Below are 111657 nucleotides of genomic sequence, written 5' to 3'. Positions count from 1 at the left end.
GCGGAGCCGAAACCACTGCCGCGTTGGTCGCGGCAATGAGCGACTTCACCGCCGGGCAGATCGCCTACATCATTAACAACTTGCCCTATGCGATTCCGCTGGAGTTCGGCCATTCGACCCAGGCCCCCGGCGGAATGGTTCGGGTAACCGTGGCTCGCTTCCAGCAAATCGTGTTGGAGGCCATCAGGAACAACCAGGTATGAGTCACGCCATCATCGCCTCGATCTACGAGGCAAAGCTGATCGCCTGGAACAATGCCAGGCTGGAAAAGCTAAAGATCGTTTTTGAGAACATGGCCTACACCCCGGCGGCAGGCGAGACCTATCTGCGTGCGTTCACCATCCCGGGCGACACGGCCAGCAACACGCTCGGCGGAGACCACCGGCTGTATACCGGTGTGTTCCAGGTCAGCATCATTTGCCCGGCCGGCACCGGTAAAGCAAAAACCAACCCCATCGCTGCCGAGATCATCGAGCTATTTCCGCTTTATGTGCGCGACGTGAAAAATGGTTTCGTAGTTACGCCCATGACGCCTGTAGATGTCGGCCCAGGCATCACAGGCGATTCAACGTACTCCGTCCCGCTGTCGTTCACATACCGGTCTGACACCACGCCATAACCCGCCCGTTGGGCAAATCCTGAACCCGCCTCTGCGCGGGTTTTGTCATTTCTGCAAAGAGGAAAACCCATGTCTGTTTACTTCCCCAACGGGGCGACGCTTTCAATTTCCAGCGGATTCGCCGCCGCAAAGCTGATTTCTGCGATCAGCAACGCGAATCCGGGTGTCGCTAGCAGTGCCGCAAACGGCTTTGCCAATGGCGACATCCTTCTGATCACCTCCGGTTGGGAGGACATCAACGAGCGCGCAGTGCGTGTATCCAACGCGGCGGCAGGCGCATTCACTCTGGAGGGCATCGACACGTCCAACGTGGCTTTCTTTCCCGATGGCATCAGCGGCGGTACCGCCAAGAAAGTGACCGGCTGGGTAGCCGTCAACCAGGTGATCGGCAACTCCATGTCCGGCGGCGAGCAGCAATACTGGACTTACGCGCCGCTCGAAGCGCGGCGTGACAAGCAGATCCCCACCACCAAAAATGCGCAGGCGTTCGCTTTCCAGCTGGCTGACGATGACAGCCTGGCCTGGTATGAAGAACTGGATAAAGCCGATCGAGAGAAGGAGGTGCGCATCTTGCGTATGTCGCTGCCCAACGGCAAAACGATCTATTACGCCGGTTATGCATCCTTCAACAAAACTCCGACGCTGGTGCGCAACGAAGGTGCGGCCGTTTCCTTTGGCTTCACCATCAACGCCGAAATCACCGCGTATCGCGCGCCGGTTGCTGCTGGCGGCGGGGCCTGATCATGGCGAAATTCAAGATTGCGCAAGCGCCAACTTTTCCCGGCGCAGTGATGGTCCCGGTAGTTGGCCAGGACCCGGTGAAGGTGGAATTCATTTTCAAATATCGGGACCGCATCGAGTTGGCGGCGCTGTTTGATGGGTGGAACCAGCGACAAAAACAAAGCCTCGAGCAATTCGGCGACAAGCCTACGATGTCTCAAATCGTTGCGGTCGACACCGAAAATCAAGTGCAGCAGATCAAGGATCTGGTCGTTGGCTGGGAGTTCGACGACAAGTTCGACGATGAGGGCATCAAGGCGCTGGTGACCTCATGCCACGGCGCGACCGAGGCCGTGGTGGATGCTTACCAGGCTGCCTACGCCAAGGCCCGCACGGGAAACTGATTCGCGCCGCCCGCGCCATGTATGAGCCTCCTCCAAATGCGGAGCAACTTGCCGCGTTTGGGTTGGACGCTGAGGACCTCGAAGAGGAATTCGAAGTTTGGTCGTGCCTTTGGCCTGCTTTCCTCCTGTTTAACAGGATGTCCACTCAGTGGCGTGTCGGCGCCGGCGGCGCAATTGGTCTCGACTACAGCAGCATCCGCGACGTGGCCGGTTTCCTCGGCATCAAGAAAAAGAAACTCGCTGAAATCTTCCCAGACCTTCAGGTGCTGGAAGGCGAAGCCCTGCGCGTCATGGCAGAGGAAAGGGAAAACAGCCCGTAAACGCGGGCATCTATTCAAGGTGAGTCGATGAACATTGCAGAACTCGGCGTCAAGATCGACTCGGCCGACGCTATTCAGGCCAAAACCAGCCTGGATGAAATGGCGAAGGCCGGCGGCCGCGCAGAGCAGTCCGCCGTTTCGTTGATGAACGAAATGCAGGCGTTGGAGAAGTCGCTCTCTACCAACGCCAAAACCACGCAGGATCTCGCGAAGCAGCGGGAAGCGCTGGCGAAGCTGACCAAGACCGGGGCCTATGGCGAGGCTGAGGCCGCGAAGATATCGGCTCAGCTCGACAAGCAGCAGGTTGCGCTGGCGAAGTCGGCCATGGATGAGCAGAAGGCCCTGAACAGTCTGCTGGGTGCAATTGACCCGGCCCGCGCGGCGCTGTCGAAACTGGATACGCAGGTAGAACAGCTCGGCAAACATCTGGATGCCGGTCGCATCAGCCAGGACGAGTACAACACCGCCCTGGGCAAGATCGACAAGGACTACGACAAGCTCAACAAAACCACCACCGGCTTCGAAAAGTTGCGGCTCGGCTCGCGCCAGGCGCAGGAAAACGTGGTGCAGTTGGGGAATGCGCTGTCGTCGGGCGACTGGGGAAGCGGCGTTCGTGCTGTTGCTCAGTTGGGCGCCGGGGCGGGTGAGGGCGCGGCGGGCTTGCTGGCGATTCTCGGCCCGCTGGCGCTGGCCACTGCCGCGGTGGGTGGGTTGGCATACGCCTTATACAAGGGCAGCGAGGAGCAGGACAGCTACAACAAATCGCTGATCCTCACCGGCAATTACGCCGGTGTGAGTGCGGGACAGCTCGGCGATATGGCGCGCCAGGTGAGCGCTACTGTCGGCACAACCGGGCAAGCCGCTGAGGTTCTCGCCCTGCTGGCCGGCAATGGAAAGATTGCTGGCGAGAGCTTTACGGGCATCACTCAAGCCGCGGTGTCGATGCAGGAAGCGACCGGCAAGGCCGTGAGTGAGACTGTCGCGGAGTTCGCCAAGCTCGCCGACGACCCGGTCAAGGCATCTGCCGCACTGAATGAGCAGTACCACTATCTCACTGCGTCGGTTTACTCGCAGATCACCGCACTGGAGAAGCAGGGCGACCATGCCGGCGCCGTGAAGCTGGCTACTGAGTCGTTTGCCGATGCAATCAACGAGCGCACGCCGCGAATCCTCGAGAATCTGAGCTTTTGGGAGAGGGGCTATAACGCCGTTGCTCGCGCTGCTGATGGATTGAAGAATATCGGGCGCAGCGATATCGGCGCTGATATCGAGCAAGCCCGCCGTGACTTGGCGGGCGCTCGGGCGGGTGACGTAGGCCTGTTCCAGAACAAGCAGGAGATGATTGATCTTTACCAGAATCGTCTCAACATGCTCGAGGATCAGAAAGCCGCAGAAGCCGATATCGCCAAGTGGCAGAGTGAGCAGGCGAAGGCACAAGGCGATGCCGTCTCGTCGATGGCAAAGATCGACGCTCTCACCAAGTCGGCATGGACGAACGAGCAGAAGCGCACCGAGGCGATCAAGGAATACAAGCGTCAGCTCGAAGACATCCGCAAGGTCGCCCCGGACGATCCTCGCCTGAATCAGGCGGCGATCGACAAGAACCTGGCGAACATCAACGACCAGTTCAAAGATGCGAAAACGACAGGTGCCCAAGTTGATCTGACCAGCTTCAACGACGCCAAGAACAACTTGGTAGCCATCAGCGCTGAATACAAAAACGCTCAGAAGGAACTGGACGCAGCGCAGAAGGCTGGACTTGTTTCTCAGGCCGACTACGCCCTGAAGCGTGAAGCGCTGATCGGCAACGAGCGCGACGAAGTGACCGCAGCTTATGAGGCGGAGATCTCCGCGCTGGAAGCCGCGAAAGCCAAAAAGACCACCTCTGCCGCGCAAAGCATCCAGCTTGACCAGAAGATCGCCGATGCTCGCGCCGGCATGGTCAAAGCGCAGAAGGACGCGGACACCCAGCTCGAGGTTCTGGCCACAAACGAGACCGGTCGTCTCGCCCGACAAGAGCGTTCGATCACTACCTACGTTCAGGCCTTGGCTCAGCAGCAGAGAGCGCTGGAACTGGCAGGACAGCGAGCCGTTCTCGGCGTCGGTCAGGGCGATCGCCAGAACGCGCTCAACAGTGAGTTGAACAGCCTGCAGGATCGGTTCGCACAGCAGTCGCTGGAACTGGCAAATCAGAAGTCTGACCCTTCGCGCAACATGTCGGAAGAGGAATTCGCTCGGAAGTCGCAGGCGTTCGCAGATGCGAACATGGCCGCAACCGATCAGATCCGGCAGAACTACGCCGATGTTGAGAAGGCTCAAGGGGACTGGACCAAGGGCGCAACATCGGCCTGGGCCAACTACCTGGACTCGGCGAGCAACATCGCCGGACAGACGAAAACTCTGTTCGGTAACGCCTTTAGCTCGATGGAGGACGCAGTCGTCAACTTCGCCATGACCGGGAAGCTGTCGTTTGCTGACTTCACCAAGTCGATTTTGGCGGACATGGCGAGGATCGCGACGCGCCAGGCCAGTTCAGCGCTGCTGAGCAGTCTCGTTGGTGCGGCTACCAGCTACTTCACTGGCGGTGGGGGCGGCAATGGACTGGCTGCTGGGTCTGCCGGTGCGACGTCGTCGAACCTCGGCGCTTCTTCGGCGGGGTACTCCGGCAGCTACTTTCCTCAGGCGCTGGGCGGTGCCTGGTCGTCGGGTGTGCAAATGTTTGCCAACGGCGGCGCTTTCACCAACAACATCGTCAGCACGCCGACAGCTTTCGGGATGGCCGGCGGCAGGGCGGGCGTAATGGGGGAGGCAGGGCCGGAGGCGATCATGCCACTGACCCGGACCTCCAGCGGCAAGCTCGGCGTTCTCGCTGCCGGTGGCGGTTCCGGGACAACGATCAGCATCAGCGCGCCGGTCACGGTGGTAACTGAGGATCGTGGGTCTGAAGGCATGCAGATTGACCAGCAAGCGCTATCGAAAAACCTTCAATCGCAAATGCAGGCCGTAGCCGAGAAAGCCGTCGCTGACTCTTGGCGAGCGGGCGGCACCAGCTTTCGAAATGCCAACGGGAGGGCCTGATGGCCATTGAGAAATTCACCTGGCCAACCGAGCGCGGTGAGACACCCGAAATCAGCTATCGAGTGCGCACCTCTAAGTTCGGCGGCGGCTACGCGCAGAACGTTGGCGACGGCCCGAACAACAAGGAGGACTCCTATCCGATCACCTGCTCCGGTCGAAAGGCCAAAGTGCAGGAGATCATGGCGTTCCTTGACCGGCACGCCGGCGCAAAGGCTTTTCTGTGGACAACGCCGCTCGGCGAGCTCGGGCTGTTCACCTGCAAAAATCCCGCTCCCACACCAATGGGCGGCGGGGTCTTCAAACTCACCGCCACGTTCGAGCGGGCATTCCATCCATAAGGGGCAACTAATGCCGCTGATCAGTGACATCCAGGTGCTTGAGCCTGGCAGCGAAGTGCTGCTCTTTGAATTGGACGGCACGGAGTATGGCGCGGACGTGTTGCGCTTCCACGGGCACGCGATACCGCACACGCCGGCCGAGTTGATCGCCGCCGGCGCCGATGCCGACCAACTGCCGGCGAAGGCGATTTACTGGCAGGGCAACGAGTACAGCGCCTGGCCAATGCAGATCGACGGCATCGAGGCGAACGGCGACGGCACGGCGGTCCGTCCGACATTGTCGGTGGGCAACGTCAACGGGCGCATCACCGCGCTCTGTCTGGCGTTTGAGGACCTGCTCGAGTTCAAGCTGACGATGCGACACACGCTCGGAAGCTACCTCGACGCGGCTAACTTCCCCGCTGGCAATCCGACGGCTGACGCAACCCAAGAGACTATCGAGGTCTGGTACATCGACCAGAAAACGAACGAGGACGGGGAGAACGTCAGTTGGGAATTGGCCAGCCCGGGCGACGTGGGCAATGAGTCGATCGGACGCCAAGCCACGACCCTTTGCCATTGGTGCCTCACTGGCGGATATCGCGGGCCGAACTGCGGTTACACCGGGCCGTACGTCACGAAGGACGGCGTCATCACCGATAACCCTGAACTCGACCAATGCGACGCCACGCTGGGCAAGGGCTGCATCCCGCGTTTCGGCGAGGGCAACCCGCTGCCGTTCGGTGGCTTCCCGGCTGTTTCCCTGATTGCACGGAGCTGACATGCGAAAGCACATCTTGAACGCGATCCAGGCGCACGCGGCGGACGACTACCCGAAAGAGTGCTGCGGGCTGCTGCTGGCGATCGGGCGCAAGCAACAATACTTCTCCTGCATCAATGTATCGACCGAGCCGAACGAAGAGTTCCGCATCGATCCGCAGGAATACGCGAAGGCTGAGGATATAGGCGAAGTGATCGGCGTGGTTCATTCGCATCCGGACGCTACCAGCAGGCCGTCACCGCGCGACCTCGCCATGTGCGAAGCGACGGCGATGCCCTGGCACATCCTGAGCTGGCCGGAAGGGGATCTGCGCACAATCGTTCCCACCGGCGAAGTTCCGCTGCTGAAGCGTCCATTCGTCCACGGCGCGTGGGACTGCTGGCAGGTGTGCGCCGATTGGTACAAGCGCGAGTGGGGGCTGGAGTTTGAAGCTTTCAAGCGTGCCGATGGCTGGTGGGAGAGTAAGGACAACACCAGCCTGTACGAGGCGAACTACGAGGCTGCCGGCTTCTACCGTGTCGACCAGCCGCAGCGTGGCGACATGATCGTGATGGAAGTGGGGCGCACGGTTTACCCGAACCACGCCGGGATCTTTCTCGGCGCCGATCCGTCTTTACCAGGTGAGGACGCGGCGACGTTCGGTCCCGGGCCGTTCCTGCTGCACCACCTGTATGGCAGGCCGTCTGAAGTCATCGTCTTCGGCGGGCCATGGCTGGAACGCACGCGCCTGATTCTCAGGCACAGAGACGGAATAAAACCCAATTGACGCGGCGCGGCCGCTGGAGACGACATGGGAAGGACAGTTGAAATAGTGCACTACAAAGTGGAGAAGTTCACTTTGACGCAGAGCGAACTTATTGCTGCTTTGAAGGAAAAGTACGGAGATGATTCCGCGTTCGAAGAGGGGCGATTAATCTCGGTTTTCTGCTCGACGATGTTTCCGGCGGGACCGGAGGGGCGAGATACTGAAATCTCCTTTGAGACGAGGCTGGGTGAAGCGGCAGGGGCCGCTCCAGCCTGAGGACACTATTTGTCCTCGAGTTCCGCAACTCGCTTATGGAGCGCGACTACCGCTTTCGCCAGGTCTTCGATTGCAGCATTCGCCGCCTTCGCAAACTCCTGCCCTTGATGATCCTGAGGAGCGAACCTCAGCATACGGTTTGCGTTTTGTTCGGCGGATCGCAAAATTTGCTGCAGCTGCGTTGCACTCATATTGACCTCCAGGTCATAAACGCGCCGAATTTGGCGCAATCCCAGTCCTTGGGCTTATAGGCAAAGGACTGAGGTATTGCTGCTTCAGCCTTCTTGGTAAAAAGAGATCGTTTCTTTTAGAGAGTTTGAAAACTCATAGATCTCATCGATCGAGCTAATTGGATGGCGGGTTTCGACTTTATCCTTGTCGAAAATCCCGAGGTACTTTTGACCTCGGTTGAAGTGAAGTCGCGCAATCGGTTTCCGATTGTTGTCGTCCAGCAGTATGCCGAAGTAGCTTTGTGTGTCTCTGCTGGCTATACGTTTCGCGTCAATCACAGTACGTACGATGGCTTTGATAATGTGGAAACCTTCAAGCTCTTCCATCGTGGTCAGGATGCGATCCTCAGGGGCTTCCACTGCCTCAGCCTGATTTTCTGCCACGACTGATTCAGCTACCGTAGGATAAGTCGCCTTGCTCATCGCAGACTTTAATCGGTCGTTGATTTGGTCGTTTAGGAACTGAGCGGCTGCTTTGCGTGTGAGTTGCGCAAACTGTTCTCGCACCTTTTGCGTGATTACACCTTCGTAGACGCGAGAGGCAAAAAAACGAATGAAGTCGTCATCTGGCTGAGCGAACTGGGTAGCCAACTCTCTTTTGATGTTGCCCACATACTTCAGCTCACCAGCGGCATTGATGATTGAGTCCACGTCGAAGGCGGACTTAGTCAATTTCTGTAATTCTGGAATGACATGTTCATCAATGTTGAGAAGATCAATCTCCAAAAAAGGCTTTTCATCCATTTTATTGGGTGCATCGAGATCAGTGTAGAAGCGGTAAAATCTTCCGTTGGTCAGGATAGAAATTCTTGCAGTTGTGACGTGGAAGTAGCGGAATAGCTGGCTCGCGTGATTGATGTTCAGCGGTTCGCCGATCTTCTTGGTTTCGATCAATATCTGGATCTGACCGCCCTTGAGTATCGCGTAATCAATCTTTTCGCCTTTTTTGGTACCGATATCGCAGATGTACTCAGGAACTACTTCGGATGGGTCGAACACATCGTAACCAAGCACTGTATGAATGAATGGCATAACGAATGCGGTCTTTGTGGCCTCTTCGGTTTGGATGGTTGAAGCTAACTGATTTACCTTTGCCGACATTGCGCTCAAGCGTTCTACAAAATCCATTTTCCAGCTCCGCGGGATAGGGCCCGATCGGGCCTGTAGAGGCGCAACGCTACTACTTGTACGGTCAAATCGAACACTGGTCTTTCATCCATGCTGGATAGGCGCACAGCAATGAGATATTTTGATCTTTTGGGAGAAGATCATGGGCGAGTACTGCATACGCCTAGAGAAGGCTTATAGCCATGAGCTAGCTGACGAGCTTCACAGGTCTGATTTAGATTCTCCATTTATGGATACGCAATGGAACGGAAATTATGAGCTGCTCATCATAAAATGTGGCGCTGACAACGCAGGGTTTTGTGTGGTCGCTCTTAACGGACTCCCAGAAGTGGCGAAGTATTTTATCTGTCCGAAATTTCGCATGGCTAATTTGTCAGTCACCGCTGCGCTACAGGTGTTTTCGTATATCGAAAGCCAGTACGGCGCCGACTATTCGCTCCAAGTTTTGAGCCAAGGTCCTTTTGTAGATCGTGCATGGCGTTTCTGGGTAAAGGCTGTTGCAGGAAGAACCGCTGTGCAATCTGGGTCCAATATATTGATAGGTAATTGGGAATAGAGCGGGCGATCGCTAAGTCTGTCACAGTTCTGACTTTTCGCTCACCTGCGCCCGAGTGATATCGTGAAACCTTTCCCACAGGAGTGACCTGCATGAAATTGATCGTAGGAGCGCTGGCGGTAGCGCTGTTGGCGGGGTGTGCATCTTCTGCCATTCCGGTTAGCCAGGCTGATCCGGTACCGCGTGATGAGCTGTACGCGTTTCAAAATAAGCCGGCCGGCGAAAGCGGCAAGGTCACCGTCGTCCGGGACTCGGGAATGGTGGGATCTGGTTGTGACATAGTCGTGTATGTCGATGACCGAAAGGCCGCTAAAATCGGCACTGGGCAGCGCGCATCCTTTTACCTTCCGCCGGGCAATCCAAGTATCGGAGCGGGTCTTGCCGGCTCTGGGCTTTGTGGCGGGGCAGCCATCCGCACGATATCTGCCAATGTGAAAAGCGGCAAAGAAAGCCTCTACCGAATCAGCGGGGACATGAGCGGGTTTTTTATTGGCCCATACGTCGATTATCAGTAAGTAAATTTTCAATCAGCCGCCTTCGGGCGGTTTTTTTATGTCCGGAGAAAAGCATGCATTCCACCGTTGCTCACTATCAGCCGATGACTACGATCAAATTGTCAGGGTCCTTGGCGGCGAAGTTTGGCAGGGTTCACCGTCGAGTCTTGGACTCCGGCCAAGCATGGGAGGCGTTCAGAGCGCTGAAGGCAACGCTTGTAGGGTTTAAGGAAGAAATTCAGCGCCTCGACCGGCTGGGCATGCGCTTCGCCGTGTTTCGCAATCGAAAAAACGTCGGCGAGGCGGAATTTGGATTGGGTGGAGCAACGGATATTCGCATCGTGCCGATCATCCAGGGGAGCAAAAAAGCCGGCCTCATCCAGACCATTATTGGCGCGGTCTTGATCGTTGCAGGTACGTTCCTTTCCACCACTCCATTCGGCGCGCCTCTGATCGGTGCCGGTATTGGCTTGGTCGCCGGCGGCGTCATCCAAATGCTCAGCCCGCAAGCCTCGGGCCTAAAGCAAAGCGCATCCCCCGAAAACTCTCCGTCCTACGCCTTCGGCAGCGCCAAGAACACCACGGCCAGCGGCAACCCGGTACCGATCTGCATTGGCGAACGCCGGTGGGGCGGGATGATCATCTCCGCCTCGATCCTGGCTGAAGACAAAGTGTAATCAGGACAGCAGCACACCGACCGCCCGCGAGGCGGTTTTTTTTGCCTGGAGGAAAGCATGGGCGCAGCAGCACAGATCGATATCCACGGCGAGAAGGGCGGCAGCAGCAAGCCGAAGTCGCCGATCGAAGCCAGCGACAGCCTGCGCTCGACCAACCTGGCCAAGCTGCTGATTGCCGTGGGCGAGGGGGAGTTCGACAGCGTCCCGACCGATTACGACATCTATCTGGACAACACGCCGATCCGCGATGCCAGTGGCAATTACAACTTCCCGAATGTGAAGTGGGACTGGCGCCCGGGGTCGGTGGATCAGACGTACATTCCCGGCATTCCGTCCGTGGAGAACGAGACGTCGCTGAACATTGAGCTGCGCAGCGATTCGCCGTGGGTGCGCTCGATCACCAACACCCAGCTTTCGGCCGTGCGCATGCGCTTGGCGTGGCCGGCGCTGCAACGCTCTGATGACCAGGGCAATGTCGGCGGCTACCGGATTGAGTACGCCATCGACGTGGCCACCGATGGCGGCGCCTATCAGCAGGTGCTGGTGGACGCCGTCGACGGTAAGACCACCACGCGCTACGAGCGCTCCCGTCGCATCGATCTGCCGGACGCAACCACTGGCTGGCAGATCCGCGTGCGCCGCCTGACGCCGAACCAAAACACCAACAAGATCGCCGACACCATGCTGGTGGCCGGATATACCGAAGTCATCGACGCCAAGCTGCGCTACCCGAATACCGCGCTGCTCTACATCGAATTCGATGCCGAGCAGTTCACCAACATTCCGGCCGTGACCGTGAAGTGCAAGGCCCGGCGCTGGATGGTGCCGAGCAATTACGACCCGATCGCCCGCACCTACACCGGGACGTGGGACGGCTCGATGAAGTCGGCCTGGACCAATAACCCGGCGTGGATCACCTACGGCATCTGCACCGAAGACAGGTTCGGCCTGGGCAAGCGCATCAAGCCGTTCATGGTCGATAAGTGGGAGCTGTACCGCATCGCTCAATACTGCGACCAGCTGGTGCCGAACGGACTGGGCGGCCAGGAGCCGCGCTTCCTCTGCGACATGAATCTGCAGGGCAAGGCCGATGCCTGGTCGTTGCTGCGCGATATCTCAGCGATCTATCGGGGCATGACGTACTGGGCGCAGGGACAGCTGGTGATGCAGGCTGACATGCCGCGCGCGCAGGACTTCGACTATGTGTTCACCCGGTCGAACGTGATCGACGGCAAGTTCTCCTATGGCAGTGCCTCGGCGAAGACCCGGTACACCCGGGCGTTGGTCAGCTATGACAACCCGGCGAACAACTACGACACCGATGTCATCCCATTCGCTGACCTTGATCTGCAACGCCGCTATGGTGACCGGCCGACTGAACTGAGCGCGATCGGCTGCACGCGCGCCTCCGAGGCCCAGCGCCGGGGCAAGTGGGCCATCCTCAGCAACAACCAAGACCGCACCGTCTCGTTCAAGACCGGTATGGAGGGCGTGATCCCCCTGCCCGGACACATCATCCCGGTGGCGGATTCTTTGCTCGCTGGCCGTGAAGTCGGCGGCCGCATCTCGGCGGTGGCGGGGCGGGTGATTACCCTCGATCGCGACACCCAGGCCAAGGCCGGCGACAGGCTGATCATCAACCTGCCGGGCGGCCGCGCCGAAGGTCGCACAGTGCAGAGCGTCAACGGACGCGCAGTGACCGTCACGGTTGCCTACAGCGAACCGCCGGTGGCGCAGTTGCAATGGGCGCTCGACGCGGACGATCTGGCAATCCCGCTGTATCGCGTGCTACGCACCAAGCGCACCACCGAGGGCGACTACGAAATCAGCGCGCTCCAGTTCGAGCCGAGCAAGTTCGCTTTCATCGACACCGGCGCACGCCTGGAAGAACGCCCGATCAGCGTCATCCCGATCACTGTTGTTCCGGCGCCGGCTAGTGTTTCGTTGTCGTCGACTTCTTCGGTTGTGCAGGGGTTGGCCGTGGCCACCATGACGATCACCTGGCCAGCTGTCGATGGTGCGGTCGGCTACGACGTCGAGTGGCGCAAAGACAGCGGCAACTGGATCAAGCTGCAGCGCACCGGCATGACCAATGTGGACGTGGTCGGCATCTACGCCGGCGCTTATGTGGCACGGGTTCGTGCGGTGAGCGCGTTCGATATCACCTCACCGTGGCGCAACTCGATCCTGACCAACCTCAGCGGGAAGCAGGGGCTGCCGCCCGCACTGGCTTATCTGAAAACGATCAGCAAGGTTTATGGCATTGGACTCGAATGGGGGTTCCCACTTGGTGCAGAAGATACCCAGCGAACTGAAATTTGGAACAATGAGGTCAACGACCTGACCACGGCCGTCAAGCTGGCCGATTTCGCCTATCCCCAATCGAACTACGAAATGCAAAATGTCGTGCCAGGCACGAGTCTGTTTTTCTGGGGGCGCTTGGTGGACCGCATTGGCAACATCGGTCCTTGGTTTCCCGCAGTGAACGGGATCAATGGGCAGGTGAGCATCGACCAGTCCGAGTACGAAAAATACTTCCTAGGCAGGATTCAGGAGTCTGCCCTTGGTGAAAAGCTGCTTGCGGAAATCGGAAAGATTTCTGGTGACGGTGAAGGCTCGGTGAATGAGAGGCTTGAGCAGGCCAAGCAGGAACTGCAAGACCTGATCAGCGAAATCACCGACGCCATGGCTTATGACCCGACCAGGCCTTACAGCAAAGGCGAGGTGGTCCGGCTTGACGGTCGATTGTTCTCGGCGATGAAGGCCGTGCCGGTCGGCACTGATCCTCCGAATGCCGAGTTCTGGTACGACATGGGGACGATTGCCGAGACCACCAAAGCGATGACGCTGCAGATCCAGCAGCACTCGACCCAAATTGAAACCATCGACGGCAAGGTCACCGCGCAGGCTTCAACGATGCAGGCCCTGCAAGCGGCGTGGCGAGAGGATGACGGCACCGGCGCAATGAGCGAGGCGCTCAAGGCGTATCAGAACACGGCCAGCATCGTGACAAGTGAGAAGGTGATAGCGGAGGAGAAGCTTGCGTCAGCGACGCGCTTTACGTCCCTCGATGCTGCGGTGGGGAAGAATGCCGCCAATCTCTCAACGCTTGAGTCTGCGGTTGCAACGGACAAGGAAGCGACTGCGCAGCGCATCGAGACGATCTCGGCCACTGCCAACAATGCCACTGCAAAAGCCGAAACCGCGAGCACCGCTGTTTCCGGCTTGAACGGCAAAGTGTCTGCACTGACGACCATCAAAACATCCACCACTGTTGGGAACAGGACGGTAATGGCCGGCCTCGCGATCGGCGTAGAAGGTGAACAGCAAGAGTCGCAGATCCTTGCGTTCGCCCAACGGTTCGCGATTCTCGATGAGGTGAGCGGGCAAATGATTGCGCCATTTGTTGTACAGGGTGGCCAGGTGTTCATGAACACCGCAATCATCAGCCAAGCCTTCATCAAGGAGCTGGTCCTGGGCATGACGCTGCGATCGGCGGCTCTCAACTCGCAAGGGTTGCCGCTTCTGGAGATCAATATACCGGCGGGTACGTTCACGCTTCGTGGACAGTCCAGCACTGGTTACACGTTGCTGAACAACAACGGCATCTACGTCTATGACTTGAACTACATCGAGCGTGCAGCGCTCGGGAAGATGACGTGATGGACTACTACGGTGCGAGAACGAAAGACGCGATGGGTCGGGTGACGCTTGAGTCATCAACGATGACCGTCCGGTCGATTGTGACCAGGCAAGTCACCGTGCCGCCCATCACCAGCGACTTCACCAGCTTCATCAGCATGCCTGAGATCACCGCGCAGTCGTTTGTATGCGTGACCCTCGCCAGCCACACGAATGAAAACCTCGCTTTGCCCGCTGTTTTCTGGTCGGCAGGGCAGCTCAGAGTTCGGCGCGGGCCAGGGCTGGTGCTCAACGTGTTTATTCTGACTTACCAATAGGAGGCGGCATGGACTATGGATTCAGGTCGCGTAACGGCCAGAATTTCTTCCAGGTCGACAGTGACAACAAAGTCTTGAACGTGGCGGCATCTGGCAGCTACGTCATAGGGAAAACCCCCACGTCATCGACCACGATCACCACGGCGGTGATCACTTACCCAGCACCAATAACAACTGCCGAAGCGCCACACGTGTTCTTGAATCCGAACAACCACGGCATGTATCACACGCTGATGCAGACCGGCGGCCCGGGCAACTGGACCGGGTTCTACTTCAAATTGCACCTGATGGCGCCCTTCAACAGTACCGACTGCAGTGGGCGTTGGCTGGTCGCTACGTTTCGGTCTACGTCACCACCCAATGAATACGATCTGCGTTTACGCAATGCTGCCAATGAGCAGATTTTTGTCGGCGCGGACAATCTTCTAGTGATGACCGGCTTCCCCATCAACGAGGGATGGTCGCTGGACAACCGTGGGGGTGAGATATCCGGGGTTTATTGGAGTGGGTGCCAGATGCCATGGACGGGGTCGTACGAGGACTATTTCCTCGCCTCCACGTTGATTGGGGGGAAAATCTACAACGGCAACTCGACGCTTGAGACACCCTGCGGCTTCCATGCCGGCATCCGCACAACCCTCAACGGCTATGTCGGGGCGATGGTCAGTTCTGAGGGAGGCACTGCCAAAAACGGCAGAACCACTTTTGCAGCACGACCCATGCGTCCGCTATGAGAACCCAGGCCCGCCCAGTGCGGGTTTTTTATTGACCAGAATTAGGATACTTCCATGCCTTGGCTTAGAGGTGGGACTGTTGCCGTCACCAACGGATCAACGACCGTTGTCGGCATGAATGCAGATTTTGCTGCTAATGCAAAAAATGGTGACGCATTCGTCGGCCCGGACGGTGCGAACTATGAGATTGGCAACGTCGCCAGCGCCACTGTCATCTCCATCATTCCGGCTTATAAAGGGCCAACAGCAAGTGGTGCGGCATACGCGATCATGCCCGTTCAAGGGTATCCGAAGGCGCTCGCTGACGCGTTCAGCGAAATCAATCGGCAATGGGGCGCGACTCTTTCCGCGCTCGGAACCACTGGCAACTATGACGTCCTGCCCGCGCAAAAAGGCGGCACAGGCATTACAGACCTGTCGATATTCATGCAGGGATTACTCAATGATGCTGATGATGGTGCCGCTAGGCAAACATTAGGCGCTGCGAAGTCGGGCGCCAACAGTGACATCACTTCCTTGTCAAATCTGACGACAGCACTGTCTCTCGCTCAGGGCGGAACCGGCGGTAAGAATGCTACTGACGCTCGCACCGGGCTCGGGCTGGGAACTGCTGCTGTAGCGGCAGTGCTTGGCACGGTCTCACAAAACGCCGGCGTTCCTACTGGTGCAATTTTTGAATCCGGCTCGAGCAGCGCCGGATCATGGGTGAAGTTTGCGTCAGGTCTGATGATCACTGCGCAAACTCTCAGCCTAACCCCCGGCTGGTCGGCAGTGGCAGCGAACCGCTTTTCCGGGCCAATAGTCGGCAATATGCCCGCATTGTTTTCCGCCGCACCGCTGCTTTTTGTTCAAGTGCGAGACCCTTCTGCAGCGGGACGTGCAGCATGGTGCCCCCTGGCAGAAGCCACCAACGGCAACACGTTCAGTCTGTTTCTCGCCTCCCCGGCATCGTCGACTGTTACTTCGAGCGTGGCATTCAATATTTTTTCGATTGGGAGATGGTTCTGATGAGGATTGATCTGCAACCCATCCGTAGTGACGCCGAACTGAGCGTTGTTCGCATCGGTGACGCGCTTGTGGTAAACGGCGAGACCTTCGATTTTTCCCCCATTCAAGAGGGCGATACCTTGCCGGCCACGGCGATTAGCTCATCCTGGTTCGCGGGACAGGTTGATCGAAAGAGCGGGGAGCTTGAGATCACAATCTTTCTTCCGCTACCCATCAATTTCAGTCCAGAGCAGGCGTACCCGGAACCTTTACTGAATGTTCCGGAGGGTGTGGTGAGCTTGCCACAACCACTGGCGGACCCAGAGCAATCCACGGAGGCAGCCAAGTGAATATTGATTGGAGCAGATTGATCACCAAGGCAATGAAGGATGCTGTTCTGGCTGCCGAAGCGCTTGCGCTGGCAAAAACAGAGCTCGCCGCGCGCAATAGTGCAGCGGTGTCGCAGATTGCCCGCATTCAGGATCGAATCGACACGATCGGATTCGGTATCGAAGTGGGAGAGGCGACGGCTGACGATGAGGCAGAGCAGGCCGCGTTGCTGGTCACGCTCAAAGCGTGGAAAACCTACAAGTTCGCGCTGGGCAAGGTGACTGTTCAGCCGACTTGGTATCAGGCGCCGGTATGGCCCGTTGAGCCGTCGATTCCGGAAATCATCGCGGCGCCTTTACCGGGCGAGTCCGGCGCAGACTGAACTGAACCGGACAGCGTGCATTGATATAACGCCTGAGCAGCCTGCTGTTCGCTCACGCCGGATTCGTCTCTACTTATACCTCAAGGTTTAACGCCTGTTGCGCATCAATATGCCGCTTGCGGAACAGATGATTAAGAAGCTTGGTCCATGGTTGATCCACGAGATGGTTGAAGCCATAAGACATTGCAAGAGTCGAAATTATATAGCAAATGAATGTTAGCAAGACCGACTGTGTGGCGATATAAACTGACGATGCGATACTGTTTATTGTAATGAAGTGAGTGAGATACAAACCGAAAGATAGCTCACCAAGTTTCAGGAATATCTTGTTGGAAAATGCACGCCGCAATGCCCCGTTTGAGCTGACGGCCGCTATTAGTAATACTGCTCCTACCGGGTAAAACAGATCGCTTGCTAATCCGGAAAGGTAAGCGGGAAGGAATAGGGGCGATATCGAAAGGGCTGCGATCACAGCTGGTATTGAAATTAATGATGGTAAGTTTATTTCTTTTCTGGAAAAAGCCAAGGCCAACGCCGCGCCTATAAAAAACTCATAATAGTGAGTTCCGTAACAGATGGCCGACACAAGGAGTATCATTATCATCCGATAAGCAAAACGCATCTTTTTCGATGTGATAGCCAAAAATATCACTCCGACTACTGCGAAGAGCTCATATGATATCGTCCATAAATTAGAGTTGTACGTATAGCTGGGATCGAAGGCCACAAAGTCAATCCATACCGATTCAAACAGTGCCAATGCAAAGCTTGGGTCGAAGGTGTACCAGCGCGCTAGCCAATCAGATGCGCTAATAGAAGCTGCTCTTTGATTAGAAAATAAACCCATCTTATGGATTGCGTATGCTGTTAGGCATACAGTGAATATCGGTATGCTTAGCCGAAGAAACCGTTTGACAGAAGCTTTCGCACCACTGATAAAAGTCTCAGAGCGAAACTTATCAAAAAAGAGAAATCCGCTCAGAACAAAAAATAGAGCCACAGCGAAGTGGCCGTTCCAAATAGCGCTTAAGAAAGATTGGTTTATTACATTGTTTCCAGAAATAAGAGAATTATCAAATGATCTGCAAAAATGAAAAAGAGCAACAGATAATGCTGCCACTCCTCTAATGCCATCGAGGTGTAGTGTTCGAGGCTTTATAGATTTTTGTGTTGCGTTCATATGCTCTGGATTCGCCAAGTAGAATATTAGTCGAGCTCATAGTCGGCCTCATTCTACCCTTTGCCTTAACTTAGCGGTTTTTTTTGATCGGAGTAAAGCCTAATGATTGTGACTGAAAGGGACCGTGTCATTCTCGCCTGCACGCTTTGGGGCGAGGCGCGAGGCGAGGAACCGTCCGGCCAGGTCGCCGTGGCCTGGACAATCCGCAACCGCGTGTTCGATGGAAAGGAAAATTCGTGGTGGGGTGAGGGCTACGCCGGTGTATGCCAGAAGCCATGGCAGTTCAGCTGCTGGAACAAGTCCGATCCCAACTACCAGTTCCTGATCGGCCTGAAGCAGATCCCATTCCGCGAGCTGGCGCAATGTCGTATCGCTGCTGACCAGGTAATCGATGGAAACGTCGCTGATCCAACCGGTGGCGCCACTCACTACTACGCCACCAGCATCAAGGCGCCGGCCTGGGCAGCGAAGGCCAAGCAGACACTGAAGCTCGGTCACCACATCTTCTTCAAGAATGTGCCTTGAGGCGTATGCCGCTATCCTGTTGCTGATCCCAACAAGGCAGGAGGCGACATGGAAGGTGTGGAACTGAGCCCGAACATTGAGCGCGCTGCAGACAAGCTTCTGGCTGAGATTGCGCGTGCAGATTCGATGATCATCGCAGCCAAGGCAGGCGCTCGGGCTGAGGGATTCGTCTATGGCCTGGAGTCGGCGCGCGCCTTAACCGAGTCCACCATCGATAAGCTCTACGTCATCTTCGACAACGCGACCGAGAACCGTCTGCGAGTGCTGACTTCGACTTAGAACAGGCTGTTTTCCTCGATCGGCTTAATCAGATCCGGGCCCTGATTGCGGATATTGCCCACGGCGCGGTCGACCTTGAACCATTCGAACGCCTCTGATGGCTCGCCCTCATGCAGCACCATCTCTTCGGCACGTTCTTTCGGCGTGGCCGGGTCCAGCCATTCCCGGACAAGCTCTGGCGGAAGAACGACTGGGCGCCGGTCGTGGACATCGACCATGCCGCCGGCGCTGTCGGCGGTGATGATTACAAAGCCGTCGTGCTCGCCGGGGCCGTGTTCCTCGTTCGGGTACTGGCCGATCGCGGCGCAAAGGATGGGCGATTTGTCGCGGTGCCGGATCAGGTAGGGCTGCTTCTTCGGTGCGCCTTCATCGACCCACTCGAACCAGTTATTGATCGCGATGATTGCCCGGTGCGGCCAGATCGCGCGGAAGAACGGGCCATGTGCGACTTTCTCGACGCGCGCATTGATTGGAGCGGCGCGGTCTTTCGCCCACTGCGGGCGCCATCCCCAGCGAACCATGTCGGCGTGTAGAAACTCGCCTTCCTGGTGGAAGAGGGCGAGCTGAGTGGTCGGCGCGGCGTTGTACCGCTCAAAGGGTTGCTCGCCGGTCGAGTTGATGAGCGCATTCGGCATGCTGAGCGCCGCCACGAAGTCGTGGATGCCGCTGTATTGGGAGAGTCGTCCGCACATTGCCATAGCCTCGGATGGATCTGATTCAGCGTAGACCCGTCAGCGCTGGCTTCGTCACAAACCTTTTTCGGCGCAGCATTCGCAATGACCTGCGAATTCCTCACGATCTCGAGCTTCTCTGAACAGGCGCTGGTTTTCATTGAACAGATGGTTTCTGTTGTGCTCGACGTCGGCGAATCTTCGCCTCTCGCTCAGCAAAGCCCCTTCGGCGTGCTGAAGCTTGGCCTTGAGAGAATCCATCTCCTGCCTGAGCGCATCATTGTCTCTGACCAGGCCTTCGATATTCGCCAACGCTCGCTCCAGCTTGAGGGTGAGCGCTTCGAATTCGTTCTCGTACATCCTGAGCTGGTGACGGCAGGTTTCGAGCGGGGTCGGGTTGCCGAGCCAATCGTCGGTGTCTTCTATATAGAGGGGATCCACGGGAATGCCTTACTGAATACTGTTTGCATATACAGTAATCGAGGCGATGCAAGCGGGCGAGGGTGAGGCGACGAGCTGTAGGATTTTGGATTGGATAATGTCGGCAGGACGCCGGGGATGGTGCCAAAAAGGCTCAGTGACTTTCCGAGTGACTTTGTAAAACACGGTTGCGCACGGTTGGGCATCGTTGCAGCGAGCGCCCGGCGCGAAGCCTCTGTTTTTGCGGGCTGTAGATCAGTCCGCTTGCATGGGGTGCTAGGGGTCGAGTGTTCGAATCACTCCGTCCCGACCATACAATTCAACGACTTAGCCGCTTTCGAGCGGCTTTGTTGTTTCTGGCAGGATGATTCTGGAACCTGTCTTCTTAGGGTGTGTCGTGTTTTTATGCCCGCTCGTCAAGTAAGTCGCACTCCTTCTCTGCACATTTCTCTAATTACTAAGCGCAGCCTGTGCGCCACTGACGGGAGAAGATGATGATAGAAGACAACAACGGCCCTGAAGCGCCATATCCAGGGCCAAGCGAGCAAACGCCTGAATCTGGCGAGGGGCACGATTCTGGTCTGGAGCGGGCTGTCTCCGAGCCAAAGCAGGGTACCGACGAACGCCCAGAAGACTGGAATCCTCCACCTGGCAATCCTGGCTCTGATCAAGATGCCCAGACGGGCCGCGACAACGGCGGCGCGAAAAAAGCGCAATGAACTCATCTCGCACAAGACCCGGCCCTCGCGCCGGGTTTTTTATTGCTGCCGAATCGTGGTTAAGGATTCCGATCCCAATCGCTCTGGGCTGGTAACGCTTTTCGATTGAAACTTCCTTGTCGACGAGACGATCTCTTGAACACCGGCAAACAGGAGTTCAAGAATGAAATGTTATCTATGCGGCCTCGAGGCGAAGGTAGCGGAAGAAGCTCATGGCGGCGAACTTATCGATTGTTCGGACTGCGGCATTTATAGAATTTCGGGCTTGGTTCTGAAAGAACTAACTATCAAGAAAATCAACTTTACGGACATGCGAGACGACCTTCACCGCCAGCGGCAGTTCAACGCTACCGAAGTGGCGGAGATCAATACGGAGACGGTCATCTGGGCTTGAGCAAGCAGCTTTTAAGAGTCGAAGCTGAGCGGCGCCGGCGGCTGGATGCTTTGTCCAGGCGCCGGCAACAAGCATGTCTACTCTACGATGCAGATCCAGCGGTGGTTGTATCGGTAAGGCGCTCTAGTGAAATGAACCTCTGACACCATCTTCATGCCACGCTTTTCAAGCGCTTTGGTCAGTTGTACGAGTGTCTCTGCCTGGATAGTCATTGCTGTCACCTCGTCAGATTTACTGCGTTCATAATTCTTGACCGAGGGATCAGGCAGCTAATTCATTTTTCTACGGCAATCATTAAGGTCGTGTGGGCATGAAATGCCAAGTCATACTTCACTTCGTGCCCACGACCTCGCTCCATTCAAGTCCGAACCGCCCTAGATACTTCCTCAGGCGATCGGCGTCATTGGGCTGCGCTTTGGCCTGTCGAGAGACAGCGAAGAGCTGCCGGCCGGCATCGGAAAGGCTATCCGCCCGTCGGCATACCTCAATAACCGCTTTCAGCTGCAAGCGGTCGAACAAATCTATGTTCTCGCCGTCCCCCGGCAAGTCGGCTGATGCTGCAGTGGGTTGCGCCAGTCTCCACGCATACCGCAGCCGATCGATCTCCTCCTCTACCTGCGCTTCATCTATGCGCCCGCTATCGGCCAAAGTCGCCATTCGGGTAATCGATGCGGACAGTTCGCGAAAGTTGCCCAGCCAGGCTGCTTCAGGTGAACTGGCGAAGGTCAGGTAGCGCCGGCGTGCTTCGAGATTGAAGCGCACCCGCTCACCCTGTTCGTGAGCATGGCGTTCCAGCTCGAAATCAATATTTGGCTCGATATCCTCGCGGCGACCGGCGAGGCCGGGCAGATCGAACGTCCACAAGTTGATGCGCGCATACAGATCTTCGCGAAACAAGCCTTCGGCGACTCGACTTCGCAGATCGCGGTGTGTGCCGGCGATGATCAGGAAGTCGCTCTCGACTTCCTTGTCCGAACCCAATGGGAAGAAGCGTTTCTCTTCGATTGCCTTCAACAGCATTGCCTGTTCGTCTGCGCCGAGCTCGCCGATTTCATCGAGAAACAACATTCCACCATCGGCAGCGCGCAACAAGCCATCGCGAGGATTTTGCGCGCCTGTGAAGGCACCTTTGACGTGGCCGAACAGGGCCGACATTGCGCCGTCACCGCGCAGGGTGGCGCAGTTGACTTCGACGAAGCGTCCCTGCATTTGATGGCGACTGCGCTTGAGTTCGTAGATGCGTCGCGCCAAGAAGGATTTGCCCGCGCCTGTCGGGCCGATCAGCAGCATGGGCGCTCTGGAGCGCAGGGACACGCGCTCGATTTGCGCGATGGAGCGGTTGAATGCGGCGTTGCGTGTAGCGATACCGGACTTGAGAAATGCCAAGCCTTCGAGGCGTTTGCTGGCGAAGCGTGAGGCGATGCGATCATAGCGCGACAGGTCGAGATCGATCAGCGTATGCGTGCCGCAGGCGGGCTCGTCATCGCTCTTGCGTTTGGTGGGGGAGGTCTGGACCAGTCTGGCCGGCAGATAGCGCGCTTCGGTGAGCAGAAACCAGCAAATCTGCGCGACGTGGGTGCCGGTAGTGATGTGGACGAGGTAATCCTCGTGCTCGGTGTCAAAATGGTAAGTGGTGGTGAAGTCGTGCAGGGCGCCGTAGACCTCTTCGAAGTCCCAAGGGTTGCGCAGCGACATCGGATGCAGGCGCACGTTGGTCGCTGGAGATTGCTGCTGGATGTCGGCTCGGACGCGCTCGGCGAGGCTCACGTCGCGAGCATCGAGGCCGTGAATCAGTTCAAGCCGATGGACTGGCAAATCTGCTTGCTGGCAAAGGCCCACGGTTGGCCGCCAGTGATTCCAACGGTTGGCGCCTTTGCCGACACGATCCAGGGTGGCTCCGATGAATCCAATGACGACGGTGCGCTTACCAGACATGTTTATCTCATAAGATAAATAACGATAGGCAATAATAATTTTTAGAGAGGGTTTTGTCTTTTCTAATTTAAGAATCCAGTCTTTTTCGAGAATAAAAACGATATAAATCAATAGCATAAATAAAAGATGATGTCTGCGCTCGAATCTGGCACAGCGGCTGCAATGCTTGGATAAACGAACAGGGACACCACAATATGAATGATCAGAGCTACCAACTTCTCGAAGTCGCCGACGGCAAGCCAATCAAACTCTGGACCGAAGGCGTTCCGGTAGAAAACGAAGCCCGTGCACAGTTGATGAACACCGCGAAGATGCCCTTCATCTTCAAACATCTGGCCGTGATGCCGGACGTGCACCTGGGGAAAGGGTCAACCATCGGCAGCGTGATACCAACGGTTGGCGCGATCATCCCGGCGGCGGTGGGGGTCGACATCGGCTGCGGCATGATCGCAGCGCGTACATCACTGACCGCTGCGGATCTGCCGGACAACCTGCATGGTTTGCGCAGCGCCATCGAGCAAGCGGTCCCCCATGGCCGCAGTTCGGATCGTTCGCGGCGAGACAAAGGCGCCTGGGACAAGATTCCGCAGCAAGCCGATCAGGCCTGGGCGGGTTTGCAGCCACGCTTCAGATTGATCACCGACAAGTATCCGAAGCTGGCCAACACCAACAACCTTGGGCATTTGGGGACACTCGGCAGCGGCAACCACTTCATTGAAGTGTGCCTGGATGAAGCCAATCGGGTCTGGTTCATGCTGCACAGTGGTTCTCGTGGTGTCGGCAATGCGATTGGCAATCTGTTCATTCAGATGGCGCAAGCGGATATGCGTCAGCACATCGCCAATCTGCCGGACCGTGATCTGGCCTATTTCGAAGAGGGCAGCCGACATTTTGATGACTATGTGGAGGCAGTGGGCTGGGCGCAGGACTTCGACAGACAGAATCGTGAACTGATGATGCGCGCGGTGATTCAGGCCACGCGGCAGGTCATTCGCAAGCCTTTCGAAGTCGCATTGGAAGCGGTGAATTGCCATCACAACTACGTGCAGAAAGAGCGGCATTTCGGTGAAGACGTCCTGATCACCCGTAAAGGTGCGGTGTCGGCGAAGAAGGGCGAACTGGGGATCATTCCGGGCTCGATGGGCGCCAAGAGTTTCATTGTGCGCGGGCTGGGCAATGAAGAGTCGTTCAGCTCCTGCAGCCACGGCGCCGGGCGCACCATGAGTCGCACAAAGGCCAAGAGTACCTTCACCGTCGCTGACCAGATTCGCGCCACTGCGCATGTGGAATGCCGCAAGGACGAAGCGGTCATCGACGAAATTCCGATGGCCTACAAGGACATCGACAAAGTCATGCACGCCCAGCGCGAGTTGGTGGAAGTGCTGCACACGCTGCGTCAGGTGGTGTGCGTTAAAGGATAAGGATGTGCAATGAAAGAAATCATTGAACTGGACGGTGCCATCGGCGGCGGTCAGGTGTTGCGCAGTGCGCTGAGCCTGTCGATGGTGACAGGCCGGGCGTTTCGGATTAAACAGATTCGCGCCAGACGCAGCCGTCCGGGACTGCTGCGTCAGCATCTGACGGCAGTAATGGCGGCGGCCGAGGTTTGCGGTGCGCAGATATCCGGTGCGCATTTGGGTTCGCAGGCCTTGAGCTTTGAACCGGGCGCAATCCGTGCAGGCGATTTTCAATTCGCCATCGGCACAGCGGGCAGTTGTACTTTGGTGTTGCAGACACTGTTGCCCGCGTTGATGCGAGCACCGCAGGCGAGTCGGGTGACGATCACTGGCGGCACGCACAATCCGCTGGCGCCGCCGACTGATTTTCTCTCGCGCAGTTGGCTACCGCTGCTGCGGCGCATGGGCGGCGATGTCGAACTGGACTTGGTGCGTCATGGTTTTGTGCCGGCTGGCGGTGGCGAGATTGCAGTAAGGGTGCAGCCGTCACACCTGACGCGGCTGAATCTGTGTGAGCGCGGCAAGTCAATTTCACGACAGGCTCTGGCACTGACTGCCGGACTTGCGCCTACCGTTGCTCAGCGTGAACTCACGCATGTCGCCAAGCGTCTGAATTGGCCGTCGGATGCGCTGCAACAGATGACCATTGAGCCGGCGCGCGGTCCGGGAAATGTGCTGTTGTTGGAGTACGTTTTTGAGCACGTCACTGAGGTGTTCAGTGCGTTTGGCCAAGTGTCGTTACGTGCCGAGAAGGTGGCCGATACCGCAATCAATCAGGCTGTCGACTGGCTGCGCAGTGATGCTGCGGTGGCAGAGCATCTGGCCGATCAGTTGCTGTTGCCGATGGCGCTGGCTGGTGGCGGAACGTTGACCACGCCGCGCATGACGGATCATCTGCGCAGTAACATCGAAGTTATCCAGCTGTTTTTGCCGGTTTGTTTTGATTGTCGAGAGGAGGGCGCTGCTCGATTGCGAATAGAGATTTTACAGACTGATTAGTACCGGCCTGCAATCCCGAAAGTCGTCGCAAAACCTCCCTGAGAGCGCCGCTAGCCTTCAGCCACTAGCACATCTGACCTAATTGCCCCTGTACCGACTCGACTTTAAAGTCCTTTCGCTTGGCAGCTGACTGTCAAACTTCTTTGGTATGAAAATCAAAAGGTCGATCTGCTATGAACTCATCAAGGACAATCCCGGGTCTCGCTTTATTCGCAACTTTGGCACTCGCGGTCAGTGGATGCCAGACTGTCAAACCGGGAGAGAGTGATCTCAAGAATCGGGCACAGACCACCATCGGCAAACCGGTTATCAAGGTTTCCAACATCCGCAACGACTTCAATACAACCTTCTACAACGCTCAAACCGAAAACGGCGAGTACACTTGCGAGTTGCCGAGCGGGCCGATGGTTGCTCTGGGTTCCATGGGTATGGGCCTGGGCGCTCAGTGCACCAAACAATGACGAATCAGTTCCTTCGCAGCTGAAATAAAAAGGCCAATGTCGATGACATTGGCCTTTTTATTAACGAATACCTGGATCAGTTGGTCTTCGAGTTCAGCTTGCGCAGTTCTTCATAAGTTGCCGATTGCACGAACCAGAAGCCGGAGATGATGCACCAGCTCAAGGTGCCGCCTACGAACATCCCGAGACCCGAAAGAAAGCTCTGGCTCATCATGAACAGGGACACGATCAGGATGACCGCCAGTGCGATGTAGAGGACGATGTTGTTGACGCCGATGACGAAATCTTTCATTTGCATTCCTTGGGTGTATTTTCCTCTGGCCACCCTCTATGGTGGCCAGTGCGCGCATCATATTGATATCACCCTGCGCTGCCTAGTTTCGGCATCTGAATTTTATTCACAAATAGCAAAATCCTTGTTACTGAACCGGTTTTTTGTCCAGGTCACTGGAGTCGCTCGACGTCGCAGCATCTTTTTCCGTCTCATGCGGCTGGGAGCCTGAGTTGGCGCCCGAGGACTCTTCGCCTTTCTTGTTCGCCTTCTCATCATGATCGCGAGAGCTTTCTGCCTGATTAACACCGGGCAGAGCGGTAGCAGGGGTGGCGGCGCCCGCTGTCGTCTCGGCAGCCGAAGCGTGGAATGGGCCGATCAGGCACAGGCTGAAAAACGACAGAGCAAAGATTTTCTTGTTCATCTCGTGGGCCTTCTACGCAAGGAATGTACTGTTTTGGATAGGTTCGCCTGCCAAAGGTGCGCGCCATTGGACGAGCGGCGAAGACTGCTCTGTATCTCCCCTGATAAAAAATTCCCGACAGCAGGCAAATTGCTGGCCCCCAGAGATAATGCACCCCGGCAAAATCGCGTTTTTTCAAAAGGTTAGGTTGGCTATATGCGGACGATTGTCATCACCGTTGCGACGCTTTCCCTGGCTTGGATCGCTTCGGGTGTGCAGGCAAAAGAGTTAAGCAAGGGCCATCGCTTCGCCTGCACCTGGGGTTCGGATATTGCTGCCGGTGCGCAGCGATCCAAGCTGTCGGGAGTTTCGCTGTATGGCGCGCGTAAGCAACTGCAGGTTCGCCGGTTCCAGCAGCCCTGGATGCGCATGACTGCGATGGGGATTACCGAGCAGACCTACAACAGCAGTTCGAAGCTTAAACCGGCGGCGGTCAAGCAAACCTATTACGAACAATGCGTACGCCACGAGTTGGCACGGCGATAACAAAAAGCCCGACCTGAAGTGGTTGGGCTTTTTTTGTACTTTTTGGATTTTGGCGGAGCATTCAGTCGACGATCACGCGTTCGTTGTCGTCGTCACCCAAGCACACTGTCAACTGCTGGCCATCTTTGGTAAACGCGCAATGCGGCAACGACATCTGTCTGGCGATATAAATGGGCACGCCAATAAACACTGACGCTATCACTATCGCCATGACCGATCTGGCGATCATCGCCCAAAGCGAGGGAGCGCCTTGCTTCTTGAGCCTTGAACGCAAAAACAGACCGAGCCCCAACAACACCGCACCGATCAGCATCGCGCTGCCGATTTCATGAGGGCTGATGCTATAGATCCTTTGTTCCGCGTCGTCCGGATAATTGATTTGCCACCAGACGCCTATGGCCAAAGGCATAACGCCCGCCAGTATGCAGGCATGAATCGCTCCCGGCATGCGCACCAGCAGAGCCAACAACAAAGCCACGGTAGCGGCGACCCAGCCAATGGCGAACAACTGGCCGCCCATTCCGCCCATAAAGGTACCGCCGACGTCGATCGGAGTGAGCAGATACCAGTCATAAAAAGCGCTGTGCAGTACAACCGAACCTACAGCAAGCCAGCAAATCGGGTAGTAGATCCAGAGGGCATTGGGGCGGGTTAACACACTCATTCCTTGTTGTGATGTCGGAAGGGGCGCCAGTATGCCAGTGCTTCAATCAAGAGTCGCGAGATCGTTTTGCCACTGCCGGCCCGGCAACCCGCGGCAACGGTTTGGTCTGCATCAACGCATCCAGCGCCTTGCGATAACCCTGGCCACCAAGCGCCATGCTGTTGTTGTGCGTCGCCCCAGGCACCAGCAACAGCCGCTTGGGCTGCTCAGCGGCGTTAAAGAGTTGCTCGCTGAAGCGTGGCGGCACGAAGGCATCAGCCAGGCCATGCACGACGAGCAGCGGCATATGAATGTCGGCGATCTTGTCGATGGAATCGAATTTCTGTGACAGCAGCCAACGCACCGGAAGCGAGGTGTCAGCCACGGCGGCGGCGACATCGGCGAGCGAGGTAAAGGTCGACTCAATAACCAGGCCGCGCACGGGCAGAGGTGTGTGACTGCGCGCGGCTGTCTGACCAAGTTCAGCGGCCAGATCGATCGCCACTGCGCCACCGAGAGAATGGCCGTAGATCAGCCGTTTGTCCGGATCTGGCTGCAGCAGTTGAAAGCGTTCCCACGCAACGCGAGCATCTTCATAAACGCTGCGCTCCGACGGCAGGTCGCCCTTGCTTTGGCCAAATCCGCGATAGTCGATGGCCAGCACTGAATACCCCGCCGCTCGCAGCTGTTCGATGCGGAACAGTTGTCCGGTGAGGTTCCAGCGCACGCCATGCAGATACAGAATTGCTGGCGCATTGGCACGTTCTGCCGGCCACCACCAGGCATGGATATTCTGTCCGGCGCTGAAGCTTTTCGGTTGCAGATCGAGTTCCTGGACACTGCCGGGCAGACCGCGATACCAGCCGGCCGTACCCGGTTCGATGCGGAACAACAGTTTGCGCTCGGTGTGTTCCAGCACCGCACAACTCGTCGGCACGCCAATAATCAGCGCGGCCATCATGGCGAACGCGAACCGGCGGCGCCGCAGACGAGTCAGTAAGGACAGGAACATTAATCGTTTCACCACGGCGCAGACAAAGAACGCTTTTTACCAGATGCCTCAGTCTGCGCGTGATTATTTTCGACCACCGTGCATGCGCAACGATTACAAGATGCTGCAATCGCTCACGTTACTTGCAGCACGAGCTTGCCGATATGGTCGCCGCCCTCCATGCGGGCATGGGCCTGAGCCGCGTCAGCTAGCGGGTAGACCTTGTCGATGATCGGCAGGCAGCGTCCGGCGCCAAGGGCAGGCCAAACGTGTTCCTGCAATTGATCGGCGATGGCGGCTTTCTCCGCAGCGGTGCGCGCGCGCAGCAGCGAGCCGGTGACCACCGCGCGTTTGCCTAGGATCGCCAGCAAATCGATATCGTTGGCGCGGGCACCGCCGAGGAAGCCGAGCATCACCAGGCGCCCGTCCATAGCCAGTGCGCTGATGTTGCCGTTCAGATACGAGCCGCCCATGATGTCGAGAATCACGTTCACGCCCTGATCTGCCGTCTTTTCGGCAATGACCTTGGTGAAATCTTCGTCCCTATAGTTGATCGGTTGCCCGCCAAGCTGACGAATCGCCGCGCATTTTTCAGCGCTGCCAGCGGTGGCGAAGGCCTCAATGCCAAATTCACGACAGAGCATCAGTGCGGTGGTACCGATGCCGCTGGTGCCACCGTGAATGAGCACGCGCTGGCCGACCTTGGCACCGCCGAGACCGAACAGGTTGGCCCATACAGTGAAAAAGGTTTCCGCAATCGCGGCGGCCTGAATCCAGTCGACACCGTCCGGCACGGGAAGCGTTTGCCCCGCTGGCACGGCGCAATATTCGGCATAGCCACCGCCATTGGTCAGCGCGCACACTCGATCGCCGACAGCGAACCGCGTTACTCCGGTGCCGAGTGCGACCACTTCACCAGCCACTTCCAACCCGGGAATCGGGTCCATGCCGGGTTTCATTGGATACTTGCCGGCGCGCTGCAAGGCATCCGGACGATTGATTCCGGCAGCGTGAACGCGGATCAGCACCTGGCCCTCGGCAACGGTTGGCAGGGCCACGCGCCTGGCTTGCAACACTTCAGGGCCGCCGGGTTCAGTTATTTCGATACGGGTCATTTCATTGGGCAGTGACATTGTCGATTCCTGTGAAAAAGGTCGTGTAGATGGGAGCGCAGGCAACGCGCAATGATTCCCTTCAGTTCGCCGCGCAACCAGTTTGAGTCGCAGCAGGCAGCCAGCGCATGGCTTGCTCCAGCAGCAGGGCAACGCCGATCGCGCCGGCGGCGATCATAAACAGCAGCGAATGCTGGCCGCCCGAAGCATTGAACAGCGCCGAATAGGCAAACCCGGCCAACGCCTGGAAAGTGGCAAAAGACACCGTAGCGCGGCTCCAGGCAATCTGTTGACGGTGATGCGACGGCACCAGCTCATGCACCCGGGCCAGCGCCAGCGGCACGATGCCCGGCGGGAAAGAGCCGAGAATCACCGCCAGTAATGCCAGCGCCAGAAACGAATGTGTGACGGCCAGCAAGCCGAGGGCGATGGCTTGCACGACCAGCACCATTCGAATGCCTGCGCGTGCGCCAAGCTGGTCAGCCAGGAAGCCGTAAGTCACCGGCCCGACAATCGCCCCCAGGCCATACATGACCCAGACCGTTGCGCCGACATGCGCCCCGGCCCCCAGCCCTCGAGCTACGTAATCGACCAGAAACACCATGGCGGGCACGAGCCCGGCGGCCATGAACGCATATTGAGCGAACAACAGGTAAACACCCGGCGGTGTCGGCTCATCAGCCGACGGGCCATGCACAGCCGCGGCGTGCGCGGTATCCGCAGGCCAGCCAAACCAGCTCGATGCGGTCAGCAACAACGCCAGCGCGCCCAGCCCCAGCCACGTTGCCTGCAAGCCAAGCGTCAGCAGCGGGGGCACGATGGTTCCGGAACCGGCGATGCCGAGGCCGATGCCAAGGAAGATCGCGCCACTGGCCAAGCCTCTGCGCGCCGCCGGAACGTGAGGCAGCACGGTTGCCGCAACCAGCACCATGATCGCGCCACCCGCAATGCCGGACAGCAAGCGCCAACCGAAGAACCAGCTCACCGACAGCGGATAAGCACAGGCAAAAAATGCTGCCGTAACAGCCAGCATCATCAGGCGCAAAGCGTTGCGATTACCCAATCGATGGGCCATAGGCCGACCGAGGAGGGCGCCAATCAAGTAGCCGACCAGATTGGCCGCGCCGAGGTAAACGACATCATTGGCTGAAAACCACTGCGCCTGAATCAGCGAAGGGATCAGTGGCGTGTAGGCGAACCGCGCCAGGCCAATGCTGACCAGACTGGCGCAAAGCCCGGCGAAGATTGGCAGCCAGAGGCCGGAAGAGTTTGAAGTACGCATGTTTAGCGATCTCGCGAGAGGTGTATGGCGCTCACCTTATCGGCTATTGTTGCTGCGCATATGCAGCGATTAAGCGGCACGATGATGCAAAATTGCTTCGGTGAGGATCAGCATGAATTGGGATGATGCGCGGGTGTTTCTGGCGGTCTGTCGCGAGTCGACATTGCGTGGGGCTGCGCGGGTTCTGGGCGTCGACCAGGCCACAGTAGGACGGCGCATCACCGCGCTGGAAAAATCTTTGCGCGCGACGCTGTTCCTGCGCACATCCGACGGCTACGCGCTGACCGCCGTCGGTGAGGCGGCGCTCAAAAGTGTGGAAAAAATGGAGCACTCGGCGCTGGAACTGGAGCGACACATCCACGGGCTGGATGATCGTCTGACCGGTCATGTACGGGTCAGCACCACCGACTCGCTGGCCATCGATTTCATCATCCCGGCGATGGCGCGCCTGCATGATCAGCATCCGGATGTGCAGATTCAGCTGGATGCGTCGACGCAGATCCTCAGTCTGGCCAAGCGCGAGGCGGATATCGCCGTACGCAATACCCGGCCGGATAACCCGGATCTCATCGCCCGACGAATCGCCCGTTGGCCTGTAGGACTTTTCGCAGCGCAGGCCTACGTCGAGCGCCATGGTGGACCGCAGCCCGGCAGTGCTTTCGAGGGCCATGATCTGGTGGTGTATCAGCCGTATTTACAGAGCAAAAAAGACCTCACACTGGTATCCGAGCCGTTAAGCCGTGGGCGTATCGTGGCGACGCTCAGCTCCAGCCTTCTAGTGCGTCGCTCAATTGCCGCAGGCCTCGGAGTAGGGGAGATCCCGGTGTATATGGGCGAGCGTGACGGTCTGGTCAGACTCTGGCCGGAGCGGACCCGGCCATTGCCGTATGAAGTGTGGCTGGTCACCCACGCTGACCTGCGCCATACCGCGCGGGTGCGGGCCGTGATCGAGCAGATCGTGGAGGCCTTTGCGCTGGAAAACGAATAAGTGATTTCGGGTTTTGCCAAGGCTACAACGCCTGACGAAACAGCCTACGTCCGAGGCAGAATGGGCCGGCTTGTCGCCGAGAGCGATGAAATCTATTGTGACGGCAGTTCGATGCGGATTTCAGTCCCGCATCCAAACGAAGAGCCAGGGAAGGCCTCGTAGCCATGAAGGTGTCGCATTGAAAATCAGGAAAGTGAATCGATATGCAGTCACGGACAGATCGGAAACGGGTCGGGATAGGCACATCATGAGCACCATAAGCCGCGAAGAATTCGATGCCAGGATAGAGACCATCGAGACGAGAATGGATGGCCGCGTGGCAGAAATGCGCGCCGACATTCGTGGGTTTCTCGCTGCCCAGGCAGAGCGGGACAAGGTCTATCTTGAGCGGGACAAGGCCCTGCAAGAACGGGACAAGCGTTATGACCTGATGTGGATGGGCGTGCAGAAAATGGCCGACGAATCGCGGGAAGCGATCAGACAGGCGTCGACGGTAAAGGCCAATTACTGGGCTGCTACCACTGTGCATTTTCTCGGCGTGGCTTCATTGCTGGTTGGCGCGCATTTCGCCAATCAGGCGGCGGTGCTGACTACGAGACAAACCACGCTGGCGGCGATTCAGATTGGTAAAGAAGTGTCCGTCCCCAAACCTGTCGAACGATCTGCGCCGGTGTCGCCGCAATAAAAAACGGCCTTCATTGGAAGGCCGTTCCGAATCGCGCCAGGTCATGGCATTTCTGGCAACTCCTGTGGCCGCAAGTCGAACACCAGTACTTCGGCATCGACCCCATTGCTCAAGCTCAGCAGCTGCTCTTCACGAACCCGCACGCCGTCGCCTTCCTGCAACGCCTGGCCATTGAACTCGACGCTGCCGCGCGCAACGTGCACATAGGCGTAACGATTGGCCGGCAATTTCAGCGTGGCACTTTCCTTGCCGTCGAATAACCCCGCAAAGACGCGCGCATCCTGACGGACTTTCAGAGAACCGTTGCTCCCGTCCGGCGAGATGATCAGTTGCAGGCGACCACGTTTTTTCGCCGCGCTGAAGTGCTCCTGCTGATAGCGCGGTTTGGCACCGCTGACGTCCGGCACGATCCAGATTTGTAAAAAGTGCACGGGCTTGGTGGCTGAGTGGTTGAACTCACTGTGTGCCACGCCGCTGCCGGCGCTCATCAGTTGCACATCGCCGGGGCGGATCACCGAGCCAGTACCGAGGGTGTCCTTGTGTTCCAGCGCGCCTTCGAGCACATAGGAAAAGATCTCCATGTCACGGTGCGGATGCTGGCCGAAGCCTTTGCCGGCAGCGACACGGTCGTCGTTGATCACCAGCAGATCGGAGAATCCTTGTTCTCGCGGGTTGCGGTAATTGGCGAAAGAGAAGGTGTGAAACGACTTCAACCAGCCGTGATTGGCGAGGCCGCGGTCGGAGGCTTTGCGAAGTGTCAGCATGATGAAATCTCCTGGCGGGACGTGAATTCGTCCGAGTGAGGAGAAGGTTACTGGTTACCAGACAAGGCAATAAGTAGATGGAAATTGAAAGACTGTCCGGCTCAGGTTGACAGTTTTGCGCTATGGTTCACCCATTCGTGTGCGCTGATTAAGCCTGAGTTAGCCATAATGCCCCGGTTCAGCGTGCGTATTGATTCCCGAAATGTGTGATGCCTCCCATGAAAACCGTGGCAATGGTGCTGTTTCCTGACTTTCTGATGCTCGACATGGCCGGGCCGCTGGAAGTGTTTTCAGTCGCCAACCGTTATCTGAAACCTGATTTGCACTATCAATTGACGACGTTAGGCATCGAGCGCGGCCTGCTGAGAGCTTCCAATGGCGTGCAGGTGCAGGCTGATCTGCACATCGACGAAGCGGCCGAGCGCTATGACCTGTTATTGGTGCCCGGCGGGCCTGGCGCCTACAACCAGAGATTTCCCGGGCTGTTCGCCTGGTTGAACAACGCCGTACCGCGCGCCGAACGCTACGGTTCGATTTGCACTGGCGCCTTCATCCTCGGCCATGCCTGCCTGCTTGATGGCTATCGCGTCACCACGCACTGGAATTACACCGAACGCCTGATCAAAGCCTTTCCGAAAGCCACGGTGACCACCGATCAGATCTACGTCGAGGATCGTAATCTCATCACCTCGGGTGGCGTGACCGCCGGCATCGATCTCGCGCTGGCCGTAGTTGCCAAAGATCACGGCAAGAAGATCGCTCAGGACGTCGCCAAGGTCTTGTTGGTGGTCATGAAGCGCCAAGGCGGGCAGGCGCAGTTCAGTCCTTTGATGGCCGCAATCTCACCGCAAGAGACGCCAGTCACTCGCGTACAGAATTATGTGCTTGAGCACCTGGACGAGGCCTTCACCGTCGAGCGAATGGCGGGATTGGCAAATATGAGCGCACGGCACTTTGCTCGCCTGTTCGCCCGCGACATCAGCATGACGCCGATGGAGTTTTTGCAGAATGCCAGAATTGACTGCGCGCGAAACCTTTTGGAAACCAGTGATCTGCCGCTGAAGACAATTGCGTATAAAAGTGGCTTCGGCAGCGTCCGGCACATGCGCTCGCTGTTCGCCGAAAAGCTCGGCCTAACGCCGATACAATACCGGGAACAGTTCAGCTAGAGCGGTTCTGTCCGTCTGACGCAGCTGGATGTCCGTACTGCGTCGGCTGTGGCGGTTGTATCGTCACGCAAGAGTGCCAAGATGTCTGGCATGAATAATCACAACGACACCCACCCCGGCTCGGTGCTGCGATTTGGCCCTTACGTCTTTCACGTGCGCCAGCGTCTGGTTCTTGAAGGAGAGCAGCCGCTGCGCATGGGCGGGCGCGCCATGGATATTCTTCTGGTGCTGCTTGAGCACGCGGGCGAGGTAGTCAGTAAAGAGCAGTTGATTGCTCGTGTGTGGCCGACATCGATCGTTGAAGAGATCAACCTGCGGGTGCACATCGCAGCGTTGCGCCGCGCACTGGGCGACGGCACCAATGGGCAGCGTTACATCATTCACGTGGCGCATTGCGGCTACAGTTTTGTCGCCCCGGTGGAGCAGAACCCACGTGACGTGCTGCCCATGCCCGCCGCCGCGCTCAGGCCACTGCACAATCTTCCGGCACGACTGACCCCAGTCAGTGGGCGCGATGCCTTGGTCGGTAGTCTGGTTCGCCAAATGCCGGTGTGCCGCCTGATGACGATTACCGGTGCGCCAGGTGTCGGCAAAACCACGGTGGCGCTGCGCGTGGCAGAACTGCTGCTGCAATATTTTCGCGATGGCGCCTGGTGGGTCGACCTTGCCAGCCTTGAAGATGACCTGCCGCTGCTTGAGCAGCTGTTGCACGCCCTGAAGACAGATTTTTCAACACTGACGGGTCGCCACGCCTTGTTGCTACTGGATAACGGCGATCATCAGCGCGAGAGCTGCGCGGCTTTGGTCGAAACCCTGTTGCAGGCTGCGCCTCGCCTGTCGATTCTGGTGACCTGCCGAGAAGCCCTGCAAGTCGCGCAGGAGACCATCCAATACGTGCCGCTGTTGGCGATTCCCAAGCGCTCGACATTGAATACCGTTGAAGAGGCCATGAGCTATCCGGCGGTGCAGTTGTTCGTCAATCGCGCGCGGGCGCGGCAGCATGGCTTCAGCTTACGTCAACAGGATTTGCCAGGCGTGCGCGAGATCTGCCGTCAACTGGACGGTTTGCCACTGGCGCTCGAGCTCGCAGCGGCGCAGATCGACGCGCTGGGCTTGATCGGTTTGCAGGCCCAGGTTGAAAACGGACTGCAGTTGCTTGGCCAAGGCCGGCGCACCGCGGTGCCGCGCCATCAGTCGATGGGTGCTGCCATCGATTGGAGCGTTCAGCGCCTGACTGCAATGGAACAGCGTGTGCTGCTGCGTCTGTCGGTGTTCAGCATGGGCTTTACCCTTGAGGCCGCACTGAGTGTGATCAGCAGCGCGGATCTGGCTGGCTCCAGGCTCGTCGCGATAATCGAAGGTCTGGCGCGCAAATCGTTGCTGATTCAGCAACCCGTTCAAGCAACGCTCCGCTATTGGATGCTTAATACCGTGCGCCGCTATGCGCGTGATCAACTCGAGCGAACCGACGAGAGGCTCGAGCTGGAGCAGCGCCATGCGCGCTATCTCAGCCGAACGCGCAACGCGTCAGGCCGGACACTGGTCGCGCAGACGGTCGAGTAGCCGGCGCACTTTGCGCACGTCCGCAGTGGCGTAGCCTTCGGTGAAGCGCTGGTAGATCGGGGTGAGCAGATCCAGGGCTTCGCGCTGTCGGGACTGGCTTTGCCACAGTTCAGCGAGATTCGTGGCGCTGCGCAACTCCCAGGCCAGCGCGCCTTGGCTTCTGGCGATGGTCAAGGCTTGTTGCAGCGTTTGTTCGGCTTGCAGGATTTTGGTGGCGCCTGCGCGGGCCGATTCGCGAGCAGGTTCGAGAATCGGCTTCTCGGATTCCTTCAATAATGCCGCCGCGTGCGCGCGCAATATCTCCGCCGCGCTCCACCCCGCATCGCCATTGCGCGCCCGCTCCACCAGTGTTTCGTCGACAAAGCGTTCATCGAGCGTAACCATCACTTCCCGGATCAAACCGCTGCTCTGCGCTGACACAGGCGCGGCATTGTCCGGATCGATCACCTGCGCGTAGTGCCGGCCCCAGTTATTGAACAGCAATACCGAATGCTTCTGCGATTGCTCCAGCAGCAACTGCAGCAGAGCGCGGGCGTTGGCGCGGTCGCCGTTGTAATGGGCGATCAGACAACTGGCCAGCGCCAGGGTGTAGCAGATCGACGTTCCATGATTGATCTGCACGGCAATGTCCAGCGCCTGTCGTGCTGCGCGCCATGCCTGCTCGGGCAGACCCTGCAGCCACAGCACGCGAGCCAGCACCGTCAGCGAAGCAACACTCTGGTCGTATTGCACGCCAAAACCATGGGTGAAGCGATTGAGATGACCGCTGTGGGCCATGCGTTGCAGCACCTGCTCGGCGTGCACGCGTGCCTGCGGTTGGTCGCCGGCATAATGCAGGGCCAGCACCCGCAAGCGATGTGTGCTCAGTGACAGCAGTGGCTCGCCGTGCAGGCCGATGCGATCGAATTGCTCACTCTGGGCCAGCGCCGTGCGGTAATGCCCGCAACTCAGATTGACCGCCATGTGCCCGGACACCGCGCGCAGTTGTCCCGCCAAATCGCCGTGTTTCTCAGCCAATTGGCAGGCATCGACGAAGGCCTGGATGGTCTGTGGCGTGCCGCCCCAGGTGTGATAGCTGGCGCTGCCGAGCGCCAGTTTCAAGGCGATTTGCAGACGAGAGCAGGGCTCGGCGGTTTCCTCGAGCAGACTCAGTGCCCGACGCACATAACGGCTGTAATTGCGCAGCCGCGACAGCTCTTGCCACAACGGTGCTGAAGCGGCTGTCAGTTGTACACCCAGTTCATCTGGTCCCGGCCCGTTGAGGCTCCAATCCAGCGCCGCGCGCAGATCCTCCAGACCCCGGGCATAGCGCTCCATCCATAATACGGTCGGGGTATTGTCCCAATCCGCTTGCGCCTGCTGCATCAATGTCAGGCAGCGCTCGGCGTGGCGTTGGCGGGTTGCACTGAGCTCGTCGGCCTGTTCGAGTTTTTCCAGTGCGTAGTGGCGCGTGGTGTCGAGCAAACGGTAGAAAACATCTTCGTCGCCGACTTCGACGCTAAGCAGGGATTTGGCCACCAGTTGCGTGACAGCGCTGAACACCGCGCCGGGATCGATCTGCTGGCCGATGACCACTGCCGCCGCCGAGGCGAGGGTGAAGCTGCCGCGGAAAATGCCCAATCGCCGCAGGCAGGTTTGCTCGCAGGCATTGAGCAGGTTGAAGCTCCAGTCCATCGTCGCGCGCAGGGTCAAGTGGCGTTCGGCACTGCTGTGCTGTCCGGCCGACAATGGCGGCAGCCCTTTGCGCAATTGTTTGAGCAACCCGTCCATACCCAATTTGCTGACCTGAGCGGCGGCCAGTTCCAGCGCCAGCGGAATACCGTCCAGGCGCTGGCAGATCTCGATTGCTTGCGGCAACTGCGCAGGGCTCAGTTCAAAGCTTTCGCGGGCTGCAGTGGCGCGCTCGACAAACAGTTGCAGCGCAGCAAAACTCAGCGCCTCGCTCGGCGCCATCGACGTCGACATGGACGGACATTCGAGCGATTCCAGACGCAGCACGAACTCGCCCTCGGCGCGCAGGCTTTCTCGGCTGGTCGCGAGGATATGCACCTTGGGCGCGCCGCGCAGAATCTGCTCGCTGAGCGACGCGATCGCATCGATCAGGTGCTCGCAGTTATCAATCACCAGCAACATTTGTCGCTCACGCAAACCATCGACCAGACAACCCTGCGCATCGCCTTCGGGCGCAGATAGATCGAGCAGCGCCGCCAGATGCGTGCCGATCAGCGCGGGCTCGGCGATGGGTGCCAGATCCACCAGGCGGATGCCGTCGCGATACTGGCCGATCAATTGCTCGGCGACACGCAGGGCGACGGTGGTCTTGCCGATGCCGCCGGGGCCGACCAGGGTGATGCAGCGTCGGCGTGGCAGTTGCGCAATCAAATGATCGACGACCGGCTGGCGGCCAATCATCCGCGTACGGCGCAGCGGCAGATTGTGTCTGGCGACGGCAACCGCAGGTTTTTGTTCGAGGCTGTCGAGCAGGATCGGAGCGACAAAGCTGTAGCCACGTTGCGCGACCGTGACGATGTAGCGCTGGCCGTTCTGCCCGTCGCCCAGCGCCTTGCGCAGCGCCGCCATGTGCACGCGTAGATTGATGTCTTCAACGACACTGTCTGGCCAGACCCCGGCCATCAGTTGCTGCTTGCTCACCACTTCACCGGCGTGGGCCAGCAAAATCAGGAGGATGTCCATCGCCCGCCGTCCCAGGCGCAAAGGCTGTTGGCCTTCAAGTAGCAGTCGTTGCCCGGGATGAATCCGATAGGGGCCAAACGCAATGGCCTGATTCGGGGGAAAACTCAACAGCGCGCTCCTGCGGTGATGCGGCGGACAGGGCGAATCGGTGCCTGGCGCGTGCGCAGGCCGTCTGATCCGGGGTGTCCGGGCATAATCCTCAGGTTTGAGCATCAGTGCAACGGGTGGCGTAACGGCAGCAGTCAAAAAACCGCAGGCTGCGCGGCGCTGCTTTTCAGCTTGCCCATGGCTCGACAGCGCCAGGCGAAGGGGTTGATGCCCTCGCTGCGGGTGAACATGTGGCAGAAGTGCGCCTGATCGCAGAAGCCGCACTCCAGGCTGATCTGCGTCAGGCTGAGGTCGGTGTGCTGGATCAGCAACTTGGCCCGCGCCAGACGCTGGGCGCGAATCCAGTCCTGCGGCGACAGGCCGGTGCTGCATTTGAAGGCGCGGGAGAAATGACTGCGGGACAGTGAGCAGGCACGGGCCAGCTCAGCCACTTCGAGGCTTTCGCCCAAGCGGTCGAGGATCAACTGTTTGATGTGGCGTTCGCGCTGTGGACTGAGTCCGCCAGTCGCGTTTTTACGCGGTTCGCAGGCAGGGGCGAGGGCGACGGTTCGCTGTAGATAAGCCATGGCCAAGGTCCGTGTCGGTGGGGAAGGCATGGTCGGCGCATTCCCTCAGGTCAAAACAGCAACGCTGCGCAGAGGACTTCATTGTTGGGCCGTGGCGTGAGGCTGACGAGTTAATCGTTGTTAATTTCCCTGCTCAGGCTGGAACTCAGCACATCCTTGCAAGTCACCGCCCGCCGTTTTGCGCGACGATGTCGACAAAGCATGGCCGCCGTCGGCCAGGTACAAGGGGAATGCAATGACAAGCGGGAGTACGGCCCCTGCAAACGCGCGGCGAAAGTGCCGTTGATCGAGTAAAGTGCCCAGCGCCTGTGGCAAAAAGTGCCTGACACCGACAAGGAAACCACGCCCATGAACCGTAATGATCTGCGCCGCGTCGACATGAACCTGCTGGTGATTTTCGAAGCGCTGATGTTCGAAAAGAACCTGACCCGTGTGGCGGAAAAACTGTTCATGGGCCAGCCGGCGGTCAGTGCTGCACTGGGGCGTTTGCGTGATCTGTTCGACGACCCGTTGCTGCTGCGCAACGGTCGCGGCATGGAGCCGACAGCGCGGGCGCTGGCGATTCTCAAGGAGCTGCAACCGGCAATGGATGTGATTTCCGGGGCGGTCAGCCGCGCCAAGGAATTTGAACCGGCGAGCAGTTGCGACGTGTTCCGCATCGGTCTGTCGGATGACGCCGAGTTCGGTCTGTTTCCGCCGCTGTTGCGCCAGCTTCAGCTGGAGGCGCCGGGGATTGTCGTGGTGGTGCGCCGTGCCAATTATCTACTGATGCCGGCGCTGTTGGCCTCGGGAGAAATCTCAGTGGGCGTCAGCTACACCACGGATCTGCCGGCCAATGCCAAGCGCAAGAAGCTGCGCGACATCCCTTGCAAAGTGCTGCGCGGCGATGACCGTCCGGGGCCGCTGACGCTGGATGAATATTGCGAGCGGCCGCATGCGATGGTGTCGTTCTCTGGTGACCTGAGCGGCAATATCGACCTGGATCTGGCCAAGATCGGCCGATGCCGCCGCGTAGTGCTCGGTGTGCCGCAATTCAGCGGCTTGCGTGCCTTGCTCGCCGGTACCGAGATGATCGCCACCGTGCCGGATTACGCTGCCTGTGCCTTGGTCGAAGGCTGCGCCCTGCGCGCCGAAGACCCGCCGTTCCCGATCGATGCCGCGCAATTGTCGATGGCGTGGAGCGGGGTGCACGACAACGACCCGGCGGAGAAATGGCTACGCTCGCGCATCAGCCAGTTCATGGCGGCGCCGCTGGATATTCCGGCGCTTTAACCCATCGCGATCACACAACCACGTGGCAGCCTGCCAACTGAGTGCACGCCACCAACCCCTGTGGGAGCGGGCTTGCTCGCGGAATCGGTATGCCAGTCGCGGATGTGGCTGACCTGACGCCTCCGCGAGCAAGCTCACTCCCACATGGTTTTGGGCGGCCCGCCAATTGAGTGAATGCCATCAATTCCTGTGGGAGCTCCACCTTGTCTGTCGCTGGAGGCGGACTGTCCGTGGTCTGAAAAACAACTAAGCACACCCATCCAATTTCTCCCGCCCTGGTCTTGGCATGATTGCCGTCAATGACATTCAAGGGGTCGGGTCATGATGGGTTCGAGGGATGAACAGGCGCGCAACATCGGGTTGCTGTTTCTGCGGGTCAGCGGCGGGTTGTTTCTGTTGTGGGTGCACGGCTTGCCCAAGCTGCTGGACTTCACTGCGCAACTGCAACTGATCGAAGACCCGTTCCACCTCGGCGCCCACCTCACTCTCATCCTGGCGATTTTCGCTGAAGTCCTTTGCCCGTTGCTGATCATCGCCGGCGTGCTGGCGCGATTGGCCTGCTTGCCTATTCTCTTTGTGCTGCTCGTTGCGTTGCTGGTCGTGCATCCGCAATGGAGTGTGGCCGAAGGGCAGTTTGGCTGGTTGCTGTTGATTCTTTTCACCACTGTATTGATCGCCGGGCCGGGACGGCTGGCGATTCCTGTTCGTTTGCCCGGAGTGCTGCGTTATGCCTGAAGTCCTTAATCAACAAGCACTGGGGGCCGATGAGACCGTCACGTTGATCATCAAGCACTCGGTCAAGGCCGGTTTCGAATTGGCCTACGAAGCGTGGCTGCGCAACATCGTGCGCGTCGCCGGGCAACGCGAAGGGCATCTGGGTGTGGACGTGGTGCGCGGCAAGCGCGGGCGTCTGGATTTTTACACCTGCGTGCTGCGCTTCAGCTCCACCGAGGCCATGCAAGGCTGGCTGGGATCCGCCGAGCGTCAGGCGCTGATCGCCGAAGCCGCACCGATGCTGGCTGACGGTGATCAGACCGAGGTCGCACCGGTCAACGAGTTCTGGTTCACACCGCTGGCCGAAGCCGGCTCGCCGCCGCCGCGCTGGAAGCAGGCTGTTGTCACCCTGTTGGTGATTCTGCCGCATACCCTGCTGGTGCCGCTGATCTGGGGTCCGCTGCTGGCGCTGCATCCGATTCTTTCCAACTACGTGGTTGCCACGTTCCTGATCACCCTGACCATCGTTCTCTCGGTGGTCTACGTGGTCATGCCGCCGGTCACCCGTTTGTTCACCCCGTGGCTGGAAGCCAGCCAGGCCCATGAACACCTCGATTCCCAAGAAACCTCGCCGCGTTAACGCGGGGTTTGCTTCTTTTCACTTTTGCTTGAGGAACTGCGATGAGCGCCGATCTGATTTTATTCAATGGCCAATTTCATACCGTAGACCGCGAAAAACCACTGGCCAGTGCGGTGGCGATCAAGGATGGCCGCTTCGTCGCCGTCGGTAACGATGCCGAGGCCATGGCCCTCAAGGGCAGCGCCACGCAAGTGGTCGACATGAAGGGCCGCTGCGTCATCCCAGGCCTCAACGACTCGCACTTGCACCTGATTCGCGGCGGCTTGAACTACAACCTCGAACTGCGCTGGGAAGGCGTGCCGTCGCTCGCCGACGCGCTGCGCATGCTCAAGGATCAGGCCGATCGCACGCCGACCCCGCAATGGGTGCGCGTGGTCGGTGGCTGGAACGAATTCCAGTTCGCCGAAAAACGCATGCCGACCCTGGAAGAAATCAACCAGGCGGCGCCGGACACCCCGGTGTTCATCCTGCACCTCTACGACCGTGCACTGCTCAACCGCGCCGCACTGCGCGTCGCCGGTTACACCCGCGACACGCCGAACCCGCCGGGTGGCGAGATCGTCCGTGACAGTAATGGCAACCCGACCGGCATGCTGGTCGCGCGGCCGAATGCGATGATTCTCTACTCGACACTGGCGAAGGGGCCGAAGCTGCCGCTGGAATATCAGGTCAACTCGACCCGTCAGTTCATGCGCGAACTCAATCGCCTCGGCCTGACCAGTGCGATCGACGCCGGTGGTGGTTTCCAGAACTATCCGGATGATTACCAAGTGATCGAGCAACTGGCCAAAGACGACCAGTTGACCGTGCGCATCGCCTACAACCTGTTCACCCAGAAGCCGAAAGAAGAACTGACCGATTTCCAGAACTGGACCGGCAGCGTCAAGTTGCATCAGGGCGATGACTTCCTGCGCCACAACGGCGCCGGCGAGATGCTGGTGTTCTCCGCCGCCGACTTCGAAGACTTCCTCGAGCCGCGCCCGGACCTGCCGCAGACCATGGAACAGGAACTGGAACCGGTGGTGCGCCACCTCGTTGAGCAGCGCTGGCCGTTCCGTCTGCACGCCACGTACAACGAATCGATCAGCCGCATGCTCGACGTGTTCGAGAAGGTCAACCGCGACATTCCGTTCAACGGTCTGCCGTGGTTCTTCGACCACGCGGAAACCATCACCCCGCAAAACATTGAGCGCGTGAAGGCGTTGGGCGGCGGCATCGCGATTCAGGATCGCATGGCGTTTCAGGGCGAATACTTCGTCGATCGCTACGGCAAACAAGCCGCCGAAGCCACACCGCCGATCAAGCGCATGCTCGCTGAAGGTGTACCGGTTGGCGCCGGCACCGACGCCACCCGAGTGTCGAGCTACAACCCGTGGACCTCGCTGTACTGGATGGTCAGCGGCCGCACCGTTGGCGGTCTGGCGCTGTACGAAGAAGGTTTGCCACGCAGCACCGCACTGGAGCTGTTCACCCACGGCAGCGCCTGGTTCTCCTCGGAGCAGGGCAAGAAAGGCCAGATCCGCGTCGGCCAACTGGCGGACCTGGCAGCCCTCAGCGCCGACTTCTTCAGCGTTGAAGAGGAAGCGATCAAGTGGATCGAGTCGGTGATGACCGTGGTCGGCGGCAAGATTGTCTACGCCGCCGGCGACTTCGAAGACCTCGGCCCGCGTTCGATTCCGGTGCTGCCGGACTGGTCGCCCGTGGTCAAGGTTCCGGGCCATTGGCGCCCGAATTCGCCACTGCAGGCGCAGGTTCACCAGTGCAGCGGGCCGTGCGCGGTGCACACCCACAGCCACGAAAAAGCGCGGATGTCGAATGCGCCGGTCAGCGACTTCGCCGGTTTCTGGGGCGCGTTCGGCTGTTCCTGCTTCGCCTTCTGAGTTCGAAAAAAAGCGCCGGTCATCACGGCCGGCGCTTCAAGCAACAACCATCCCTCCAGGAGTTTTGCCATGAGCGTTCCTTACAAGCGTCTGAACAAAGATGATGCCGTCGTCCTGTTGGTCGATCACCAGACCGGCCTGATCTCGCTGGTGCAGGATTTCTCGCCGAACGAGTTCAAGAACAACGTGTTGGCACTGGGCGACATCGCCAAGTTCTTCAAGCTGCCGACCATTCTGACCACCAGTTTCGACGCAGGCCCCAACGGCCCGATCGTGCCTGAGCTGCTCGAGCAATTCCCCGACGCGCCGTTCATTCAGCGTCCTGGCCAGATCAATGCCTGGGACAACGAAGACTTCGTCAAAGCGATCAAGGCTACTGGCCGCAAGCAACTGATCATCGCCGGTGTGGTAACCGACGTTTGCGTAGCTTTCCCGACGCTGTCGGCGATTGCTGAAGGCTTCGAAGTGTTTGTTGTGACTGACTCGTCGGGCACCTTCAACACCACCGTGCAACAAGCCGCCTGGGCGCGGATGTCGGCCGCCGGTGCCCACCTGATGAACTGGTTCGCTGTGGCTTGCGAGCTGCAAGGTGACTGGCGCAACGATATGGAAGGTCTGGCGCATCTGCTGTCCGAGCGTTTGCCTAACTATCGCAACCTGATCAACAGCTACACCAAGTTCACTGCCAAGTAAGAAAATCAAAAGATCGCAGCCTGTTGCAGGCTGCGATCTTTTGCTGTTAGCGCTTCTGCAACCAACCCAAAAAACCTCCCTTCTTCACCGCCACCGGTTTGGCCATCAATGCGAGGCGACTGTTCTGCTGACGCACCGCCTGCAATTTGTTCAAGGCCCGGCCGACTTCGCTGCGCTTGTCCATGCACTCACGGGTCAACTGTTTGTCGAGACGATAGATGATGCTCGACGTCAGCGCCGTGAACGTCGCCTGCGACGGCGTATCGGCGAGAATGCTCTGCTCACCCATGACCTCGCTCGGCCCCATGCGCCCGGCCTCGGTCTGGCCGTTGCCATCCGGCACCGTCGCGCTGACCACACCCGTGGCGATCACGAACAGGCTGTCCGGCACTTCATCCAGGTCCAGCACTACCTGACCCGCCGTGTACTGTTGCGCGACCATCGACGCAGCCAGGCGATCGCGTTCGTCACTGCTCAGCGAGCGGAAAATCTTCACCTCATCCAGCAAGGCACGGGCGCGGCTCGACGGTTCGATCACGCCGTCGGGATGCCGAGAAATTCCCGCCGCTTCGAGATGGCGGTGGGCGAGGTCGAACAGTTGATTGCGCACTTCACTTTTTTTGCCGAGCTCGGCGATGAAACCGCTGGCGACGTATTCCGACATGGTTTCGCCGGCCTCTTTGAGCACGGCTTTCGGCGCGGGACTGAGCAGCAGCGAACTGCTGCCCTGCAAGGTCCGATCAAGGGCATCGAGCACCCGACGCGGACGAATATGGTTCGGTACTTGGATGCTGATCGACACCCCATGCATGTTGCTCGGACGGCTCAGGTTGACAATCTTTGCCTTGGCCGCCACCGAGTTCGGTACCACGGCCATGGTGCCGGCGCTGGTCAGCAGGTGCGTGGCGCGCCAGTCGATATCGAAGACCTTGCCTTCAACGCCGTCGATCATCACCAGGTCATCCACCTGATAGGGCTTGGTGGTGTTGAGGACGATGCCGGAGAACACGTCGGCGAGTGTGCTTTGCAGCGCCAGACCGACGACGATGGCGACCACCCCGGAAGTGGCCAGCAGACCTTTGACCGGCAGCTCCAGCACGTAGCCGGCGGCTGCGACAATCGCGACCAGAAACACCAGCGCGCCGATGACATCCTGCAGCAAGCGACCGCTGTGACCGATGCGGCGCATCAACGCCAGGCCGATCACCTCGGTCAGCACCCGTGCTGCGTACAGCCACCAGAGAATCCCCAGCGCCGTCGCCCCCAGTTGTGCCACGCGATCATCGCCGAACAGCGGCGCCTGCAACGGGCTGACACCGGCGTTGATCACCAGCGCGCTGAATGCCAGAAACAGCGCCAGACGCACGCCGACTCGCGGTGCGCGATGGCTGAAGGGCGAGAAATGCCAGAGTGCGGCGTCGAGCAGCAACAGTACGGCGCTCCAGGAGAGCAGGTGGGCGTAGAAAAGAGTCATGACCGGTACTCCGCGACGCTGGTGAGAAAAAAGATCGCAGCCTTCGGCGGCTCCTACAGGGAACCGTATTCCAGGGTAGGCGCTGCCGAAGGCTGCGATCTTTTGCTTTTATGGATTCAGATGAGTCTTCAGTTCAGCCGCAGCCTGACGCACCGCAGCCTTCACTTCTGGAATCTGGCTCAGCGGATTGAGCAGGCCGAAGTCATGAATCATCCCGTTGTAGCGCACCGAAGTCACCGGCACGCCAGCCGCATTCAAGTGCCGCGCATAGCCTTCGCCTTCGTCACGCAGCACGTCGAACTCGGCGGTCTGCACCAGCGCAGCGGGCAAGCCCCTGAGCTGTTCGGCGCTGGCGTTGAGTGGCGATGCGTGGATCTGCGCACGCTCGGCCGGGTTGGTGGTGTAGTTGTCCCAGAACCACTGCATCATGCCTTTGGTGAGAAAGTGACCCTCGGCAAATTGCTGGTACGAACCGTCATCGAACTGCGCATTGGTTACCGGCCACATCAACAGCTGAAAGCGCAGGGCCGGGGCTTTCTGTTCCTTGGCCATCAACGCCACGACTGCCGCCATGTTGCCGCCGACGCTGTTGCCGGCCACCGCCAGACGCTTGCCATCGACGCCGATGTCCTTGCCGTGCTCGGCCACCCATTTGGTTGCGGCATAAGCCTGATTGATCGCGGTCGGGTACTGCGCTTCCGGCGATGGTGTGTAGTCGACATACACCGCCACAGCGCCAGAGCCGACCACCAGATCACGGATCAGACGCTGGTGTGTCGGGAAGTCACCCAGCACCCAGCCGCCGCCGTGGAAGAACATGAACACCGGCAACTCGCCTTTGACCTTGGCCGGGCGCACCACTTTCAGGTTGATGGTCTGGCCATCGACCTTGATCGCCTTGTCGCTGACTTCCACGCCGGACAGATCAACCTTCACCGAAGCCTGGGCACCGGTCAGCACTGCACGGGCGTCTTTCGGGCTCAGTTGCTCCAGCGGACGACCGTCGCCGGCGGCGAGCGCATCGAGAAACGCCTGAGTGTTGTGTTCGACGCCAGGACTGCCAGCGGCGAAAGCGCTGCTGACGGACAGGGCAAGCAGGGACGCGGCGAGGGTTTTCTTGATGCTCATGTTCAATTCCATTTTTGAGTATTTATACGTTCGTGTAGGAGCTGCCGGAGGCTGCGATCTTTTGATCCTGTTTTGCCATTTCCAGCGTCACTGCAGATCAAGATCAAAAGATCGCAGCCTGCGGCAGTTCCTACCTGTTCAGGGTTGTTTTCAAACCGTGAGCACAGATTAATGGGCTGCTGAAAAGCGAAAAAGCGGCTATAAAGCGTTTAACTGTCCACCAGAGAGTGACAATGAACCCGTTCGAAGACATGCGTATTTTTTGCCAGGTCATGGACTCCGGCAGCTTCACCGCCGCGGCCGATCAGTTGGGCCTGTCCAAGCAGTTCGTCAGCCGTCGTTTGATGCAATTGGAAGAGCGCCTCGGTGTGCGTCTGTTGAACCGCTCGACACGGCGGCTCGACGTCACCCCATTGGGGCAGAGCTATTACGAATCGGCGCTACGTTTGCTCGGCGAGGTGGAGCAGGTCGAGCAGGGCATCGCCGGTGAAACCGCCGAGCCGCGCGGCACGATTCGTCTGAGCGCACCGCTGTCGTTCGCCGTAGCGCATCTGGGTTGTCTGTTGCCGTTGTTTTTGCAGCGTTATCGCGAGGTGACTGTCGAGGTCGACTTGAGCGATCGCCCGGTCGACCTGCTGGGCGAGGGCTACGACCTCGCCCTGCGCATCGGCGTGCTGGAAGACTCGACACTGATCGCCCGGCGCATCGCCAGCATCGAACGCGTCTACTGCGCCAGCCCCGCGTACCTTGCCGAACGCGGCACACCACGCAAACCCGAAGACCTGCACAGCCACGACTGCCTGCCGTACGGCCACGGGCGCTCGGTGCAATGGCGCTTCAACGAAGCGCCGGGCAAACCGGTGCTGGTCAACGTCACCGGACGCATGCGGGTGAACAACGGCGAACTGCTGCGGGACGCGGCGGTGCAGGGGATGGGGGTTACCTATCTGCCGACTTTCATTGTCGGTGCAGCGCTGAAGGACGGGCGGCTGATGCCTGTACTGGATGATTTACGTCCCGAGCCACTGACCTTATCGGCGGTGTATCCGCAGCATCGCCAGGCTTCGCGGCCGGTGCAGGCGCTGGTGGAGTTTTTGCGTGAGAAGCTTAATCAGAGCCACGTGAATCTTTGAGCCTTACGCTGACTAAGCTGTAGGAGCACAAAGTTCACGCAGGAACCGGCTTACATGTTTGCAACAACCGAAGTGACCAGGCTGATCTAGACTCGGATCCGCTCAATCAAGAGCCTCATCCGGAGTGCGCCATGGAAGTGCCCAACCCCAAAACCGCCGTCGAGAGCAATCGTCAGGCATGGAACGATTCCGCCCGTTATCATCAGGATTCGCCGGACTGGCAGATATTGCTCAGCGATGTCGTGCAGGCGGAGTTTTGCTGCCTCGACGATACCTTGCACAGCTTGCTGGACGTCGACGGCAAAGACGTAATCCAACTGGGCTGCAATAACGGTCGGGAAAGCCTGTCGCTGTTTGCGCTGGGTGCGCGCAGTGTCGTCGGCGTGGATCAATCGGCAGCCTTTCTCGCACAGGCCCGCGAGCTGAACAGTCGCTCGCCGCACACTGCCGAATTCGTCGAGAGCGACATCCACCATCTGCCCGCATCGCTGCATAACCGCTTCGACGTCGCCCTGATCACCATTGGGGTACTCAACTGGATGCCCGACATCGGCGAATTCTTTCGTCATGTCGCACCGGTGCTAAAGCCGGGCGGCAAACTGGTGATCTACGAAACCCATCCGTTTCTGGAGATGGTTGATCCCCAGGCTGAAGATCCGTTGCGCCTCGTCAGCTCGTATTTCCGTGCCGAGCCGTTTGTGCAGCAAGAACCGATCGTTTACGTAGGTACAGTCGAGCAGCCGGCGGCAAAGTCGTACTGGTTCGTGCATACGCTGGGGGCGATTTTCAGCGGCGCCATTGCAGCGGGGCTGAACATCGTGGACTTTCAGGAGTACGCGCATTCGAATCGGGAAGAGGTTTATGACTGCTACCTGAACCAGACGGCGCAGTTGCCGATGTGCTTTAGCCTGGTGGCGAGCAAGGCCTGAAACGCTGTATTGCGACGGCTGGTCTCTTCGCGAGCAGGCTCGCTCCCCCATTGGTTTCGCGTATGGCGACTGTCGAGTGTGGGAGCGAGCCTGCTCGCGATGGCGTATCAAAACCGCCGCAAATATTCAGCCTGAATCAAGCCTGCGCGGGCGCACTCACTACCGGTCTTTCCGGCTTGCGCAGCGCCTCAAGCCTTGATTCGCTGTAGCGCGTTTCGCGGAAGAAGCGCCAGTGGCCGAACAGGTCGTAAACATGGGTGATCCGCCCTTGTTCCTTGTAGCCCAGGCGCACATGCATCTTCAGAGCCGGGATATTGGCGTTGTCGCAGATATCTACGACTTTTTTGAACCCCCGGGCGTCCATGACTTGCCAAAGTGCGGTCTGTGCGTCAACGGTCAAGGTGCTGCCGAAATAGGGCCTGGCAATTTCGGCACCGAACTGGAAGTACTCACCGGGCTGGATCGTGAACGTGTAGCGGTAAAAGTGGCGATCGAAATAGTCGCGAGTGCTGGCCCAGACGAACCCGACGGTGTGCTCGTCCTGGTCCAGATACATGTGCCCCGTATGCCCTTCAGCGGCCAGTTCGGCCATGGTCTGCACGCGGTCACCAAAGTACTTGCCGAAGGCTTTGGCGTTGTCCTCGGTGATGTCGACTCTGCGCAAACCCTCACAGGGGCGCAGTTTGTTCGGGGCAATCGGTGTGACCAGATCGCGCTCCATCCAGAGCAATTCACGGTGAGCAAAAACGTAACGTTTGCCCAGCGCACCAAGGGTACGGCGCAGGCCTTTTTGTTTGATGCGCAGAAGCAGTTCTTCGATGACGTTCATGATGCTCTCCGAGGCGCTAGCCCAGGTGTGGGGGATGATGTTGCCGGTTGAATTGCAGTTGTATTTGTTGCCGTCGGGTTGCCCGCACGCTGTGCGCGCCTTTTTTGCAGGGCCGGTTTGACGCAGTACCAAAGACGTAGCCCCAGCCCCAGCAGCAAACCACTGGGGCGCCATGAGTAGAAGCTCCAGCGCCAGTGTTCCAGTTGCCCGGTCATGCGCTCGTGCAGTTGATGGCTGGAGTTTTCCAGACTGACCCGCGATGCATCGATCCAGTGCCATTGCTCGTCCAGGCCCCAGCGAATCCATTCCTCCAGCAGCACTCGACCGCTGCCCAGATCCGCATGCTGTGGCAGGAACGCAAGGTTGTAGTCGTAAAGTCGGCCCTGCTCGAGCAGGCCCAGCCGATAGCTGATGCAGCGGCCGTCCAGCTCCAGCGTCACGACGCGCACCAGCCCTTGAGCGGCGAGGGCGGTGAAAGCGCTTTGTATCCACTGACGACTGCGTTCGGTGGCGAAGATCCCGACGCCCTCGTCACCTTTCCAGCTGACCGACTCGACTTGCTCCAGCTCATGTAGAACCGCAGGCATCGACAGCGCATCGGGGGTGATTCGCCGAACCTGGGCGCCGCATGCAGCAATCCGCTTGCGCGCCCGACGCAGTTTGTAACGCGGGTCGCCGGAAACTTCCTGCTGGTCGGCGTCGCTGATCAGATGCACCGGTACCCGGCAACTCAGGCGCCGTTCAGCCGTGGAGCTACGCGCCATCCAATCGGTGAGGGCACTTTCTTCCCCGGCAGGTTCCGACAGTTCGTTGAGTTGCAGCAGCGCATGGGGCAGGCGCTGACGGATCAGCATCAGCGCATCGCGCATATCCTCTGCGCCGAGCAACGACAGCAGGGCCAACCGATCGGCCAGCGGATAACCCAAGTGGCGCAAGACGCGAAATGACACGCCCGCGAAGCGTTCGCGGCCCGACACCAAGGGCAGGCACAGGCGCAGTGATTCTGCTTCCCAGCCGAGCAGCATGTGCAGGCGCTGATCCCCGCCCAGCGCCTGCTCTGCCGCGCACAACCAGGCAAGGTTGTTGAACGGCGTGTGATCGGCTACGCGCACGCGCAGTGCTTCGTAGGCAGTTGCCGGAAAGTCGGCAGCGCACAGGGACGTACGCCATTCGAATCGCATCGCCATGGGTTCAGGCCGCCGTTGCTTTGACAGGTGGACGGGAAGTTTTGCGCAGCGCTGTCAAACGCGAACCGCTGTAGCGGGTTTCGCGGTAGAAGCGCCAGCGGCCAAACAGCGTGTAGATATTGGTGACCCGCTGTTGTTCGGTATAGCCCATGCGCAGGTGCAGCTTGAGCGCCGGGATGTTGCTCGAGTCACAAACATCAACCACTTTGCTGCAGCCTTGCCTGGCCATGGCTTTCCACAGGCGCACTTGCACATCGACCGACAATTCGGTACCCCAGTAGGCGCGAGCCATTTCGCCGCCGAACTCGAAGAACTCACCGGGTTTCACCGGGAACCGGCAACCGTAGTAATGCCGATCAACATAATCGCGCGGCGTGCCCCAGATAAACGCCACGGCATCGCCTTGCGCGTCGACATGCATATGCCCGGTGTGACCTTCATCGGCCAGCTCGGCCATGACCCCGACCCGGTCGCCGAAGTAACGGGTGAAGGCGCTGGCGTTGTCTGCGGTGATGTTCATTACCCGCAGCGGTGGATAAGGTTTGAGGCTATGCGGCGGCACGGGACTGACCAGATCACGCTCCATCCACAGCAATTGCCGATGGGCAAAAATGTACATTCTGCGGATCTTCGCCAAGGTCGCTCGCAGGCCTTTGCGACGAATATGTCCGCTGAGTTTTTGCAAGATATCCATGGTTTCATCTCCTGGTAAAAGTGCCGCGCGCAGCGTGATGCTCACGGGCAGAGGGGCGGTTCATGAAGCGTTCCAGTTCAGGGCAAACAGGGCTTGCCCGGGTAATTCGAAACGCACTCGCCCGTTTTCGCAGGTGAACGGTGCGTCGCGGGCGCGATTGTCAACGCCAAACAAACGCAGGGCGCCGTGGTTCAGCGGGCACTGGGCGCCGCTCAGATCAACGCGTTGCAGGCGTGTGCCTTTGTTCACCCCGAGCAAGGTGCGCTGTTCGTCGCCGGCCATCGCCAGCACATCCACTTCGAAAGCGTCGTTATCCAGTTGCAGCACGTGCGGCAACCAATGCCGGGCGATGAATTGCTGGGCCAGGCCCACCGGTTTCAGCTCGAAGCGATCGCCGCCCAATATGCGCACCATGCCCTTGGCGTAGGGCGGTTCATCGGCTGCCTGGAACCAGTTGAGCATGCTCAGCAAGCCGTCCTGCGAGGCGTTGATGACCACCGAGGTCCACCACAGTGCGGCGTAATGAGTTTCCTGGTCGTATGGGCTCAGGCTCGAGCCACTGGACAGGTTGGTCTGATCGAGCAGCAAGGCCTTGCGCGGCTGACCCTTTGCGTCGAGGCCGACCAGCTCCGCGGCACGGCGCACGCTGTCGCGGTAGACGCGAGTGGCGAGCAGGTCGCGGATCATCCATTCGTGCCAGGCCAACGCGTCAATCTGATCGGGCGCTTCACTGAGCAGACGCCGTGCCCAATCAATCCCGCGTTTGTCTGCGGCGTTATCGGCGAACGGGCCGTTGATCAGTCGTGAGCTGGCCGGCATGGCAATGCGCACACCGGCCCTGGCATTGGCCGGATCGCTGCGCACCTGGCGGGCCATGCTGACAAAAATCGCCCGATAATCCTCGTAGCTTGAATAGTTGAGGTTCGGCTCGTCGGCGAAGCCGATGTAATGCGTGCCGTGACCACTCAATGCGCGCGTGCTGGCGAGCCAGGCATCGAGGCCGTTGCTGCTTTGCACGTCGGCGCGCAGATTGGCCTGACGCCCGGTGCCGGCGAGCAGGGTGATGTCTTGGCGAATGCCGAAGCGCGTCTGATAGAGCTGACGAACCGGGTCTTCGACGCGAGCACTTTTCGACGTTATGTCAACGTAGCTGTAATAACTCGCCGCACTCGGTTTCAAGGCATCCAACGCGGCGTGACTAGTCGCGGGCGGCATGAGATTGGGCAGTGCGATGCCCAGATCCGGGGTGCGCCCGAGCACCTTGTCGTGCAGTGTCAGGCGGATCTGGCCCGACGCTTCACGCAATGGCTCAAGCTGCTGCGGGTTCTGCGCAAACAGGTTGGCCGTGCCGTCGAGCCAGAACGCTGCCTTGCCGCTGCCCAGCAGACGCAAGCGCCAGACCTGAGCCTGGTCGCTGACCGGCAAGGCCACTTGATCGAATTGCCAATAGGCGCGGTAGGGCTTGAGGGGCAGCGACAGCTGTTGTCCATCGTCCATGCGCTGCGCTTGCAGCGCGTTGACGCCGCCGTGGTATTTGCCGTTAAGCACCGCACGCTCGCCCGGTGCCACTTGGAAAAACAGCTCATCGCCACGGCGGGTTTCGACGCTGAAATGCACCTTGGCCGGACTGAACAGCGCCACGGTTTTATCGTCATGCTCGACGCGGTAACTGCGGAAACTGTAGCCGGGAATTTCCAGGCGATAAGCGGCAGCGCCCGGCACCAGTGGCCAGCGCTGCGAGCCGCGAACCTCACTGGCCTTGATGAACCGGTCACCTTGCAATCGGCCGTGGCCGTCGAGCAGGTAGATATGCTCTTCATTGGCCTCGGCCTGCCACGCCGGGACCCAGCGCACGGTGACTGTGTCCGGGTGATCGGCTTGCAGATACAGACTGCCGTCGCGGATGTCGCCCCACTGCATTGGCGCAGCGAAGGCGTTCAGCGTCAGGCCGAGTCCGAGCAGCAGGGCCAGGCGCTTCATGCGGCTTTCCTGCGGTGCAGCATCAGCCACATCGGGCTGAGGTCACCGGGCAGAATGAACAGCGTGTGCCAGAACGGTACGCCGCTCAGCCGGCAATACAGCACCAGCATCGCCAGGGTCACTGCCAGATAGGCAATCGAGGACGCCGCCGCTGCGCCGACGATGCCGTAGCTGGGGATCAGCAGCAGGTTCAGGCCCAGATTGAGCAGCGCACCCACCCCCATCATGAGCGAGACGCTGGCGGGGCGATTCTTGCCGATCAGGTCCAGGCGCAGAATGCTTGCGTAGCACAGGCCCAACAGCCCCGGCAGCAAAGCCAGCAGCGCCGGATACGCCGGTTGGTAGGCGACGCCGAACAGGGTGATGATCAGCCATTCGCCGATCAGCGCCATGGTGATGCAGGCGCAGAGCATTACCGTCGCGGTCAGGCGCAGCGCCAGCGGCGTGACCTTGTCCATGCCCTTGTCCTGTTGCAGCAGACGCTTCATCAACGGTGTGGTGACCGCTTCCGGAACGATCAGCAGCAGTTCGGCGGCGGCGCTGGCCATGGCGTAATGGCCGAGCGCACTGCTGCCCAGCAGGGCGCCGATAAACAAATAATCGGAGCGCAGAATCACTTGTTGAAACAGCAGGTCCGGATGGCTGCGCGCACTGAATCGCAGCAACTCGTTCTGGCTCGCCCGATCCCATTGCAACTGCAGCGGCTGTGCGCGTTTGAGCCACATCCACCCCACCAGCACCACCAGGCTGATACCGGCCAGCCAACTGATCAGCGCGGCTTCGAGTGCCGCCTCTTTCCACATCCAGAACAGCGCGACAAACAACAGCAGCGGCGCCAGCGATTCGATCAGACGCAGGACATTAAAGGCGACCACACCGCCCGAGGCGTTGTGCAAGGTCAGCAGGCCGCTTTTGAGCACCGTCAGCGGCACCGCCAGCAGCAACAGCCACGCCAGCAGACCGAGCTGCATCGTGACATCGAGTTCGCTGCCGAATTCTCGCGCCAGCGCCACCACCAGCAATGTCAGCAGCCCGGCCAGCAGGCAGCCGAACACCAACACCTGAGCGAGCAACAGCCCCATCGGCCGCTGGTTGGCCGCTTGATAACCGACTGCTGAATTCAAGCCGCCGCTGGTGGCCGCGCTGATCAGATCCGGCAGGGTGCTGAGCAGGGCGAACAAGCCGCGTTCACTCGGCCCGAGAATCCGCGCCAGCAACACATTGCGCAGCAGGCGCAAGGCGATCATCGCCAGTTTGGTGCCCATGCTCAGGGCCAGGTGCCTGATGTAGCTACCGCGACTCATGGCCGTGCCCCGCGAAAGATCCGTAACGACAGCAGTTCCGGATTGCGCGCGGTGCGCTGGCTGACGCCGAAGCGCGGCAGGTTCAGCGGATCGCCGGCGCCGCGATAAAGTCCGGTGGACGTGCCAAGCGCAAACGGATAGTCGTGATTGGCAACCTGCTCACGCACGCGCTCATCATTGTCACCGTTGGGGTAGCAATACACCGGCAAGGGCCGATTGCAGCCGTTTTGCAGGGCACCGCGGCTGCGGCTGATTTCTTCGTGCAAGCGACCGTCATCCAGCCCGGTGAGGATCGAATGACTGGCGCCGTGGGGGCCGAAGCGCACCAGACCGGATGCTTCCATGGCGCGCACCTGATGCCAGTCCAGCGCTTGCGGCAAGGAATCCGGCGGGCACTCATTGGTCAGACGTTCAAGCTCCTGCGGATCGAGGCTCTTCAGCCCTTGCAGATAATGCAGCAGGGCCAGGCTGCGCCGGTCGACGTCGATATCGTCGAGCAACACCGGCAGCGGATGACCGGTGATGCGCAGGTGCTCGATCAGGTGCATGCGCGCCTTTTCGCCATGGCTGCCCCACAGCGTTTCCCCGACGCTTTCCCACCAGAACCGTTGCCGGCTGCCAATGAAATCGGTGGAGAGAAAAATGCTCGCCGGCACTTGGTATTTCTGCAGCAGCGGATACGCGTTCACCGCGTTGTCACGCCAGCCATCATCGAAGGTCAGCGCCACGCGCGGGCGTTCGGTGCGCAGGGCGTTGGGCTGCAACAACTCCATCAGCGGCACGCAATCGAAATGCTTGCGCAGCCATATCAGCAAGTGTTCGAACGCCTGCGGGCCGACGCACAGTTCATTGCGGTGCGGCAGGTTGGCGGCACGGTCGTTGGCCAGCACCCGGTGGAGCATCAGGATGACCCCGGCCCCGTGCAACTGGCTGCGCCCCACTGACGAGTTGAGATAGAGCCAGCCGCTGGTGCGTTTGAGCAATTGTTTGATAGCCATGGCATGCGCCCTCTCAACGATTCTGATCAGGATTCCACTGTGCGTACCGTTGCCCGCGCAGGAACTGCCACAGGCCGACGCTCATGCCTGCCAGCGTTACCAGCAGGAAGGCCGCGAGGCGGAACGGTTTGGGCAAACGGTGTTGCGAATCCAGCAGGCCGGCGATGGCAATCGAATAACCGATCAGTTGCGCGACCAGACTCAGGCGATAGAAACCGTGTTCGTCCCACAGCCAGAAATTGCTCAGCAGCAGCGGCAGCAGCAGCACCGGCGCCAGTCGACGGATCAGTTTGTGGCTGATCAACGCAACCGAATACAGTCCGTGCTTGAACGGGTTGAGCAGTTCGCGGCGTTGCGCCAGGCTCTGCAGGCCACCGACCGTGACTCGCTGGCGACGACGCCATTGCTTGTCCGCTTCGTCGACGCCCTGATCGATCACCTGGGCCTCGGGCACGTAGACGATGCGTTTGCGTGCCACCGGTGCGCAGGTGCTGATGAAGAAATCATCGTTGACCTCGGCCGGCACGTTCTGGAACAGCTCGCGGCGCAAGGCGAGCAGGGCGCCGTCGGCGGAGACCATGCAGCCGGTGCGATTCTCGACCCGGCGCAACCAGCCTTCGTAATGCCGATACAGACTGTCGCCGATGCTCAGGCCACCACCGGTGACCGGGATCACCATGTGCCCGGCGCAGGCCCCGACCTGAGGATCATTGAACGGCGCGAGCAAGTGGCCGAGGGTGTCGCGCGACCATTGGTTATCGGCATCGGTGAACACCAGAATGTCGCCGCTGCTCACGGCAACTCCGGCATTGAGCGTGGCGGCTTTGCCCTGACGCGGCAGGTCGAGCACGGTAATGCGCGGATCAATCACGTTGTGCGCGCAGGCCACGGTGTCATCGGTCGAACCGTCGCTGGCGAGAATGATCTGCAGCGTGGCCGGTTGATAATCCTGGGCCAGTAGCGTGCGCAGCTTGTGTTCGATATGCCGCGCCTCATTGTGTGCGGCGATGACGATGCTGATGTTCAGCGGTGGCGCCGGGGCATGCCGCCAGGCCGGGAACAGCGGCGCCAGCAAGGTCAGCAGCAAGGGATAGCCGATGTAGGCGTACACCGGCAGCAACAGGCACAGGCAAAAAATGAGTTCAGCCACGGGCAGGCCTCCTTGCGTTCCAATGACACAGACTGAGAATCAATGCCGCGCTGGCCAGGTGCAGGCGCACCCAGTGCAGGCCCCAGAGTTGCAAGGTCAGGCCGACGTTATGCTGGCCAATGCTTTGCCGCATGCTGAGCAGCAGACTCGGTAGCAGGCCCAGCATCACCAGCATCAGCGCCTGCTGCGCGTAACCGCCCAGCAACGCAAAAATCGCCAAAGCATCGAGCAACCACACCAGCAATGACAGCAGCGGAAACCGCAGCAGACGCAGGCTCATGCCATGGGCGCGGAGCAATTGCAGGTGACTGCCCTGACGCCACAGTTCCTTGCCGATCCATTCGCGCCAGGTCATTTCATAGCCCCAGTGCAGGGCGACGCTGCTATTGACCGAGAGCAAGCGCGCACCGTGTCTGTGCAGACGCAGGGTGCACTCCTTGTCCTCGCCGGTGCGCAGGCTTTCATTGAACCCGCCCACCTTGGCGAACCATTGCCTGCGCATCAGCAGGTTGGCGCTGGGCAGCCATTGCACAGTGCGCGTGGCGCGGCCCGACGGGCGCAAAGAACGGCGCTGCCAGGCGGCGGCGAACCATGGCGCGGCGGCAGGGGTGTGCAGGTCCAGTCCGAAGACGTCGCCCTGGTCGCTCGCAGCCAGGGCGAACATTTGCTTGAGCCAGTCTTCGGGCATTTCGATATCGGCGTCGATGAATGCCAGCCAGTCGCCGCTGGCAACCGCTGCGCCCCGGTTGCGCAAGGCACCGATCAGCAGGCCGGGCAGCACCAGAACCCGTGCGCCGAATGCGCGGGCGATCTGTGGCCCGTCGTCGGTGGAGCCGTTGTCGACCACAATCAGTTCACAGTCGATATCGGCTGCGTGCGCGGCCTTGCTGGCGGCCAGCAGCGTGCGGCCGATGTGCCGGGCCTCGTTGAACATCGGAATGACAATGCTGATCTGGCTCATGTTCTGGCCTCCGTCAGCGGTGTCTGCTCGGCTTTCAGGCGCAGCACCCACGTCAGCGCCAGCATGATCCACAGGTATTTCAGGTTCGGCGCGCTGAGGAACATCAGGAACAACGTCAGCGACAGAAAACTCATCCCCAAATGGGTCACCAGATCCGCGTGCTGCCACTCGCGCCGCTCAAGCCATGCACGCCGTGCGCGGATCAGGTTGTAGAAACCTTGCACCAGCATGCCGACAAACAGCAGGCCGGCGGGAATACCCAGTTCGCTGAAGATCTCCAGATAGGTGTTGTGCGCCCGGCGATACAGGTCGCCGATCTTGCGATTAGCGGAAAAGGCCTTGGCATAACCGGTGGTCGCGTAGTGCAGCGGGAAGGTGCCAGGGCCGGAGCCGAGCAGCGGATGCTCGCGGATGATCTGGCTGCCGACGACAATGTAGGAGGCGCGACGGCCAAGGGATTCGTCCTGGGCCTTGGCCCCGGCGCTGAGGATACTCAGCGACTGGATGCGTGCCAGATACCCGGCCGGCATCGCATAGATTGCCAAGGGCAGAATGATCGCGGCGCCGAGCATGGCGAAGCCGAAATGCCGTGGGCGAATGCGTGTCAGCTGCTGGCGGTAATGCCAGACACCAATGGCCAGGCTCAAGGCCAGCACCACCAGGCCTGAGCGCGATTCGGTTTTGGTCATGCCGCCCAGCAACAAGAGGCAGCAGCCCGCCCAGAACAGACGTTGCAGCAGGTTCGGGCTGCGGATCATCAGCAGCAGGCCGAGCGGCACGGCAAAGGCGATCAGCAAGGCAAAGGCGTTGGGGTCTTCGAGCAGACCGGCGGCGCGGCCCTTGTCCTGGAATCTGCTGGAAAACATCGCCATGGCGCAGGTCGTGCTGACACTCAAGGTGACCAGTCGGGCGAACAGGTCCAGATTCAGTTCGCGGCCGATCAACAAGGTGATGACGAACAGGACCAGGCCTACGCTCAGTTCACGCAGATGACTCTGTGACATGCCCATATTGTCGCTGGCGAACAGGCTCAGCAGGTACAGCGCCATAAAGCCGATGAGGTAGCGCCAAAGATTGCTGCGCAGGCGCTGCGACGGAATCTGATGCAGCGCCAGTTGCAGCATCACGATCACCGCCAGCGAAGCACCGATCAACTTGCTCCCCGACACCGAGCTGTCCTTGAAGAAACCTTCGAACGGCACCAGCGCGGCAATGCCGAGCAGACCCCAGGCCGGTTTGCGATACAGGACGGTAAAACCGACCAGGCCAATCACCGCCCCCGGCGCCAGATAGGGCCAGGGACTGGCCAGCAAACCGAGGCTGACCAGGGCGAACAGACTGACGATCGAGAGCGGGAAAATCATGCGCGTGCCTCCCGTGCCGTTTGGATGTACAGCTGCGACCAGCGTTCGGCCAAAGCCTTGAGGTCGTAGCGTTCCTGTTGGGTGCGTCTGGCGATGTCGCGCAATTGCGCGGCCAGCTTCGGTTCGGCCAGCAAGGTGTCGAGCTGGCGGGCGAGGGCGGCGGTATCGGTTGGCGGGGCGAGTAGCCCGTTCACGCCGTGCTGCAAGACATCCGGAATGCCGCCGACCGCGAACGCCACCACCGGCACGCCGGCCTGCATCGCTTCAAGCAGAATCATCGGTGTGCCCTCGGTGCGCGAGCTGATCACCAGCGCATCGAGTTGCTGCCACCAGACTTGCATCGCCGTCTGATAGCCCGGCAGGCGAATCCGCTGCTGCAAACCGGCAGCGTCGATGCGCGCCTGCAACGCTTCGCGTTCCGGGCCGTCACCGAGCATCACCGCGTCCAGTTGCGGATGCTGGTGACACAAGGCAATCAGCGCATCGAGAAACAGATCCGGACCTTTCTCGCTGCTCAAGCGGCCGACGTAACCGGCCAGCCAGCGTTTCCGGTCTGCCACCGGTGCCATCGCCGGTGCTGCTGGCAAACCGTTGGGAATCACCTGCAACTTCTCCGCGCGTACGCTGGCCTTCAGGTGCAGCGTGGCGATGCTTTGCGCCACGCAGACCACCCGTTTCACCGACGCCGTGCGGCACAGTTGCAGGCTCAGCCAGGTGTAGAACTTCTGCTTGCGACTGCGCGGTGTGAAGCCGTGTTGAGTGATCACCAGCGGCAGGCGCAACAATGTTGCGCCGAGCCAGCCGAACAGCAGCCCCTTGAAGTTGTGGGTGTTGAGCAACGGTTTGTCGCCCCGGCGCTGACGCAAGTGCCGCAGCAGCTCGCCCAGCCCTGAACAAGCGCGAGCGTCCACCCCGGCCTCACGAAAGCGCGCGATCAGTTCTGGCGGCGCGTCGAGAAACAGCACCTGGTGCTGCCCCGGCGTGGCCAGACAATGATCCAGCAACATCCGCTCGGCCCCATAGAAGCCGCCGCTGCTGAGCACATGAATGATCGGCAGGGCGACGATTGGGGTGGACACCGCGTTCAATTGCGCACCCAGTGAACCAGGCTCGGCATGGTCCAGTTCTTGTGCGGATTGCCCAGCTGCGAGGTTTCTTCGTTGAGCACCAGCAAGACCGGCAGACCCAGCTCATGGCTGATCTGCGCCGGATGCTTGAAGCGGTGATCAAAGAACTCACGCACGTAGACGAAGGCGATCGCCAGCAGCAGCCCGGTGAACAGCCCGAACGGAATGATCAGCATCGGCTTGGGAAAAGCCGCCTCGGTCGGTTCATACGGCGGACTGAGGACGCGGGCGTTGGACAAGTCGTTATCCAGCGCGCGGGTTGTGCTGCTTTCGGCAAAGCGTTGCGCATAGGTAGAAAACGCTGCGTGCAACGCGCCGATCTCGGTGTCCATCTGGCGCAGCTTGCTTTGGGTCTGCTGCAATTGATGGATACGATTCTTGAACTCGGCAATGCGCGCGGTTTTCTGCTCGATGACCTGGCTCACCACCGACAAGTCGATCGTACGTTCCTGGATGCGGTTGTTGACCACTTTAAGGAACTGCTGGCGCGTGCGGGCAATCTGCTCGCGGGCCAGCAACATCGGCTCGCTGCCGGGCTGGAATACCGCCAGGTCATTCATATAGCGGCTGACTTGAGTAGTCAGCGCCTCGCCCATCTGCCTGATCTCGCGGTCCTCGAACGCAATGTTGTCTACCGTCGTGGTGAAGGTGAACGGGAAGGTGTAGTCGTTGAGTTTGTTGGAGTTGGCAGCGGCCAGGCTGGTTTTCAGGTAATCGAGCCAGCGCTGGCTTTGCAGCAAGCGATCACGATACAGGTTGAGTGCCTGCTCTTCGGTGTTGATCGCGTTGAGGCGAAAGGTGATTTCCTCCTTTGGATCCGCCGCGCCGACATTTTCCAGCAGTGCCTGGCGGTTGCCTTCCAGACCATCGAGACGCACTTGATACTGGTGCTTTTTGGTCTCGTAGAACGACTGCGGCAAGTCGATCGATTGCAGTGCCTGACGGCTGACCAGGTAGTTCTGCAACAGCGCGCTGACAAACATCGTGCCTTGGCGCGGATCCGGAAAACTGTAGGTGATCGAGATCACGTTGGAGCCGGGCAGGGTTTCGATTTTCAGGCTGTCGACGGCTTGCTGGGTCAGGGCGTCGAGGGTGGTGTCACGCACCGGATCGGTTTCCATCCCGAGCCCGTTGCGCAGCGGGTTGATCACGTACTCGCGCAGCGGTGTCGAGACGTAGCGCTTGAACGGTTCGCCCAGCAATTTGGCGAATACGCTCGGCGGTGGGCTGTATTCACCGTTGTCGCGCAGTTCGCTGATGGTCTGACGGATCAGCGCCGGCGAACGCAGAATATTGCTTTCGGTTTCCATGTCTGCCAGCGATGGCGGAATGAAAGTGGCATTGTCCTGGGTCAGCGAGGTGGTCGCATCGCCCTGAGACAGCTTTTTCGACTGCACGATGACCTGCGCGGTGATATCGAAGCTCTGTTTGAGCAGCAACGGCAGGAGCAGGGCGATCACTGCAAAGGTCAGGAAGATGCGCTTCACCAGTTGCTTGTTGGCGAAGAAAATCCTGAAGAACTCATGCAGGTAATTTTCTTTTGGGTTCATGTCGGTCACCTGAGAGTCAGTTGTCACTGCCTTTGTTGTCGACGCGGTAGCCGAAGCTGAAACCGACGCCCTGGAACAGCACCACATCGGCCAGTTGGCGAGCGAGTTCGCCGGCGCTGGCCAGTTTGGTTTTTGGCACGTAGAGCATGTCGTCCGGCTGCAGATACGCGATTTGTGGCGCCTCCCCGGACAGGGCTTTCTCGACGTCGTAATTCATCGCCTGCACCTGATTGCCGTTGCGCCGCATGATCACTACCGAATCCAGCCGCGCCTTGACGTTGGTGCCGCGCGCCAGGGTCAGCGCTTCAAGCACCGACACCGGCCGGCGGATCGGGTACGAACCCGGTTGCGCGACTTCGCCCAGCACATAGATCTCATTGCCGGCGGTGGACTTGAGCAGCACGTCCACAGTCATCCGTCCTGGCAGTTGCGCGTATCGCTGATTGAGGAAGGTTTCCAACTGATTGACGGTCATGCCTTGCAGCGGCACGGCGCCGATTTCCGGAAAACTCGCGTAGCCGTCAGTGCCGACGGTGATCTCGCGACTCATGCCGGTGGCCGGGTGGTTCAACGCGCTTTTAAGGTTCTGCTCGTTGCTCAGTGGGCTCAGAATCTGCACCGAGAGCTGATTGCGGTTGGGCTGGAACAACTGCTTGCGCTGATAGACGCGCTGGATTTCCTGCCGGGCTTCATCGCTGGTCAAACCGGCGATTTTCACCGAGGTGTTGGCACCCGGCAGTTCGATCGAGCCATCGGGCAGCACCAGTTGCGTGCCGTTGAGCTGGCTGGCGGCAGTGAAGTTCAGGCCGATCTGATCACCCGATTGCACGCGGTAGGCATCCGAGCCACTGGTGCTGATGTGAAAAATCACATCCAGCACGTCTTTCGGGCGCAGGGTCTGTTCGACCCTTGGCATGTCGGTGGCCTGAGCATTGGCCGGTGTGGCGGTGAGAATATTCACCGGCATGTTGCGGGTCTCGGAAGTGCTGGAGCAGCCCGCAAGCGGCAGCAACAGCAGGACAAGCATTCTGGCGTTCATGGCGTCATCCTTTGCGTTCGCTTACAGGTTTTTGTAAAGCCATTTGGGCATGTAGTACTTGCGCCGGTTGAACACGCTGCCGACCACTTTCGCCCCGGCCTGGGTCAGGCGTTGCACAGCGGCCTGGGCAACTTCCCAGCGGGTGTCTTCGGCGCGGACGACAAACACCACACCGTCCACTTGCGTGCTGATGACCAGCGTGTCGGAGTCGGAATACACCGCGTCGCCATCGATCACCACAAAGCGGTACTGGCTGCCCAATTGGTCGAGCAACGGGCTCAGGCGTTCGGCGGTCAGGTGCTCCAGCGTACGGATCGGCCGGCCGTTGGGCAGCACATGGAACGGCAGGCTGGAGGTGTGCACCACACAGTCCTGCAACAGTGGCGGGTTGCCCGAGCTGAACAGCAAGTCGCGCAGGCCGCGCTCCTTGCTCAGGTTCAACTGCTGGGTGAGGTTGCTCGCCGACTGGCTGGCATCGACCAGCAGCACCTGGCCGCTGCTCATTTGTGCCAGTTGGCTGGCCAGCGCCATGGCACTGGTGGTGGTGCCCGCGCCGGGGTTGGCGGCGGTCAGCAACAGGATCCGCAGATCGAGATCCAGCACGGTCGACGTCAGATTCGATTCGCTGGGGCTGGCGATGCTCAGGCTTGTATTGGTTGAACCGTCCATTAGCTTGCTCCGTGGCCGCTGAATACTTTGAAGGGGGTTTTCAACAGAATCTTCAGATCAAGCAGAAGGCTCTGCTCGGCGATGTAGCTGAGGTCCAACTCAACGCGCTGGTCGAAGTCGATATTGCTGCGTCCGGAGATCTGCCACAGGCCGGTCATGCCTGGGTAGATCGCCAGACGCGCGAGGTGATTGTCCTTGTAGCGGTAAGCGTTGAACGAGGTCGGGCGAGGGCCGACCAGGCGCATGTCGCCGGTCACTACGTTGATCAGGTTGGGTAATTCGTCGAGGCTGGTACGGCGCAGAAAGCTGCCGATGCCGGTGACGCGCGGGTCCTTGTCGATCTTGAAGTCGATGGCGTCGGCCCCGTGTTTGTTCAGGTGGCGCAGCGACTCCTTGAGGTCTTCGGCGTTGCTGACCATCGTGCGGAACTTGAACATGCCGAACTTGCGGCCGCGATAACCGGTGCGTTTCTGCACGAACAGCACCGGCCCCGGGCTGGTGAATTTGATCGCCAGCGCCAGACCCAGCAGCACGGGCGAGATCAGCAGCAGAATCGTCAGCGCGCCCAGGCAGGCGACCACCCGGTTGGTCCGCGACAGCTGCCATGGGCGGCCACCATCGCGGCCGCTGAGCCAGCCGCGACCCTGACGGTGGATCGCCGCGTCGAGGCGCATGCGATGTTCCGGGTCGACGCGCTTGTCAGGGCGCATTTGTGCAATCGACACACTTCTTTCATGTCCAGTCATGGCGTCCTCCGCATTCATTCAGCCGCAAGCGGCGCACGGGCAGTGGGGTAGTAGTTACGGAACCAGGCAATGAAGCGGCCCAGCCCTTCATCCAGTTCTATCCGGGGCTGGAATCCGGTGGCCTGGGCCAGATCGCTGGCCTCGGCGCAGGTGTTGAGCACGTCGCCCGGTTGCAGTGGCAGCAGCTCGACAATGGCTTTGCGATCGAGGTGTTTTTCCATCAACGCAAGGTAGGTTTTCAGCGCGACGGGTTGTTGCCCGCCGATGTTGAACAAGCGCCACGGCGCCATGCTGCTGGCCGGGTCGGGCTGCTCGCGGTCCCACTGCGGGTTGGCTTGCGGTGGCTGATCGATCAGGCGGGCGATGCTTTCGATGATGTCGTCGATGTAGGTGAAATCGCGCTGATGCTCGCCGTAATTGAACAGCTTCAGCGGTTCGCCTTCGCTGATCGCCCGGGCGAACTGAATCGGCGACATGTCTGGCCGGCCCCAGGGCCCGTAAACGGTGAAAAAGCGCAGGCCGGTGCAGGGAATGCCGAACAGGTGGCTGTAGCTGTGTGCCATCAGTTCGTTGGCTTTCTTGGTCGCGGCGTACAGCGACAGCGGATGGTTGACGCCATCCTTCACTGAGTAGGGCGTGTGTTGGTTGGCGCCGTACACCGAACTCGACGAGGCATAGATCAGATGCTCGACCGGGTAATGCCGGCAGCTCTCGAGAATGTTCAGGAACCCATTGAGGTTGCTGTCCAGATACGCTCGTGGATTGTCCAGCGAATAACGCACCCCGGCCTGCGCGGCCAGATGGATCACCACTTGCGGCAGCTCGCGAGCAAACAATGCGTCGATGGCCGAAGCGTGGGCCAGATCCACTGTGGCCAGCGGAAAATCGCCAACCTGCTCGCGCACCCACTGCACGCGGTCGTGCTTGAGCTGCGGGTCGTAGTAGTGGTTGAAATTGTCCAGGCCGACCACCGAATGCCCGTCGCGCAGCAAGCGCAGGACGCAATGGGCACCAATGAAACCGGCGGCACCGGTCACCAGAATCTTCATGGTCGCAGCCCTTCGGGGGCGATGTGGCGCAGGCCGATGCCGCTGTAATGCAGACCGGCGGCGGCGACTTGTTCGGGGTTGTACAGGTTGCGGCCGTCAATGATCACCTTCGAACGCAGCTTCTCGGCGAGCAGATCGAAATCAACCACGCGAAAGTTTTTCCATTCGGTGCAGATCACCAGCGCGTCGGCGTCTTCGAGGGTGTCATCGCGGGTGGCGCACAGGTGCAGGTCGTTGCGGTAGCCGTAGATGCGCCGGCACTCGGACATGGCTTCCGGATCGTAGGCCTGCACGCTGGCGCCTTCGGCCCACAACGCGTCCATCAGATAACGGCTGGGGGCTTCGCGCATGTCATCGGTGTTGGGTTTGAACGCCAGACCCCAGATTGCAATGGATTTGCCGGCCAGGCCTTGCGGAAACTGCGCGCGCAATTTGCTGAACAGGATATGCCGCTGGCTGTCATTGACGTCGGTGACGCTGCGCAGCAGTTTCAGCGGCATGCCGTTGTGTTCGGCAGTGTGGAGCAGGGCGCGCAGATCCTTGGGAAAGCACGAGCCACCGAATCCGCAGCCCGGATAAATGAAGTGGTAACCGATGCGCGGATCGGAGCCGATGCCTTTGCGTACCGCTTCAATGTCGGCGCCGAGCAATTCGGTGAGGTTGGCCAATTCGTTCATGAAGCTGATGCGGGTGGCGAGCATCGCATTGGCCGCGTACTTGGTCAGTTCGGCACTGCGGTTGTCCATGAACATCAGCTTTTCGTGGTTGCGGCAGAACGGCGCGTACAGCTCGCTCATCTGCTCGCGGGCAGCATCGTCGCGGGTGCCGATGATGATCCGGTCCGGACGCATGCAGTCGGCGAGCGCGCTGCCTTCCTTGAGAAATTCCGGGTTGGATACCACGCGCACCTGCAGCTCGGTTTTGCCGCGCAACAGCAATTCGCTGGTGGCCGTGGCCAGAACCTGGTCGGCGGTGCCCACTGGCACGGTGGATTTGATGATCAGCGTGCGATCGCCTTCCATCAGGCCGGCAATCTGTCGGGCGACGTTAAGCACATGGCTGAGGTCGGCGGAGCCATCTTCGTCCGCCGGTGTGCCGACGGCGATGAAGATCAGCTCGGCGTGAGTCACCGCATCGCTGGCCTGAGTACTGAACGAAAGGCGCCCGGCCTTGATGTTTTCTTCAAGTGTTGCGGACAGGCCTGGCTCACTGATCGGCGGTACCGCTTGTTGCAGTTGTCTGATCTTGCTCGGATCAATATCAATGCATAAGACCCGATGGCCGACATCAGCAAGTGCGGCGGCTTGTATAAGCCCGACATAGCCAGTGCCAAATACGCTTACGTCCATCTGCGCACCTCGATAAAACCGAAAAAGTTAACTACGGAATAAGATTGTTAAAGGGGTATAGCGCAGGGTTGGAAAAGCGTGTCAGCAAAATGACATGTTGCACGGGTATAACACTTGAGTCTTTTTTGGCGATTGGCCATCAAGTCATTGCTGCGATTGAAATTGTTCGTTTTTTGCAGATTTGTTCAGATTTAAAATAAGCGACAAGCGGTAGAAGGTATTGGTTTTAAAGGAGTTTAGTGGCTGGTGTGTCAGATTTGAGGCACCGTTTTTTTGACGCTTGATCCGGCTATCAATCATTTCTTGCGCTTTCAGGGGCGGGTGCTAGTGTCAGGTTCTGACCGACAAACCTTTGACATCGTGTTTTTTTGCCCACCTGGTAGCGCCATGTTCAGATATGCCAAAGAACTGCTCTTAGTTGTCTTTATGTTGTCGTATTCCGACTATTACCTGGAGCGGTTAAATGCTATCGGGTGGAGTTTCAATGCACTTGTTTTTGGCGCGATGTTTTTGGCGCTAACGGTGGCGTTATATCTAACTGCCTATATACGTCAGGCTCTCGTTCGACAGACATTCGCATTGGCGATGTTTGCCGCCGCGGTTTTTTTTGATGTCTACACCCGGGTCACTGCGGATTACCTGAGGTACAGCGATTTTGTTTCGCTGGTGTATTCCGGCGGCTTCATCCAGGAAGCGGCGTATCAGTACCGCGACGCGATCCTGCGCGCGGTGCTCATTGGCTTGCTGCTGTTGTTCGGCATCGGGCTCAAGCCGCGTCATCCGCTGATCATACCGAACACGCTGCGGGTCGCGGCGCCTATCGTCGGTGTGTTGATGCTCAGTGGAGTGCTTTTTTTACGCGCGGGCGAGGGCGCCCGGGGCCTGCCGATCATGTACACGCCTTTGGCCTACCTCAACCTGTTTGCCTATGAGGCACTGCACGACACCGTTGGCCCTCGCGAACCGGTGACGCTGGCGCGCGCCGCGCCTGCTGTCGGCCACGACATCGTGCTGATCATCGACGAAAGCATTTCCGGCAACTACCTCGACATCAACGCGCCGTTCGGCGTGCACAGCAACCTCAAGCAAGCGCCGCCCGGGGTCGATGTCTTCAATTTTGGTTATGCCGCGTCCATTGCCAATTGCAGCGCCGACACCAATGTCACCTTGCGCTACGGCGGTACCCGCGCCGATTACAGACGCATCAACAGCACGCTGCCGTCGATCTGGCAGTACGCGAAAAAGGCCGGGCTCGGCACGGTCTACATCGACGCCCAGCGCACCGCCGGCAACCTGCAGAACCTGATGACCGTCGCCGAGAAAAACGATATCGACAGTTTCGTGCAATTCGACCAGACCAGCGTGCGCGACCGCGATATGGCCGCAGCGGCGAAGCTGATCGAACTGCTCAATGACGATCGTCCAGAACTGATCGTGATCAACAAGGTTGGCGCGCATTTTCCGGTGCACGACAAATACCCCGATGCGTTCATGGCCTACCGGCCGACGCTGCCACGCGGGCAGTTCACCGAAGTTGCCGACACGGGCGAACGCGCCGGTTTCAACGGCCAGCCGGATGACTGGTTGCTGTATCGCAACGCCTACAAGAACACGCTGTTGTGGAACGTCGGCGAGTTCTTCGCACGGGTGTTCGCCCAGGCCAATCTGAACAACGCGCTGCTGATCTACACCTCCGATCATGGCCAGGATCTGCATGAACGCGGCAACCCGGGCTTGAATACCCATTGCGGCGGCAACCCGGTGGAGGAGGAGGGACTGGTGCCGCTGGTGGTGATTCAGGGCCGTGGATTGCAGGCGCCGGACTGGGTGGCGAATCTGCCGGCAAACAAGGACCGCTCGAGTCACTACAACATTTTCCCGACGCTGTTGCAGGTGATGGGTTACGACCTGGCCGCCGTTGAAGCGGTGTATGGCAAACCGTTGAGCGTGTCGACGGCTGATGACTTCACCTTCAACTACCGTTTCAATGCGCGGTTGGGGGCCAAGCCTGAATGGAAGCATATTGATCTGAGCCGCATCGTCACCCCGGAGCGGGCGCCGGCGAGTGTGGCTTCGGGCCAGTGAGTCTGGCATAAACCCGACGGGCCCTCTTCGCGAGCAAGCCCGCTCCCACACTGAAAACGTCGCGCCGCCGATGGCCGGTCAGCCGTCGCTCTTCTGTGAGAGCGGGCTTGCTCGCGAAGAGGTTGGGTCAGTCAATGCAGCGGCAACTGCCAGGACGCTTTCGCGAGCAAGCCCGCTCCCACACTCAAATTCATCGCGCCGCCAATGGCCGGTCAGCCGTCGCTCTTCTGTGAGAGCGGGCTTGCTCGCGAAGAGGCTGGGTCAGTCGATGCAGCGGCAACTGACAGGGCGCTTTCGCGAGCAAGCCCGCTCCCACACTCAAATGCGCCGCGCCGCCGATGGCCGGCCAGCCGTCGCTCTTCTGTGGGAGCGGGCTTGCTCGCGAAGAGGCTGGGTCAGTCAATGCAGCGGCAACTGCCAGGACGCTTTCGCGAGCAAGCCCGCTCCCACACTCAAATACGCCGCCGCCGATGGCCGGCCAGCCGTCGCTCTTCTGTGAGAGCGGGCTTGCTCGCGAAGAGGTTGGGTCAGTCGATGCAGCGGCAACTGACAGGGCGCTTTCGCGAGCAAGCCCGCTCCCACACTGAAATACGTCGCGCCGCCAATGGCCGGCCAGCCGTCGCTCTTCTGGGGGAGCGGGCTTGCTCGCGAAGGGCCCCGGACAGGCAGCGAAACGCTTAGCTCTTGAGCAACCGGGACCGATCATCAGCGGACAAAAACCCTTCAGGGCCGCTATCCTAGGCCCAGGTTCACTGATCGGGTTTGCTCATGCTTGAGGTTCGCGAGGTTTTCAAAAGCTATGCCACGCCCCAGGGATTGTTGCCGGTACTGCAAGGCGTCGATCTGACGCTCAAGGCCGGTGGCAGCCTGGCGCTGATGGGCGAATCGGGCAGTGGCAAAAGCACGCTGCTGCATCTGGTGGCCGGGCTGGACAAGGTCGATAGCGGCAGCATCCGCAGCGGCGAGCATCGACTGGAGTCGATGAGCGAAGCGCAGTTGGCGAATTGGCGGCGCACGGAAATCGGTCTGGTGTTTCAGCAGTTCAACCTGATCGGTAGCCTGCGCGTAGAAGACAATCTGGCCTTTCAAGCGCGCCTGGCCGGGCGCCATGAGCCGCGTTGGCAGGCGCATCTGGTGCAGCGTCTGGGGCTAGGGGATCTGCTCTCGCGGTATCCCGAGCAACTCTCTGGTGGCCAGCAGCAACGGGTCGCGCTGGGCCGTGCGCTGGCCTCGCAGCCGAAATTGCTCCTGGCCGATGAACCCACCGGCAGCCTCGATGAAGCCACCAGCGATGAAGTATTACGGCTGCTGCTCGAACTACTTGATGACACACCGACGACCTTATTGATGGTCACCCACAGCCAACGCGTCGCGGCACGATTGGCCCAGCGCGTGGTGTTGTCGAACGGGCGGGTCGCCTGATGATCTGGCGGCAAACCCTGCGCGCGCTGCTCAGCCACTGGCGGCGCCATCCCGTGCAGTTTTTCAGTGTGCTGACCGGGTTGTGGCTGGCTACCAGTCTGCTCACCGGCGTCGAGGCGCTGAACAGCCAGGCCCGCGACAGCTATGCGCGGGCCAGCCAGATGATCGGCGGCGAACCGCAAGCCAGCCTGAGCACCCCGAATGGCGCACCGTTTCCCCAAGGCTGGTTCATCGAGCTGCGCCGTCAGGGCTGGCCGGTGTCGCCGGTGTTGCAGGGCCGGCTGACGCTCAAGGGCCACGAAGACCAACGCATTCAGGTGATGGGCATCGAGCCGGTGTCGCTGCCGGCGGACTCCGCAGTGGCCGGGCAGGCGATGCCGATTGAGGGAATCGTCGAATTTTTCAGCCCGCCGGGCAGTACCTGGATTTCCCCGGACACAATGCAAATTCTCGGCTTGCGCGAAGGCGATACACCGCAAACCGTGAACGGCCAAACCCTGCCGCCGCTGCTCGCGCAGAAGGACATGGCGCCGGGCCTGTTACTGGTCGACATCGGCGTAGCACAAAGCTTGCTGGAACAACCCGAGCAGTTGTCGCGGCTTCTGTTGCCCAAGGATTTTCATCAGGATTTGCCAGCCAGTTTCAAGGATCGCTTGCAGCTCAAAAGCAGCGGTGAAGAAAACAATCTGGCGCGGCTGACCGAGAGCTTTCACCTCAATCTCGATGCCCTTGGATTTCTATCGTTTCTGGTCGGTTTGTTCATCGCCCACGCCGCCATTGGCCTCGCTCTGGAACAGCGCCGAGGCTTGCTGCGCACGTTGCGCGCCTGTGGCGTCAATGCGCGAATGCTGATCGCGTGTCTGGTGGTTGAACTGGGTGTACTGGCGCTGATCGGCGGATTGTTCGGCGTGATCAGCGGCTATTGGCTGGCCAGCGTTCTGCTGCCGGACGTCGCCGCCAGCTTGCGCGGGTTGTATGGCGCGGAGGTGGCGGGGCAGTTGCGTTTGAGTCCCTGGTGGTGGCTCAGCGGTATCGGTCTGAGTCTGCTCGGCGCGTTGCTGGCCGGGGCCAACAGCCTGCTGCGGGCGGCGCGCCTGCCGTTGCTGGCGGTCGCCGATCCGCAGGCCTGGCATCAACAGTATTCGCGTTGGTTGCGCCGGCAGGGTTGGCTGGCGACGGTGCTGCTGGCGATTGCGCTGGCGGCGCTGATCTGGGGTGACAGCCTGAGCAGCGGCTTCGTGCTCATGGCCGGTTTGTTGCTCGGTGCCGCGCTGGCCTTGCCGGTGCTGCTCAGTGCGTTGTTGAATCCGTTGCTCGGGCGCAGTCGTTCGGTGCTCGGCCAGTGGTTTCTCGCCGACTGTCGCCAGCAATTGCCAGCCCTGAGTCTGGCGCTGATGGCGCTGCTGCTGGCACTCGCCGCCAACATCGGCGCCGGCAGCATGACCGCCGGTTTTCGCCAGACCTTCAATGACTGGCTCGAACAACGCCTGAGCGCCGAGTTGTACATCAACCCGGCCAACCCGGCGCAGGCCCGCGAGATGCACAGCTGGCTCAAGCAGCAGCCCAACGTGGCCGCAGTGCTGCCCAACTGGCAAGTCTCGGTAACGTTGAAAGGCTGGCCGGCCGATGTCTACGGCATTATCGACCACCCGCACTATCGCCAGCACTGGCCGTTGCTCGACAGCAGCGGCAGCGAACCATGGGGGAAGCTGGCGACGGATGATGCGGTGATGCTCAGCGAACAACTGGCGCGACGCCTGAAACTCAAAGCTGGCGACCATCTGGCCATTCCCACGCCGAACGGCACGTGGTCGCCGCGCATCGTCGGCATCTACGCTGACTACGGCAATCCGAAAGGGCACGTGCTGATCAGCAGTGAGCACTTGTTGCAGGGCTGGCCGCAGCTGACGCCGAACCGTTTTAATCTGCGCATCGATCCGCAACAGATTCCGGCGCTGCTCAAGACCTTGCAGGCGCGCTTTGAGCTGGATGACAACCACATCGTCGATCAGGCGCGGCTCAAAGGCTGGTCGGTGCAAGTCTTCGAACGCACCTTTGCCGCGACGGCAGCATTGAACAGCCTGACCTTGGCCGTGGCTGGCGTGGCGCTGTTCATCAGTCTGCTGACCCAGAGCCAGAGCCGACTCGGTCAACTCGCACCGCTGTGGGCGCTGGGCGTGACGCGCAAACAATTGATGTTGTTCAACCTCGGCCAGACCTGGCTGCTGGCAGTGCTGACCCTGCTCTTGGCGCTGCCGTTGGGCATCGCTCTGGCATGGTGCCTGGATGCGGTGATCAACGTGCAGGCGTTCGGCTGGCGACTGCCGTTGCGGGTGTTCCCGTGGCAGTTGTTGCAACTGATGGGGCTGGCCTTGCTGGCGACATTAATGGCGTCGGCATGGCCGCTGTATTCTCTGTACCGCACGCAACCGGCGGATTTGCTGAGGACGTTTGCCCATGAGGATTAAATGGCGCGTGCTGATGCTGGCGTTGCTGCTCGGTGGCTGCGATCAGCCTGCACCCGAGGAAAAGGGCTTTGCCGGCATGGGTGATCAAGCGCAATCGTTCACGCCGGTGGTGCCCGATCGGGTATTCAGCTTCCCGGCCGATCACGGCGCGCATGATGGTTTTCGCATCGAGTGGTGGTACGTCACCGCCAATCTCAAGGATCAGCAGGGCAACGATTTCGGCGTGCAATGGACGCTGTTTCGCAGCGCCCTGAAACCGGTTGCCGAGCAGGCCGGGTGGGGCAATCAGACGATCTGGCTCGGCCATGCGGCAGTCACCTCGCGCTCGGTGCATCACGCCGCCGAGCGCTACGCCCGGGGCGGAGTAGGGCAGGCGGGCGTGCGCCTGGCGCCGTTCGAGGCGTGGATCGATGACTGGATGTTTGCCAGCCAGGCGCAGGATCCGTTGCGCGATATGCAACTCAGTGCCCGTGACAAGCATTTCGCGTATCAACTGCGTCTCACCTCCAGTCGCCCGCCGGTGCTGCAGGGCAACAACGGCTTCAGCCAGAAATCTGAAGAAGGCCAGGCCTCGTACTATTACAGTCAGCCGTTTTTCCAGGCCAACGGTACGTTGCAAATCGACGGCCAGACTTACACCGTCAGCGGCCCGGCGTGGCTCGATCGCGAATGGAGCAGCCAGCCGCTGACCGCCAATCAGACTGGCTGGGACTGGTTCTCGCTGCACCTGGACAGCGGCGAACACGTGATGCTTTATCGCATGCGACAAAAGGACGGCGCGCCTTATCTCACCGGCACCTGGATCGCCGCAGATGGCCAGATCCAGACGTTGCACCGCGAGCAGATCAGTCTCGTGCCGCAGGATACGGCCAAGGTTACCGGTCGACCGATGCCAGTGACGTGGTCGATCCGCATTCCAGACAAGAAACTCGATATCCGCGTCGACGCGATCAACCGCAATGCGTGGATGGATTTGCGAATTCCCTATTGGGAAGGCCCGGTGAAGATCGATGGCAGCCATCCTGGCCAGGGTTATCTGGAAATGACCGGATATTAGCGGCGGGAATCGCTCTCCCGCCGGCGGCGAGCCTGCTCGCGAAGGCGCCAGCGCCGTGACCGTTGAGCGAACTGACTGAACTCTCACCACCGCCCATCGCTCTACCTGGAAACCCGCCATTTTCGGATCCATCCATGAGCGACGACCTGCAACCCCCAGACCTCGATACCTGGCAGCGGCTGTTCGACGATCAGGCCTATTGGCAGGACTCCCCTGACGCTCACTACCTCGATCTGCAGCGCATCGCCGACGACCTGCTCGGCCAAGGCGCGATCGATCTTGAGCAATGGCAGTTGTTGCGTGCCAAAGCAGACGATCTGCACCGGCACTCACCCGAGGTCAACGTCGCCCGCGAACTCGACGATCCCGAAGCCTGAGGACTAGCGCCGTGAATAAATCCAGCAAGCCAAACGATAACCCCGATGAACCACGCCCGGCCGGCGAAACCGAACGCGACAACGACGCCTTGCGCCCGACCGACCCCAAACAGCGGCAGGACAGCGGCAAAGGCACAGCGAGTGGCGAGTCCACCGCCCAGGAGACCGCCGAGCCACACACCCGCGGGCCACAAACCCAGGTCAAGCCCTGAACAGCGTCTATGCTCACTGGCACGCCCGCCGCTGAAGTCGCTTCGGCGGCGGGCTTCGCCATTTCATCACAGGGAAAGTAATGCATATGAAGCTCAACGCACTGGCCAAGGCCATCACCCTCGCAACACTGCTTTCTGCCGTGAGTCTCGGCGCTTTGGCTGCCGACATTCCATTATCCGCCGTCGTTGAGGCTGATTCCGTTACCACCAAAGTGCTCGCCGTTGACCCGGCCAACCATCAGGTGGTGCTGGAAGGTCCCGAAGGTCGTCAGGTCCACGTCCAGCTCAGCGACAAAGCGAAAAACCTCGCCAATCTTAAAGTGGGCGACCTGGTGAAGATCGAGGTGCAGCGGTCTGTCGCCGCCTATCTCGACACCGAAGTGGATAAAGGTCTGCCTGGCACCACCGAACGCACCGGCGAACTCCGTAAAGCACCGGGCAGCGACAACCCTGGGGGTGAGGCCTATCGTCAGGTTCAGGTGCAGCTGAAAATCAGCAAAATTGATTTGAAGACCCATCAGGTCACTCTGGAAAATCCTTCCGGACAATCGAAGACGCTCGAGGTGAAGAAGCCGGAGATTCAAGCCAAGTTGAAAGATCTCAAAGTAGGGCAGAGCGTTATTGTCACTTACACCGATATCCTGAAAGTGACCAGTCAGCACGATAGTTGAGTATTAGCTCTACAAGTTTATTGCTCTTGTACAACTTTGTGTGTGAGAGCAATTATATTAAATATTTTGTAAGACAATTCTGGGGGAAAATCGGTAAAACACGGTTTTTAACTTTTCAGTTCAAAAATTTCATCTTTGTGCATGAGGACATGTGCACTCGTTTGAATTAAAATCCTCGGCGTTCGCCCAGTGTCGCGGCTCTTTACCGGTGCATGGATTGCCAGGCCATAACACTGGGCGAACTCCACCACGACAGCAGATGTATACAAAATTCAACAACAAAAAAGGGCGACTTCGAAGTCGCCCTTTTTTGTTGTCGTGGATTAAGCCGAAGCTTGCACGCCAGTCTTGCCTTGCTGCCCCTGAAATCGTTTGAGCGTCGCCTGATACATCTTCGTACGGCGATGATCCTTGCCATACGTGCCTGCCGCCGCGACGGTCCCGGCCTGGATATGATCGAGGTAACGGAAAATCGTCCGCGGCGAGAGGAACCTGACGCCATAACCCAACTCGACCATTCGATCCTGCAGGGCGTATCCCGGCACCTCCTCATCCATGCAGAAGTGCAACCCCTGGGACTTCATCAAGCGCGCATTCCATAGCGTGCAGAAACTTTTCAGATGCGTTTCTTTATACGGACGTGGTGGTTTAGAACGCAGGCCAAGATGGACTTTCAGCCGCCGGACATGATGTTTGCAGAATCGCGAAGTTAATCGCCAGGTATCGCGAAGTAACCCGCGATCAAGTTGCTCCACACAACCGACCGCCGCCATGTCCGCACTTTTCGTGCACTCGCGCATCATCATCGCGAACACTTCCATGTCGTAGACGAAGGTATCGGTGTGTAGCAGAAACAAGTAGTCCGTCTCAACTTTCGCCAACGCCAGATCCAGCGCCTTGCCATGGGCAATATGCCCCATTTCCTTGCCCGGCGACGCTCGCTCGATGAGATTGATCCAGTCCAGCGAACGCAAATAATCAAGGCTGGCATCCGCCGAATCGTTGTCCACCACCCACACCGGAATGCGCTGCGCCTGAACATGCTCGCGAAGCAGTTCAAGGCACATGCGAGTAATGTCCGGGGTTTTGTAATTGACCAGGACGAGGCTGAAGTTGGGATGCGGCGGGGCAGGCAGGTCGAAGGCTTTCATGTCGGAGGGACTCATCCACGGCTCAAGACGACAGGTTGTTGAGCCGGGATGCTAGCGGGGGAAGCTTAGGTGAAACTTAATTTGGCAGGGTCGAACCTGGGGGAATGAGAGGACGTAAAACGGTTCGGATGTGTTCCGGATGTCTTCATGCGTTCATCAGCTTGCGAAGTAAAGCTCATCCAGTTGGCGCCTGCGGATTGCCAGGTATTGCTCCCACAACTTAGGAAAATCCTCATCTCTGGTTAGCGGAAAAGTCAGATAGATGTGTTTCCCGGCAACACTGAGGTACTGGCGCACACGTTTGAAGGCCGGCTGTTCATACAGCGCAAGGCTTTCGTCGTAAACGTCGTGATGGTGGCGAATCGTTACTCGATGAGGGGCAATCATCCCTCGCGCAAAATCGATCACCCAGTCGCCGTCTACGGCCGTACGCAAATAGCCGTAAACACCATCGACCGAGAGCAGGATGCAGGTGTTGGCTTGGTTGCCGTCCTCGTCGTTCGCCAGAACAATCTGGTCGGCAAAGTATTTGATCGCCTGATCATCCGGGCCCTGTAGAAGCAAGCTCCAGCCCTCGACGCCCATGCGAAACTCGCCGATGTTTTCGAAGGTCGCGGTCCATCCGTTGGCGAGAATTATGTGACGGGTTTTCATTGGGTTTTCAGACTCGAAATTTTCGACTTATGGTCTCGGATAAACCGAAACAAATCGGCTTAACGTTTTAACAGATGTTGAAAATTGAAAGAAGCAGACGAACTGGGTTGCTCACATTTCATCCATGCAACCCCGCCACTTTGCACTGTAGGAGCTGCCGCAGCCTGCGATCTTATGATGTTTTAACGCGCAAGTCGGGTCAAACACTCCTCAATCGACCGCCGTTGCGTCTCGGCATACAACGCTAGTTCATCAATAGTCGAACGCCCCAGCGCCTGTTCGAAAGCCTGTCGATTGGAGTGTTCGCCGTAATGCGCCTGTGCAGCATCCCCCAGGTTCGACTGAAAAATCCCCGCCGCGCTCACCGGCAGGAAATCTTCGTACACCAGCGGCTCCGCTTTCACGTAGCCATCGCGCAGCAAGTCCTCCAGGGACGATTCGCCAAGTCCGTGCGCCGCCAATCCTTTTTCCGTAGCGAAATAACGAAAATACGCCAGCCCCTGTTCACGCATGCCCTCGACGCTGTCAGGAAATTGCGCAAAGTGCTGATTCATCAGCGCGTTGTAGCGTACGGCGTTGGCTTCATTGGGAAAGTCGCCCAGTTCATCCCGTGCGGCATTCAACAGGCGGTCGTACAGCGCTCGACCCTTTGGCGTCAGGGCTGCGCCGCGTTGTTCGATTTCGCCGAAACGCGCGCTGTGGCTGCCAAGGGTTTCGGGCTGATCGATGAAAGCGATCGGCTCGTCGAGCGCCTTGAAGCTGGTCTGGCGCAGCAGGATCGGGCAGTTGCGGCGCGGTGGCCCTTCGATCACGGCTTTCGGTGTGATGCCATGAACAGGCATCTGTTGCTGCACAGTGTCGATGTCCAGCGTGCGCGGCGTCAGGTGATTGATGTGCGGGCCTTTGAACGCAACGACGTCCGCGACCAAGCGGTGTTGTGCGCTGAGTTTCTGATATTGCGCGGCGCTGACGGTGGCGCTGTGGTGCCAGCGAAAAGTCTCCAGTGCTTGTCGGACGAATTCTGCGGCTTCGGCGTCATTCAGCCCGCCCGCCGTTTCCGCCTGTTCAATCAGGCGCAACGCGGAGTCGGTGAAAATCGAACGACCGGCCAGCACCGATTCGGCAAACTCACGCAATTCAGCGTCTTCAATCAGCTCCAGCCGCAGCAACGAGGTGAACACGCGAAACGGGCTGACCTGCAGCGCCTCTTCATGCACCGCACGAAACGCCGTTGAATGCACCGGCACGCCTGCCGGGGTCAGGTCGTAATAACCCACCGGTTGCATGCCCATCACCGCGAACAGGCGGGCGAGGGTGGCCAGTTCGCTCGCGGTGCCGACGCGGATGGCGCCGTGGCGCTCCATGTCCAGCCGTTCGATTTCGCCGCTGCGCTTGAGCTGTCCGGCGACATCAGGCTGCTGCGATAGCACCGCGCGGTTGGTGTTTTCCACCAGTTCCATCAGCGCGCCGTACAGTGGCACCTCTTCGCGGTACATGTCGGACATCGCTCGGGAGAAGCGTTGGCGGATCAGGTCGGGGCTGACGAACGGCTGCACAGTCATGAAAAAAATTCCTGCCATGGTCACGGAATGAGTGCTGGAAAAGATCGCAGCCTTCGCCCACGCGGGCAAACGAAGAATCCGACGAACTTCATTCTGCCAGCGACTGATCCACCAACTCGATCCAATGCTTCACGGGCGTGCGCCCGGCGCTGGCCAGATGACTCTGACAGCCCACATTGGCAGTGACGATCAACTCGGGCCGGCCACTTTCCAGAGCGTTGAGGCGCTGATCGCGCAGTTGTCGCGCCAGCGCCGGTTGCGTCAGCGAGTAAGTGCCCGCCGAGCCGCAGCACAAATGGCCGTCCGGCACTGGCGTGAGGTTGAAGCCGAGTCGGGTCAGAACTGCCTCGACGGCGCCGCCGAGTTTCAGTGCGTGCTGCAACGTGCACGGGCAATGCACGGCGATGCGTCGTTCGCTGGCGGCACACACTTGCTCCAGCGGTTCCTCCGCGAGGATTTGCACCAGATCCCGGGTCATTTCGCTGATCTGCCGAGCCTTCTCTGCATACACCGGATCATCCGCCAGCAAATGCCCGTAATCCTTGATGAACGCGCCACAACCACTGGCCGTCTGCACGATGGCTTCGGCACCGTTTTCAAGATGTGACCACCAGGCATCAATATTCTGCCGAGCACGGTCGAGGCCTTTGGCCTGAGCGTCGAGGTGATAATCGAGGGCGCCGCAGCAACCGGCTTCGCTCACAGCTATGACGCTGATGCCCAGGCGATCGAGCACCCGCGCGGTTGCGTCATTGGTGTTCGGTGAAAGGCCCGGCTGCACGCAGCCTTCGAGCAACAACACCCGGCGCGCATGCCGAGGAGCAGGGCGCGACCCCATAACCGCGACGTGCTGCGGCAGTTTGCTTTCCAGCCGGCGCGGCAGCAGCGGCCGAAAGGTCGCGCCCATGCGCAGCAAGCCTTTGAACAACCCCGGATTCGGCGCCAACGCGCGCAGGCCTTCACGCAGCAAACGCTGGGCAGCCGGGCGCGCCACTTGGCGATCAACCACCGCGCGGCCAATGTCGAGCAGGTTGTGGTAATCGACGCCGGATGGGCAGGTGGTTTCGCAGTTGCGACACGACAGGCAACGATCCAGATGCAGTTGCGTCTGCTCGGTGGCCGGTGCGCCTTCCAGCACTTGCTTGATCAGATAAATGCGCCCGCGCGGCCCGTCGAGTTCATCGCCGAGTAATTGATACGTCGGGCACGTCGCGTTGCAAAAGCCGCAGTGCACGCAGGTGCGCAGGATCTTTTCCGCTTCGCCAGCGCGCGGCAATTGCCGCGATTGCTCGCTGAGGGTGGTTTGCATGGCTAGACCTCCGCGTACATTCGCCCGGGGTTGAACAGCCCTTGCGGGTCGAGTTGCGCCTTGAGTTGCCGATGGTAGCGCAGCAGGGTCGGCGCCAAGGGTTGAAACGGCGAATCGGTGGCGCCATGGGTGAAGCACGTCGCGTGGCCGCCGAAGGAATGGGCGAGTGCATGAATCTCGGTGCTGTCGGATTTAAGCCAGCGTTGCGCCCCGGCCCAATCGATCAGTTGCTCGCCGGGCAGCTCAAGCGGGCCGAGGTTGTTGGGCAATGACAGGCGCCACAGCGGCAAGCCTTCGTCGAAAAAACTCAGGCGGTGTTCGTTGAGGTCGCGCCAGAAAACCAAGTCCAGCGGCTCACCACCGAGGCGTTGGTGCGCCGCCGTCACCGAGCCTTCGCCACCTTCCAGACGCAAATACAGACTCTGGCCATCGTGACACGCGGCGCTGATCGGCAGCGGTTGCTGGGACCATTCGGCTAGTTTGCTCAACGCCCGAGCGCAGTCGATATCGAGGCGAATGCTCAGGCACTGGCGCGGTTTCGGCAGGACTTTCAGCGACACTTCGGTGAGCACGCCGAGGCAACCGAAACTGCCGGCCATCAGCCGCGACAGGTCATAACCGGCGACGTTTTTCATCACTTCGCCACCGAAGCGCAAATGCTGCCCCAGGCCGGTAATCACTCGCGTGCCGAGGACGAAATCGCGCACCGAGCCGGACCATGGTCGGCGTGGCCCGGACAGTCCGCTGGCGATCATGCCGCCGACGGTGGCGCTATCAGCGAAGGAAGGCGGTTCGCAGGGCAACATTTGCCCGGCGTCATCTAGCGCCGCGAGCAGCTCGGACAACGGCGTGCCGGCACGTGCGGTGACCACCAGTTCCGTCGGGTCGTACTGAACGATGCCACGATGAGCGCGGGTGTCGAGCACTTCGCCGGCCACTTCGCGGCCGAGAAAGGCCTTGCTGTTGCCGCCCTGAATCTTCAGCGGCGTGGCATTGGCCCGCGCGGCGTTGACCTGATCGAGCAGGGCGTTGGCGGCGTCGAAATCAGCCATCAGAATCGCTCCAGCTCGGGGAAGGGCAGTTGCCCGGCATGAATGTGCATCGCGCCAAATTCGGCGCAGCGATGCAGGGTCGGGATGTTCTTGCCGGGATTGAGCAGGCCCTGCGGATCGAACGCAGCTTTCACCGCATGAAACAGCAGCAACTCGTCGCTGTTGAACTGTGCGCACATCTGATTGATTTTTTCGCGGCCGACCCCGTGCTCGCCAGTGATGCTGCCGCCGACCTTGACGCACAGTTCGAGGATCTTGCCGCCCAGTGCCTCGGCGCGATGCAGTTCGCCGGGTTGGTTGGCATCGAACAGAATCAGCGGATGCATGTTGCCGTCGCCGGCATGGAACACGTTGGCCACGCGCAAGCCATATTCCTCGCTAAGACGCGAGATACCTTGCAGCACAGCGGGCAATTCGCGGCGCGGGATAGTGCCGTCCATGCAGTAATAATCGGGCGACAATCGACCGATCGCCGGGAAGGCATTTTTGCGCCCTGCCCAGAAACGCACGCGCTCGGCCTCGTCCTGAGCCTGACGCACTTCAGTCGCGCCGGCCGCTGTCATGAGTTCGCGCACCCGCTGGCAATCGTCGTGCACATCGGCTTCAACGCCGTCGAGTTCGCAGAGCAGAATCGCCTCGGCGTCGACCGGATACCCGGCGTGGATAAAATCTTCGGCGGCGCGAATGGCCAGGTTGTCCATCATTTCCAGACCACCCGGAATGATCCCGGCGGCGATGATTTCGGCGACCGCGCGGCCGGCCTTTTCGACCGAGTCGAAACTGCCCAGCAGCACCTTGGCGACTTGCGGTTTGGGCAGCAGTTTCACCGTGACTTCGGTGATGATCCCCAGCAGGCCTTCGGAGCCGGTGAACAAGGCGAGCAGGTCGAAACCGGCTGAATCGAGCGCCTCGGAGCCCAGCGTCAGACGTTCGCCCTCGATGGTCAGCACTTCGATTTTCAACACGTTATGCACTGTCAGACCGTACTTGAGGCAATGCACGCCACCGGCGTTTTCCGCAACGTTGCCGCCGATTGAACAGGCGATCTGCGAGGACGGATCCGGCGCGTAGTACAGGCCGAACGGAGCGGCGGCCTGGGAGATGGCGAGGTTGCGCACGCCAGGCTGAACCCGCGCGATGCGAGCAGCGGGGTCGATGTGCAGGATGCTGTTGAACCGCGCCATCACCAGCAGCAGGCCTTTTTCCAGTGGCAGGGCGCCGCCGGACAATCCAGTGCCGGCACCCCGCGCGACCACGGGCACATTGTTCTGATGGCACAGTTTCAGCAGGGTTTGCACTTGCTCCAGACGCCGGGGCAGGGCCACCAGCATTGGCGTGGTGCGGTAGGCGCAGAGGCCGTCGCATTCGTAGGGTTTGAGTTCATCTTCGCGCCAGAGGATGTCCAGGTCCGGCAGGGCTTGTTGCAAGGCCTTTAGCAGTTCGGCCTTGTTCACCTCGGGCAAGGGACCGTCGAGGCGTTCGTCGTAAAGGATGTTCATGGGAACGCCAACCTTCTGTCTCCGCTGATCGTTCCCACGCTCAGCGTGGGAATGTAGCCCGTGACGCTCCGCGTCACTGGACGCAGAGCGTCCCCTGAGGCATTCCCACGCAGAGCATGGGAACGATCAGTTGCGCAACCTGGGGCATTGCGAATATCCATGTTCATCGCTGTCGTTCCAGAAATTCCCCGTACAGCCGCGCGGTATTTCCCGGCTGTTCGACCATCGGCATGTGCCCGACGTGATCCCACACATCCACTTCGAGATTGGCGATGCCTTTGCTCCACACCGGCACGCTGCTGACGTCGATCAGGCGATCCTTGCGCCCCCATAGCAGCAGCGCCGGGCATTTGATGTCGACCAGTTTCGGCTCCATCGGCGGACTCGCATGGAAGTCGCAGAATATTTCTTCGAGCTCGTCACGTTGCTGCTCATAACGCTGGGCGACGGCATCGAGCACCAGTTTCGGCACCCACGGCGGCGACTCCATGGTCATCGCATAGAAGCGCTGAAACTCTTCGCGGGAATTGATCAGAAACGGATTGTGCCCGCGCGCCAGGTGTCGCTCCATGTCGCTGGGCTGCGGTGCGGTGACGCCGGCCGGGTCGATCAAGGCCAGCGAGGCAATTCGCTCCGGATAGGTCGCCGCCAGCCACGCGGCAATGTAGCCGCCCATGGAGTTGCCGATGACGTGGACTTTTTCCACGCCGCACACATCGAGCAGTTGAATCATGCGTTTGGCCTGCACCGCGATGTCATAACCGCCGCCAGCCTTGAAGCCGGTTTCACCGTGGCCGGCCAGATCCGGGATGATCACCCGGTACTGGCGCACGAAATGCCGGGCGCAGCGCAGCCAGAGATTTTTGTCGGCGCTGAAGCCGTGCAGCATCAGAATCGCACTGGACGCCTCGTACGGCCCGCCTTGCCAGGTCGACACGGTCATTTCGGCGATCGGCACTTCGATCTTGTGCAGTTTGTACAGCTTGGCCTCGATGGCCATGGCCAGGTCGTACAGCCAATGGCCCACCGCTGGGTAACTCAACCAGCTCCAGGCCACGAACACCGCGAGTGCGACAAACAGCAAAAGCATCGACGTCTTCCTTATACGTGTTCAGGACAAAATATGGTCGGCCGGTTTCAGCGCCCGGGTCAGCAGGTGATAGCTGAAACTGAAGCCGGGAAACATCGCGATTACATGGCCGCTCTTGCTCTGGTACCAACTGTGGCAGCCACCGGACTTCCATACCGTGCGCTGCATTTCCCGGTGGATCATTGCAGTGTAGGTACGTTCCGCGTCAGGGCGCACTTCGATGCTGCGCAGGCCTTTGGCCTGCACGGTACGGATGCAGTCGAGGATGTAGTTCATCTGCGATTCGATGATGAACAGCGCCGAGGTGTGGCCAATGCCGGTGTTCGGCCCGGTGACGATAAACAGGTTGGGGAAGTCTGGCAGGCTGGTGCCGAGGTAAGCGCGCGGATATTCGGCCCAGACATCTCTGAGTTGCACGGCGTTTTTGCCGCTGACCGGGTAGGAAATCACCCCGTCCGTGGCGTCGTAACCGGTCGACCAGACGATCAGATCAACATTGACATGCTCGCCGTCTACGGTGTTGATCCCGCTTTCGTCGATCGAAGTGATGCCGTGGTCGCGACTGTGCAGCGTGACGTTGGCGCGGTTCAGCGCCGGGTAGTACGTGCTCGACACCAGCACGCGTTTGCAGCCGATGGTGAAATCCGGGGTTAGCTTCTGCCGCAGCAGCGGGTCTGGAACCTGACGCTTGAGGAACCGCAGCGCATGTCGCTGGACCAGGTGAATCGCCGGTTTCGAGTATTTGAAGGCGATGACCCGGGTTTCGAATTGCCAGTAGATCAGCCAGCGCAACAGCTTGTACGCCGGCTTCAAGCCGAGCAGCCAGCGCTGGAGCCGGCCGAATTTACGATCGGCACGCGGCAGCACCCAATGCGGCGTGCGCTGGAACACATGCAGATGTTCGACCTGGGTTGCGATCGCCGGAATTACCTGTGCAGCGCTGGCACCGCTGCCGACAATCGCCACGCGTTTACCGCGATAGTCGTAGCTGTGATCCCAATGATTTGTATGAAAAGTCTTGCCTTGAAAGCGATCAATCCCAGGGAAGTGTGGAATGACCGGCTGACTCAACGGCCCGGAAGCATTGATCAGGAATTGCGTATGGAAGATGCCCTTGGCGCGGGTGTGCACCGTCCAGTGTTTTTCCGCTTCGTCCCATTCGACGCGCTCGACATCGGCTTGCAACTCGACCCGGTCGCGCAAACCGAATTGCTCGATCACCTGTTCGGTGTAGCGCTGCAGTTCCGCCTGTTCGGCAAACATCTGCGACCAGCGGTAGGGCGCGAACGACAGAGAATACAGCGGCGACGGCACGTCCACTGCGGCACCGGGGTAGGTGTTCTGGCACCAGGTGCCACCGAAAAATTCGCGTCGTTCCAATATGCGAAAGTCATCGATCCCGGCCTTGAGCAGGTTGACCGCTGCGCACTGGCCGCCGAAACCGCTGCCGATGATCAACACATGGTAGGTGTGCATGGGCCCCCTTCTTAGAATTGTCGTTCCTTTTCCCTCTTTCATTTATAGCCAACTCTGGGCCGCGTGTGCGGCGCTGATAGCGCTCTATTCAGGCCGCTGGCCGGTGATGGCTATTTAACGGTGCCCTGATAGACTCCGAACACACCGTGTCGGGGTGTAACCATGCATCGCGCGGTCGAGGCCCTTATGGGAAATACGCGAGGAAAGGGACTTTCACTGGCCAGGAGGCTGTATACGTCGCGGGTGTTCGGGCTGCTGCTCGGGCTCATATGCATCAGCGCCGCAATGTATTCCCTCGATCCGCCGCTGTGGGTGTGGGGCCTGATGCTGTTCAACGGCCTGGTCTGGCCGCATCTGGCTTTCCATTGGGCGCGCCGCTCGAGCGTGCCGTTCCGCGCCGAACACCGCAATTTACTGATCGACGCGTTCATGGGCGGTTTCTGGGTCGCTGCCATGCAGTTCAATCCGCTGCCCAGTGCAACCACGGTTTCAATGATGGCCATGAACAACGTCGCCATCGGTGGCGGCCGGTTTCTGCTGGCGGGGACGGCGGCACAGCTGCTCGGTATGGGCGTGGGGCTGGTGGTGTTTGCGCCGACGTTCATCCCGCAGACAACGCCGCTGCAGCTTTACGCCTGTTTGCCGTTGCTGTTGCTGTATCCGCTGGCGCTGGGCTGGATCTGCTTTCGCCAGGCCTCGACCCTCGGTCGACACAAGCGTGAGCTGCTGGCGTTGAGTCGCACTGACAGCCTGACCGGTTTGCTCAATCACGGCGCATGGAAAGATCAACTGAACCTTGCGTTCCAGCGTTGCACACGCCAGCAGCAGGGCGCGGCGATTGCGCTGATCGACATCGATCATTTCAAGGCAATCAATGACACCTATGGCCACGTCGCTGGCGATATCGTCCTGCGCCAGTTGAGCAAACTGCTCAAGCACAACCTGCGCGCCAGCGATGTGGCCGGGCGATATGGCGGGGATGAGTTCTGCGTGATCCTGCCGGACCTGCCGCTATTCAATGCCGCCCAAGCCATGGAAGCCCTGCGCGAGCGCTTCGCGATTCTGGGCTATGAGCAGAGCCCGGCGCTGAAGGTCAGTCTGAGCATTGGCCTGGCCGCGTACGACCCGAGCCATGCCGACGCAACGCGGTGGCTGGATGATGCCGATCAGGCCTTGTACGAAGCCAAGGCCAGTGGGCGCAATCGCGTTATCTGCAACAGCGATAACAAACCGAGGCAGGCGCTGCTGGATTCGGTTTGATGGATGTCGGCAGTTCCTGCAATTTGTTCGGTGGCGGTCGGGCAAGTGTCGCATCCGCTATAGAGCCTTGCGCCAATGTCGGTTACGGTTGAATCCCTCCGACACGAAACAAGGACTGCTTCATGACGTTCTCATTTCCCCGCTCCCTGCTGGCCGCCAGCCTCGGTCTGTCCCTCGCGTTCTCGGCCGCAAACGCCGCTGAACCGCATAAGCAAGTGCTCGCCGATGCCGAGCAGTACCAGCCCGAAGCGCTGAAGTTATTGGAACGACTGGTCAATATCGACTCCGGATCCGGCTATGAACCGGGCCTGAAACAGGTCAGCGACATCGCCATCGATGAGCTCAAAAAGCTTGGCGCAACCATTGAATTGGTGCCGAACACGCCGGAAAAATCCAACCACGTGCTGGCCACGTTCAAAGGCACCGGCAAGGCAAAAATCCTTCTGATGGCGCACATGGACACGGTGTTCAAGGAAGGCTCCGCTGCCGAGCGGCCATTTCACATCAAGGACGGCCGTGCCTACGGGCCGGGGGTGATGGACGACAAGGGCGGGATCGTCGCCGGTATCTACGCGCTGAAAGTGCTGAAAAACCTCGACTTCAAGGATTACGCGCAGATCACTTTCCTGCTCGACGCCAGCGAAGAAACCGGCTCGGACGTTGCTACCGACCTGATCAAGAAAACCGCCAAACAGCACGATGTGACCCTCAACCTCGAACCGGGCCGCCCGGCCGATGGCCTGGTGGTGTGGCGCAAGGGCAGTGCGACGGCGCTGGTCGAAGTCAAAGGCAAGGCCGCCCACGCCGGCGTCGCGCCAGAGCTTGGACGGAACGCGGCGATGGAAGCGGCGCATCAGATTCTGCAACTGGGCAAGCTTGGCGACGAGGCGAAGAAAACCACCATCAACTTCACCGTGCTCAAGGCCGGCGATCGCACCAACGTGATTCCTGATCAGGCCACGGCCAAGGCGGATGTGCGCGCGGCGGTGCCGGAAGAGTTCGATCGCATCGAGAAGGATCTGGCGCGGGTCTCGCAGGACAAACTCATAGCTGAAACCGAAGTGAAGACTTCCTTGCAACGCGGTTTGCCGCCGATGCCGCAGACAGCCGAGTCGGATCGCTTGATGGCCATGGCGCAGGGGATTTACGGCGAGATCGGCCGCCAGTTGACGGAAGAGGGCAGCGGTGGCGCGGCGGATGCCAGCCTGTCTGCCGGGGTGGGGACGCCGACGCTGGATGGATTCGGGATTGTCGGCGGCAATATTCACACCCCGCAAGAATATGCCGAAGTGGCGAGCGTGGCGCCGCGGATTTATCTGTTGTCGCGGATGATCATGGAACTGGCCAAACCGCGATGAAGCATGGGGTGTCTTGATGGTGGGCACGATCAGAACACCAGTCGGTAAAAGACCAGAGCGCGGCTCCTCGAGTGAGCTGCGCCTGTGCCTGAAACAGTTCCTTGCGCACTGCAAGAGCCGCCACAAGCGCTGAGATTGTGCCGGTTCTGCCAACCTCGCTGCGCTTCAATCCCATTGAAGCTACATCCGCTCATCGGTTTTCAATGCAAAAAAACCGAAGCTTCCTGATTGCTTGCTTGTCATCTCCATGAGGCCGCAGCCCTTTCAATGCGGCCGTTTCGCTGTATCACGCCGTCCGTCGACGCAGAGGAATGAGCGCACGATAGGCGCAGTCGACTTTGCACGGTGAGTGGCCATCCGCTGATTGCCAAGCGCTCAAACATGCGCTGAAGCAGGTGAGCTGAGCCGTGCGCAACGCCTGGTTCTGTACCGAGGACAACGTGCAACCACCGATCCGAGAAGGACACCGCCGTGAGTGAAACCGATCTTGAAATGGAACTGAAAGCGTGGCGTCTGTTGCTGGAGGACGACGCCTATCGCCTGGATTTCCCCGACGATTATCACCGCACCCTGATCCAGCGTGCCGACGAATTGCTGCTGCACGAATGGATCACCCGTGACGATTGGCAGTTGCTGATAAACGCGGCGGATGACGCGCGTGAATTTACCCTCGAGAGCCTCGCGCGTGAGCAGCGCGATTGCCTGAAAATCTCGTCGCTTCGACTACCGACAGGCCAGGAAGACGACCAGCCCCAGCGCCCGCAAGGCGCCGCATGCGTATCAACCAATGGGAGCGTCATCATGAGTGATGAGAAGAAAGATCAACCGAGCAACCCGCCGAACAATGAGCCGAACGACACCATGCCTGCGCATTCCACCGAACAGGAGCGCGAGCGCTTGAAGGACTTCAACAAGGACGGCATCCCGCCGGGAAGCTGCTGATTACCCCTCAAGCCCAGAGCACGCGGAGTATTTCACCATGCAAGTACAAGTAGACAGCAACCATATCGAAGGCAGCGCCGAACTGCAGAAGTGGGTGGGCAGTACGGTGGTCGATGAACTGGACCGCTATTCGTCATTTCTGACCCGATTGGAAATTCACGTTGGCGACGTCAACGCACAGAAATCCGGTGCGCAAGACAAGCGCTGCCAGATCGAGGCGCATCCCAAGGGGCACACCTCGCTGTCGGCCAGCCATCATGCCGAAAGTCTGGAGCTGGCCGTCGCCGGAGCGGCAAAAAAGATTGCCCATGCGCTGGAGCATCTGGTGGGGCGCCTGTCGCCGCGCGTCGAATCGACCGGACGCCTGACGGCACCGCCGGTTCGGGAGGATTCGCCAGCGGAAATCGACGCCATGCTCGAAGACGAGTTTCTCGCCAGACAAGCTGACCTGGAGAAAGAGTAAGGAGTGTCGTCATGGCCCGGATTCAACCCTTTACCCACGAAACGCTGAGCACACTGCTGGCCCTGAATGACCGTCTCAACCTCAGCCTGTACATGCCGGCGCATCGAACCTTTCCGGAACGCTCGCAAGACCCGATCCGTTTCAAGAATCTGGTCAGGCAGCTGGAAGGTTTGCTCGAACAACATTCTCCCGAGTCGCCCAGGGACAGCGTGCTCGCGCCATTTCATGAGCTGCTGGATGATCAGTCCTTCTGGAATACCTGCCCCGAGTCCATCGCAGTTTTCGGCGGCGAGGAGCATTTCATCGTGGTCGGCCTGCATCAGGCGGTTCGCGAAGCGGTCATCGTCAACGGCCATCCGTATCTCAAGCCGTTGCTGCGCCTGGCGCCGGTGATTGATCGTTGCCAGGTGCTGTGCCTGTCCCGTGACAGCGTGCAGATGTATCAAGGGACGGGGCAGCAGATGCAGGAGGTCGAGCTGCCCGAAGCGGTGCCCACCCGACTGGCGGATGCGCTCGGTAACGAGCTCACGCCACGCGATCAGCAGGGCCACCCTGATGGCTTCAGCGGTGGGGGGGAGCGTGGTGATCCGATGATGCACGAGTCGGGCGGTGGCGGTAAGCAGGATGAAATCAACCTCGACCGAGAGCGGTTTTTCCGCGCGGTCGATAAAGCTGTCACCGAGCATTGCTCGCGCCAGTCCAGCCTGCCGCTGGTGCTCGTTGCGCTGCCGGAGAACCAGGCGGTCTTCCGTACGGTGAGCCATAACCCGTTCCTGTTACCCGACGGCATCGAGCGGGATCCGGCGACGCTTCAGCCTGCGCAACTGGCGGCAGCCGGCGCGGTTGTGTTGCGCAAGCGTCATGACGATGGGCTGAACAAAGCATTCGATCGCTATGGCGTGGCGCTCGGTCAGGGAGCGGTGGGGCAACATTTGTCGGAGATTGCCCAGGCAGCGGTAGAGGGCAGGGTGGCTTTGTTGCTGGTTGAGGCCGAACGTGAAATTGCCGGGACCATTGCGGCCAATGCGCTGAACCGCGAGGCTGCCGATAGCCGCAAAATTCATTCGAAGGACGTACTCGACGAACTGATTCTGGCGGTGATCCGCCAGGGCGGTGAGGTGGTGGTTGTACCGCCGGAACGCTCGATGCCGACCGAGACGGGGGCGGCAGCGGTTTATCGGTATTGATCGATTGGCCGAGACGTTACTCAGTTACTTACGCCGGTTCAGCGCTGTGACGGCTGCCCTCATTTCTGGCAAGCCAGACTCCACAGGTTGCGCGTTGAACATCAATTGATGGTTCAACGCAAACTTTGTGGGAGCTGGCTTGCCAGCGATGGCGCTGGCCCAGCCAACGTTTACTCCTTGACGCTCATGTACTCCTTGGCCCAGAGAATGTATTCCTCGGGTTGGGTATAGGTGTGCGTCAATTCGGTCGCGCTCAGATCGGCGGCCTGGGTGAAGATCTGCCGCTGTTCGCGCAGGCTGTCGTAAGTCGCTTTGATCGCAGCGAAGTAGGCGCCGTGGCCGTCGATGGTCACGCGCACCCCGAGTTCTGCCAGACGTTTGTCATCGCGCAGGGCCGGGTTACCGTAGGTGACCAGCATCAGCGGCACGGTCAGGTGCTCGGCGATTTGTTCCAGTTGGTCGAAGTCCTGCACGCCGACCATGCAGATACCGTCAGCGCCGGCCGCTTGATATTGGCGGGTGCGGCTGATGATTTCCTGGATCGGCAGAATGCCGGCGTTGGTGCGGGCGACGATGGCCATTTCGGTGTCGACCCGGGCTTCCAGCGCCGCGCGGATCTTGCCGACGCCTTCTGCCACCGTAATCAGGTCAGTGGATTTGCGCCCGAATTGCGCTGGCAGCAAGGTGTCTTCGATGGTCAGTGCCGCAACACCGGCGCGTTCCAGTTCGACAATGGTGCGCATCACGTTGAGGGCGTTGCCATAGCCGTGATCGGCGTCGGCAATCACGGGGAGTTGGGCGACGCGACCGATGCGCGTGGCCTGTTCGGCGAATTCGCTGAGGGTGATCAGGGCGAAGTCCGGTGCGCCGAGCACCTGCAGGGAGGCCACGGAACCGCCAAGAATACCCACTTCAAAACCCAGGTCAGCGGCGATGCGGGCGGACATCGGGTCAAACACCGAAGCCGTGTGGTAGCAGGTGTCGGAGGCCAGCAGCTGACGGAAATTACGGCGCAAATCTTGATGGGAAAGCCTGGTCATACGAGTTCCACCAATACATAAGAAATGGAAAGGCTTGAGCAAAGGTGTCAACGCCGAAGAATGAAAAGGCTATCACGCGAATGGGTCAGGAATCATGACGAATTTGCGCGGCAGGACTGGCGGCTGAAAGGTTTAACCTCTCGCGCCGGGAATATCAGGCTGCCACGGCGTGTGGTTGTTGATGGGGCAGGCGCACCGCGCGTACCGAATTGCCCGGCTGAAGCTGCAGGCGTTTGGCAGTGAGGCGATCGACCATCAGGCTGTTTCCGACCATTCGACCGGGCGCCACGGTGATGCGGCAGTTTTCCAACCGGCGATTATGAATCAGCCACAGCGGTGCCTGCTCGTCCGGGGTGCCAAGGCTCAGGGCCAGTTCGAGGCTGTCGCGTACCGTGCGGATGCTGCGGATCGGCGCTTCGATGACCGGACCACCGTCAAAAATGTCGATGTAGCCCTGGTGCGCAAAACCCTCCGCCTGAAGGATTTTCAATGCCGGCTGGGTATTCGGATGAGTCTGGCCGATCGCGGCCTGCGCCTGCTCGGTCAGCAGACAGGTGTACAACGGCTGGCGAGGCATCAGTTCGGCGATGAAGGGTTTGTTGCCCAGGCCCGACAAGTGATCAGCGTAGGTGAAATCCATCTGGAAGAAGTGCCGGCCGAGGCTGTCCCAGAACGGCGAACAACCATTTTCATCGGCACTGCCTCGCAGCTCGGCGATCATTTTCTCGCCAAACAGATGCGGGAATTCGGCGACGAACAGCAAACGACCCAGCGACAACAGGCGGCCATTGCTGCCGCTGCGCTGGTCATGGCGCAGGAACAGCGAGCACAGCTCCGATTGACCGGTCAGTTCATTGTTGAGGAACAACGTCGGGATCTGCCGCTGAATGCCCAGGTCAGGTGCCGAACTGACCGTCATGCCGAGCCGGTAGTTGTACCAGGGCTCGCGCAAGCCAACGGCGCCGGCCATCGCGCTGACACCGACGACGCGCTGTTCGTCGTCTTCAAGCACGAACAGGTAATCGGCATCGGCCCGCTCCACCTGTTCGGCAAAAGCCCGTTGCGCCCAGCGCACCCGATGCGCCAGGCGGTCTTCGTTGGCAGGAAGGGTGGTGAACCCCGGTCCGGCCTGTTCGACGAGGGTCATCAAGGCAGGCAGGTCGCTGACTTTTACCGGACGAACTATCATGCTCCAACTCCTTCTGCGTACCGATTCAGGCACCCACGGCAAACGCGGCTCACAGCGCGACCAGTCGTATCGAACCGCCATCACTGACTTTCAGCGCCGCGCAGATGGCGGGCGACAGGGGCAGCGGCTGGTCGGTGTGATAGTCGAGTTCGGTGACAATCGCGCGGTAATCATGCAGGCCGTCGTTGCTCAGCAGATAACGGCCGCGGGCGTCGGTCGATGCTTGTTGGCGAACGATGGCGGTCTGGCTGTCAGCGATCGAGCGAATGTTCGCAGTACGCGCATACAGCGTCGGACCGGCGTCGAACAGGTCGATGTAGCTGTTGGTTTCGAAGCCTTCACGCTCGAGAATGTCGAACGCTTCCTGGCCGTCCGGGTGCACGCGACCGATGCAATCCTGCGCCGCTTGCGGCAGCATCGGCACATAGATCGGGTATTGCGGCATCAGTTCGGCGAGGAACGTGCGGCTCTGCAACCCGCACAGACGCTCGGCTTCCGCGTAGGGCAGGTCGAAGAAGTGTTTGCCCAGGGCATCCCAGAATGGCGAGTGACCGTGCTCGTCGCTGTAGCCGACGATCTCGGTGATTACCGCCTCAGAGAACCGCTGTGCATGCGCGGCAATGAACAGCAGGCGCGCCCGCGACAACAGTTCGCAAAAGGGTGTGCGCACCAGCGCGGCATCGATGTGGAAACCGCGCAGCAAGGTGTGCCCGCTGAGGTCATGGCACAGCGACAACGCCGGCACGCCGTGCTCAATGTTCAATTCCCGCGAAGCGCTGGTGAAGTGGCGATTGCGCAGGCTGTAGAACGGCTCCTTGAAGCCGGCGGTGGCAAGTATCTCCGAGCAGCCGAGCAGTTGCTGGCGTTCGAGGTCTTCGAGCACAAAGAAATAGTTCTCCGGCCCCTGCGCTGTGGCGGCGCTGTCGAAGGAGGCGCACGAGGCGGCGATTTTTTCGCGCAGGTGTTCGCTGTCATCCGGCAGCGAGGTGACGCCGATCATGCTCTCGCGGGCCAGGCGCTGTAGCTGGGGCAGATCGTTCTGCTCGACTGGGCGTAAGACCAGCATGGATGTACTCCTGTATCAAAAGGTTCGGCCCGTTCGCCGAACCTGACTATCACTGTCGATGTCCACGCGATAAATCGGCGGTTACCTGATTTGTTGTCAGACGCCGCTCTTTTTCTTGTCAGCCTTTACTCGGATCGGGCAGCGCGGTGCTGGCGCCGAGCTTGTTGAGGAAGAACAGGTAAACCAGACCCAGGGCAATCCAGATCAGGCCGAGCTTCTGCGCATCGACGCCCATGTTGTACATGATGGCGGCGACGATGATGAAGCCGATCACCGGGCAGAGCAGATGGCGTACAACCTGCCCCGACTTCTGCCGACGCCAGTAGTGGTTGATTACCGTCAGATGCAGCAGCATGAAACCGCTGAGGGCGCCGAAGTTGATCAGCGAAGTGAGAATGTCCACTGCATTGATGAACAGGTAGCAGATAAGCAACGACAACACCGCCACCAGATAGATGCTCAGGTACGGCGTGTTGTGTTTCGGGTGAACCCTGGCAAGCACCTTCGGCAGCTTGCCGTCGCGGGCCATGCCGAACAGCAGACGAGAGACGGCGGCCTGCGAGGTGATCGCCACGGCCACGCCCCAGGCCAGCGCCGTCGCCACGGCAGTCAGGGTCGCCAGCCAGCTGCCGGCGGCGATTTCAGCAATTTCATAAAATGCGGTGTCTGCGGACTTGAAGCCCATGCCCGCCGCCAGATCGGTGGCAATCCACGTCTGTACGACGAAAATCGTGCCCATGACCGCGAGGGTAATCAGCGCCGCTCTACCCACGCTGCGGCCCGGGTCTTCCTTGATTTCTTCGGCAAGGGTCGAGATCGCGTCGAAGCCCAGGAACGACAGCACGGCGATCGACACCGCTTGCATCAGCAGGGCGAAGTTGAAGGTTTCCGGGTGATACAGCGGCGCCATGGTCAGCTCGCCATTTCCCGCGCCGTTGTGCAACGCGTTCCAGGCGTAGAACAGGAAGATGCCCAACACCACCAGTTGCGCCAGCAGGAACAGGATGTTCATTCGCGCGGTAAAAGTGATGCCGCGCAGGTTGACGAATGTCGCACTGACCAGAAACGCCAGGATGAAGCCAACCTTGGGAATGTCCGGGTACAGATGGTTGAGCGCCATCGCCGCATAAAGGTACAGCAACGGCGGAATCAGCAGATAGTCGAGCAGCATCAGCCAGCCAGCGATGAACCCGACATGTTGATTAAGGCCGCGTTGCGCGTAGGAATATACCGAGCCGGCAATCGGAAAGGCCTTGGCCATGCTGCCGTAACTGAGCGCGGTGAACAGCATCGCGACCATGCCGATGATGTAGGCCAGCGGCACCATCCCTGGAGCTTCAGCGTTGACGTAGCCATACACTCCGAACGGTGCGATGGGGATCATGAAAATCATCCCGTACACCACCAGATCGGTCAGCGTCAGGCTACGTTTCAACTCTTGCTTGTAGCCGAATTCTTCAATTTCCATGAAGCGCAACTCCTTGTCAGCCATCGGTCGTTTCAGTTGTTCCGTCGGTTCATCATTTACTGCGATTGCTACAGCAACGGTGCGAGATAGGCGGCCCACCGCGATACCTCTGCGGGGCTGCGCAGCAAGTCATTGCGCACCTCGATCAGCACCGCTTCAAGGCCGCGGGCATCGCCGTGCACCGGCACGGTCATATCGCCCAAAGGATCGATTCTGTACGGCTGGTTGCCCGCGACTTTCAACGGATGCGCTTGCAGCCCGTCGAGCAGGCGCTGGGCGTAGGCTTTCGCCTGACCGAACAACACGCCGACTTCCAGCGGTCGCGGCTGACCGTAATACACCGGAGTGAAACTATGAATGCCGACCACCCGCACCGCTTGGCCTTTGGCAATGCGCTCGTCGATCAATGTCTGCAAACGCGCATGAAACGGTTTGAACAGGGTCTGCCGGCGGTATTCGCGGGCTGCTTCATCCAGATCGTGATTGCCCGGGATCTGATAGATCTCGCTTTGCAGTGGAATGCTGTCCGGCGCATGGCGCGGGCGGTTGAGGTCGATCAACAGCCGTGAATAGTTGGCACTGAGCAGGGTAGCGCCGAGCTGTTGCGACAACGCTTCAGCCAGTTGCAGCGCGCCGATGTCCCAGGCGATATGTTCGCGTGCGGCCGCCTCGTCCAGGCCCAGATTGTTCAGAGCCTCGGGGATATAACGACTGGCGTGCTCGCACACCAGGATCAACGGGTTCGTCGAGTCCTCGCGACTCAGGTCGTAGACCGGGCGAGCGAACAACCCCAGCTCGGCCGATTCAGTACAGGTGTGCATAGTGCTCACACAAGTCAGCGGGCGAGAGCTGTTCCGTCAGCGCCAGTTCCTCGGTTTTCAGGGCGTAATACGTGTCGAGCAGCGGCTTTGGCAGCCATTCATTGAAAGCTGCACTGTCGCGCAGGCAATCCAGCGCCTGGGACAGCGAGGCGGGCAGGGCGACGATACCCCGGGCCTTGCGTTGCTCATCGTTGAGTGAATCGGGGATTTCATCGGTGATCGCATTCAGCGCCAAGCGCTGCTCGATGCCCAGCCGCCCGGCAATCAGCAGCGCGGCCATGGCCAGGTGCGGCGAGGCAGTGGCGTCCATGGCGCGGAATTCCAGGTTGAACTGTTGCGCGGCGGACTTGCCACCCAACGTCACGGTCGGGCAGATGCGCAGCGCTGCTTCACGGTTCTGCTGCCCCAGGCAGGCGTACGACGCGCTCCAGTGGTGCGGCTGCAAGCGCTCGTACGACAGCGGCGTCGGCGCAGTGAACGCGCACAGCGCCGGCAGAAAATGCAGGATCCCGGCAGCCCAGTGCTGGCCGATGCTCGACAGGCCATTGCTGGTGCCGGCGTCGTACAGCATCGGCTGGCCGGCCAGGTCGTGCAGGCTGACGTGCAGATGCACACCGTTGCACACGGCTTCGGCGGCAGCCTTGGGCGCGAAGCTCAGTTCGAGGCCCATCTGCCGGGCGATTTCCCGGCTGATTTCGCGCACATTGACCGCGCGATCCGCCGCCGCCACGCCAAGGGTCGGACGGCAGGTGATTTCGTATTGGTGCTTGCCGTATTCCGGCAGAAACATTTCCGGCTCGACGCCACCGGCGCGCAGGGCGCTGAGCAGCCAGCCGCCGAATTCGGCGCCCTGGCGCTGAGCTTCCAGGGAGAACGCTGCGTGTTCGGCGAAGCCTGCATGCAGATTGAATTCATGTTCGAACGCCGCGTTGACCTGCAAGCCCAGTTCATCGCGATAGCGCTCGATCTCATCGCGCAGCAATGTGCGTGGGCAAGCGCCCCAGGCTTGGCCGTCGGTCTCGCGAATATCGGCGTGGATGAAATCGAGCACCGGTGCATTGGCATCCGGGCCGCTGCCAACGGTGACGCGGCTGTCCAGATCGGGTACCAGCCGCAGGTCGCCATACGCGCCCCACGGATTGCTTGAAGCGATGATGTCTTGCGGCGTCAATGCGCTGTTGGCCGGAACCCAGCCGCAACCGGCTGCCTGGTAATGCTCCAGCTCATCGGTTGGAAACGAACGGCCACGGGTGATGCCGATCAGGTCAGTGGTGACCAGCGTGGTCATCGGCAGCGGCGTCAGGCGTGCGCTCATGGCTGCATCTCCTGTATACGGCCGAGCACAGTCTGAGTATTGGTGATCCAGCAGTAACCCTTGATGGCGTTGAGGCAGGCGTGATGGCGTTCAGCGCTGTAAGTGGCGCAGGCGTCCTCCACCAGTGTCACCAGATAGCCACGGTCGGCGGCGTCGCGTACGGCCATGTCGACGCACTGGTCGGTGACGATGCCGGCAATGATCAGATGGCGGGTTTGCAGGTTGCGCAGCACGTAATCGATAGTGGTCGAGTTGAACACCCCGGATGAGGTCTTCGGCAGCACGATTTCATTTTCCGTCGGGGTCAGTTCAGCGATGATCTGCGCTTGCAAGCTGCCTTTGGGCAGGTGCATGTCCGACAGTTTGTGATCCAGCGAGCGGTCGCGACCATCGGCGGTCAGGCTTTCGATAATCGTGTGCAGCACGTTCTGCTGCGCTTGGCGAACGGCGCTGAGCAGTCGTTGCTGGTTAGGCACCACCTGGCTGCGCGTGCGCCGGAGGAAATACTCGGCATCGGGCCTGCTCAGGTGCGGGTCGAATTGCGGTTCGAGCCAGGCGCGCTGCATGTCCACCAGCAACAAAGCCGTGTGGTCGAACGCAAACGGCAGATCCCGAGGCGAGCGGTGGGGAAGGCTGAACATCCTTATTTTTCCTCCAGCAGATGAGTCGCAAAGTCGTTGCGCAGGGCATCGATGCCTTCCAGGCGATCGGCCGGATCCGGCACGCGCAAGGTCAGGCAGGCAATCAACGCCTCGACCTGCGCCAGCGCTGGCACCATGGTATCGAACGGCGATGCCGACTCCACCGGCGCGCTGATGATCAGATCAGCCATTTCGCGCAACGGCGAGGCGTAGACATCGGTGAACAGCACCACTCGCGCGTTATTGTTTTTCGCCGCAGTGGCTACACGCAGGGCTTGGGTCTGGTAGCGCCGGTAGTCGAACACCAGCACCACGTCCTGGCGTTGCAGATCGAACAAGCGGTCAGGCAACAGGGCGTTGTCTTCCAGGGCAAAGCAGCCGGGACGCAGCAGGCGCAAGTGGTTGAGCAGGTAATGGGCCATGAGAATGCTGAAGCGGCCACCGAAGCAGTAGACCTGATGACGGCTGTCGAGCAGCCATTCGACGAGGATTCGCACATCTTCGGGTTGGGTCAGGGCTTGGGTGTCGACCAGCAAACGGTGGCTGTCGGCCAGGTAATGGGCCCAGGCATCGTCCTTGTTCTGCTGCGAGCGTGGCTGCAACAGTGTGCGTGGCGAACGCAAGCGATGGTCCATGTCACTGAGCAAGGCTTCCTGAAACTCGGCATAACCGCCGAAACCGAGCTTTTTCACCAGGCGGACTATGGTCGGATCGCTGACACCGGCATGTTCGGCCAGCCTCGCCATCGGTCCGAGACCATTACGCGGATACTGATCGAGCAGGGCGCGGACGACTTTGCGCTCTGACGGCGTCAGGTCCAGGCCGGGATCGGTGATCAGGTCTCTGAGAGGGGGCATCCGTGCTCCTGCTGGATGGGGTGTCGAATTCGTTTCACAATCCGTTAAAAAGAGTATTTATGTAATGAGTGCTACATGTCTAGCGAATTTTTGTACACGTGCAGCGAGCACCAAAAACGTGCAAGGTTCCCGTTTAACAAGGGCTACACCGAAGTAGCTCGGCGTTGTAGTCCATTGCCTTGGTTGGTGTGAGACATTGCCTATCCAAGCTTCTGCGGATGGCAGGACGGCAATCCTGATACCCACGGTTTTACGGCACAATGGCTCGCGGATTGGCTGTGCCGTCACTTGTATTAACTTTCAACCGAGAACCTGCTTGTGCCAAGTAGCCGTTTGACATTGATTTGCCATGCGCGAACCGTCGCACAAAAACTGGCGCGTTTTCCTACGGACGAGCCTGTTGAAGATTTGCCTGCAGCGTCTGACGCCTTCAAGGCGCGGTTCGCTCCGCCATCGCGACTGATTTGCGGGCCAGAGTTGCGGACCCGGCAGACGGCGGCGTGGCTGGGCGTCGATGCGCACATTGACTCAGCCCTGCGCGATTGCGATTGGGGAGGCTGGCACGGCCAGTCGATCAAGGGTTTGCAGGCCAATCACGCCGACGCGTTGCGGGTTTGGCTGGCCGATCCAGACGCGGCACCCCACGGCGGTGAGTCGCTCAGACAACTGACGGAACGGGTCTCAAGATGGCTCGACAGCATCGCCGCAACGCCGGGGCCCGTGATGGCGGTCACCCATCCGTTCGTCATGCGCGCGGCGTTGATGCAGGTGCTGCAAGGCGTAACGTTCAACGCGATCGACGTCGAACCGCTGTCGATGATCGAGCTGCGCTTCAACGGCATCTGGCGACTACGCTTGCCGGGCACGGCTCTCGGAGAGGAATTGTGATGAAACAGCTGCTGGTCATCGGCATTGGCGCCGGCAATCCGGACTACATCACGATGCAGGCGGTGAAAGCGCTGAACCGGGTCGATGTGTTCTTTCTGCTGGATAAAGGCGAGGGCAAGCAGAAGCTGATCGATCTGCGCCGCGAGATTTGCGAGCGCTACATCACCGATCACGCTTATCGCTTTGTCGAAGCCAGCAGTCCGGAGCGCGACCGGGGTGATGTCGATTACACGGCAAGCGTCGATGCACTGAACCGCACCAAACAACAGACCTTCGAACGGCTGATTGATGAACAATTGTCCGACGGCCAGTGCGGCGGTTTCCTGGTCTGGGGCGACCCGGCGTTATACGACAGCACAGTGCGGATCCTTCAAGCGATTCGGGCATCAGGCCGCTGCGCGTTCGAGTACGAGGTGATCCCCGGGATTACCAGCGTCCAGGCTCTGGCTGCGCAGCACAAGATACCGCTGAATACGATCGGCCGTTCGATGGAAATCACCACCGGCCGGCAGTTGGCGGCGGGGCAGGTGAGTGAGGCGGACAGTGTTGTGGTGATGCTTGATGCCGAAGATTCGTATCAGCGGGTGGCGGACCGGCAGACCGAGATTTTCTGGGGGGCTTACCTGGGCACGCCGGACGAGGTTCTGCTTAGCGGCACGCTGGCGGATGTCGCCGATGAGATTGAGCGGGTGCGCAAAGCGGCACGGGCGAAGCATGGGTGGATCATGGATACCTATTTGCTGCGCAAGCCATAGATTGGGTGGCTGACCTGGCCCCTTCGCGAACAAGCCCGCGCCCACAGTGGAATGCATCGCAAAATGGGAGAGAGCCTGCTCGCGAAGGGGCCAGACCATTCCCTACGATTCTCGACGGCAAAAAGAAACCCGGTGCAACGCAAGTCGCACCGGGTTTTTTGTTGCCAGCCAACAGCGGATGTCGTGGATCCGCCGCTGGCCTTGAACTTCGTATCAGACGCGTTCCAGCGCCAAAGCCACACCCTGGCCGCCGCCGATGCACAAAGTCGCCAAGCCTTTTTTCGCGTCGCGCTTGAGCATTTCATGCAGCAATGTCACCAGCACGCGGCAGCCCGATGCACCGATCGGATGGCCGAGGGCGATGGCGCCGCCGTTGACGTTGACCTTGGCCAGATCCCATTGCAGGTCTTTGGCCACGGCCAGCGATTGTGCGGCGAACGCTTCGTTGGCTTCGATCAGGTCGAGCTGATCGATGCTCCAGCCGGCCTTGTCCAGGCATCGGCGGGTGGCCGATACCGGGCCGATGCCCATGATCGCCGGATCGACGCCAGCGTTGGCGTAGGCAGCGATTTTGGCCAGCACCGGCAGGCCCAGCGACTTGGCTTTCTCGGCACTCATGAGTATCACGGCGGCAGCGCCATCGTTCAGCGACGAGGCGTTGCCAGCGGTGACGCTGCCGTCCTTTTTGAACGCCGGGCGCAATTTCGCCAGGGATTCGGCGCTGGTGTCGCCGCGTGGCTGCTCGTCGACCTTGAACGCGACAGGATCACCTTTACGCTGCGGAATCAGGATCGGCGTGATTTCCTCAACGAAGCGGCCCGCCTCAATCGCAGCGGCAGCTTTCTGCTGGGAAGCGGCAGCAAAGGCGTCCTGCTGTTCGCGGCTGATTTCATACTTGTCCACCAGATTCTCGGCGGTAATGCCCATGTGGTAATCGTTGAACGCATCCCACAGGCCGTCGCTGATCATGGTGTCGACGATTTGTGCGTGGCCCATGCGCAGACCAGTGCGCGCGCCCGGCATGATGTAGTTGGACAGGCTCATGTTCTCCTGACCGCCGGCGATGATCACTTCAGCGTCGCCGCAACGGATTGCCTGTGCCCCGAGATGCAAGGCTTTCAGGCCCGAACCGCAGACTTTGTTCAGGGTCATGGCCGGCACCGCGTGGGGCAGGCCGGCCTTGATCGCGGCCTGACGCGCCGGGTTCTGCCCGGCACCGGCGGTCAGCACCTGACCCATGATCACTTCATCGACCTGCGCACCGTCGAGGCCGGTCTGCTCGAGCAACTGGCGGATCACCGCCGCGCCCAGATCTACGGCGGACACGCTGGCCAGGGAGCCCTGAAAACTGCCGATCGCGGTACGCGTGGCGGCAACAATGACGACGTCTTGCATTTTCGAATTCCTCACTCGGCAGCGAACTGCATTTGCGGTACGTGATCCGGGACGATCAGTTTACCAGCGGTTTTGGCGACGATTTCTTCAACGCTGACGCCAGGTGCGCGTTCCTTGAGGACAAAAGCGCCATTTTCGATTTCCAGATAGGCGAGGTCAGTCAGCACGCGCTTGATGCAACCGGCTCCGGTCAGCGGCAGACTGCATTTGGCCAGCAGCTTGGATTCACCGTCCTTGGACGCGTGGGTCATGATGACAATGATGTTGTCGGCACCGGCCACCAGATCCATCGCGCCGCCCATGCCCTTGACGAGTTTGCCGGGGATCATCCACGAAGCGATGTTGCCTCCGACGTCGACTTCGAACGCGCCGAGTACGGTCAGGTCGACATGGCCGCCGCGGATCATCGCAAAGGATTCGGCGGAATTGAAGATTGACGCGCCGATCCGTGCGGTCACGGTTTGTTTGCCGGCGTTGATCATGTCGGCATCAATGGTTTCTTCGGTCGGAAACGGTCCCATGCCGAGCAGGCCGTTTTCCGATTGCAGCATGACTTCCATGCCTTCGGGGATGTAGTTGGCGACCAGGGTCGGAATGCCGATACCGAGGTTTACGTAGTAGCCGTCCTGCATTTCGCGGGCGACGCGCTGAGCCATTTGTTCGCGGGTAAGTGCCATGTTGTTGTTCTCCGTAGGCCTGAATTATTTGCGGATGGTGCGCTGTTCGATGCGTTTTTCGAACGTGCCGCAAATGACTCGATCGACGTAGATGCCCGGGGTGTGGATCTGCGTGGGGTCGAGTTCGCCGGGCTCGACGATTTCTTCGACTTCGACCACGGTGATCTTGCCGGCAGTGGCCGCCAGCGGGTTGAAGTTCTGGGCGGTGTGGCGGTAAACGACGTTACCGAAATGGTCAGCCTTCCAGCCTTTGACGATGGCAAAGTCGCCGGTGATGGACTCTTCCATCAGGTACTTGCGTCCCTTGAACTCACGCACTTCCTTGCCTTCAGCCACCGGGGTGCCGACGCCGGTGGCAGTGAAGAACGCCGGAATGCCGGCACCGCCAGCGCGCATTTTCTCGGCGAGGGTGCCTTGCGGGGTGAGGATAACTTCGATGTCGCCCTTGAGCAGTTGCTCCTCGAACAGCTTGTTTTCGCCGACGTAAGAGGCGATGACTTTGCTGATCTGGCGATCGGTGAGCAGCACGCCGAGGCCGAAACCGTCGACGCCGCAGTTGTTGGAAACCACGGTGAGGTCACGGGTGCCCTTGCGCTTGATCTCGGCGATCAGATTTTCCGGAATGCCGCATAGCCCAAAGCCGCCGGCGATAACGGTCATGCCGTCTTCCAGCCCGGCCATCGCTTCCTCGTAGGAATACACACGCTTGTCGAAACCTGCCATAGGCACCTCTTTTATTATTTGCGGGCGGCTGGCTAGCCGAATGACTGGAGTGTCTCTCCGTGAAATATATTTGTTAAGTTGATTTTTGCGGTTGATTGATTGATAAAACTCAACGATCGCCGAAATCGATGATTGTCTGTAGGAGCTGCCGAAGGCTGCGATCTTTTGATCTTAAAAAATCAACGTCAAAAGATCGCAGCCTTCGGCAGCTCCTACATGACCGAGTTTCATGCTCAGAGCCTTTATTATGACCATCAAGCAGATCCGTGCCTTTCTCGCCGTGGCCCATAGCCTCAGTTTCGCTGTGGCCTGCGAGCGTCTGCACCTGTCGCAATCGGCGCTCAGCCTGACCATCAAGGCGCTGGAAGAAGGCTTGGGCGGGCGCCTGTTCAGCCGCAACACCCGTAATGTCGCGCTGACCGCGGAAGGGGAATCGCTGCTGCCGTTGGCGCGCCGGTTGATCGCGGACTGGGACAACGCCGAGGACGAAATGCGTCAGCGCTTCAGCCTGCAGCGCGGGCGCGTAACGCTGGCGGCGATGCCGTCGTTTGCTGGCAATCTGCTGCCGCCGATCCTCAAGAGTTTTCGCGCGCGATATCCGAACGTCAACGTGACGGTCAATGACGTGATCAACGAGCAAGTGCTGGAAATGGTCCGCGATCGTCAGGTTGAACTTGGCGTGGCGTTCGCGCCAATGCAGAGCACTTCGGTGACGTTCACGCCGCTTTATGTCGACCGCTTTGTCGCAGTGGTGCCGGCGGATTCAGTGCTGGCCAAACGCGCCGACATTGATTGGCAGACCTTGCTGCAAGAACCGTTCATCACCCTGCAGCGGCCCTCGACAGTGCGGGTCATGCTTGAAGAGCATCTGCAGGCGCGCGGGATGAAGTTACCCGTGGAATTCGAAAGCCATCAATTGGCGACGGTCGGCCGGATGGTGGCCAGTGGGCTCGGGGTCAGCGCGGTGCCGGCGTTGTGTACGGGGCAAATGCGCGAGCTGGGCGCGCAGTGTCTGACCTTGAATGATTCGGTCGAGCGGGCAATTGGCGTGTTGACCGAGCCGGGCAATGAGCTCTCGGCGGCGGCCCAGGCATTGTTCGATATTCTCCAGCAGGAAAACCTGAGCGAACGTCTGCTGCCCTGAGCACCTGCGAAATGGGCTTCAGAATTGCAGACGCTGTGCCAGCAGCGGCAGTAGCGCTTCGCACGACCCTTCAATCTTCAAATCGAGCAAATCGTCGGCCCGGGTCTTGCCCAGGTTGATCGCAATCAACGGCTTGCCGCGCTCGGCGATGACCCGGCACAGGCGAAACGCCGAATACGCCATCAACGACGACCCCACCACCAGCAACCCCGCCGCATTTTCGGCAGCCGCCATTGCCCGTGCCGCCGTTGGCGGCGCCACGTTTTCGCCGAAAAAAACCACATCCGGCTTCATCCGCTCACCCGCACAATGCGGACACTGTGGCACCTGAAAGCGCGCCTCGAACGCCGGATCAAGCAGGGTATCGCCATCCGGCGCCTGCACCGCGTCAACGCCTCTCAGATAGGGATTGTGTGCTTCCATCTGCTGCTGAATCTCGTCGCGCTGGCTGCGCTGGCCGCAGTCCAGGCACAGCACCCGATGCAAGCTGCCGTGCAGTTCGATCACATCATGGCTGCCGGCCTGATCGTGCAAGGTGTCGACGTTCTGCGTGATCAAAGCGCTGATTCGGCCACGCTGCTGCAGCGTCGCCAACGCTTCATGTGCGGCGTTCGGTCGGGCCTGGCGCACGCGTGGCCAGCCGAGCATGGCCCGTGCCCAGTAGCGACGACGTGATTGCGGGGCGGCAAGGAATTCCTGATACATCATCGGCTGCCGTCCGCGACGCACGCCGTCGCTGTCGCGGTAGTCCGGAATGCCCGAAGGTGTGCTGATGCCGGCGCCGGTCAGCACTAGAAACTTGTCTTCGGCCATGGCCTGCAGCAGCGTGTCGAAATGTTCACGGATCGGGCTGTCGAGCATGCTCAGCACTCCAGATTGGACAGTGCTCGCAGGTTAGCACGCGATCCGCATGGGTTACTTGCGCGCCTCCAGAATCAGGTTGAACGGCGTTTGCGTGGCGCGGCGGAACTGTTTGAACCCGGCTTCGGCAAAGACTTTGCGCAAGCGCAATTCACCTGCCTGCGCACCGAGCCCGAAACCGACTTCCTGAGACAGTGAGTTGGGCGTGCAGATAAACGTCGAGGCGGCGTAGAACAGGCGCCCGACCGCGTTGAGATTGTCGTCCAGTTTATCGTTGGCGAACGGTTCGACCAGCAACACTGTTCCGTCGTCTTTGAGTGACTCATACGCATGACGGGCGGCACCGACCGGGTCGCCCATGTCGTGCAGGCAATCAAAAAAGCAGACCAGGTCATAGTCGCCGCCAGGATAGTTTTTCGCCGTGCCCTCGAAGAATCTGGCGCGGTTGCCCACGCCACCTTCTTCGGCGCGTTGCGTGGCAACCGTGATCGACGGCACGTGAAAGTCAAAACCGACAAACTGTGACTTGGGAAACGCCTGGGCCATGATCACCGTCGACGCTCCGTGGCCGCAGCCGATGTCGGCGACTTTGGCGCCGCGTTCGAGTTTGGCCACCACACCGTCGAGTGCCGGCAGCCATTCCGCGATCAGATGACCTTTGTAGCCGGGGCGGAAGAAGCGTTCGGTGCCGCTGAACATGCACGGGTGGTGATCGCCCCAGGACAGAGCGCCGTTGCCGCGCATGGCCTTGACCAGTTTGTCCTTGTCATGGAAAAACGACGCGACCACGCCGAGGCCGCCGGCCACGTACACAGGGGAATCTTCCACTGCCAGCGCCAGTGCCTGTTCTTGCGGCAAGCGAAACTGACCGTCAAGGTGCTCCATGTAACCGGACGCGGCGTGGGCGCTCAGCCATTCGCGCACCAGGCGCGGGTTGCAGTCGGTTTTTGCCGCGAGGGCTTCGGGGCTGATCGGTTGGCTGTCGGCCATTGCCCGGTACAGACCGAGTTCTTCGCCGACAATGACATTGGCCAGCATCGCCGCGCCGCCCATGTCGTTGACCAGTTTGCCCATGAATTCGTTGAGCTTCGCCTCATTCATCACGTGTGCTCCTGAAACAGGATCACCGTCCGGCGGCGTTGAATGTCGAGGCAGGCGCCACCGGGCGGTGGTCACGGATAGGGGCAGGGCACAGCAGAAGTCCTGCGGCCCCCTCGACTGGGTAATGAATGAGTCTAGACTCCTTTTGCTCAATCAGTGCCCAGCCATCGGGGCGGGAACGGGTGTTGACCATAGAAACTGCGCAGCTGTGTCAGGTCGTGTTCATACCAGCAGCGCAGCCATCGCTGATACTGTGCTTGTGCGAGCGGTCGCAGTAGCGGTCGGAACCAGCCGTCGTGAATGGCTTGAGCGGCCTGCATGCCGCTCATCAACGCCTTGAGCACCCCGTGCGACGAAGCCGGGTCGAGCCGGCTTGCAGCATCACCCACAAGAAAGTACCCATCACCGGCCACAACCTCGCTTATGCGCCAGCTCACATCCGCACCGCGTATCGGGCCCGCCTGCGGTAATGCCTGCAGGTCTGCGGGCAATATTCGCAGGCAAGGATTTATCCCCGGCGTAGCCTCGGCTTCCAGCGTCAGGTGTGTCCAGTGCAGCAACTGTGCCTTGACCTGAGCGATCCAGGTCCAGCCATCAGGGGTAGCCAGCAAATGCGGATGGCTTGCGTAGGGCTCGCAGCGACCCTGCAAATAACCGTAGCGAGCCACCAACGCAGGAGAATCGATTTGTTCCGTCAGGTGCAGTTTGCGGCCAAGCCAGCCGGTAGCTCCACTGGCGTCGATCAAATACGAGGCAGAAAGGCAGCCGCTGTCGGTCTCCACACCGATGACTCGGCGCCCATGGGTGAGCACCTGCTGCGCCCGACATGGCTGATACACCTCGACCCCCGTGGACGCCGCTTGCTGCAACAACGCCCTGTCCAATTGCGCGCGGCTGATATGGAAGCCGCGCCATGGGCCATTTGCATCCGTGCCGAAAGCGTTGAAACGCGCCGGGCCGTGCCAGTGCACCCATTGGCCTTCAAAGCGCAGAGTCGACGAGGCACCGAGCAGATCGGCGATGCCGAGCTGTCGCAATAACGGTTCGATCCCCGGATGCAGGCTTTCGCCGGGGCGGAATCGGGGAAACGCGTGCCGTTCGAGCAAAGCCACGCGCAACCCTCGGCGGGCACAACTGATGGCGCTGGCGCAGCCCGCAGGGCCTGCGCCAATCACCACAACATCAAAGTGTTTCATCAGCGATCTGCCAGGCCTCTGCATCCTGTTTCATCAGGATGGTATCGGTGCTGACGAACAACAGGACCTGTCGCTCCACTTCGACGTGACGCAATTTGAAATCATCATCGGCAGTGCTGACAGCCCCGCGCTTGTACATCGAAAAACGCTGCACCCAGCCCTCGAGAACAATGCCGGCTTCCTGCTGGGCCGTATCGAGTTCGTTGTCCGGTTGCTGCACCTCGAGAAACGACAGCAGCGGCCAGGCATTGCGCTGGGCGTTGTCATCGTCAGCGCCAAGCACCTGATAAACCCGATGCATCGAAACGACCCGCCGCTCATACGCGGGTTGTGATGTGCGGCCGGTCAGGCTCAGGGAAAAAAGCCCGTCCAGGGCGACCTGGGTGTAATCGGCGTGGGCATAGGCGTGGTACTGGGCAAACAGGCGATTGTCTTGAACGATGAGTTGCGGACCCGGCTGATCGTCCCAGGCAATGGCACCGTGCTGGTTAATTTCCTGATCGGTCAACGGGATGATGGTGTGCAGACTTGAACGTGGTTCGAAAACGCGCACCGAGTCCGGTGCCACCCCCGGCCAGAAGGAGCCCAGAGCCGCGCAGATTTTCGCATCTTCGGGAAACGGGCTTGCCATCTGATAGCCGGCCAACACATTGATCCATTGCGCATCGGAAGTTTTCTGTCGAATCCAGCCTACTTCCCAGCCCGGACCGAAAACCCCGGCGGCGCCGTCGGGCAGCGAGGAAGGTCGCGAACTCTGAGCGAGCGGCATTTGCGATGACGTGCGCAGGCGCGGTTCAGCCGAAGCGACAATCGCCGTCACCCCTCGATCCTTGTCAGAAAACAACTGATCCTTGAGATTCAGGTTGGCGCAATACCGCACGTTGGAAAGCGCTTCGAGGCGGGCGTGCCAAATGTCGGGATCGGGGAAAAGCGGCTCTTCGCGGACCCAGCGCAGCAGTTTGCGCTGACTGCACAGTGGGTAAAAATCCGGAGGGCCGATAATCGAATAGGCAGCCACCGTCGGCAGCAGGTCGTTGAGGACCGGGCAGTGTGGCCGAACCCATCCGTCAGCTGTCGCGTCTTGGTAGTGCAGGGCCTCATAACCGCCTGCACGCACCAGCGCTTCGACATCGGGGTGGTTGTTCAAATCATTGATGCTGCCGTCTGCGTCAACCTTGTGTCGGCCATGCACCATGCCGCCGGTGTTGGCTGGCATCAGAAACGATAGCGGTCGGCCCTCGAGTCTGGCGGGCTCGACCAGCCGTGCTTTCGGCTCTGGCAGCAGCAGTCCGGTGCCGAAATCCTCCACAGTTGCCCAGGCAGCCAGATCATCGGTCACGACAAAGGGCGGCTGGCTGATCTGCGGTTCCGCCCAGCCGGTGCCACTGTGACGTAAATGGATGTGCCGCAACTTCTCGTTGATCTGATGATTTTCCAGGGTCACCGCCAGTTGCAGGCCCGCCAGGCACTGGTCGCCATCGAACAGCTTGTGCAGCGGCACCCAGAAATCCAGCTCGGGATCGACGTCGGCCTGAAAGTCCATCGGCCCGAAGCGCTGCGCATCACCACGCAATTGCATGGCAATGTACGCGCTGTAGAGCACCGGCATGACCCGGATGCCATGGGCGTCGCCGTCGACAAAGGGCAGGAAGCATCGCTGTCTGGCGTCATACCGGGCAGGCATCGTGCCGACGCGGGCAATGCCGGTGCGCGAAAAGCAAAGATCGGCGTGTCGGCCGTGCACGGTGTCGGCCGCGCAGCGATATTCACTGGCAAAGGCCACTACCGCCAAGGGCGCGCCAGCGGCGGTCAGGCGCAGTTGATCGAGGGTGGGCGGGGCGATGCTGTAGACATAGTTCAGAACGGTTTCGATTTCGCCCTGAGTCGGCAACAGCAGCAGATCCGTTCCGGTTTCGTCGACGGTCACTTGCGGTGATGCCAGCGCGTGATACAGCAAGCTGCGCGAGGGCGCCGCCGCTTCGATTGCGCAGACTCCGTCGGGGTCGAAATCTTCGAATCCGCTCAGGCAGCGATTAACCGTCAGGGGTCGTCGCAGCTCGGCTGCCAGTGGCTCTGCCAACAGATCAAGGCCATGGGCCAACATCAGCGAACGCCAGCCGCCGGGCGCCAGCCGATGACATACCTGGGTGACGGATTCGAGCAGAGTCATGGCTGATCCTCGTTACGGTTCGCGAGCCGTCATCAAACAGCACAGGGCAGACGCCTCGCTACTGTCAGGTCTGACAGTAGCGAGGCGTCTGCGCATGCATAACCATAGGGGGCTTCGCCCGGGCGCAACAGTCGGGAAATTCCGGCGAGGTTGTAGGCAGATGCCTGCTGTTCGGATGGAAACAGCAGGGCGGCAGGAGGGAAATTTAAACAGTGGCTGTCAGCCGTGCAGCGGCAACTTCAGTTCAGCGCAGAGCCCGCCGCCTTCACGATTGCTCAACAGCAGCGAGCCACCCAGCGCCATCGCCAATTGCTGGGCGATCGCCAATCCGAGCCCGGTACCGCCGGTGTCGCGATTGCGCGAGTTTTCCACGCGGTAGAACGGTTCCAGCACCTGCGCCAGTTCGGCCTCGGCGATGCCCGGGCCGCGATCGAGGACTTTCACCGACAGGCTGTTGCCCTGCGCTTCGACCTGCAATTGCGCGGCGCCGGCGAATTTCAGGGCGTTGTCGGTCAGGTTCACCAGCACCCGACGCAGGGCTTGCGGACGGGTTTCGATTACCGCTTTGCTTTTGCCGCCGAGCTGAACGTCCTTGCCCATGTCCTGATAGTCGAAGACCAGGCTGTCAAGGAACGAGTCGAGATCGGTACGGCGGCTTTCTTCGGTGGCGCCATGAATGCTGCGGGCATAGGCCACGCCTTCGCGCACCAGATGCTCGATCTCGCCGAGATCGCTGCTCAGTTTGTCTTTCTCGACCGAGTCGTCCATGAACTCCGCGCGCAGTTTCATCCGCGTGATCGGCGTTTGCAGATCATGGGAGATCGCCGCCAGCAGTTGCATGCGTTCTTTCAAGTAGGCGGCAATGCGCGTTTGCATGGCGTTAAACGCCCGCGCCGCGTGAACCACTTCAGTCGGGCCTTGCTCGTCGAGTTTGACCGGGTGTGCGTTGGGGTCGAGGGTTTCCACGGCGTTGGCGAGGCGGGTGAGGGGACGAATGGCGATGCGCACGGCGAGCCAGGTGCAGAGGATCAGCAACGCCAGTTGGCCGAGCAGCACCACCGGCAACCACGGTGACAACGGCACCATCGCCGGACGGATATCGATGGTCACGGGGCTGCCGTCGCTCAGGCGCAGATGGCCCTGGAAATGTCGTCTCTGCCCACCGGGAACCTCGGTAAACACGATTGGATAAGTATCGCCGATGGCCGCGGTAATCGAGGCAATGGCAACGGACTCTTCAGCCGAGGTCACCGGCATGCCCGGTTCGCCCTCATTGAGCAGGTAGCCGTAATTGCGCCGTGCCAGACGCGGCAACCAGGCCTCGCGTTCGGCGGCGGGCAGGCGATCGAGGATCGCCATCGACGTCGAGACGTCGGTTTCGAGGTTGCCGAGCATGGTGCTTTTCGCACTCTGGTAACGCTCGTAATACTGCGCGCCGAACGACAGGCCCTGCGCCAGAATCAGCCCGATCAGGAAAATCAGCGACAGGCGCGAGGCGAGTGTGCGCGGCCATTGCAGCTTGAGTTTCATGCCGACGCCCCGAGCAGTTCGACCGGCAGTGAAAACACGTAACCTTCACTGCGCACGGTCTTGATGTAAGCCGGCTCGCGGGCATCGTCGAGCAGACGCTGACG

Annotated in this window: 110 protein-coding genes and 1 tRNA gene (2 of these 111 only partly in view); 53 read left to right on the top strand and 58 right to left on the bottom strand. The window is 59.9% G+C overall.

From position 1 onward, the window contains the following. The 10 genes in view from ACIGDJ_RS04405 to ACIGDJ_RS04360 are tightly spaced (at most 42 nt apart) and all read left to right on the top strand, a layout consistent with a single transcriptional unit that may run on beyond the window. Window positions 1–203: the final stretch of a hypothetical protein gene (locus tag ACIGDJ_RS04405; protein ID WP_397479008.1), read on the top strand. It extends 382 nt beyond the left edge of the window; the window shows 203 of its 585 coding nt (coding positions 383–585); its start codon lies off the left edge, out of view; the stop codon is at window positions 201–203. Further along, complete coding sequence (locus ACIGDJ_RS04400) at window positions 200–619, top strand: phage tail terminator-like protein (protein ID WP_397479009.1); 420 nt, start codon at window positions 200–202, stop codon at window positions 617–619. The genes ACIGDJ_RS04405 and ACIGDJ_RS04400 overlap by 4 nt, the downstream gene beginning before the upstream one ends. Window positions 620–661: 42 nt before the next feature. Continuing rightward, the gene (locus tag ACIGDJ_RS04395) at window positions 662–1360 is read left to right on the top strand and encodes a phage tail tube protein (RefSeq protein ID WP_397479010.1); all 699 of its coding nucleotides are present in this window, start codon (window positions 662–664) and stop codon (window positions 1358–1360) included. Window positions 1361–1362: 2 nt separating this feature from the next. After that, window positions 1363–1743 carry a phage tail assembly chaperone gene (locus tag ACIGDJ_RS04390; RefSeq protein WP_243242225.1) on the top strand — a complete coding sequence of 127 codons (381 nt, stop codon included), beginning with the start codon at window positions 1363–1365 and terminating at the stop codon, window positions 1741–1743. Further along, on the top strand, window positions 1671–2063 hold the full coding sequence (locus ACIGDJ_RS04385; RefSeq protein WP_397504511.1) for a DUF1799 domain-containing protein: 393 nt from the start codon (window positions 1671–1673) through the stop codon (window positions 2061–2063). The genes ACIGDJ_RS04390 and ACIGDJ_RS04385 overlap by 73 nt, the downstream gene beginning before the upstream one ends. A 27-nt stretch (window positions 2064–2090) precedes the next feature. Next, complete coding sequence (locus ACIGDJ_RS04380; RefSeq protein ID WP_397479012.1) at window positions 2091–5141, top strand: phage tail tape measure protein; 3051 nt, start codon at window positions 2091–2093, stop codon at window positions 5139–5141. Further along, window positions 5141–5479 carry a phage tail protein gene (locus ACIGDJ_RS04375; protein ID WP_397479013.1) on the top strand — a complete coding sequence of 113 codons (339 nt, stop codon included), beginning with the start codon at window positions 5141–5143 and terminating at the stop codon, window positions 5477–5479. Before ACIGDJ_RS04380 ends, ACIGDJ_RS04375 begins: the two co-directional genes overlap by 1 nt. A 10-nt stretch (window positions 5480–5489) precedes the next feature. Continuing rightward, entirely contained in the window at window positions 5490–6239 is a 750-nt protein-coding gene (locus ACIGDJ_RS04370; protein ID WP_397479014.1) for a phage minor tail protein L, read from the top strand. A gap of 1 nt (window position 6240) precedes the next feature. Further along, window positions 6241–7005, top strand: coding sequence for a C40 family peptidase (locus ACIGDJ_RS04365; RefSeq protein WP_397479015.1), 765 nt, complete (start codon window positions 6241–6243; stop codon window positions 7003–7005). Between the two features lie 24 nt (window positions 7006–7029). Continuing rightward, window positions 7030–7260: a hypothetical protein gene (locus ACIGDJ_RS04360; RefSeq protein ID WP_397479016.1), complete on the top strand. Its 231-nt coding sequence runs from the start codon at window positions 7030–7032 to the stop codon at window positions 7258–7260. Window positions 7261–7265: 5 nt separating this feature from the next. On the opposite strand, the gene ACIGDJ_RS04355 is transcribed toward ACIGDJ_RS04360, so the two are convergent. After that, entirely contained in the window at window positions 7266–7451 is a 186-nt protein-coding gene (locus ACIGDJ_RS04355; RefSeq protein ID WP_085731192.1) for a hypothetical protein, read from the bottom strand. Between the two features lie 84 nt (window positions 7452–7535). Further along, entirely contained in the window at window positions 7536–8618 is a 1083-nt protein-coding gene (locus tag ACIGDJ_RS04350) for a type I restriction endonuclease (RefSeq protein ID WP_397479017.1), read from the bottom strand. Between the two features lie 142 nt (window positions 8619–8760). On the opposite strand from ACIGDJ_RS04350, the gene ACIGDJ_RS04345 reads away from it, so the two are divergent. The 9 genes from ACIGDJ_RS04345 to ACIGDJ_RS04305 all read left to right on the top strand — a co-directional run bounded on the left by ACIGDJ_RS04345 (window position 8761) and on the right by ACIGDJ_RS04305 (window position 16737). Further along, entirely contained in the window at window positions 8761–9174 is a 414-nt protein-coding gene (locus tag ACIGDJ_RS04345; protein WP_397479018.1) for a hypothetical protein, read from the top strand. Between the two features lie 92 nt (window positions 9175–9266). Further along, window positions 9267–9689 carry a hypothetical protein gene (locus ACIGDJ_RS04340; RefSeq protein WP_397479019.1) on the top strand — a complete coding sequence of 141 codons (423 nt, stop codon included), beginning with the start codon at window positions 9267–9269 and terminating at the stop codon, window positions 9687–9689. Between the two features lie 53 nt (window positions 9690–9742). Further along, entirely contained in the window at window positions 9743–10345 is a 603-nt protein-coding gene (locus ACIGDJ_RS04335; RefSeq protein ID WP_397479020.1) for a tail assembly protein, read from the top strand. A gap of 57 nt (window positions 10346–10402) precedes the next feature. Continuing rightward, complete coding sequence (locus ACIGDJ_RS04330) at window positions 10403–14008, top strand: DUF1983 domain-containing protein (protein ID WP_397479021.1); 3606 nt, start codon at window positions 10403–10405, stop codon at window positions 14006–14008. Further along, on the top strand, window positions 14008–14304 hold the full coding sequence (locus ACIGDJ_RS04325; RefSeq protein ID WP_397478852.1) for a hypothetical protein: 297 nt from the start codon (window positions 14008–14010) through the stop codon (window positions 14302–14304). Before ACIGDJ_RS04330 ends, ACIGDJ_RS04325 begins: the two co-directional genes overlap by 1 nt. 8 nt (window positions 14305–14312) lie before the next feature. Next, complete coding sequence (locus ACIGDJ_RS04320) at window positions 14313–15038, top strand: hypothetical protein (protein WP_397479022.1); 726 nt, start codon at window positions 14313–14315, stop codon at window positions 15036–15038. A 114-nt stretch (window positions 15039–15152) separates the two neighbouring features. Beyond that, window positions 15153–16046, top strand: a complete 894-nt coding sequence (locus ACIGDJ_RS04315) for a hypothetical protein (RefSeq protein WP_397479023.1) — start codon at window positions 15153–15155, stop codon at window positions 16044–16046. Next, window positions 16046–16375, top strand: a complete 330-nt coding sequence (locus ACIGDJ_RS04310) for a hypothetical protein (protein WP_313003398.1) — start codon at window positions 16046–16048, stop codon at window positions 16373–16375. Before ACIGDJ_RS04315 ends, ACIGDJ_RS04310 begins: the two co-directional genes overlap by 1 nt. Before the next feature lie 32 nt (window positions 16376–16407). Then, window positions 16408–16737, top strand: a complete 330-nt coding sequence (locus ACIGDJ_RS04305; protein WP_397479046.1) for a phage tail protein — start codon at window positions 16408–16410, stop codon at window positions 16735–16737. Window positions 16738–16810: 73 nt separating this feature from the next. Here the strand turns inward: ACIGDJ_RS04305 and ACIGDJ_RS04300 are convergent, their stop codons facing one another. Continuing rightward, a complete protein-coding gene (locus tag ACIGDJ_RS04300) occupies window positions 16811–17917 on the bottom strand; it encodes an acyltransferase family protein (protein WP_397479024.1) in 1107 nt (368 codons plus the stop codon). A gap of 102 nt (window positions 17918–18019) precedes the next feature. Here ACIGDJ_RS04300 and ACIGDJ_RS04295 point away from each other — a divergent pair, with 102 nt between their 5' ends. Then, window positions 18020–18442: a cell wall hydrolase gene (locus ACIGDJ_RS04295; RefSeq protein ID WP_313003393.1), complete on the top strand. Its 423-nt coding sequence runs from the start codon at window positions 18020–18022 to the stop codon at window positions 18440–18442. Between the two features lie 48 nt (window positions 18443–18490). After that, window positions 18491–18721: a hypothetical protein gene (locus ACIGDJ_RS04290; RefSeq protein WP_313003390.1), complete on the top strand. Its 231-nt coding sequence runs from the start codon at window positions 18491–18493 to the stop codon at window positions 18719–18721. Here the strand turns inward: ACIGDJ_RS04290 and ACIGDJ_RS04285 are convergent. Both ACIGDJ_RS04285 and ACIGDJ_RS04280 read right to left on the bottom strand, forming a co-directional pair. Continuing rightward, window positions 18718–19413: an SOS response-associated peptidase family protein gene (locus tag ACIGDJ_RS04285; RefSeq protein WP_397479025.1), complete on the bottom strand. Its 696-nt coding sequence runs from the start codon at window positions 19411–19413 to the stop codon at window positions 18718–18720. The genes ACIGDJ_RS04290 and ACIGDJ_RS04285 overlap by 4 nt on opposite strands. A gap of 54 nt (window positions 19414–19467) precedes the next feature. Further along, window positions 19468–19833 (bottom strand): hypothetical protein, encoded by a 366-nt coding sequence (locus tag ACIGDJ_RS04280; RefSeq protein ID WP_397479026.1) that lies wholly within the window; start codon window positions 19831–19833, stop codon window positions 19468–19470. Between the two features lie 223 nt (window positions 19834–20056). Between ACIGDJ_RS04280 and ACIGDJ_RS04275 the strand changes: the two genes are divergently transcribed. Both ACIGDJ_RS04275 and ACIGDJ_RS04270 read left to right on the top strand, forming a co-directional pair. Then, window positions 20057–20125: transfer RNA gene (locus ACIGDJ_RS04275), tRNA-Pro, on the top strand. A gap of 569 nt (window positions 20126–20694) precedes the next feature. After that, the gene (locus tag ACIGDJ_RS04270; protein ID WP_101159921.1) at window positions 20695–20925 is read left to right on the top strand and encodes a hypothetical protein; all 231 of its coding nucleotides are present in this window, start codon (window positions 20695–20697) and stop codon (window positions 20923–20925) included. Between the two features lie 330 nt (window positions 20926–21255). On the opposite strand, the gene rtcR is transcribed toward ACIGDJ_RS04270, so the two are convergent. Next, entirely contained in the window at window positions 21256–22860 is a 1605-nt protein-coding gene (rtcR, locus tag ACIGDJ_RS04265; protein ID WP_397479047.1) for an RNA repair transcriptional activator RtcR, read from the bottom strand. Window positions 22861–23054: 194 nt separating this feature from the next. Between rtcR and ACIGDJ_RS04260 the strand changes: the two genes are divergently transcribed. The 3 genes from ACIGDJ_RS04260 (at window position 23055) to ACIGDJ_RS04250 (ending at window position 25777) form a co-directional block, all read left to right on the top strand. Continuing rightward, the gene (locus ACIGDJ_RS04260; protein WP_397479027.1) at window positions 23055–24281 is read left to right on the top strand and encodes an RtcB family protein; all 1227 of its coding nucleotides are present in this window, start codon (window positions 23055–23057) and stop codon (window positions 24279–24281) included. 9 nt (window positions 24282–24290) lie between these two features. After that, window positions 24291–25316, top strand: a complete 1026-nt coding sequence (gene rtcA, locus ACIGDJ_RS04255) for an RNA 3'-terminal phosphate cyclase (protein ID WP_101159919.1) — start codon at window positions 24291–24293, stop codon at window positions 25314–25316. A 173-nt stretch (window positions 25317–25489) separates the two neighbouring features. Continuing rightward, window positions 25490–25777 (top strand): hypothetical protein, encoded by a 288-nt coding sequence (locus tag ACIGDJ_RS04250; protein WP_101159918.1) that lies wholly within the window; start codon window positions 25490–25492, stop codon window positions 25775–25777. Between the two features lie 76 nt (window positions 25778–25853). Here the strand turns inward: ACIGDJ_RS04250 and ACIGDJ_RS04245 are convergent, their stop codons facing one another. Together ACIGDJ_RS04245 and ACIGDJ_RS04240 are read right to left on the bottom strand one after the other, a co-directional pair. Next, on the bottom strand, window positions 25854–26069 hold the full coding sequence (locus ACIGDJ_RS04245) for a hypothetical protein (RefSeq protein ID WP_101159917.1): 216 nt from the start codon (window positions 26067–26069) through the stop codon (window positions 25854–25856). Window positions 26070–26196: 127 nt separating this feature from the next. Beyond that, the gene (locus ACIGDJ_RS04240; RefSeq protein WP_101159913.1) at window positions 26197–26472 is read right to left on the bottom strand and encodes a hypothetical protein; all 276 of its coding nucleotides are present in this window, start codon (window positions 26470–26472) and stop codon (window positions 26197–26199) included. 195 nt (window positions 26473–26667) lie between these two features. Here ACIGDJ_RS04240 and ACIGDJ_RS04235 point away from each other — a divergent pair, with 195 nt between their 5' ends. Further along, complete coding sequence (locus ACIGDJ_RS04235) at window positions 26668–26997, top strand: hypothetical protein (protein WP_101159909.1); 330 nt, start codon at window positions 26668–26670, stop codon at window positions 26995–26997. A 61-nt stretch (window positions 26998–27058) separates the two neighbouring features. On the opposite strand, the gene ACIGDJ_RS04230 is transcribed toward ACIGDJ_RS04235, so the two are convergent. The 4 genes from ACIGDJ_RS04230 to ACIGDJ_RS04215 all read right to left on the bottom strand — a co-directional run bounded on the left by ACIGDJ_RS04230 (window position 27059) and on the right by ACIGDJ_RS04215 (window position 31025). Further along, window positions 27059–27661, bottom strand: coding sequence for a hypothetical protein (locus ACIGDJ_RS04230; protein WP_313003343.1), 603 nt, complete (start codon window positions 27659–27661; stop codon window positions 27059–27061). Window positions 27662–27707: 46 nt separating this feature from the next. After that, complete coding sequence (locus ACIGDJ_RS04225; protein WP_397479028.1) at window positions 27708–28652, bottom strand: alpha/beta hydrolase; 945 nt, start codon at window positions 28650–28652, stop codon at window positions 27708–27710. 113 nt (window positions 28653–28765) lie between these two features. Beyond that, window positions 28766–29764 (bottom strand): NAD(P)H-quinone oxidoreductase, encoded by a 999-nt coding sequence (locus ACIGDJ_RS04220; RefSeq protein WP_397479029.1) that lies wholly within the window; start codon window positions 29762–29764, stop codon window positions 28766–28768. Between the two features lie 61 nt (window positions 29765–29825). Continuing rightward, window positions 29826–31025, bottom strand: a complete 1200-nt coding sequence (locus ACIGDJ_RS04215) for a YbfB/YjiJ family MFS transporter (RefSeq protein WP_101159895.1) — start codon at window positions 31023–31025, stop codon at window positions 29826–29828. 112 nt (window positions 31026–31137) lie between these two features. Between ACIGDJ_RS04215 and ACIGDJ_RS04210 the strand changes: the two genes are divergently transcribed. Further along, on the top strand, window positions 31138–32013 hold the full coding sequence (locus tag ACIGDJ_RS04210) for a LysR family transcriptional regulator (RefSeq protein ID WP_101159894.1): 876 nt from the start codon (window positions 31138–31140) through the stop codon (window positions 32011–32013). A 247-nt stretch (window positions 32014–32260) separates the two neighbouring features. Next, entirely contained in the window at window positions 32261–32698 is a 438-nt protein-coding gene (locus ACIGDJ_RS04205; RefSeq protein ID WP_397479030.1) for a hypothetical protein, read from the top strand. Between the two features lie 41 nt (window positions 32699–32739). On the opposite strand, the gene ACIGDJ_RS04200 is transcribed toward ACIGDJ_RS04205, so the two are convergent. Continuing rightward, complete coding sequence (locus ACIGDJ_RS04200; protein WP_101159892.1) at window positions 32740–33462, bottom strand: pirin family protein; 723 nt, start codon at window positions 33460–33462, stop codon at window positions 32740–32742. 218 nt (window positions 33463–33680) lie between these two features. Between ACIGDJ_RS04200 and ACIGDJ_RS04195 the strand changes: the two genes are divergently transcribed. Together ACIGDJ_RS04195 and ACIGDJ_RS04190 are read left to right on the top strand one after the other, a co-directional pair. After that, complete coding sequence (locus ACIGDJ_RS04195) at window positions 33681–34631, top strand: GlxA family transcriptional regulator (protein WP_101159891.1); 951 nt, start codon at window positions 33681–33683, stop codon at window positions 34629–34631. Between the two features lie 90 nt (window positions 34632–34721). After that, window positions 34722–36194, top strand: a complete 1473-nt coding sequence (locus ACIGDJ_RS04190; RefSeq protein ID WP_313003319.1) for a winged helix-turn-helix domain-containing protein — start codon at window positions 34722–34724, stop codon at window positions 36192–36194. Here ACIGDJ_RS04190 and ACIGDJ_RS04185 read toward each other — a convergent pair. Both ACIGDJ_RS04185 and ACIGDJ_RS04180 read right to left on the bottom strand, forming a co-directional pair. After that, window positions 36159–38996 carry an ATP-binding protein gene (locus ACIGDJ_RS04185; RefSeq protein ID WP_397479031.1) on the bottom strand — a complete coding sequence of 946 codons (2838 nt, stop codon included), beginning with the start codon at window positions 38994–38996 and terminating at the stop codon, window positions 36159–36161. The genes ACIGDJ_RS04190 and ACIGDJ_RS04185 overlap by 36 nt on opposite strands. A gap of 134 nt (window positions 38997–39130) precedes the next feature. After that, window positions 39131–39562, bottom strand: coding sequence for a helix-turn-helix domain-containing protein (locus tag ACIGDJ_RS04180; protein WP_101159889.1), 432 nt, complete (start codon window positions 39560–39562; stop codon window positions 39131–39133). 348 nt (window positions 39563–39910) lie between these two features. Here ACIGDJ_RS04180 and ACIGDJ_RS04175 point away from each other — a divergent pair, with 348 nt between their 5' ends. The 5 genes from ACIGDJ_RS04175 (at window position 39911) to ycaC (ending at window position 44761) form a co-directional block, all read left to right on the top strand. Next, the gene (locus ACIGDJ_RS04175) at window positions 39911–40834 is read left to right on the top strand and encodes a LysR substrate-binding domain-containing protein (protein WP_313003308.1); all 924 of its coding nucleotides are present in this window, start codon (window positions 39911–39913) and stop codon (window positions 40832–40834) included. Window positions 40835–41155: 321 nt separating this feature from the next. Next, complete coding sequence (locus tag ACIGDJ_RS04170; RefSeq protein WP_313003304.1) at window positions 41156–41569, top strand: DoxX family protein; 414 nt, start codon at window positions 41156–41158, stop codon at window positions 41567–41569. Then, complete coding sequence (locus tag ACIGDJ_RS04165) at window positions 41562–42188, top strand: antibiotic biosynthesis monooxygenase (RefSeq protein WP_101159885.1); 627 nt, start codon at window positions 41562–41564, stop codon at window positions 42186–42188. Before ACIGDJ_RS04170 ends, ACIGDJ_RS04165 begins: the two co-directional genes overlap by 8 nt. 41 nt (window positions 42189–42229) lie before the next feature. Then, window positions 42230–44068: an amidohydrolase gene (locus ACIGDJ_RS04160; RefSeq protein WP_101159884.1), complete on the top strand. Its 1839-nt coding sequence runs from the start codon at window positions 42230–42232 to the stop codon at window positions 44066–44068. 69 nt (window positions 44069–44137) lie between these two features. Then, window positions 44138–44761 (top strand): isochorismate family cysteine hydrolase YcaC, encoded by a 624-nt coding sequence (gene ycaC / locus ACIGDJ_RS04155; protein ID WP_016774080.1) that lies wholly within the window; start codon window positions 44138–44140, stop codon window positions 44759–44761. A 46-nt stretch (window positions 44762–44807) separates the two neighbouring features. Here ycaC and ACIGDJ_RS04150 read toward each other — a convergent pair whose 3' ends face one another. Beyond that, window positions 44808–46235, bottom strand: coding sequence for a mechanosensitive ion channel family protein (locus ACIGDJ_RS04150; protein ID WP_101159883.1), 1428 nt, complete (start codon window positions 46233–46235; stop codon window positions 44808–44810). A gap of 108 nt (window positions 46236–46343) precedes the next feature. After that, window positions 46344–47363, bottom strand: a complete 1020-nt coding sequence (locus ACIGDJ_RS04145; RefSeq protein ID WP_397479032.1) for an alpha/beta hydrolase — start codon at window positions 47361–47363, stop codon at window positions 46344–46346. Between the two features lie 233 nt (window positions 47364–47596). Here ACIGDJ_RS04145 and ACIGDJ_RS04140 point away from each other — a divergent pair, with 233 nt between their 5' ends. Together ACIGDJ_RS04140 and ACIGDJ_RS04135 are read left to right on the top strand one after the other, a co-directional pair. Continuing rightward, window positions 47597–48496, top strand: a complete 900-nt coding sequence (locus ACIGDJ_RS04140; protein WP_313003281.1) for a LysR family transcriptional regulator — start codon at window positions 47597–47599, stop codon at window positions 48494–48496. 131 nt (window positions 48497–48627) lie between these two features. Next, on the top strand, window positions 48628–49425 hold the full coding sequence (locus tag ACIGDJ_RS04135; protein ID WP_397479033.1) for a methyltransferase domain-containing protein: 798 nt from the start codon (window positions 48628–48630) through the stop codon (window positions 49423–49425). A 136-nt stretch (window positions 49426–49561) separates the two neighbouring features. Here the strand turns inward: ACIGDJ_RS04135 and ACIGDJ_RS04130 are convergent, their stop codons facing one another. Genes ACIGDJ_RS04130 through ACIGDJ_RS04055 form a run of 16 tightly spaced genes read right to left on the bottom strand, consistent with a single transcriptional unit; the run spans window position 49562 to window position 67421 of the window. Then, complete coding sequence (locus ACIGDJ_RS04130; RefSeq protein ID WP_397479034.1) at window positions 49562–50254, bottom strand: N-acetyltransferase; 693 nt, start codon at window positions 50252–50254, stop codon at window positions 49562–49564. Then, window positions 50251–51441, bottom strand: a complete 1191-nt coding sequence (locus ACIGDJ_RS04125) for a GNAT family N-acetyltransferase (protein WP_101159878.1) — start codon at window positions 51439–51441, stop codon at window positions 50251–50253. Before ACIGDJ_RS04125 ends, ACIGDJ_RS04130 begins: the two co-directional genes overlap by 4 nt. 4 nt (window positions 51442–51445) lie before the next feature. Further along, entirely contained in the window at window positions 51446–52135 is a 690-nt protein-coding gene (locus ACIGDJ_RS04120) for a GNAT family N-acetyltransferase (protein WP_101159877.1), read from the bottom strand. Between the two features lie 60 nt (window positions 52136–52195). Beyond that, window positions 52196–54115, bottom strand: a complete 1920-nt coding sequence (locus ACIGDJ_RS04115) for a hypothetical protein (RefSeq protein WP_397479035.1) — start codon at window positions 54113–54115, stop codon at window positions 52196–52198. Further along, window positions 54112–55419: an oligosaccharide flippase family protein gene (locus ACIGDJ_RS04110; RefSeq protein WP_397479036.1), complete on the bottom strand. Its 1308-nt coding sequence runs from the start codon at window positions 55417–55419 to the stop codon at window positions 54112–54114. The genes ACIGDJ_RS04115 and ACIGDJ_RS04110 overlap by 4 nt, the downstream gene beginning before the upstream one ends. Next, a complete protein-coding gene (locus ACIGDJ_RS04105) occupies window positions 55416–56417 on the bottom strand; it encodes a polysaccharide deacetylase family protein (protein WP_101159874.1) in 1002 nt (333 codons plus the stop codon). The genes ACIGDJ_RS04110 and ACIGDJ_RS04105 overlap by 4 nt, the downstream gene beginning before the upstream one ends. Window positions 56418–56430: 13 nt before the next feature. Continuing rightward, window positions 56431–57567 carry a glycosyltransferase gene (locus ACIGDJ_RS04100; protein WP_397479037.1) on the bottom strand — a complete coding sequence of 379 codons (1137 nt, stop codon included), beginning with the start codon at window positions 57565–57567 and terminating at the stop codon, window positions 56431–56433. Further along, window positions 57560–58528: a glycosyltransferase gene (locus ACIGDJ_RS04095; RefSeq protein WP_397479038.1), complete on the bottom strand. Its 969-nt coding sequence runs from the start codon at window positions 58526–58528 to the stop codon at window positions 57560–57562. Before ACIGDJ_RS04095 ends, ACIGDJ_RS04100 begins: the two co-directional genes overlap by 8 nt. Further along, a complete protein-coding gene (locus ACIGDJ_RS04090; RefSeq protein ID WP_397479039.1) occupies window positions 58525–59892 on the bottom strand; it encodes an O-antigen ligase family protein in 1368 nt (455 codons plus the stop codon). The genes ACIGDJ_RS04095 and ACIGDJ_RS04090 overlap by 4 nt, the downstream gene beginning before the upstream one ends. Beyond that, a complete protein-coding gene (locus ACIGDJ_RS04085) occupies window positions 59889–60980 on the bottom strand; it encodes a glycosyltransferase family 4 protein (RefSeq protein WP_397479040.1) in 1092 nt (363 codons plus the stop codon). Before ACIGDJ_RS04085 ends, ACIGDJ_RS04090 begins: the two co-directional genes overlap by 4 nt. Continuing rightward, window positions 60977–62569 (bottom strand): Wzz/FepE/Etk N-terminal domain-containing protein, encoded by a 1593-nt coding sequence (locus ACIGDJ_RS04080; RefSeq protein ID WP_313003243.1) that lies wholly within the window; start codon window positions 62567–62569, stop codon window positions 60977–60979. Before ACIGDJ_RS04080 ends, ACIGDJ_RS04085 begins: the two co-directional genes overlap by 4 nt. 16 nt (window positions 62570–62585) lie before the next feature. Further along, window positions 62586–63608 carry a polysaccharide biosynthesis/export family protein gene (locus ACIGDJ_RS04075; RefSeq protein ID WP_101159866.1) on the bottom strand — a complete coding sequence of 341 codons (1023 nt, stop codon included), beginning with the start codon at window positions 63606–63608 and terminating at the stop codon, window positions 62586–62588. Window positions 63609–63629: 21 nt separating this feature from the next. Further along, window positions 63630–64277, bottom strand: a complete 648-nt coding sequence (locus ACIGDJ_RS04070) for a CpsD/CapB family tyrosine-protein kinase (protein ID WP_397479041.1) — start codon at window positions 64275–64277, stop codon at window positions 63630–63632. Beyond that, complete coding sequence (locus ACIGDJ_RS04065; protein ID WP_101159864.1) at window positions 64277–65023, bottom strand: sugar transferase; 747 nt, start codon at window positions 65021–65023, stop codon at window positions 64277–64279. The genes ACIGDJ_RS04070 and ACIGDJ_RS04065 overlap by 1 nt, the downstream gene beginning before the upstream one ends. A gap of 14 nt (window positions 65024–65037) precedes the next feature. After that, window positions 65038–66072 (bottom strand): NAD-dependent epimerase, encoded by a 1035-nt coding sequence (locus ACIGDJ_RS04060; protein WP_397479042.1) that lies wholly within the window; start codon window positions 66070–66072, stop codon window positions 65038–65040. After that, complete coding sequence (locus ACIGDJ_RS04055; protein ID WP_101159859.1) at window positions 66069–67421, bottom strand: UDP-glucose/GDP-mannose dehydrogenase family protein; 1353 nt, start codon at window positions 67419–67421, stop codon at window positions 66069–66071. Before ACIGDJ_RS04055 ends, ACIGDJ_RS04060 begins: the two co-directional genes overlap by 4 nt. Window positions 67422–67808: 387 nt before the next feature. On the opposite strand from ACIGDJ_RS04055, the gene ACIGDJ_RS04050 reads away from it, so the two are divergent. The 7 genes from ACIGDJ_RS04050 to ACIGDJ_RS04020 all read left to right on the top strand — a co-directional run bounded on the left by ACIGDJ_RS04050 (window position 67809) and on the right by ACIGDJ_RS04020 (window position 75713). Further along, window positions 67809–69506, top strand: coding sequence for a sulfatase-like hydrolase/transferase (locus ACIGDJ_RS04050; RefSeq protein ID WP_397479043.1), 1698 nt, complete (start codon window positions 67809–67811; stop codon window positions 69504–69506). A 768-nt stretch (window positions 69507–70274) separates the two neighbouring features. Then, entirely contained in the window at window positions 70275–70928 is a 654-nt protein-coding gene (locus ACIGDJ_RS04045; RefSeq protein WP_101162690.1) for an ABC transporter ATP-binding protein, read from the top strand. Further along, window positions 70928–73396, top strand: coding sequence for an FtsX-like permease family protein (locus ACIGDJ_RS04040; RefSeq protein ID WP_397478362.1), 2469 nt, complete (start codon window positions 70928–70930; stop codon window positions 73394–73396). Before ACIGDJ_RS04045 ends, ACIGDJ_RS04040 begins: the two co-directional genes overlap by 1 nt. Further along, window positions 73386–74453: a lipocalin-like domain-containing protein gene (locus ACIGDJ_RS04035; RefSeq protein WP_397478361.1), complete on the top strand. Its 1068-nt coding sequence runs from the start codon at window positions 73386–73388 to the stop codon at window positions 74451–74453. The genes ACIGDJ_RS04040 and ACIGDJ_RS04035 overlap by 11 nt, the downstream gene beginning before the upstream one ends. A 134-nt stretch (window positions 74454–74587) precedes the next feature. Further along, window positions 74588–74830 carry a hypothetical protein gene (locus ACIGDJ_RS04030; RefSeq protein WP_313003209.1) on the top strand — a complete coding sequence of 81 codons (243 nt, stop codon included), beginning with the start codon at window positions 74588–74590 and terminating at the stop codon, window positions 74828–74830. Window positions 74831–74841: 11 nt separating this feature from the next. Then, window positions 74842–75042, top strand: a complete 201-nt coding sequence (locus tag ACIGDJ_RS04025) for a hypothetical protein (RefSeq protein WP_101162686.1) — start codon at window positions 74842–74844, stop codon at window positions 75040–75042. An 86-nt stretch (window positions 75043–75128) separates the two neighbouring features. Beyond that, window positions 75129–75713: a hypothetical protein gene (locus tag ACIGDJ_RS04020; RefSeq protein WP_101162685.1), complete on the top strand. Its 585-nt coding sequence runs from the start codon at window positions 75129–75131 to the stop codon at window positions 75711–75713. 323 nt (window positions 75714–76036) lie between these two features. Here ACIGDJ_RS04020 and ACIGDJ_RS04015 read toward each other — a convergent pair whose 3' ends face one another. The 8 genes from ACIGDJ_RS04015 to ACIGDJ_RS03980 form a co-directional block, all read right to left on the bottom strand. Next, entirely contained in the window at window positions 76037–76864 is an 828-nt protein-coding gene (locus tag ACIGDJ_RS04015; RefSeq protein WP_397478360.1) for a glycosyltransferase family 2 protein, read from the bottom strand. A 156-nt stretch (window positions 76865–77020) separates the two neighbouring features. Continuing rightward, the gene (locus ACIGDJ_RS04010) at window positions 77021–77518 is read right to left on the bottom strand and encodes a hypothetical protein (protein WP_101162683.1); all 498 of its coding nucleotides are present in this window, start codon (window positions 77516–77518) and stop codon (window positions 77021–77023) included. A 182-nt stretch (window positions 77519–77700) separates the two neighbouring features. Then, a complete protein-coding gene (locus ACIGDJ_RS04005) occupies window positions 77701–79080 on the bottom strand; it encodes a VOC family protein (protein ID WP_397478358.1) in 1380 nt (459 codons plus the stop codon). 88 nt (window positions 79081–79168) lie between these two features. Next, complete coding sequence (gene glcF, locus ACIGDJ_RS04000; protein ID WP_397478357.1) at window positions 79169–80389, bottom strand: glycolate oxidase subunit GlcF; 1221 nt, start codon at window positions 80387–80389, stop codon at window positions 79169–79171. 2 nt (window positions 80390–80391) lie between these two features. Beyond that, window positions 80392–81441, bottom strand: a complete 1050-nt coding sequence (gene glcE, locus ACIGDJ_RS03995; RefSeq protein ID WP_313003185.1) for a glycolate oxidase subunit GlcE — start codon at window positions 81439–81441, stop codon at window positions 80392–80394. Beyond that, on the bottom strand, window positions 81441–82940 hold the full coding sequence (glcD, locus tag ACIGDJ_RS03990; protein ID WP_397478356.1) for a glycolate oxidase subunit GlcD: 1500 nt from the start codon (window positions 82938–82940) through the stop codon (window positions 81441–81443). The genes glcE and glcD overlap by 1 nt, the downstream gene beginning before the upstream one ends. Before the next feature lie 163 nt (window positions 82941–83103). Beyond that, complete coding sequence (locus ACIGDJ_RS03985; RefSeq protein WP_313003172.1) at window positions 83104–84030, bottom strand: alpha/beta fold hydrolase; 927 nt, start codon at window positions 84028–84030, stop codon at window positions 83104–83106. 21 nt (window positions 84031–84051) lie between these two features. Continuing rightward, window positions 84052–85506, bottom strand: coding sequence for a flavin-containing monooxygenase (locus ACIGDJ_RS03980; protein WP_397478355.1), 1455 nt, complete (start codon window positions 85504–85506; stop codon window positions 84052–84054). Between the two features lie 186 nt (window positions 85507–85692). On the opposite strand from ACIGDJ_RS03980, the gene ACIGDJ_RS03975 reads away from it, so the two are divergent. From ACIGDJ_RS03975 to ACIGDJ_RS03955, 5 genes are all read left to right on the top strand, one after another. Further along, complete coding sequence (locus tag ACIGDJ_RS03975) at window positions 85693–86766, top strand: diguanylate cyclase (protein ID WP_397478354.1); 1074 nt, start codon at window positions 85693–85695, stop codon at window positions 86764–86766. Between the two features lie 122 nt (window positions 86767–86888). After that, a complete protein-coding gene (locus ACIGDJ_RS03970; protein ID WP_101162675.1) occupies window positions 86889–88124 on the top strand; it encodes a M20/M25/M40 family metallo-hydrolase in 1236 nt (411 codons plus the stop codon). Between the two features lie 471 nt (window positions 88125–88595). Then, entirely contained in the window at window positions 88596–89066 is a 471-nt protein-coding gene (locus ACIGDJ_RS03965; protein ID WP_178081239.1) for a hypothetical protein, read from the top strand. Between the two features lie 37 nt (window positions 89067–89103). Next, window positions 89104–89529 carry an HPF/RaiA family ribosome-associated protein gene (locus ACIGDJ_RS03960; protein ID WP_101162674.1) on the top strand — a complete coding sequence of 142 codons (426 nt, stop codon included), beginning with the start codon at window positions 89104–89106 and terminating at the stop codon, window positions 89527–89529. Between the two features lie 11 nt (window positions 89530–89540). After that, a complete protein-coding gene (locus ACIGDJ_RS03955; protein WP_397478353.1) occupies window positions 89541–90716 on the top strand; it encodes a hypothetical protein in 1176 nt (391 codons plus the stop codon). Window positions 90717–90886: 170 nt separating this feature from the next. Here ACIGDJ_RS03955 and ACIGDJ_RS03950 read toward each other — a convergent pair whose 3' ends face one another. The 8 genes from ACIGDJ_RS03950 to ACIGDJ_RS03915 form a co-directional block, all read right to left on the bottom strand. Then, entirely contained in the window at window positions 90887–91756 is an 870-nt protein-coding gene (locus ACIGDJ_RS03950; RefSeq protein ID WP_101162672.1) for an oxaloacetate decarboxylase, read from the bottom strand. Between the two features lie 154 nt (window positions 91757–91910). Continuing rightward, a complete protein-coding gene (gene astA, locus ACIGDJ_RS03945) occupies window positions 91911–92945 on the bottom strand; it encodes an arginine N-succinyltransferase (RefSeq protein ID WP_101162671.1) in 1035 nt (344 codons plus the stop codon). Between the two features lie 49 nt (window positions 92946–92994). Beyond that, window positions 92995–94011, bottom strand: a complete 1017-nt coding sequence (locus tag ACIGDJ_RS03940) for an arginine N-succinyltransferase (RefSeq protein ID WP_313003139.1) — start codon at window positions 94009–94011, stop codon at window positions 92995–92997. Window positions 94012–94129: 118 nt separating this feature from the next. After that, entirely contained in the window at window positions 94130–95479 is a 1350-nt protein-coding gene (locus ACIGDJ_RS03935; protein WP_397478352.1) for an APC family permease, read from the bottom strand. Between the two features lie 68 nt (window positions 95480–95547). Next, window positions 95548–96300, bottom strand: coding sequence for an N-formylglutamate amidohydrolase (locus ACIGDJ_RS03930; RefSeq protein ID WP_101162669.1), 753 nt, complete (start codon window positions 96298–96300; stop codon window positions 95548–95550). After that, window positions 96284–97615 (bottom strand): glutamine synthetase, encoded by a 1332-nt coding sequence (locus tag ACIGDJ_RS03925; protein ID WP_101162668.1) that lies wholly within the window; start codon window positions 97613–97615, stop codon window positions 96284–96286. The genes ACIGDJ_RS03930 and ACIGDJ_RS03925 overlap by 17 nt, the downstream gene beginning before the upstream one ends. Further along, the gene (locus ACIGDJ_RS03920; protein WP_101162667.1) at window positions 97612–98256 is read right to left on the bottom strand and encodes an isochorismatase family cysteine hydrolase; all 645 of its coding nucleotides are present in this window, start codon (window positions 98254–98256) and stop codon (window positions 97612–97614) included. The genes ACIGDJ_RS03925 and ACIGDJ_RS03920 overlap by 4 nt, the downstream gene beginning before the upstream one ends. Before the next feature lie 2 nt (window positions 98257–98258). Next, the gene (locus tag ACIGDJ_RS03915; RefSeq protein WP_101162666.1) at window positions 98259–99113 is read right to left on the bottom strand and encodes a MurR/RpiR family transcriptional regulator; all 855 of its coding nucleotides are present in this window, start codon (window positions 99111–99113) and stop codon (window positions 98259–98261) included. A gap of 408 nt (window positions 99114–99521) precedes the next feature. On the opposite strand from ACIGDJ_RS03915, the gene ACIGDJ_RS03910 reads away from it, so the two are divergent. Further along, window positions 99522–100001, top strand: a complete 480-nt coding sequence (locus ACIGDJ_RS03910) for a histidine phosphatase family protein (protein ID WP_313003118.1) — start codon at window positions 99522–99524, stop codon at window positions 99999–100001. Then, window positions 100001–100756, top strand: a complete 756-nt coding sequence (cobF, locus tag ACIGDJ_RS03905; protein ID WP_397478351.1) for a precorrin-6A synthase (deacetylating) — start codon at window positions 100001–100003, stop codon at window positions 100754–100756. The genes ACIGDJ_RS03910 and cobF overlap by 1 nt, the downstream gene beginning before the upstream one ends. 213 nt (window positions 100757–100969) lie before the next feature. On the opposite strand, the gene ACIGDJ_RS03900 is transcribed toward cobF, so the two are convergent. From ACIGDJ_RS03900 to ACIGDJ_RS03890, 3 genes are read right to left on the bottom strand one after another with little or no spacing between them, the layout of a single operon-like run. Beyond that, window positions 100970–102151: an acetyl-CoA C-acetyltransferase gene (locus ACIGDJ_RS03900; RefSeq protein ID WP_397478350.1), complete on the bottom strand. Its 1182-nt coding sequence runs from the start codon at window positions 102149–102151 to the stop codon at window positions 100970–100972. 11 nt (window positions 102152–102162) lie between these two features. Then, complete coding sequence (locus ACIGDJ_RS03895) at window positions 102163–102828, bottom strand: CoA transferase subunit B (RefSeq protein WP_101162662.1); 666 nt, start codon at window positions 102826–102828, stop codon at window positions 102163–102165. 24 nt (window positions 102829–102852) lie between these two features. Then, entirely contained in the window at window positions 102853–103551 is a 699-nt protein-coding gene (locus ACIGDJ_RS03890; protein WP_076567492.1) for a CoA transferase subunit A, read from the bottom strand. A gap of 247 nt (window positions 103552–103798) precedes the next feature. Between ACIGDJ_RS03890 and ACIGDJ_RS03885 the strand changes: the two genes are divergently transcribed. Continuing rightward, on the top strand, window positions 103799–104695 hold the full coding sequence (locus tag ACIGDJ_RS03885; protein WP_397478349.1) for a LysR substrate-binding domain-containing protein: 897 nt from the start codon (window positions 103799–103801) through the stop codon (window positions 104693–104695). A gap of 18 nt (window positions 104696–104713) precedes the next feature. Here the strand turns inward: ACIGDJ_RS03885 and ACIGDJ_RS03880 are convergent, their stop codons facing one another. From ACIGDJ_RS03880 to ACIGDJ_RS03855, 6 genes are all read right to left on the bottom strand, one after another. Continuing rightward, window positions 104714–105556, bottom strand: coding sequence for an NAD-dependent protein deacetylase (locus tag ACIGDJ_RS03880; RefSeq protein ID WP_397478348.1), 843 nt, complete (start codon window positions 105554–105556; stop codon window positions 104714–104716). Between the two features lie 54 nt (window positions 105557–105610). Then, window positions 105611–106657 carry a class I SAM-dependent methyltransferase gene (locus ACIGDJ_RS03875; RefSeq protein ID WP_397478347.1) on the bottom strand — a complete coding sequence of 349 codons (1047 nt, stop codon included), beginning with the start codon at window positions 106655–106657 and terminating at the stop codon, window positions 105611–105613. A 149-nt stretch (window positions 106658–106806) separates the two neighbouring features. Continuing rightward, entirely contained in the window at window positions 106807–107853 is a 1047-nt protein-coding gene (locus tag ACIGDJ_RS03870; RefSeq protein WP_130000182.1) for an NAD(P)/FAD-dependent oxidoreductase, read from the bottom strand. Continuing rightward, the gene (locus ACIGDJ_RS03865) at window positions 107840–110023 is read right to left on the bottom strand and encodes a hypothetical protein (RefSeq protein WP_397478346.1); all 2184 of its coding nucleotides are present in this window, start codon (window positions 110021–110023) and stop codon (window positions 107840–107842) included. Before ACIGDJ_RS03865 ends, ACIGDJ_RS03870 begins: the two co-directional genes overlap by 14 nt. Window positions 110024–110242: 219 nt before the next feature. Next, entirely contained in the window at window positions 110243–111553 is a 1311-nt protein-coding gene (locus ACIGDJ_RS03860) for an ATP-binding protein (RefSeq protein ID WP_101162656.1), read from the bottom strand. Continuing rightward, window positions 111550–111657, bottom strand: partial view of a response regulator gene (locus tag ACIGDJ_RS03855; protein WP_039762337.1) — the 3' end only. The gene runs 633 nt beyond the window's last position; only the last 108 of its 741 coding nucleotides appear in the window; its start codon lies beyond the right edge, outside the window — the gene reads right to left on this strand; the stop codon is at window positions 111550–111552. Before ACIGDJ_RS03855 ends, ACIGDJ_RS03860 begins: the two co-directional genes overlap by 4 nt.

It is taken from the genome of Pseudomonas sp. NPDC079367 (genome assembly GCF_044542195.1).
Lineage (GTDB): Bacteria > Pseudomonadota > Gammaproteobacteria > Pseudomonadales > Pseudomonadaceae > Aquipseudomonas.
Note: the sequence above shows the minus strand (reverse complement) of the source record. Positions and strands in the feature narration are given on the sequence as shown.

Bases quoted from the DNA above. Each gene is read 5' to 3' on its own strand.
- ACIGDJ_RS03935 (WP_397478352.1), bottom strand. From the start codon at position 95,479: ATGGAAATTGAAGAATTCGGCTACAAGCAAGAGTTGAAACGTAGCCTG.
- ACIGDJ_RS04260 (WP_397479027.1), top strand. From the start codon at position 23,055: ATGAATGATCAGAGCTACCAACTTCTCGAAGTCGCCGACGGCAAGCCA.
- cobF (WP_397478351.1), top strand. From the start codon at position 100,001: ATGAAACAGCTGCTGGTCATCGGCATTGGCGCCGGCAATCCGGACTAC.
- ACIGDJ_RS04015 (WP_397478360.1), bottom strand. From the start codon at position 76,864: ATGAAAGCCTTCGACCTGCCTGCCCCGCCGCATCCCAACTTCAGCCTC.
- ACIGDJ_RS04040 (WP_397478362.1), top strand. From the start codon at position 70,928: ATGATCTGGCGGCAAACCCTGCGCGCGCTGCTCAGCCACTGGCGGCGC.
- ACIGDJ_RS03890 (WP_076567492.1), bottom strand. From the start codon at position 103,551: ATGGCAGGTTTCGACAAGCGTGTGTATTCCTACGAGGAAGCGATGGCC.
- ACIGDJ_RS04385 (WP_397504511.1), top strand. From the start codon at position 1,671: ATGCCACGGCGCGACCGAGGCCGTGGTGGATGCTTACCAGGCTGCCTA.
- rtcR (WP_397479047.1), bottom strand. From the start codon at position 22,860: ATGTCTGGTAAGCGCACCGTCGTCATTGGATTCATCGGAGCCACCCTG.
- ACIGDJ_RS04235 (WP_101159909.1), top strand. From the start codon at position 26,668: ATGCGGACGATTGTCATCACCGTTGCGACGCTTTCCCTGGCTTGGATC.
- ACIGDJ_RS04300 (WP_397479024.1), bottom strand. From the start codon at position 17,917: ATGAACGCAACACAAAAATCTATAAAGCCTCGAACACTACACCTCGAT.
- ACIGDJ_RS04225 (WP_397479028.1), bottom strand. From the start codon at position 28,652: ATGTTCCTGTCCTTACTGACTCGTCTGCGGCGCCGCCGGTTCGCGTTC.
- ACIGDJ_RS04365 (WP_397479015.1), top strand. From the start codon at position 6,241: ATGCGAAAGCACATCTTGAACGCGATCCAGGCGCACGCGGCGGACGAC.
- ACIGDJ_RS04350 (WP_397479017.1), bottom strand. From the start codon at position 8,618: ATGGATTTTGTAGAACGCTTGAGCGCAATGTCGGCAAAGGTAAATCAG.
- ACIGDJ_RS04195 (WP_101159891.1), top strand. From the start codon at position 33,681: ATGAAAACCGTGGCAATGGTGCTGTTTCCTGACTTTCTGATGCTCGAC.
- ACIGDJ_RS04315 (WP_397479023.1), top strand. From the start codon at position 15,153: ATGAATGCAGATTTTGCTGCTAATGCAAAAAATGGTGACGCATTCGTC.
- ACIGDJ_RS03960 (WP_101162674.1), top strand. From the start codon at position 89,104: ATGCAAGTACAAGTAGACAGCAACCATATCGAAGGCAGCGCCGAACTG.
- ACIGDJ_RS03915 (WP_101162666.1), bottom strand. From the start codon at position 99,113: ATGCCCCCTCTCAGAGACCTGATCACCGATCCCGGCCTGGACCTGACG.
- ACIGDJ_RS04320 (WP_397479022.1), top strand. From the start codon at position 14,313: ATGGACTATGGATTCAGGTCGCGTAACGGCCAGAATTTCTTCCAGGTC.
- ACIGDJ_RS04215 (WP_101159895.1), bottom strand. From the start codon at position 31,025: ATGCGTACTTCAAACTCTTCCGGCCTCTGGCTGCCAATCTTCGCCGGG.
- ACIGDJ_RS04175 (WP_313003308.1), top strand. From the start codon at position 39,911: ATGAACCGTAATGATCTGCGCCGCGTCGACATGAACCTGCTGGTGATT.
- ACIGDJ_RS04305 (WP_397479046.1), top strand. From the start codon at position 16,408: ATGAAGGATGCTGTTCTGGCTGCCGAAGCGCTTGCGCTGGCAAAAACA.
- ACIGDJ_RS03940 (WP_313003139.1), bottom strand. From the start codon at position 94,011: ATGCTGGTCTTACGCCCAGTCGAGCAGAACGATCTGCCCCAGCTACAG.
- ACIGDJ_RS03885 (WP_397478349.1), top strand. From the start codon at position 103,799: ATGACCATCAAGCAGATCCGTGCCTTTCTCGCCGTGGCCCATAGCCTC.
- ACIGDJ_RS04035 (WP_397478361.1), top strand. From the start codon at position 73,386: ATGAGGATTAAATGGCGCGTGCTGATGCTGGCGTTGCTGCTCGGTGGC.
- ACIGDJ_RS04125 (WP_101159878.1), bottom strand. From the start codon at position 51,441: ATGGCGATGCGATTCGAATGGCGTACGTCCCTGTGCGCTGCCGACTTT.
- ACIGDJ_RS04170 (WP_313003304.1), top strand. From the start codon at position 41,156: ATGATGGGTTCGAGGGATGAACAGGCGCGCAACATCGGGTTGCTGTTT.
- ACIGDJ_RS04095 (WP_397479038.1), bottom strand. From the start codon at position 58,528: ATGAGCCAGATCAGCATTGTCATTCCGATGTTCAACGAGGCCCGGCAC.
- ACIGDJ_RS04210 (WP_101159894.1), top strand. From the start codon at position 31,138: ATGAATTGGGATGATGCGCGGGTGTTTCTGGCGGTCTGTCGCGAGTCG.
- ACIGDJ_RS04355 (WP_085731192.1), bottom strand. From the start codon at position 7,451: ATGAGTGCAACGCAGCTGCAGCAAATTTTGCGATCCGCCGAACAAAAC.
- ACIGDJ_RS04360 (WP_397479016.1), top strand. From the start codon at position 7,030: ATGGGAAGGACAGTTGAAATAGTGCACTACAAAGTGGAGAAGTTCACT.
- ycaC (WP_016774080.1), top strand. From the start codon at position 44,138: ATGAGCGTTCCTTACAAGCGTCTGAACAAAGATGATGCCGTCGTCCTG.
- ACIGDJ_RS04080 (WP_313003243.1), bottom strand. From the start codon at position 62,569: ATGAACCCAAAAGAAAATTACCTGCATGAGTTCTTCAGGATTTTCTTC.
- ACIGDJ_RS04400 (WP_397479009.1), top strand. From the start codon at position 200: ATGAGTCACGCCATCATCGCCTCGATCTACGAGGCAAAGCTGATCGCC.
- ACIGDJ_RS04340 (WP_397479019.1), top strand. From the start codon at position 9,267: ATGAAATTGATCGTAGGAGCGCTGGCGGTAGCGCTGTTGGCGGGGTGT.
- ACIGDJ_RS04250 (WP_101159918.1), top strand. From the start codon at position 25,490: ATGAACTCATCAAGGACAATCCCGGGTCTCGCTTTATTCGCAACTTTG.
- ACIGDJ_RS04190 (WP_313003319.1), top strand. From the start codon at position 34,722: ATGAATAATCACAACGACACCCACCCCGGCTCGGTGCTGCGATTTGGC.
- ACIGDJ_RS03925 (WP_101162668.1), bottom strand. From the start codon at position 97,615: ATGAGCGCACGCCTGACGCCGCTGCCGATGACCACGCTGGTCACCACT.
- ACIGDJ_RS03930 (WP_101162669.1), bottom strand. From the start codon at position 96,300: ATGCACACCTGTACTGAATCGGCCGAGCTGGGGTTGTTCGCTCGCCCG.
- ACIGDJ_RS03900 (WP_397478350.1), bottom strand. From the start codon at position 102,151: ATGCAAGACGTCGTCATTGTTGCCGCCACGCGTACCGCGATCGGCAGT.
- ACIGDJ_RS04290 (WP_313003390.1), top strand. From the start codon at position 18,491: ATGGAAGGTGTGGAACTGAGCCCGAACATTGAGCGCGCTGCAGACAAG.
- ACIGDJ_RS04120 (WP_101159877.1), bottom strand. From the start codon at position 52,135: ATGGATATCTTGCAAAAACTCAGCGGACATATTCGTCGCAAAGGCCTG.
- ACIGDJ_RS04200 (WP_101159892.1), bottom strand. From the start codon at position 33,462: ATGCTGACACTTCGCAAAGCCTCCGACCGCGGCCTCGCCAATCACGGC.
- ACIGDJ_RS04390 (WP_243242225.1), top strand. From the start codon at position 1,363: ATGGCGAAATTCAAGATTGCGCAAGCGCCAACTTTTCCCGGCGCAGTG.
- ACIGDJ_RS04310 (WP_313003398.1), top strand. From the start codon at position 16,046: ATGAGGATTGATCTGCAACCCATCCGTAGTGACGCCGAACTGAGCGTT.
- ACIGDJ_RS04140 (WP_313003281.1), top strand. From the start codon at position 47,597: ATGAACCCGTTCGAAGACATGCGTATTTTTTGCCAGGTCATGGACTCC.
- ACIGDJ_RS04240 (WP_101159913.1), bottom strand. From the start codon at position 26,472: ATGAACAAGAAAATCTTTGCTCTGTCGTTTTTCAGCCTGTGCCTGATC.
- ACIGDJ_RS03950 (WP_101162672.1), bottom strand. From the start codon at position 91,756: ATGACCAGGCTTTCCCATCAAGATTTGCGCCGTAATTTCCGTCAGCTG.
- ACIGDJ_RS04090 (WP_397479039.1), bottom strand. From the start codon at position 59,892: ATGATTTTCCCGCTCTCGATCGTCAGTCTGTTCGCCCTGGTCAGCCTC.
- ACIGDJ_RS04050 (WP_397479043.1), top strand. From the start codon at position 67,809: ATGTTCAGATATGCCAAAGAACTGCTCTTAGTTGTCTTTATGTTGTCG.
- ACIGDJ_RS04060 (WP_397479042.1), bottom strand. From the start codon at position 66,072: ATGAAGATTCTGGTGACCGGTGCCGCCGGTTTCATTGGTGCCCATTGC.
- glcF (WP_397478357.1), bottom strand. From the start codon at position 80,389: ATGCAAACCACCCTCAGCGAGCAATCGCGGCAATTGCCGCGCGCTGGC.
- ACIGDJ_RS04105 (WP_101159874.1), bottom strand. From the start codon at position 56,417: ATGGCTATCAAACAATTGCTCAAACGCACCAGCGGCTGGCTCTATCTC.
- ACIGDJ_RS04130 (WP_397479034.1), bottom strand. From the start codon at position 50,254: ATGAACGTCATCGAAGAACTGCTTCTGCGCATCAAACAAAAAGGCCTG.
- ACIGDJ_RS04010 (WP_101162683.1), bottom strand. From the start codon at position 77,518: ATGAAAACCCGTCACATAATTCTCGCCAACGGATGGACCGCGACCTTC.
- ACIGDJ_RS04165 (WP_101159885.1), top strand. From the start codon at position 41,562: ATGCCTGAAGTCCTTAATCAACAAGCACTGGGGGCCGATGAGACCGTC.
- glcD (WP_397478356.1), bottom strand. From the start codon at position 82,940: ATGAACATCCTTTACGACGAACGCCTCGACGGTCCCTTGCCCGAGGTG.
- ACIGDJ_RS03880 (WP_397478348.1), bottom strand. From the start codon at position 105,556: ATGCTCGACAGCCCGATCCGTGAACATTTCGACACGCTGCTGCAGGCC.
- ACIGDJ_RS04375 (WP_397479013.1), top strand. From the start codon at position 5,141: ATGGCCATTGAGAAATTCACCTGGCCAACCGAGCGCGGTGAGACACCC.
- ACIGDJ_RS03955 (WP_397478353.1), top strand. From the start codon at position 89,541: ATGGCCCGGATTCAACCCTTTACCCACGAAACGCTGAGCACACTGCTG.
- ACIGDJ_RS03860 (WP_101162656.1), bottom strand. From the start codon at position 111,553: ATGAAACTCAAGCTGCAATGGCCGCGCACACTCGCCTCGCGCCTGTCG.
- ACIGDJ_RS04325 (WP_397478852.1), top strand. From the start codon at position 14,008: ATGGACTACTACGGTGCGAGAACGAAAGACGCGATGGGTCGGGTGACG.
- rtcA (WP_101159919.1), top strand. From the start codon at position 24,291: ATGAAAGAAATCATTGAACTGGACGGTGCCATCGGCGGCGGTCAGGTG.
- ACIGDJ_RS03865 (WP_397478346.1), bottom strand. From the start codon at position 110,023: ATGACTCTGCTCGAATCCGTCACCCAGGTATGTCATCGGCTGGCGCCC.
- ACIGDJ_RS04295 (WP_313003393.1), top strand. From the start codon at position 18,020: ATGATTGTGACTGAAAGGGACCGTGTCATTCTCGCCTGCACGCTTTGG.
- ACIGDJ_RS04065 (WP_101159864.1), bottom strand. From the start codon at position 65,023: ATGACTGGACATGAAAGAAGTGTGTCGATTGCACAAATGCGCCCTGAC.
- ACIGDJ_RS04230 (WP_313003343.1), bottom strand. From the start codon at position 27,661: ATGAGTGTGTTAACCCGCCCCAATGCCCTCTGGATCTACTACCCGATT.
- ACIGDJ_RS04370 (WP_397479014.1), top strand. From the start codon at position 5,490: ATGCCGCTGATCAGTGACATCCAGGTGCTTGAGCCTGGCAGCGAAGTG.
- ACIGDJ_RS03895 (WP_101162662.1), bottom strand. From the start codon at position 102,828: ATGGCACTTACCCGCGAACAAATGGCTCAGCGCGTCGCCCGCGAAATG.
- ACIGDJ_RS03920 (WP_101162667.1), bottom strand. From the start codon at position 98,256: ATGTTCAGCCTTCCCCACCGCTCGCCTCGGGATCTGCCGTTTGCGTTC.
- ACIGDJ_RS04380 (WP_397479012.1), top strand. From the start codon at position 2,091: ATGAACATTGCAGAACTCGGCGTCAAGATCGACTCGGCCGACGCTATT.
- ACIGDJ_RS03980 (WP_397478355.1), bottom strand. From the start codon at position 85,506: ATGCACACCTACCATGTGTTGATCATCGGCAGCGGTTTCGGCGGCCAG.
- ACIGDJ_RS04335 (WP_397479020.1), top strand. From the start codon at position 9,743: ATGCATTCCACCGTTGCTCACTATCAGCCGATGACTACGATCAAATTG.
- astA (WP_101162671.1), bottom strand. From the start codon at position 92,945: ATGATAGTTCGTCCGGTAAAAGTCAGCGACCTGCCTGCCTTGATGACC.
- glcE (WP_313003185.1), bottom strand. From the start codon at position 81,441: ATGGCTGATTTCGACGCCGCCAACGCCCTGCTCGATCAGGTCAACGCC.
- ACIGDJ_RS04180 (WP_101159889.1), bottom strand. From the start codon at position 39,562: ATGGCTTATCTACAGCGAACCGTCGCCCTCGCCCCTGCCTGCGAACCG.
- ACIGDJ_RS04115 (WP_397479035.1), bottom strand. From the start codon at position 54,115: ATGAAGCGCCTGGCCCTGCTGCTCGGACTCGGCCTGACGCTGAACGCC.
- ACIGDJ_RS04020 (WP_101162685.1), top strand. From the start codon at position 75,129: ATGAAGCTCAACGCACTGGCCAAGGCCATCACCCTCGCAACACTGCTT.
- ACIGDJ_RS04345 (WP_397479018.1), top strand. From the start codon at position 8,761: ATGGGCGAGTACTGCATACGCCTAGAGAAGGCTTATAGCCATGAGCTA.
- ACIGDJ_RS04220 (WP_397479029.1), bottom strand. From the start codon at position 29,764: ATGTCACTGCCCAATGAAATGACCCGTATCGAAATAACTGAACCCGGC.
- ACIGDJ_RS03870 (WP_130000182.1), bottom strand. From the start codon at position 107,853: ATGAAACACTTTGATGTTGTGGTGATTGGCGCAGGCCCTGCGGGCTGC.
- ACIGDJ_RS04150 (WP_101159883.1), bottom strand. From the start codon at position 46,235: ATGACTCTTTTCTACGCCCACCTGCTCTCCTGGAGCGCCGTACTGTTG.
- ACIGDJ_RS03975 (WP_397478354.1), top strand. From the start codon at position 85,693: ATGGGAAATACGCGAGGAAAGGGACTTTCACTGGCCAGGAGGCTGTAT.
- ACIGDJ_RS04205 (WP_397479030.1), top strand. From the start codon at position 32,261: ATGAGCACCATAAGCCGCGAAGAATTCGATGCCAGGATAGAGACCATC.
- ACIGDJ_RS04330 (WP_397479021.1), top strand. From the start codon at position 10,403: ATGGGCGCAGCAGCACAGATCGATATCCACGGCGAGAAGGGCGGCAGC.
- ACIGDJ_RS04005 (WP_397478358.1), bottom strand. From the start codon at position 79,080: ATGACTGTGCAGCCGTTCGTCAGCCCCGACCTGATCCGCCAACGCTTC.
- ACIGDJ_RS04030 (WP_313003209.1), top strand. From the start codon at position 74,588: ATGAGCGACGACCTGCAACCCCCAGACCTCGATACCTGGCAGCGGCTG.
- ACIGDJ_RS03970 (WP_101162675.1), top strand. From the start codon at position 86,889: ATGACGTTCTCATTTCCCCGCTCCCTGCTGGCCGCCAGCCTCGGTCTG.
- ACIGDJ_RS04110 (WP_397479036.1), bottom strand. From the start codon at position 55,419: ATGAGTCGCGGTAGCTACATCAGGCACCTGGCCCTGAGCATGGGCACC.
- ACIGDJ_RS03985 (WP_313003172.1), bottom strand. From the start codon at position 84,030: ATGCTTTTGCTGTTTGTCGCACTCGCGGTGTTCGTGGCCTGGAGCTGG.
- ACIGDJ_RS03875 (WP_397478347.1), bottom strand. From the start codon at position 106,657: ATGAATGAGGCGAAGCTCAACGAATTCATGGGCAAACTGGTCAACGAC.
- ACIGDJ_RS04285 (WP_397479025.1), bottom strand. From the start codon at position 19,413: ATGTGCGGACGACTCTCCCAATACAGCGGCATCCACGACTTCGTGGCG.
- ACIGDJ_RS04135 (WP_397479033.1), top strand. From the start codon at position 48,628: ATGGAAGTGCCCAACCCCAAAACCGCCGTCGAGAGCAATCGTCAGGCA.
- ACIGDJ_RS04075 (WP_101159866.1), bottom strand. From the start codon at position 63,608: ATGAACGCCAGAATGCTTGTCCTGCTGTTGCTGCCGCTTGCGGGCTGC.
- ACIGDJ_RS04270 (WP_101159921.1), top strand. From the start codon at position 20,695: ATGAAATGTTATCTATGCGGCCTCGAGGCGAAGGTAGCGGAAGAAGCT.
- ACIGDJ_RS04160 (WP_101159884.1), top strand. From the start codon at position 42,230: ATGAGCGCCGATCTGATTTTATTCAATGGCCAATTTCATACCGTAGAC.
- ACIGDJ_RS04070 (WP_397479041.1), bottom strand. From the start codon at position 64,277: ATGGACGGTTCAACCAATACAAGCCTGAGCATCGCCAGCCCCAGCGAA.
- ACIGDJ_RS04055 (WP_101159859.1), bottom strand. From the start codon at position 67,421: ATGGACGTAAGCGTATTTGGCACTGGCTATGTCGGGCTTATACAAGCC.
- ACIGDJ_RS04145 (WP_397479032.1), bottom strand. From the start codon at position 47,363: ATGAGCATCAAGAAAACCCTCGCCGCGTCCCTGCTTGCCCTGTCCGTC.
- ACIGDJ_RS04045 (WP_101162690.1), top strand. From the start codon at position 70,275: ATGCTTGAGGTTCGCGAGGTTTTCAAAAGCTATGCCACGCCCCAGGGA.
- ACIGDJ_RS04245 (WP_101159917.1), bottom strand. From the start codon at position 26,069: ATGAAAGATTTCGTCATCGGCGTCAACAACATCGTCCTCTACATCGCA.